The 113384-nt window shown below is 69.9% G+C and carries 98 protein-coding genes, 1 tRNA gene and 1 pseudogene (2 of these 100 only partly in view); 48 read left to right on the forward strand and 52 right to left on the reverse strand.

Going from position 1 to position 113384, the window contains the following annotated elements; all coding sequences use genetic code 11:
- Window positions 1-159 precede the first annotated feature (159 nt).
- The 8 genes from ACIQMR_RS10075 to ACIQMR_RS10110 form a co-directional block, all read right to left on the reverse strand.
- Window positions 160-789 carry an ABC transporter permease gene (locus ACIQMR_RS10075; protein ID WP_401384938.1) on the reverse strand — a complete coding sequence of 210 codons (630 nt, stop codon included), beginning with the start codon at window positions 787-789 and terminating at the stop codon, window positions 160-162.
- A 217-nt stretch (window positions 790-1006) separates the two neighbouring features.
- Window positions 1007-2380 (reverse strand): carotenoid oxygenase family protein, encoded by a 1374-nt coding sequence (locus ACIQMR_RS10080; protein WP_401384939.1) that lies wholly within the window; start codon window positions 2378-2380, stop codon window positions 1007-1009.
- A gap of 128 nt (window positions 2381-2508) precedes the next feature.
- Window positions 2509-2949, reverse strand: coding sequence for an SRPBCC family protein (locus ACIQMR_RS10085; RefSeq protein ID WP_401384940.1), 441 nt, complete (start codon window positions 2947-2949; stop codon window positions 2509-2511).
- Between the two features lie 62 nt (window positions 2950-3011).
- On the reverse strand, window positions 3012-4517 hold the full coding sequence (locus ACIQMR_RS10090) for an MFS transporter (RefSeq protein ID WP_401384941.1): 1506 nt from the start codon (window positions 4515-4517) through the stop codon (window positions 3012-3014).
- 210 nt (window positions 4518-4727) lie between these two features.
- Window positions 4728-5120 carry a nuclear transport factor 2 family protein gene (locus tag ACIQMR_RS10095; RefSeq protein WP_401384942.1) on the reverse strand — a complete coding sequence of 131 codons (393 nt, stop codon included), beginning with the start codon at window positions 5118-5120 and terminating at the stop codon, window positions 4728-4730.
- Between the two features lie 91 nt (window positions 5121-5211).
- The gene (locus tag ACIQMR_RS10100) at window positions 5212-6453 is read right to left on the reverse strand and encodes a cytochrome P450, cyclodipeptide synthase-associated (RefSeq protein WP_401384943.1); all 1242 of its coding nucleotides are present in this window, start codon (window positions 6451-6453) and stop codon (window positions 5212-5214) included.
- An 83-nt stretch (window positions 6454-6536) separates the two neighbouring features.
- Window positions 6537-7568 carry a hypothetical protein gene (locus ACIQMR_RS10105; protein ID WP_401384944.1) on the reverse strand — a complete coding sequence of 344 codons (1032 nt, stop codon included), beginning with the start codon at window positions 7566-7568 and terminating at the stop codon, window positions 6537-6539.
- Complete coding sequence (locus tag ACIQMR_RS10110; RefSeq protein ID WP_401384945.1) at window positions 7565-7906, reverse strand: PadR family transcriptional regulator; 342 nt, start codon at window positions 7904-7906, stop codon at window positions 7565-7567. Before ACIQMR_RS10110 ends, ACIQMR_RS10105 begins: the two co-directional genes overlap by 4 nt.
- 269 nt (window positions 7907-8175) lie before the next feature.
- Here ACIQMR_RS10110 and ACIQMR_RS10115 point away from each other — a divergent pair, with 269 nt between their 5' ends.
- Window positions 8176-9258, forward strand: coding sequence for a PI-PLC domain-containing protein (locus ACIQMR_RS10115; RefSeq protein ID WP_401384946.1), 1083 nt, complete (start codon window positions 8176-8178; stop codon window positions 9256-9258).
- A gap of 85 nt (window positions 9259-9343) precedes the next feature.
- Here ACIQMR_RS10115 and ACIQMR_RS10120 read toward each other — a convergent pair whose 3' ends face one another.
- From ACIQMR_RS10120 to ACIQMR_RS10130, 3 genes are all read right to left on the reverse strand, one after another.
- The gene (locus ACIQMR_RS10120; protein ID WP_401384947.1) at window positions 9344-9991 is read right to left on the reverse strand and encodes a class I SAM-dependent methyltransferase; all 648 of its coding nucleotides are present in this window, start codon (window positions 9989-9991) and stop codon (window positions 9344-9346) included.
- Between the two features lie 127 nt (window positions 9992-10118).
- On the reverse strand, window positions 10119-10673 hold the full coding sequence (locus tag ACIQMR_RS10125; protein ID WP_401384948.1) for an AAA family ATPase: 555 nt from the start codon (window positions 10671-10673) through the stop codon (window positions 10119-10121).
- Window positions 10674-11045: 372 nt separating this feature from the next.
- Window positions 11046-11130 (reverse strand) — tRNA-Leu (locus ACIQMR_RS10130).
- 290 nt (window positions 11131-11420) lie between these two features.
- On the opposite strand from ACIQMR_RS10130, the gene ACIQMR_RS10135 reads away from it, so the two are divergent.
- Window positions 11421-12131 (forward strand): DUF899 domain-containing protein, encoded by a 711-nt coding sequence (locus ACIQMR_RS10135; RefSeq protein WP_401384949.1) that lies wholly within the window; start codon window positions 11421-11423, stop codon window positions 12129-12131.
- 199 nt (window positions 12132-12330) lie between these two features.
- Complete coding sequence (locus ACIQMR_RS10140; protein WP_401384950.1) at window positions 12331-12732, forward strand: hypothetical protein; 402 nt, start codon at window positions 12331-12333, stop codon at window positions 12730-12732.
- 8 nt (window positions 12733-12740) lie between these two features.
- Here the strand turns inward: ACIQMR_RS10140 and ACIQMR_RS10145 are convergent, their stop codons facing one another.
- A complete protein-coding gene (locus ACIQMR_RS10145; protein WP_401384951.1) occupies window positions 12741-13949 on the reverse strand; it encodes an acyltransferase family protein in 1209 nt (402 codons plus the stop codon).
- Entirely contained in the window at window positions 13946-14773 is an 828-nt protein-coding gene (locus tag ACIQMR_RS10150) for an SGNH hydrolase domain-containing protein (RefSeq protein WP_401384952.1), read from the reverse strand. The genes ACIQMR_RS10145 and ACIQMR_RS10150 overlap by 4 nt, the downstream gene beginning before the upstream one ends.
- A gap of 379 nt (window positions 14774-15152) precedes the next feature.
- On the opposite strand from ACIQMR_RS10150, the gene ACIQMR_RS10155 reads away from it, so the two are divergent.
- Window positions 15153-15977: an SGNH hydrolase domain-containing protein gene (locus ACIQMR_RS10155; protein ID WP_401384953.1), complete on the forward strand. Its 825-nt coding sequence runs from the start codon at window positions 15153-15155 to the stop codon at window positions 15975-15977.
- Between the two features lie 51 nt (window positions 15978-16028).
- Window positions 16029-16355, forward strand: coding sequence for a hypothetical protein (locus ACIQMR_RS10160; RefSeq protein WP_401384954.1), 327 nt, complete (start codon window positions 16029-16031; stop codon window positions 16353-16355).
- A gap of 172 nt (window positions 16356-16527) precedes the next feature.
- On the opposite strand, the gene ACIQMR_RS10165 is transcribed toward ACIQMR_RS10160, so the two are convergent.
- The gene (locus tag ACIQMR_RS10165; RefSeq protein WP_401384955.1) at window positions 16528-18339 is read right to left on the reverse strand and encodes a hypothetical protein; all 1812 of its coding nucleotides are present in this window, start codon (window positions 18337-18339) and stop codon (window positions 16528-16530) included.
- Complete coding sequence (locus ACIQMR_RS10170) at window positions 18336-19397, reverse strand: ATP-binding protein (RefSeq protein ID WP_401384956.1); 1062 nt, start codon at window positions 19395-19397, stop codon at window positions 18336-18338. The genes ACIQMR_RS10165 and ACIQMR_RS10170 overlap by 4 nt, the downstream gene beginning before the upstream one ends.
- An 848-nt stretch (window positions 19398-20245) precedes the next feature.
- Here ACIQMR_RS10170 and ACIQMR_RS10175 point away from each other — a divergent pair.
- Window positions 20246-24085: a S8 family serine peptidase gene (locus ACIQMR_RS10175; protein ID WP_401384957.1), complete on the forward strand. Its 3840-nt coding sequence runs from the start codon at window positions 20246-20248 to the stop codon at window positions 24083-24085.
- Window positions 24086-24247: 162 nt separating this feature from the next.
- Here ACIQMR_RS10175 and ACIQMR_RS10180 read toward each other — a convergent pair whose 3' ends face one another.
- Window positions 24248-25588, reverse strand: coding sequence for a helix-turn-helix domain-containing protein (locus ACIQMR_RS10180; RefSeq protein WP_401384958.1), 1341 nt, complete (start codon window positions 25586-25588; stop codon window positions 24248-24250).
- A 139-nt stretch (window positions 25589-25727) separates the two neighbouring features.
- Here ACIQMR_RS10180 and ACIQMR_RS10185 point away from each other — a divergent pair, with 139 nt between their 5' ends.
- Window positions 25728-27074 (forward strand): M64 family metallopeptidase, encoded by a 1347-nt coding sequence (locus ACIQMR_RS10185; protein ID WP_401384959.1) that lies wholly within the window; start codon window positions 25728-25730, stop codon window positions 27072-27074.
- Between the two features lie 105 nt (window positions 27075-27179).
- On the opposite strand, the gene ACIQMR_RS10190 is transcribed toward ACIQMR_RS10185, so the two are convergent.
- The 4 genes from ACIQMR_RS10190 to ACIQMR_RS10205 form a co-directional block, all read right to left on the reverse strand.
- Window positions 27180-28601, reverse strand: a complete 1422-nt coding sequence (locus tag ACIQMR_RS10190) for a M24 family metallopeptidase (protein WP_401384960.1) — start codon at window positions 28599-28601, stop codon at window positions 27180-27182.
- 89 nt (window positions 28602-28690) lie between these two features.
- Complete coding sequence (locus tag ACIQMR_RS10195; protein WP_401384961.1) at window positions 28691-29503, reverse strand: hypothetical protein; 813 nt, start codon at window positions 29501-29503, stop codon at window positions 28691-28693.
- A 505-nt stretch (window positions 29504-30008) separates the two neighbouring features.
- Entirely contained in the window at window positions 30009-31349 is a 1341-nt protein-coding gene (locus tag ACIQMR_RS10200; protein ID WP_401384962.1) for a dihydrolipoamide acetyltransferase family protein, read from the reverse strand.
- Window positions 31342-33531 carry a thiamine pyrophosphate-dependent enzyme gene (locus ACIQMR_RS10205; RefSeq protein WP_401384963.1) on the reverse strand — a complete coding sequence of 730 codons (2190 nt, stop codon included), beginning with the start codon at window positions 33529-33531 and terminating at the stop codon, window positions 31342-31344. The genes ACIQMR_RS10200 and ACIQMR_RS10205 overlap by 8 nt, the downstream gene beginning before the upstream one ends.
- A 131-nt stretch (window positions 33532-33662) precedes the next feature.
- On the opposite strand from ACIQMR_RS10205, the gene ACIQMR_RS10210 reads away from it, so the two are divergent.
- The 4 genes from ACIQMR_RS10210 to ACIQMR_RS10225 all read left to right on the forward strand — a co-directional run bounded on the left by ACIQMR_RS10210 (window position 33663) and on the right by ACIQMR_RS10225 (window position 38146).
- Window positions 33663-34175 (forward strand): VOC family protein, encoded by a 513-nt coding sequence (locus ACIQMR_RS10210; RefSeq protein WP_401384964.1) that lies wholly within the window; start codon window positions 33663-33665, stop codon window positions 34173-34175.
- Window positions 34172-34882, forward strand: a complete 711-nt coding sequence (locus ACIQMR_RS10215) for a GntR family transcriptional regulator (RefSeq protein ID WP_401384965.1) — start codon at window positions 34172-34174, stop codon at window positions 34880-34882. The genes ACIQMR_RS10210 and ACIQMR_RS10215 overlap by 4 nt, the downstream gene beginning before the upstream one ends.
- A 181-nt stretch (window positions 34883-35063) precedes the next feature.
- On the forward strand, window positions 35064-36440 hold the full coding sequence (locus tag ACIQMR_RS10220; protein WP_401384966.1) for an NADP-dependent succinic semialdehyde dehydrogenase: 1377 nt from the start codon (window positions 35064-35066) through the stop codon (window positions 36438-36440).
- Between the two features lie 380 nt (window positions 36441-36820).
- A complete protein-coding gene (locus ACIQMR_RS10225; RefSeq protein ID WP_401384967.1) occupies window positions 36821-38146 on the forward strand; it encodes a hypothetical protein in 1326 nt (441 codons plus the stop codon).
- A 100-nt stretch (window positions 38147-38246) separates the two neighbouring features.
- Here ACIQMR_RS10225 and ACIQMR_RS10230 read toward each other — a convergent pair whose 3' ends face one another.
- From ACIQMR_RS10230 to ACIQMR_RS10245, 4 genes are all read right to left on the reverse strand, one after another.
- Window positions 38247-39668 (reverse strand): FAD-binding oxidoreductase, encoded by a 1422-nt coding sequence (locus ACIQMR_RS10230; protein WP_401384968.1) that lies wholly within the window; start codon window positions 39666-39668, stop codon window positions 38247-38249.
- Between the two features lie 40 nt (window positions 39669-39708).
- Entirely contained in the window at window positions 39709-41178 is a 1470-nt protein-coding gene (gene pntB, locus ACIQMR_RS10235; RefSeq protein ID WP_401384969.1) for a Re/Si-specific NAD(P)(+) transhydrogenase subunit beta, read from the reverse strand.
- A gap of 23 nt (window positions 41179-41201) precedes the next feature.
- Window positions 41202-42761: a Re/Si-specific NAD(P)(+) transhydrogenase subunit alpha gene (locus ACIQMR_RS10240; protein WP_401384970.1), complete on the reverse strand. Its 1560-nt coding sequence runs from the start codon at window positions 42759-42761 to the stop codon at window positions 41202-41204.
- Window positions 42762-42879: 118 nt separating this feature from the next.
- Window positions 42880-43689, reverse strand: coding sequence for an SDR family NAD(P)-dependent oxidoreductase (locus ACIQMR_RS10245; protein ID WP_401384971.1), 810 nt, complete (start codon window positions 43687-43689; stop codon window positions 42880-42882).
- Window positions 43690-43964: 275 nt separating this feature from the next.
- Between ACIQMR_RS10245 and ACIQMR_RS10250 the strand changes: the two genes are divergently transcribed.
- The 7 genes from ACIQMR_RS10250 (at window position 43965) to ACIQMR_RS10280 (ending at window position 52630) form a co-directional block, all read left to right on the forward strand.
- Window positions 43965-44279 carry a hypothetical protein gene (locus tag ACIQMR_RS10250; protein WP_401384972.1) on the forward strand — a complete coding sequence of 105 codons (315 nt, stop codon included), beginning with the start codon at window positions 43965-43967 and terminating at the stop codon, window positions 44277-44279.
- 115 nt (window positions 44280-44394) lie between these two features.
- Entirely contained in the window at window positions 44395-44979 is a 585-nt protein-coding gene (locus ACIQMR_RS10255; RefSeq protein WP_401384973.1) for a carboxymuconolactone decarboxylase family protein, read from the forward strand.
- Window positions 44980-45351: 372 nt separating this feature from the next.
- On the forward strand, window positions 45352-46881 hold the full coding sequence (locus ACIQMR_RS10260; RefSeq protein WP_401384974.1) for a 4-hydroxyphenylacetate 3-hydroxylase N-terminal domain-containing protein: 1530 nt from the start codon (window positions 45352-45354) through the stop codon (window positions 46879-46881).
- Window positions 46882-47028: 147 nt separating this feature from the next.
- Window positions 47029-47889, forward strand: a complete 861-nt coding sequence (locus ACIQMR_RS10265; RefSeq protein WP_401384975.1) for a cupin domain-containing protein — start codon at window positions 47029-47031, stop codon at window positions 47887-47889.
- Window positions 47890-48074: 185 nt separating this feature from the next.
- On the forward strand, window positions 48075-50969 hold the full coding sequence (locus tag ACIQMR_RS10270; RefSeq protein WP_401384976.1) for a BTAD domain-containing putative transcriptional regulator: 2895 nt from the start codon (window positions 48075-48077) through the stop codon (window positions 50967-50969).
- A 148-nt stretch (window positions 50970-51117) separates the two neighbouring features.
- Window positions 51118-51609, forward strand: a complete 492-nt coding sequence (locus ACIQMR_RS10275; RefSeq protein WP_358664272.1) for a flavin reductase family protein — start codon at window positions 51118-51120, stop codon at window positions 51607-51609.
- A 133-nt stretch (window positions 51610-51742) separates the two neighbouring features.
- Entirely contained in the window at window positions 51743-52630 is an 888-nt protein-coding gene (locus ACIQMR_RS10280) for an NAD(P)-dependent oxidoreductase (protein WP_401384977.1), read from the forward strand.
- Between the two features lie 55 nt (window positions 52631-52685).
- Here the strand turns inward: ACIQMR_RS10280 and ACIQMR_RS10285 are convergent, their stop codons facing one another.
- Window positions 52686-53195 carry a DinB family protein gene (locus ACIQMR_RS10285; RefSeq protein WP_401384978.1) on the reverse strand — a complete coding sequence of 170 codons (510 nt, stop codon included), beginning with the start codon at window positions 53193-53195 and terminating at the stop codon, window positions 52686-52688.
- Between the two features lie 161 nt (window positions 53196-53356).
- Here ACIQMR_RS10285 and ACIQMR_RS10290 point away from each other — a divergent pair, with 161 nt between their 5' ends.
- A complete protein-coding gene (locus ACIQMR_RS10290) occupies window positions 53357-53842 on the forward strand; it encodes a MarR family winged helix-turn-helix transcriptional regulator (RefSeq protein ID WP_401384979.1) in 486 nt (161 codons plus the stop codon).
- Window positions 53843-53984: 142 nt separating this feature from the next.
- On the opposite strand, the gene ACIQMR_RS10295 is transcribed toward ACIQMR_RS10290, so the two are convergent.
- Entirely contained in the window at window positions 53985-54635 is a 651-nt protein-coding gene (locus ACIQMR_RS10295) for an FMN-dependent NADH-azoreductase (protein WP_401384980.1), read from the reverse strand.
- Window positions 54636-54784: 149 nt separating this feature from the next.
- Between ACIQMR_RS10295 and ACIQMR_RS10300 the strand changes: the two are divergent.
- The 7 genes and pseudogenes from ACIQMR_RS10300 to ACIQMR_RS10330 form a co-directional block, all read left to right on the forward strand.
- A pseudogene (locus ACIQMR_RS10300) lies at window positions 54785-55447 on the forward strand (nitroreductase); the annotation flags it as partial.
- A 98-nt stretch (window positions 55448-55545) separates the two neighbouring features.
- Complete coding sequence (locus ACIQMR_RS10305) at window positions 55546-56478, forward strand: sigma-70 family RNA polymerase sigma factor (protein ID WP_401384981.1); 933 nt, start codon at window positions 55546-55548, stop codon at window positions 56476-56478.
- Between the two features lie 103 nt (window positions 56479-56581).
- Complete coding sequence (locus tag ACIQMR_RS10310; protein ID WP_401384982.1) at window positions 56582-57652, forward strand: patatin-like phospholipase family protein; 1071 nt, start codon at window positions 56582-56584, stop codon at window positions 57650-57652.
- Window positions 57649-58872: a macrolide family glycosyltransferase gene (locus ACIQMR_RS10315; RefSeq protein ID WP_401384983.1), complete on the forward strand. Its 1224-nt coding sequence runs from the start codon at window positions 57649-57651 to the stop codon at window positions 58870-58872. The genes ACIQMR_RS10310 and ACIQMR_RS10315 overlap by 4 nt, the downstream gene beginning before the upstream one ends.
- Window positions 58873-58875: 3 nt before the next feature.
- Entirely contained in the window at window positions 58876-59361 is a 486-nt protein-coding gene (locus ACIQMR_RS10320) for a hypothetical protein (RefSeq protein WP_401384984.1), read from the forward strand.
- Window positions 59358-60296, forward strand: coding sequence for a hypothetical protein (locus ACIQMR_RS10325; protein ID WP_401384985.1), 939 nt, complete (start codon window positions 59358-59360; stop codon window positions 60294-60296). The genes ACIQMR_RS10320 and ACIQMR_RS10325 overlap by 4 nt, the downstream gene beginning before the upstream one ends.
- Before the next feature lie 77 nt (window positions 60297-60373).
- Window positions 60374-60862, forward strand: coding sequence for a hypothetical protein (locus ACIQMR_RS10330; protein WP_401384986.1), 489 nt, complete (start codon window positions 60374-60376; stop codon window positions 60860-60862).
- Window positions 60863-61098: 236 nt separating this feature from the next.
- Here ACIQMR_RS10330 and trxB read toward each other — a convergent pair whose 3' ends face one another.
- Entirely contained in the window at window positions 61099-62094 is a 996-nt protein-coding gene (trxB, locus tag ACIQMR_RS10335; protein ID WP_401384987.1) for a thioredoxin-disulfide reductase, read from the reverse strand.
- 306 nt (window positions 62095-62400) lie between these two features.
- Entirely contained in the window at window positions 62401-62823 is a 423-nt protein-coding gene (locus tag ACIQMR_RS10340; protein WP_401384988.1) for an Ohr family peroxiredoxin, read from the reverse strand.
- 341 nt (window positions 62824-63164) lie between these two features.
- On the opposite strand from ACIQMR_RS10340, the gene ACIQMR_RS10345 reads away from it, so the two are divergent.
- Entirely contained in the window at window positions 63165-64082 is a 918-nt protein-coding gene (locus tag ACIQMR_RS10345; RefSeq protein ID WP_401384989.1) for an NADP-dependent oxidoreductase, read from the forward strand.
- Window positions 64083-64140: 58 nt separating this feature from the next.
- Here the strand turns inward: ACIQMR_RS10345 and ACIQMR_RS10350 are convergent, their stop codons facing one another.
- The 5 genes from ACIQMR_RS10350 to ACIQMR_RS10370 form a co-directional block, all read right to left on the reverse strand.
- The gene (locus ACIQMR_RS10350; RefSeq protein ID WP_401384990.1) at window positions 64141-64800 is read right to left on the reverse strand and encodes an RraA family protein; all 660 of its coding nucleotides are present in this window, start codon (window positions 64798-64800) and stop codon (window positions 64141-64143) included.
- Between the two features lie 40 nt (window positions 64801-64840).
- Window positions 64841-65113 carry a DUF6510 family protein gene (locus ACIQMR_RS10355; protein ID WP_401384991.1) on the reverse strand — a complete coding sequence of 91 codons (273 nt, stop codon included), beginning with the start codon at window positions 65111-65113 and terminating at the stop codon, window positions 64841-64843.
- Between the two features lie 228 nt (window positions 65114-65341).
- On the reverse strand, window positions 65342-66097 hold the full coding sequence (locus tag ACIQMR_RS10360; RefSeq protein WP_401384992.1) for a ferredoxin reductase: 756 nt from the start codon (window positions 66095-66097) through the stop codon (window positions 65342-65344).
- The gene (locus ACIQMR_RS10365; RefSeq protein ID WP_401384993.1) at window positions 66067-66666 is read right to left on the reverse strand and encodes a sulfite oxidase-like oxidoreductase; all 600 of its coding nucleotides are present in this window, start codon (window positions 66664-66666) and stop codon (window positions 66067-66069) included. The genes ACIQMR_RS10360 and ACIQMR_RS10365 overlap by 31 nt, the downstream gene beginning before the upstream one ends.
- An 86-nt stretch (window positions 66667-66752) precedes the next feature.
- Window positions 66753-67955: a cation:proton antiporter gene (locus ACIQMR_RS10370; RefSeq protein ID WP_401384994.1), complete on the reverse strand. Its 1203-nt coding sequence runs from the start codon at window positions 67953-67955 to the stop codon at window positions 66753-66755.
- Window positions 67956-68187: 232 nt separating this feature from the next.
- Between ACIQMR_RS10370 and ACIQMR_RS10375 the strand changes: the two genes are divergently transcribed.
- Window positions 68188-69093, forward strand: coding sequence for an NAD(P)H-binding protein (locus ACIQMR_RS10375; protein WP_401384995.1), 906 nt, complete (start codon window positions 68188-68190; stop codon window positions 69091-69093).
- Window positions 69094-69151: 58 nt separating this feature from the next.
- Here the strand turns inward: ACIQMR_RS10375 and ACIQMR_RS10380 are convergent, their stop codons facing one another.
- On the reverse strand, window positions 69152-69829 hold the full coding sequence (locus tag ACIQMR_RS10380; RefSeq protein WP_401385325.1) for a flavodoxin family protein: 678 nt from the start codon (window positions 69827-69829) through the stop codon (window positions 69152-69154).
- A 263-nt stretch (window positions 69830-70092) separates the two neighbouring features.
- Window positions 70093-70554, reverse strand: a complete 462-nt coding sequence (locus ACIQMR_RS10385) for a carboxymuconolactone decarboxylase family protein (RefSeq protein ID WP_401384996.1) — start codon at window positions 70552-70554, stop codon at window positions 70093-70095.
- Window positions 70555-70770: 216 nt separating this feature from the next.
- Here ACIQMR_RS10385 and ACIQMR_RS10390 point away from each other — a divergent pair, with 216 nt between their 5' ends.
- Window positions 70771-71346: a CGNR zinc finger domain-containing protein gene (locus ACIQMR_RS10390; RefSeq protein ID WP_401384997.1), complete on the forward strand. Its 576-nt coding sequence runs from the start codon at window positions 70771-70773 to the stop codon at window positions 71344-71346.
- Between the two features lie 95 nt (window positions 71347-71441).
- On the opposite strand, the gene ACIQMR_RS10395 is transcribed toward ACIQMR_RS10390, so the two are convergent.
- Window positions 71442-72173: an IPT/TIG domain-containing protein gene (locus ACIQMR_RS10395; protein WP_401384998.1), complete on the reverse strand. Its 732-nt coding sequence runs from the start codon at window positions 72171-72173 to the stop codon at window positions 71442-71444.
- 306 nt (window positions 72174-72479) lie between these two features.
- Here ACIQMR_RS10395 and ACIQMR_RS10400 point away from each other — a divergent pair, with 306 nt between their 5' ends.
- From ACIQMR_RS10400 to ACIQMR_RS10415, 4 genes are all read left to right on the forward strand, one after another.
- Window positions 72480-73151: an RNA polymerase sigma factor gene (locus tag ACIQMR_RS10400; protein WP_401384999.1), complete on the forward strand. Its 672-nt coding sequence runs from the start codon at window positions 72480-72482 to the stop codon at window positions 73149-73151.
- A complete protein-coding gene (locus ACIQMR_RS10405; RefSeq protein ID WP_401385000.1) occupies window positions 73148-73378 on the forward strand; it encodes an anti-sigma factor family protein in 231 nt (76 codons plus the stop codon). Before ACIQMR_RS10400 ends, ACIQMR_RS10405 begins: the two co-directional genes overlap by 4 nt.
- A 483-nt stretch (window positions 73379-73861) precedes the next feature.
- Window positions 73862-75496 (forward strand): NAD(P)/FAD-dependent oxidoreductase, encoded by a 1635-nt coding sequence (locus tag ACIQMR_RS10410; protein WP_401385001.1) that lies wholly within the window; start codon window positions 73862-73864, stop codon window positions 75494-75496.
- A complete protein-coding gene (locus ACIQMR_RS10415) occupies window positions 75489-76832 on the forward strand; it encodes a hypothetical protein (protein WP_401385002.1) in 1344 nt (447 codons plus the stop codon). The genes ACIQMR_RS10410 and ACIQMR_RS10415 overlap by 8 nt, the downstream gene beginning before the upstream one ends.
- Window positions 76833-77000: 168 nt before the next feature.
- Here the strand turns inward: ACIQMR_RS10415 and ACIQMR_RS10420 are convergent, their stop codons facing one another.
- The 3 genes from ACIQMR_RS10420 to ACIQMR_RS10430 form a co-directional block, all read right to left on the reverse strand.
- Window positions 77001-77510 (reverse strand): DM13 domain-containing protein, encoded by a 510-nt coding sequence (locus ACIQMR_RS10420; protein ID WP_401385003.1) that lies wholly within the window; start codon window positions 77508-77510, stop codon window positions 77001-77003.
- A 441-nt stretch (window positions 77511-77951) separates the two neighbouring features.
- The gene (locus ACIQMR_RS10425; RefSeq protein ID WP_401385004.1) at window positions 77952-78917 is read right to left on the reverse strand and encodes a hypothetical protein; all 966 of its coding nucleotides are present in this window, start codon (window positions 78915-78917) and stop codon (window positions 77952-77954) included.
- A 25-nt stretch (window positions 78918-78942) separates the two neighbouring features.
- Complete coding sequence (locus ACIQMR_RS10430) at window positions 78943-79644, reverse strand: flavodoxin family protein (protein WP_401385005.1); 702 nt, start codon at window positions 79642-79644, stop codon at window positions 78943-78945.
- A gap of 306 nt (window positions 79645-79950) precedes the next feature.
- Between ACIQMR_RS10430 and ACIQMR_RS10435 the strand changes: the two genes are divergently transcribed.
- Entirely contained in the window at window positions 79951-81435 is a 1485-nt protein-coding gene (locus ACIQMR_RS10435) for a peptide MFS transporter (protein WP_401385006.1), read from the forward strand.
- A gap of 160 nt (window positions 81436-81595) precedes the next feature.
- On the opposite strand, the gene ACIQMR_RS10440 is transcribed toward ACIQMR_RS10435, so the two are convergent.
- Window positions 81596-82201 carry a hypothetical protein gene (locus ACIQMR_RS10440; protein WP_401385007.1) on the reverse strand — a complete coding sequence of 202 codons (606 nt, stop codon included), beginning with the start codon at window positions 82199-82201 and terminating at the stop codon, window positions 81596-81598.
- A gap of 210 nt (window positions 82202-82411) precedes the next feature.
- Between ACIQMR_RS10440 and ACIQMR_RS10445 the strand changes: the two genes are divergently transcribed.
- The 7 genes from ACIQMR_RS10445 to ACIQMR_RS10475 all read left to right on the forward strand — a co-directional run bounded on the left by ACIQMR_RS10445 (window position 82412) and on the right by ACIQMR_RS10475 (window position 89054).
- Window positions 82412-83176: a hypothetical protein gene (locus tag ACIQMR_RS10445; RefSeq protein WP_401385008.1), complete on the forward strand. Its 765-nt coding sequence runs from the start codon at window positions 82412-82414 to the stop codon at window positions 83174-83176.
- Window positions 83177-83352: 176 nt separating this feature from the next.
- Window positions 83353-84132 (forward strand): class I SAM-dependent methyltransferase, encoded by a 780-nt coding sequence (locus ACIQMR_RS10450; RefSeq protein WP_401385009.1) that lies wholly within the window; start codon window positions 83353-83355, stop codon window positions 84130-84132.
- Between the two features lie 507 nt (window positions 84133-84639).
- Window positions 84640-85242: a hypothetical protein gene (locus tag ACIQMR_RS10455; protein WP_401385010.1), complete on the forward strand. Its 603-nt coding sequence runs from the start codon at window positions 84640-84642 to the stop codon at window positions 85240-85242.
- Between the two features lie 19 nt (window positions 85243-85261).
- Window positions 85262-86236 (forward strand): peptidase, encoded by a 975-nt coding sequence (locus ACIQMR_RS10460; RefSeq protein WP_401385011.1) that lies wholly within the window; start codon window positions 85262-85264, stop codon window positions 86234-86236.
- 176 nt (window positions 86237-86412) lie between these two features.
- A complete protein-coding gene (locus ACIQMR_RS10465) occupies window positions 86413-87747 on the forward strand; it encodes an OFA family MFS transporter (protein ID WP_401385012.1) in 1335 nt (444 codons plus the stop codon).
- On the forward strand, window positions 87716-87850 hold the full coding sequence (locus ACIQMR_RS10470; protein ID WP_401385013.1) for a hypothetical protein: 135 nt from the start codon (window positions 87716-87718) through the stop codon (window positions 87848-87850). The genes ACIQMR_RS10465 and ACIQMR_RS10470 overlap by 32 nt, the downstream gene beginning before the upstream one ends.
- An 85-nt stretch (window positions 87851-87935) precedes the next feature.
- Window positions 87936-89054 carry an AI-2E family transporter gene (locus tag ACIQMR_RS10475; protein WP_401385014.1) on the forward strand — a complete coding sequence of 373 codons (1119 nt, stop codon included), beginning with the start codon at window positions 87936-87938 and terminating at the stop codon, window positions 89052-89054.
- A gap of 67 nt (window positions 89055-89121) precedes the next feature.
- Here the strand turns inward: ACIQMR_RS10475 and ACIQMR_RS10480 are convergent, their stop codons facing one another.
- The 4 genes from ACIQMR_RS10480 to ACIQMR_RS10495 form a co-directional block, all read right to left on the reverse strand.
- Window positions 89122-89913, reverse strand: a complete 792-nt coding sequence (locus tag ACIQMR_RS10480; protein WP_401385015.1) for an N-formylglutamate amidohydrolase — start codon at window positions 89911-89913, stop codon at window positions 89122-89124.
- 267 nt (window positions 89914-90180) lie between these two features.
- Complete coding sequence (locus ACIQMR_RS10485; protein WP_401385016.1) at window positions 90181-90984, reverse strand: hypothetical protein; 804 nt, start codon at window positions 90982-90984, stop codon at window positions 90181-90183.
- Window positions 90984-92294, reverse strand: a complete 1311-nt coding sequence (locus tag ACIQMR_RS10490) for a VWA domain-containing protein (RefSeq protein ID WP_401385017.1) — start codon at window positions 92292-92294, stop codon at window positions 90984-90986. The genes ACIQMR_RS10485 and ACIQMR_RS10490 overlap by 1 nt, the downstream gene beginning before the upstream one ends.
- A gap of 213 nt (window positions 92295-92507) precedes the next feature.
- On the reverse strand, window positions 92508-94121 hold the full coding sequence (locus tag ACIQMR_RS10495; protein ID WP_401385018.1) for an FAD-binding oxidoreductase: 1614 nt from the start codon (window positions 94119-94121) through the stop codon (window positions 92508-92510).
- Window positions 94122-94181: 60 nt separating this feature from the next.
- Here ACIQMR_RS10495 and ACIQMR_RS10500 point away from each other — a divergent pair, with 60 nt between their 5' ends.
- Together ACIQMR_RS10500 and ACIQMR_RS10505 are read left to right on the forward strand one after the other, a co-directional pair.
- Entirely contained in the window at window positions 94182-94988 is an 807-nt protein-coding gene (locus ACIQMR_RS10500; RefSeq protein WP_401385019.1) for a TetR/AcrR family transcriptional regulator, read from the forward strand.
- A 61-nt stretch (window positions 94989-95049) separates the two neighbouring features.
- On the forward strand, window positions 95050-97014 hold the full coding sequence (locus tag ACIQMR_RS10505; protein WP_401385326.1) for a cellulase family glycosylhydrolase: 1965 nt from the start codon (window positions 95050-95052) through the stop codon (window positions 97012-97014).
- A gap of 58 nt (window positions 97015-97072) precedes the next feature.
- Here ACIQMR_RS10505 and ACIQMR_RS10510 read toward each other — a convergent pair whose 3' ends face one another.
- Both ACIQMR_RS10510 and ACIQMR_RS10515 read right to left on the reverse strand, forming a co-directional pair.
- Complete coding sequence (locus ACIQMR_RS10510) at window positions 97073-97786, reverse strand: hypothetical protein (protein ID WP_401385020.1); 714 nt, start codon at window positions 97784-97786, stop codon at window positions 97073-97075.
- Between the two features lie 151 nt (window positions 97787-97937).
- Window positions 97938-99215 (reverse strand): ricin-type beta-trefoil lectin domain protein, encoded by a 1278-nt coding sequence (locus ACIQMR_RS10515; RefSeq protein WP_401385021.1) that lies wholly within the window; start codon window positions 99213-99215, stop codon window positions 97938-97940.
- Between the two features lie 521 nt (window positions 99216-99736).
- On the opposite strand from ACIQMR_RS10515, the gene ACIQMR_RS10520 reads away from it, so the two are divergent.
- The 5 genes from ACIQMR_RS10520 (at window position 99737) to ACIQMR_RS10540 (ending at window position 104609) form a co-directional block, all read left to right on the forward strand.
- Window positions 99737-100597, forward strand: a complete 861-nt coding sequence (locus ACIQMR_RS10520; protein ID WP_401385022.1) for an MHYT domain-containing protein — start codon at window positions 99737-99739, stop codon at window positions 100595-100597.
- Between the two features lie 63 nt (window positions 100598-100660).
- Complete coding sequence (locus tag ACIQMR_RS10525) at window positions 100661-103240, forward strand: nitrate- and nitrite sensing domain-containing protein (RefSeq protein ID WP_401385023.1); 2580 nt, start codon at window positions 100661-100663, stop codon at window positions 103238-103240.
- Window positions 103237-103665, forward strand: a complete 429-nt coding sequence (locus tag ACIQMR_RS10530; RefSeq protein ID WP_401385024.1) for a roadblock/LC7 domain-containing protein — start codon at window positions 103237-103239, stop codon at window positions 103663-103665. Before ACIQMR_RS10525 ends, ACIQMR_RS10530 begins: the two co-directional genes overlap by 4 nt.
- Window positions 103658-104032, forward strand: coding sequence for a DUF742 domain-containing protein (locus ACIQMR_RS10535; RefSeq protein WP_401385025.1), 375 nt, complete (start codon window positions 103658-103660; stop codon window positions 104030-104032). The genes ACIQMR_RS10530 and ACIQMR_RS10535 overlap by 8 nt, the downstream gene beginning before the upstream one ends.
- Complete coding sequence (locus ACIQMR_RS10540) at window positions 104013-104609, forward strand: GTP-binding protein (protein ID WP_401385026.1); 597 nt, start codon at window positions 104013-104015, stop codon at window positions 104607-104609. The genes ACIQMR_RS10535 and ACIQMR_RS10540 overlap by 20 nt, the downstream gene beginning before the upstream one ends.
- Window positions 104610-104759: 150 nt before the next feature.
- On the opposite strand, the gene ACIQMR_RS10545 is transcribed toward ACIQMR_RS10540, so the two are convergent.
- Window positions 104760-107555: an NHLP bacteriocin export ABC transporter permease/ATPase subunit gene (locus ACIQMR_RS10545; protein WP_401385327.1), complete on the reverse strand. Its 2796-nt coding sequence runs from the start codon at window positions 107553-107555 to the stop codon at window positions 104760-104762.
- Between the two features lie 253 nt (window positions 107556-107808).
- A complete protein-coding gene (locus tag ACIQMR_RS10550) occupies window positions 107809-110046 on the reverse strand; it encodes an NHLP family bacteriocin export ABC transporter peptidase/permease/ATPase subunit (RefSeq protein WP_401385027.1) in 2238 nt (745 codons plus the stop codon).
- Window positions 110043-110966, reverse strand: a complete 924-nt coding sequence (locus tag ACIQMR_RS10555) for an HlyD family efflux transporter periplasmic adaptor subunit (RefSeq protein ID WP_401385028.1) — start codon at window positions 110964-110966, stop codon at window positions 110043-110045. The genes ACIQMR_RS10550 and ACIQMR_RS10555 overlap by 4 nt, the downstream gene beginning before the upstream one ends.
- Before the next feature lie 96 nt (window positions 110967-111062).
- Window positions 111063-111290 (reverse strand): type A2 lantipeptide, encoded by a 228-nt coding sequence (locus ACIQMR_RS10560; protein WP_266386193.1) that lies wholly within the window; start codon window positions 111288-111290, stop codon window positions 111063-111065.
- 473 nt (window positions 111291-111763) lie between these two features.
- Window positions 111764-113384 carry the 3' portion of a sigma-70 family RNA polymerase sigma factor gene (locus tag ACIQMR_RS10565; RefSeq protein WP_401385029.1) on the reverse strand. It continues 2 nt past the right edge of the window, so only the last 1621 of its 1623 coding nucleotides appear in the window; the start codon is cut by the window's right edge — 1 of its three bases falls inside, at window position 113384; its stop codon occupies window positions 111764-111766.
- A protein-coding gene (locus tag ACIQMR_RS10570) for an NUDIX hydrolase (protein ID WP_401385030.1) crosses the window boundary here: on the reverse strand, window positions 113383-113384 show a 2-nt sliver of it. It continues 565 nt past the right edge of the window; just 2 of its 567 coding nucleotides fall inside the window; its start codon lies beyond the right edge, outside the window; the stop codon is cut by the window's right edge — 2 of its three bases fall inside, at window positions 113383-113384. Before ACIQMR_RS10570 ends, ACIQMR_RS10565 begins: the two co-directional genes overlap by 4 nt.

Here is a 113384-nt window from a genome sequence, read left to right on the forward strand (position 1 = left end):
GGGAAGAAGGACGTACGGCTGGTGTCGTTCCGGCAGTTCTGCGACTGGCTGGACGTCCAGGACCCGAAGATCCTCACCAAGCTCCGCACGCTGCACGTCGGACAGTCCCCGGCAGGCGGCTGGCACACCTTCCTCAAAGCCACCGCCTAGCCAAAGGGTTCACTGCTGGGGACGCCCTGCGTACCGGATGAGGCGCCGGCGTTCGAGGACCGCGGCGAGGGCGTAGGCGCCGCCGCCTGCGACGGCGAGGACCCAGTAGAGGCCCGGGGTGCCCAGGAAGAGCGCCGCGGTGGAGGTCAGAGCCAGCCAGACGCCGAGGCTGTAGTGGAGCACGTTGCGACGTGCGGCGCCTTCGGCGAGGTAGAGCAGCCCGACGACGAGGCCGGAGCCGGCGGGCCAGAGGATCGACTGCAGTTCCGGCATGCCGAGGGCGGACGTCAGGCCGGTGACGGCGAGGAACAGGGCGGTGAAGGCCGCGATCCAGGAGGCGCCGAGCAGTTTGCCGGTGAGGACGTCCGGCCCGGTGGCTCCCCGCTGGGCGCGCAGGGCGGCGACGGTGGCCTGGGTGATGCCGGTTGCCAGGCCGATTCCGAGGAGTGTGACGGGCAGCCAGCCGGGCAGGCCGAGAAGGGGGTCGTCGCCCTGGGAGACCGCGGCGGCGCCGTGTCCCAGCAGGTAGGCGAATCCGAAGCTGACGTAGGCATCGCGGTTGTCGACCTCGTTCACGAGACGACTCGGGGTGGCTGTGGCGCCGGTGGTGACCGGAGCGTCGGGGGCTGCGACGGACATGGGGGAGTCCTCCAAAGGGCTTACGGGTGTCAGTGAGGGATTCGGGAACGGCACGGGCGGCTCGGGCCGGTATGCGGTACCCGGGCCGCGGCGGGGGCGGTGACCCGACTCGGCGGTCACCGCCCGTCAGAGGTGGTGGGCGGCTCCGGGACCGTGGCCCGGAGCCCGCCCAGCGACGGTCGTCCCCGGCTGTGCAGTGTGCCGGGGACGGTGTGGGTCAGCCCTCGCTGTTGTCCAGGACGCTGTCCAAGGCGCTGTCCGGGATCCAGGAGCCGTGGATTCCCGCGGTCACGCGGCGGGGCAGGTGCACGGTGGCGATCCGGTCGAGGCCGGAGGCGTCCAGGACCAGCAGTTGCGAGGCGTCCTGCTTGAGGTCGGAGACGACGGTGAGCAGGTACCCGTCGTCCTCGTTGGTGGCGCCGGCCGCGGAGACGAACACCGCCTCGCTGGGCAGCCGGGCGTCACCGACCTGGTGGATGCGGCGGGCGCCGGTGGTGCGGTCGTACTTGACGACGCCGTAGCCGCCGAAACCCTCCTGGTCAGGGAAGGACACCGCGTACTGGTAGCGGTTCTCGGTGCCCAGGTAGTCCTCGTTGAGGGTCGGAAACTCCACGGCGAGGTCGTCGATGATCTGCTCGTCGACGGTGCCGATCGCGGTGTCGATGACCCAACGACGCGTGTACGAACGGGTGTTGGGCTCGGTGCCACGCTCGGGCGCGCCCACCCACCAGTTCCAGGAGAGCTGGAACCCTTCGCGGTCCACGGTGGGGCCTTCCAGGACGATGCGGCCCTGGCCGTCCTCATAGGCGTTGGCGACGTGCAGCATGTTGCCCGGTTCGATGGAGAACCAGCGGACGTGCCCTGCACCGTTGCCCGTACGGGGCATGACACCGATCCGGGCGGGCTGCCGGTCGCTCCAGCCGTAGGGAATGCCGGAGTGTTCGGCGGGGTCGAAGGTGACGTTGCCTTCGATGAAGACGACGTGGCGGCGGGTGATGGCGAAGTCGTGCTTGAGCGAGGCGGTCGCGCCCGGGATCTCGGCGCTGTGGACGATCTCCCCCTTGGCGTCGGACACGTAGTACGTCAGGAACGGCGGGAAGGGCGAGGAGCCGAAGAAGTGGAGCTCCCCCGTCACCGGATCCTCCTTCGGATGCGCGGTCATGGCCGTGCGCAGTCGGCCGTTGAAGTCATGGGCGCCGACCGTCTCCAGGTCCGGGGTGAGCTCGAAGGGGAAGTTCGCCTCGCACAGTGCGAGCAGCCGCCCGGCGTGCTCGATGACGTGGGTGCCGGCGGTGCTCACGGTCAGGTCGGGGCCGTGCTCGGTCATGTACGGAGCGCCGTCCAGGGCGGGGGTGTGGACCCAGCGGTTGCGGTACCACTCGGCGCGGCCCTCGCGGAGGCGGATGCCGTGGACCATGCCACTGCCCTTGAACCAGTGGGTCGGGGTGATGCCGGGCTTGGGGTTGTGGCTGTTGCGGATCAGACGGCCGGTGAGCTCGGGGGGCAGGGTGCCCTCGACGGTGAGTCCGGTGGCGGTGATCTCGTCGGCGACGGGGGTGTAGTGGCCGGTCAGATACGGCTTGTTGCTCATGCTCGCGTCCTCGGATTTCGTGGTCGTGGTCGTGGTCGTGGTCGTGGTCGTGCGTGATGCGTCGTGCGTCGTGCGTGGTGCGTGGTGCGTGGTGTGTGGTGTGTTGGTGTGTGTTGTGGCGTGAAGTGTCAGGTCGTCCGCTCGGCGCGTGCCTTGAGGCAGTCGAGCCAGCTCTCCAGGGACGTCGTCAGGGCCGCGGCGAGTTCGTCCGTCGCGGCGTCCACGGGGTCTCCGCTCCAGGACTCCTCGGTGTGGACGACGACGTGGTCCCCGGTCTGCTCGAAGGTCCATACGTGGATGCCGACGATGCCCTCGACGGTCCCGCCCCAGACGATCCGCTGCTCGGCGACGAGTTCGTGGATGGTGGACGTGATGGTCATCCCGTGGGTGCGCCAAGTGAAGTCGTTGCCGACCGTCACCGGCCCACTCAGCCTGGCCTGGTCGATGTCGACGTTCCAGACCGGCCAGTTGTCGATGTCGGTGTGCAGCGACCAGACGGTGGCGAGCGGCGCGTCGATGGTCGTCGTCAGGCTGACGACGACGGGGGCGGTGGTGTCGATGGTGTGCATGCGATGTCCTCTTCGGTGGTGGTGGTGGTGGATCGGGTCGGCTCGGCGGCCGGGGTACGGGATCAGGTGGTGGGTGCGCACGGGGCGGCCCGGTCCTGGCGGCGCGGCGCCGTGGAGGTGGCCGCGGTGGGTGGTGGGAGGGCGCCGCGGTCGGTGCGGCTCTGTCGGGTGAGCGGCAGGGCGAGGAGTGCGGCGACGGCCAGGACCGCGGCCGAGACGAGGAAGGCGGCTCGGTAACCGGTGCTGAGCGCCTCCACGTGGGACTGATGGGTGGATGCGTGGGCGGTGACGGAGCCGGCCAGGGTGGCCAGGGCGGCGAGCCCGATCGCACCGCCGACCTGGCGGGTGGTGTTCACCAGCCCGCCGGCCAGACCCGCGTCCTGTGGCGGGACACCGTCCACGGCGAGTGCGGTGAGCTGGACGAAGGCGATGCTCAGCCCGAGTCCGACGAGGATGCTCGGACCGAGGACGTCGGTGAGGTAGCCGCCGTCGGCGCTGAGCCGTGACAGCCACAGCAGTCCGGCGGCCTCGGTGAGCAAGGCCGCGGTCACCGTTGCGGTGCCGCCGATGCGCCGGGAGATACGAGGTGCGACAGCGGCACCGAACATATTGGCCACGGCGAGGGGGAGTTGGCCCACTCCGGTGGCCAAGGGGTCCATCCCGAGGACCTGCTGCTGGTAGAGCGGCAGGAAGAAGAACAGGGCGATCCACACGGACCCCAGCAGGGCCATCAACAGGTTACCGGCGGCGACGCGGCCGGTGGTGAACAGGCGCGGGGGCATCAGCGCGTTCGGCCGGCGGATCTCGATCACGGCGAAAGCCGCGAGCAGTGCGCCGGCACCGGCGAGGGCGCCGAGTACCCGGGCGTCCGTCCAGCCGGCGCCGCGCGCGGTGGTCAGGCCCCAGACCAGGCAGGTCAGGGCCAGTGTGACGGTGACGGTGCCCAGGAGGTCGAATCGCGCGGACTCCCGAACAGCAGCCTTTGGCACGAGGGCCGCCACGGCGATGAGGACCAGTACCGCCCCGAGCGCGACGGTGTGGAAGATCCAGGGCCAGCCCCACGCCTGGGTGAGCACGCCGCCCAGCAGGACGCCTCCCGCCCCTCCCGCGCCGGAGACCGCGCCCCACACGCCCAGGGCTCTGCCGCGTCCGGAGCCGGACGGGTACAGGCCCATCGCCAGTGCGAGGGCGGCCGGGGCGATGGCGGCGGCGCCGAGTCCCTGCACGGCGCGGGCGGCGATCAGGACGCCCGTGGAGGTGGCGAGTCCCGCTGCCAGCGAAGCCCCCGCGAACAGCGCGAGGCCGGAGATCAGCACCCGGCGACGGCCGAGGAGGTCGGCAGCCCTCCCTCCGGCCAGGAGCAGCGCCCCGAACGCCAGGCCGTAGGCGTTGATCACCCATGTGGTGCCGCCGTCCGACAGGTTCACACCGGCACGGATCTGCGGCAGCGCCACGTTCACGATCGAGGTGGCGAGCATGACGGTGAACTGCGCGGCGGCGAGCGCCGCGAGCACGGCTCCCGGCCGGTCAGGTGGGGGTGCCTGGTCCTTCGTGCGTCCAAGGTTCATGGCGCACAGCCTCGTGTCGGGCGGTGTCCACTTTCCATGCCCAGCAGGGGCGTTGACTGTCCAGTCCTGTCCGCACCTGTCCACGTGTAGCCCAGCCTCGGACGTACCTGGGCGCACTCCGAGTGCTCAACCCATCAACCCGCTGAACCGTCCGTAGACGTCCGCGGCGACCCGCGGTCGGGGACGGCGCCTTCCGCGGGTTCCGCAGCGTCAGCTGATGTGTCCCAGGTTCTGGTCGTCGGGGTGGCCGGTGAGCAGGAGGGTGGTTTCCTCGACGCGTCGGAAGCGGCCGTCGGGGGCGCACTCGGCGAAGAGGTAGACCTCGGTGCGGGAGGTGCGGCCGCTGTGCTGGGTGAGGGTGACGGTGTGGCGGTCGGCGTAGCGCAGTCCGTCGCGGAATTCGTCGTGGACCTCGATGTGTCCGCTGCGGACCAGGGAGCGCAGGCGTGTCATGTGTTGGGTGAAGGCGGCGCGGTCGCTCCATACGCCGTCGGTGCGCTGGCGGTAGTCGGGCGTGAAGTGTCGGTCGAGGGCTTGGGTGAGGTCGAGGCCGGGGGTGAACAGCAGGTCGTTGATGGCTCTGGTGATGTCGGTCGGTGTCATCGCTGTCTTCTCCTGACGAAGGTGGGGGTACGGGAAGAGTTCTGGTTCGCGAGCCGGGGAAGTGGCGGGGGAACTGGGTCGGAGGCGGGTGTCACTCGTAGCCGGGGACGGTTTCGCCGGTGGGTGTGAAGTCCAGCGAGAGGGAGGCGGGGCCGCGGGTGTACAGGCCGGTCTCCCGGTAGTGGAAGCCGGGGGTGTAGCGGACCTGGTCGAGGAGGGGGAGGAGTATCGCGGCGACGGTTTCGATCTCGGCGCGGGCGAAGGCCGCGCCGACGCACTGATGGAGGCCGGTACCGAAAGCGAGGTGTTGGGCGGCGGCGGTGAAAGAGCGGGTGGTGCCCAGGTCGGGGCGGTGGATGTCGAAGGTGTCCGGGGTGGTGAAGGCGTCGGGGTCGCGGTTGGCCGCGCCGATCATGCAGAAGACGGTGGCGCCTGCGGGGATGGTGATGCCGGCGAACTCGGCGTCCTGCTCGACCTGGCGGGGGATGAGCTGGACGGGTGGGGTGCAGCGCAGTGTTTCGGCGATCGCGGCGGTCAGCAGGTTGGGGTCCTGGCGGACCTGGGCCATCTGCTCGGGGTGGTCGATCAGGTGCTTGAAGAGCAGGGCGAGGGTCTTGTCGGCGGGCTCGGTGGCGGCGGCCAGGACGTTGATGATCAGTGCGGTGACCTCGCGATTGTCCATGGTGATGCCGTCGAACTCGGCGGTGCAGAGCTTCGATATGAGGTCTTCGCCGGGGCGGTGGCGGCGTTGCTCGATGAGGGGGACGAGGTAGGCCTCCAGCTGCTCGGCGCAGTCCAGGCAGTGGCGGCGGCGTTCGGCGGTGAGGGTGATGCTGGTGATGAACTCGGCGACTCCGCTGTGCCAGGCGGCGACCTGCTGCCAGTCCTGCTTGTCGAGGCCGAGGACATCGAGTGTGACGTGGACGGCGAGGGGTCTGCCGAAGTCGTTGACGAGGTCCACCCTGCCTCGGGGAAGGAACGGGGTGATGAGCTCGGCGGCGTTGGCGTGGATGGCGCGCGTCTGGTCGTGCAGGGCCTGCCCGGTGAAGCTGCGGACGACGATCTTTCGTTTGGCGGTGTGCTCGGCGCCGGTCATCTGGGCGAGGACCGGTCCGCGCATCACCGGCTCGGCACGGACCTGCAGTGTCTCGGTGCTGAACGCCTGATGGTCGGTCAGTACCCGCTTGACGTCGTGGTAGCGGGACAGGAAGTAGCTGTCGATCGCGGGCTCGTAGTGCACCGGTGCCTGCTCCCTCAACGGGGCGAAGTACCGGTAGGGGTCGGCGGCGAAGTCCTCGGAGAGGACACTGAAGTGGGGGGTGACCATGGTCATGGCAGGAAATCTCTCAAGGGAAGGGCAAGGAGGGGCCGGCATCTCCCTGCCGAGTACTCAGGCCCGGCGGAGTCGGCAGCGCGCTATCGCTGGGGCGAGGCACTGCGTTGCCTGCGCACCAGAGGGATCGCGAGGAGCGCCAGGTTCACGGCGAGTGCGCCGGCGGCGAGCGCGGTGCGCCAGAACGGGCCGCCGGAGGCGAGATTGACCACCAGGTACCCGGTGAGGATCACGGCGAGTATCGCGTTCTGGACGTCGCTGCGCCGCCACCACCGTGGGCGGGGAGACTCCTCTTCGGACAGTCGCAACGCGTACAGGTCCACGGGCCCGAACTCCTCTTCCGGCGCGCTGTCGGTGGCGGCGAGGTGGTCGGCGGCTTCCCTGGTGAGCTCTGCGGCGCGTGCGCGGGGCACGGCGTGGCGCTCTTCGAGCAGCTGGGTCAGCCGGCCGAGCCAGTGCTCACGCCCCACCGTGTTCTGCGCGTCAGTGCGAGATTGCATGGCGTCCGTCCGAGATTGCATGGTGACTCCTTCAGGTTCTGCGGCTGGTTTGTTGCTCCGTGTGGCACAGCCGAGCAGCGCGAGGCCCAGCAGGCACAGGGCAGGGGCGGGTAGGTGGCCGAAGGCCTTCTGGGAGAGGGTGGTGAAGGCCGTCGCGCCCAGCACCGTTGCGACGGCGACGAGCACCCACCCCGCGATACGCCGTCGGGATCGCGATGCAGTGGCCGCGAGATGACTGCCCATCAGGGCCATGGCGACGAACGATGAGCCCACCAGCCCGCCAGGCGTCAGGGCCAGCGTGATTCCGTTCGCGACCCACAAACAGGCGCCGGCCACCAGAGCGGCCGTACCGATCGGGACGAGCGCAGCGCGGACTGTCGCCGCCTGCGCCTGGCCGCCCTGGTGGCGAAGACGCTCCTCGGGCGGGACGCGCTCGCTGACCACGGTGGCGGCGTACGCCTCCGGCGTGCCGAAGGCGTCCTCCGGGCTCTCACCGCTGTCCGCGCAGTGCTGTGCGACCTCTTCCAGCACCGTGTCCGCGAGCGCGCTGTCCACCGGCTGTGCGGCCAGTGCCAGTCGGACCCGCGCGTTCCACCGGGTGACCTCGTCCGTCATGGCGACTCCTCCATACCGTGGGCGAGGAGTTGATCCATCGCGTCGGAGAACTGCTTCCAGCTGGTGGCCTCTTCACGCAGCCGGGCCCGCCCTGCCTCGGTGAGCCGGTAGACCTTGCGTCCCGGCCCGCCCTCACCGGGCTCCCATCGCGCCTCCACCACCCCGTCGGTCTCGAGGCGTCCGAGCACCGGATACAGGGCGCCACCACGGACCGTGCCGAATCCACGCGCAGCCAACTCCTGCACCAGCGCGTAGCCGTGCCGGTCGCCCTCGGCAAGCACGGCGGCGAGCGCCAGTGGGAGCACCCCACGCAACCAGCCGGTCTCCACTGCGACCATCGATAGTCAACTCTACTTTCTACTCTGCGAGTTCGACTAGTTCGTTCTCAGACTAGTCAACCACATGCCCGGACCGCGTCAACAGCCGCCCAGGGGGGAGAGGTTGCGCCGCAGGTCGTGAGGACGATGCGCCCCTGGCGGCTCTCCCTTGCCGTGCGTCGGGTATCGGCCGAACGTATGCATGAGGGACGCGAATTGAGGGGCTCCGCGCTACTCTCCGCGCCATGATTGACGTGAGCACGTTATGTCTGTGGCGGGGTGGGCGGCGCGTGCGCAGCACGCAAGCCACCGCGCGCCCGAGAAGAACCCGCCGGCACACCGTGGTGTGCCTCCTGGTGCTGGCGCTGCTCGGCACCGGGCCCGCTGCGGCCGCCTCTGCCGCGGACCGGGACCAGGACCGTGACCGGGGCGGGGCTCCCTCCACCGTCGCCCACCCTGCCGGCGCGCGCGCCGCCGATCCCGCGGCCGCCCGCTGGGGCGAGCGACGGCTCGACGAGGTGGCCTTCCTGACCAGCCACAACGCATTCACCAACTACGAGGACGCGCGGTGGAGTTCGGTGAACCAGGCCGAATCGGTGCGTGCCCAGCTGGACAACGGCGTCCGCGGCCTGAGTCTGGACACGCACTGGTACGAGCGCAGTACCTGGCTGTGCATCATCAGCTTCGGGAGCGACTGCTATCCCAGCGACGTCTACCTGTGCCACGGCGGCTGCAAGACCTTCGCCGGCGCCACGTACGCCCTGCCGCGGCAGTCCTTCCACGGCACGATGCAGACCGTGGTGGACTTTCTCGCCGCCCACCCCCAGGAGGTGGTCACCGTCTTCCTGGAGGACTACGTCGATGCAGAACAGCTGCGTCGGTCCCTCGACAGGGTCAGGGGGCTGCCCGAGCTTCTGTTCCGGGCCGACGAGTGGGACGTACGCCGGCAGGGATGGCCGAAGGTGGCCGACCTCGTCACCGCCGGCAAACGCCTGCTGATCTTCTCCGACCGCTCCGACCGCGAGCACTTGGGCGTCATGTACGACAGGTCCTGGACGGTGAGCAACTACTGGAGCCTCGGGGATCTGGGCAACGACCTCGCGTGCGTCAGCCGCTGGTCCGACGTGCCTCTGGACCGCCAGGAGCCCGGATTCCGGCGGCTGTTCACGATGAGCCACCACCGCAACGTACCCACCGTCCTCACGGCGGCGCTGGACAACGGCACCAAGCTGAGGAACCGCATCGCCGACCGGTGCCGGCCCGCGGCCGGGGGACGCAGTCCGAACTTCGTCTCCGTCGACTTCCACCGGCTGTCGGACGGCAGCGGCCACACGCCGGCCTCGATCGTCGGGGAGCTCAACGCTCTCCCGTGACGGAGCTCAACGCGCTCCTCTGACGGAACTCACCGCGCTCCGCGGACGCATGCTGCAGTACGGCGCTGCCCGGTCGGTCCTCCGTTCAGGCTTTGCGGGCGAGCAGGTGAATCTCCTGGAACTGCCGTCGATCGGTGGGCTGGGGCTCGCGAACCATCCGGGCTACCTCGGCCAACCCGGACTTGCGGAGCATCGCGGCGAGGTGATCAGGCCACCAGCGATAGGCCGGCGCGACGGTGTGATCGAAGACCTGCGTCGGGTGAGACGGATCGTCGCTTGCCGAGAAGCCGACCAGGAGGTGGCCACCAGGTGCCAGCACGCGATGGAACTCCGCCAGGATGAGGGGGAGTTCCTGCGGCGGAGTGTGGATGATGGACCAACGGGAGAGCACGCCGCCCAGCATGCCGTCGGCGATGTCCAACGCGGCCATCGAGCCCACGTCGAACCGCAGGCCCGGATAGGCCTGTCGAGCCAACTTGATCATCGCAGGAGAGGCGTCGACACCGAACGCCGTCAGCCGCAGCTCGTCCAGATAGGCGGTGACATGGCCCGGGCCACACCCGAGGTCCGCGACCTGACCGTCCCCACTCGCACGTACGACCTCCGCGAAGGCACCCAGGATCGCACGATCCAGGGGACTGTCATCCAGCGTGTCGCGGAACAGCTGCGCATAGGTGGCGGCAGCAGCGTCGTAGGCCTCGCGGGTGGTGCTGAGGGCATCGTGTTCGACCATGCTCGCGAAAGTAGTTCCTGGCGCCGAGGCGAGTCGAGAGGATCACGATCCTCCCTTCCGCCTCGTCGCCGGGGCTGTCGTTGGTCCAGACAGCTTCAGCGAGTAGTAGTGCACGCTCTCGGCGGGATCACACTCGTCGGTCTCCGGCGGATCGAGCCTCAGCCTTGACGGCCTCCGCGATCTGCAGGGCGGCCTGGGCGGGCGTGAGGTGTGTGGTGTCGACGACCTCGGCCTCGGCATGCAGCCACGTGCGGGCTGCCTCGGCGTAGGGCTCGAGGTACTTGAGACGGAACGGGGAATCGGGGCCAAGAACGGTGTCGCCCGCGATGCGTCCGCGGAGGGTGTCCTGGTCGGCATGGAGGACGAAGTGCCGTACCGGGATCCCATGGTGGGCGAGGCCCGTGCTGATCTCTCGCCAGTACTCCTCGACCAGGACGGTCATGGGCATCACCAGAGTGCCACCGGTGTAGTCGAGTACGCGGCGGGCTGTCTCGACGACGAGCGGCCGCCACGGCGGCCAGTGCTGGAAGTTGTCCGTCCCGGGCAGCCCTGGCGTGATGTCCATGAGTGTCTCGCCGACCTTCTCGGCGTCGAACACCCGGGAATCCGGGATCAGCTGCTGCACGAGTGCACTGGTCGTCGTCTTGCCTGCGCCGTGGGTGCCGTTGAGCCAAACAATCATGCGGCCGAGGCTAGCGGTGCGGGCCGCAGCCGACGACTGTCACGTCGCGGGACAGGCACGGCCGTGGGTGATTGGCTACGGCCTCGTCGGGGGTGCGGGGGCGGAGAGGCGTACCGCCTTGCCCGGTCCAATGGCTTCCCGGTCGCAGGGGGAGCTCGAATCGGGGTCCGGCGGTCGCAGCCAACCGGGAACTTGCGCCCCAGCGCCCTCCACGGGACATGACCGCATGCGCATGGCTACCGTGAGTGCGCGACCGCAGACTCCCGCCTGAAGAGCGCCATGAGTGAACGCGGCATCATCGTCACCTGCCAACACGAAGAGAGGGCCTCGACCCTTAGGTCGAGGCCCTCGCATCCGTATCGTTACGGCAAGTGTCCGAGGGGGGACTTGAACCCCCACGCCCGATAAAGGGCACTAGCACCTCAAGCTAGCGCGTCTGCCATTCCGCCACCCGGACCGGGTGTATCACCGCCCCAGGTGTTCCCCGCGGCGACATGGACAACTCTACCAGGGGTTCGAGGTGCCTCTGAACCGCATTTCACGTGGTCAGTGGGGTGGGCGGCGACCCTCGACGACGGCCGCGATGCCCTCGCGGCTCACCGACAGGCAAGGCGTGCGGAGAGCGACCGGGTGTGTACGTATGGTGAGGGTGTGCCCCGCGGGTGACGTGGCGATCGATGACTTTCGGGGCCCGGTGGGGTCTACCTCTGTACAAGCGAAAGCCGGCACGAGCTCTGTGAGGGAACCATGACCACCACCCACGCACTTCCACCCGTCGTCGACGCCGCAACGTGGGAGCACCGGCTCGAGGCGCTGCGTGCTCGGGAGAAGGCCGCGACGCGGGAGCTCGACGCCATCGCCGCCGAGCGGCGCCGGCTGCCGATGGTCGAGATGCCCGAGTACACCCTGGAGGGCGAGGACGGGCCCGTTCGGCTGGCCGACGTCTTCGAGGGCAAGAGTCAACTGATCGTCTACAACCACATGTGGTTCGCCGGCGAGGAATGGCAGTGTTCGGGCTGCACCGGGCTGACCTCGCAGTACACCCGCCTGGGGTTCCTGGACAACTACGATGCGCGATTCGTCATCGTCACCCAGGGCCCGATCAAGGAGGCGCTCGCCTACAAGCAGCGGGTGGGTAACCGGATGACGTGGTACTCGACCGCCGACAGTCCGTTCGGCGCCGATGTCGGCGCACCGAACGGCGGAGGATTCGCGGTCAACGTCTTCCTGCGCGACGGCGACACCGTCTATCGCACCTGGCACACCGACGGCCGGGGGACCGAGCAGCTCAGCCACACCTTCCCGCTGATCGACGTGCTGCCGTACGGACGGCAGGAGGAATGGCAGGACTCGCCCGAGGGCTGGCCCCAGTCGCCCACGTACAGCGGGTGGGCGTCGTCCCAGGACATCGCCGCGCTCTACGGCCCGGGCTCGGGTCCGGGCTCCGGCGGCGGCTGAAGGGCCCGCATCACGGACGACGGGTCGGTGAACGGCCCGCATCACGGTCGACGGGCGGGCAGGGCTCGGTGGTGGGCTCGGTGAAACTCCGGCGCGCGACGGGGCGGACATCGGCACCGGCGTCGCCGACGCGCTGCCCCGACTCCCCGTCGCAGCGCGCCCGCCGAGCTGCGCGCACCCGCTGCTAGATTCGTCCGCCATGCGATCACGTGAATACGACCTCGACTTCCGCGACAGGGCCGGGCGCATACGCGCCTGGGGCATCGGTCTGCTGGCTGTCGCGACGCTCCAATGGGCTTGGTGCGCCCTGTTGTTGCTCACGCCGTACGAGGTCGACCAGGAGCCGGAGGACCGTTACCCCGCGGAATGCGAGTCGCGGTTGCTGACCGAACGCGGTACGGCCAACGAGGGCCTGCAGAGGAACGACTGGTGTCAGAACGAACGCGACTGGCCCGAAGCCCTGGCTGTGCTCGGGCTGTCCGTGCCCGTATCGGTCGTCGGGGTGGCGCTCTTCACGAGCGGGAGTCTGAGCATCCGGATGAGCGCCCATTCCGAGGCGATGCGCGAACTGGACAAGTTCGCCGACTCACGCACCGCGTAGCCGACGTGTCAGGGCGCGTTCGGCCCGGTGACGACCGGCCCGTTGTCGTGGGCGTCCACAGGAGCGGCGACGGGGGCCGTGGTCACCAGGGCCACCATGACGCAGCAGGTGGTCAGCACGGGAAGAAGCGCACGAGGGCGCCACGACGAGGTGCGAACGGGATGCTCGATCAGTCGATAGCCGGCAGCGGCGAGCAGGACGGACGCGCAGACGGCTACGGAGATCTTCGATCCCTGGCTCCACTCCGGGTGGTTGACACCGAGGTAGACCCATACGGGCCAGTGCCACAGGTAGAGCCCGTAACTGCGGTGCCCGAGCCAGAGGAGGGGGCGGGACGACAGCGCCCTGCGGAACCGCTGTCCGTGCGCGGCGGTGTCGATCAGCATGACCGCCGTCATTCCTGCCAGCGGCAGCTGCCAGGCGTAGAGCGCGGCCGAGTCGATGTCCGCGGTGCACCACAGCCAGCCGAGGACCGCTACCGCCGGCCAGGAGAAGCGCGAGAACCGGGAGAACAGACCCGGGCGGAACGCGATGACGGCCCCCAGCAGCAACGCCCCGGCCCGGGTATCGGTGCCCAGATAGGCACGCTCCTGCGCGCCGGGGAAGTAGAGAAGGTGCGCCAGCAGGTAGCAGACCGCCGCGGCCGCGAGGAGAAGCCGGTGGGGATGGCGGATCCGTCGGGTGCCCCAGGTGGTGAGGCCGATCAGCACGACGGGCCAGACGAGATAGAACTGCTCCTCGACGGCCAGGGACCACAGGTGGTTCAGTGGCGCCTGTTCCTGGGTCACGTCCCAGTAGTCGATGTCTCCGAGGATCGCGTACCAGTTGGACGTATAGGTGAGGGCGGCCAGTGTCTGGGCGTTCACGGTGGGACGCAGTCCCGGAGGATCCTGCAGGACCATCCATGCCTGGACGGCTACTACCACCAGCAGGACGGCGGGGAGGAGTCGTTTGACCCGCCGGAACCAGAAGCTCGCCAGTGAAGGGCGTGGGGTTCGGGCTCGTTCGGCCAGGAGCAACCGGGTGATGACGAACCCCGAGATGACGAAGAACAGATCGACGCCGAGGAATCCGCCGTCCAGCCCGGCCCCGTAGTGGAAAGCCATGACGGCGGCGACGGCGACGGCCCGTAGACCGTCGATCGCATCGATTCTCCCGGCGGAGGCCTCTCCTGCGGCTGTGGCCGGACGCTGCTCGAGGGCCAGCGGCACCCTCACGCACCGTCCTTGGCGAACATCTCGTTCAGGGCCCAGTTGGCCAGCCGTGCGCGGGCGGGTTTGGTGGGGTGGTCGGTGGGGTCGTAGACACGTGTTCCTGCCAGGACCTCGGGACACTCGTCGTCATTGCACAACTGGCCGCGCAGGTCCAGCAGTCGAACGGCGGGCTGTTTCGCTGAGGCCTCCCGGAGGACCCGGTTCATCACCAGGGCGGAGGAACGGTACTGGGGATGACCCACCTGCTGCGAAGTCATCAGGTACACGGGGGTGTTCCGGCTGGTCAGAATGGAGATCGCCTGGTTCAGCCGGTCCCGGAAGGCTTTCTCGTGGGCCGGCGAGGTGAGATCGAGGGCCTCTTCGTCGCGTGCCAGCCGCTGCGGGACGACATCCCAGAAACCGACTGTCAGCAATGTGGCATCGGGCTTGTACTTCTCCAGATGGGAGGGCCATTGGGTGGGCCACTTGCGGCAGGTCTCCGGGGTCTCCTTGCCCACGGGCAGCAGGATTCCGCAGCCGCCGAGCCCCGCGTTCACCACGGTGTTGCGAGAGGACCCGACCTCGCTCATGCCCTGACCGATGCTGGCGGACCAGGAGTCGCCCACGACCAGAACGGTCTTGCCGGTCACGGCGGGTGAGAGGGAAGGCGAGCCGAGCGGGGGAACCGCCGACCCGTAGTGCGGTTCACCGGCACCGGCCACGACACCGGACGGGGCTGCCTCGGAACGTGTCGTCGTGTTCTTCGCCGCATGCTGTGGAGCGCAGCCGCACGCCAGCGCGGCGACCACCGCGGCGAGGCCGAGTCGGCGAATTCTTCCTTGCACCATGATTACCCACCAGGATTCTCGGGAGTCCGTCATCGTCGGACGGCATTCGTGGAGTCCGCGTGCGGAAGCGCTGTAATCAGGGGGAACGACACCCCGCGCCGACTCGGAAGCAATCGGATTGTCGATCAGGAGATTAGCTTCCGGCGGCTGCCGCAGAGTTCTGACGCGCCCGTTGGTGCATCATCAGGAGGCAGTCAGGAGGCGGTCTTCCGGTCGGCTTGGGCCGATCCGGTGAAATATCGTACCGGCGGTCGTGTCAGGTGTTTGTCCAGCTACCCCATCGGTAAGTTCTGAGGCCGTTGTGCGCTTTCTCGGATCCTGCTGGCGACCTGCGTGACGTATTCCCCCGGAAGGACCGGCAGTAATGCCCGTATGTCAAATGGTGAAAGGTGTTGCCGCCATCCTGGCCGGCAGCATTTCAGGTTGGTCGAGTGGGGTCCCAGGCGCTGTTCAAGAAATCAAGCAGGCGCCCTCCGACATTCCCTGCTACGCGGCTCCGTGCGAGTTCCCTGAAGCAGCACCGTCGTCGCGTCGTACCGGCGTCCCGCCGTGGGGGGATCCTGCCCTGCTGCCGGGTGCGGAAGGGAAGAGGGTCCTCGTTGTCGGCGACTCCTGGGCGCGGGACGCGGCGTCCGGGATTGCTACGGCCTTCGGCGGAAAGGGGCAGGTGAAGGACGGTTCGGCACTCGCCTGCGGGATCCGTAATCCGGTCAACCCGATGCCGAACAGGGACTGTCCGAAATGGGAGGCCGAGTGGCCGGCCCTGATGGACGAGGTGCGTCCGGACGCGGTTCTGCTGAGCGTCCAGTGGGATCTGGCGGAGCAGCAGATCGACCCGGGAGGAAAGCGGGTGACGATTCGGGACGACAAGGCGCGCAAGAGGTTTGTCACCAATCTCGACCGGGCGGTCCGGATCCTCTCCCGGAGAGGCACCCCGGTCTACGTCTTCGGATCCACCTGGCAGCATGTGCCGGGCTCGGTGGCGGTCTTGATGTCCGGGATCCTTCTGGAGTTCAGCAAGAAGTATCCCGGGGTGCATTACCTGGATATCTTCCATCAGCTCTGCAACGATCTGAACGAATGCCCGAAGAAGATCTCGGGGGTGCCCGTCTACGGTACCGACGTCCATTGCAGCAAAGAAACGAAAGTGCGTCTCGGGAACTGGATTCTCAACTCGATGTTTCATCGACGGCAGACGGCGTGAATGAAAGCCGAATGACAGCTGAATGAAAGCTGTTCGAAAGGAAGGGAGTCTGTGGAAATGATTGGGGTGAAGGTCGTGCGAGCGGCCGGCCCGGGACTGCTGGCTGCCGCGCTCCTGACGCTCCCGGTGTCCGCGCACGCGGCTGACGGGGACTTCTACTGGAGTACCTCCGGACTGGGCGGGCAGGACGCAGTGCTCGCCTCTCCGGAGTCGGGTCGCTGTTACTCCCTGAGGGGCGACAACGCTCCGTTCTATGCGTCGAACCACACCGGCCGGACCGTGCGTTCGTACGAGTCCAGAGGCTGCAGGGGCGAGGCCCAGAGCTCCATCGAGCCCGGTGGTGTGGGGCACGTCTACAAGTATGTGAAGTTCGGGTAGTGCTGGTGGCGCGCCCGTCGTCGATGGCTGACGCACCGTCAGGAAACAGTGTCCTCGGTGGCCGGTGACAGAGGCGGGTCTCGATACAGAGGCGGGTCCCGATCATGACGACCGGGACCCGCCTCTCACCGTAGGCGCTTCCGCGGCGCCCGGAGATCCTCGGGGACGCGCCTCAGCGCAGGCGGAACACCGGCCCGCGGGGCGTGAAGGGGAGCGGGGCACCCTCCGGGACGAGGTAGGCGTGTTCGGCTCGGACACGGAGCACGTCGCAGTAGCCGTCCGTGATGATGAGCACGGGCGCCGTCTCCGGGAAGTCCTCCGCTCGCCGGAGGAGGTCGATCCCCGGCTGGAGGACGGTGCCGCCGCGCCCGCGTACCCGGACCCGGCCGGCGATCTCCGTCGGCGGCAGATATCCCGCGTCGTACGGGGCGGCGTCGCAGAAGACCACCCGGGCGGCAGGGACGTCGCGGGCCTCGGCGTACGACGCGATGGCGCCGAGAGCCTTGCCGAGCAGCCGGACGTTCATGGAACCGGACGTGTCCAGGACGACGCCGAAAGTGCACCGGGCGACCTCCTCGGGCGGGAAGTACCGTCCGGCGCGCGGGATGTCGGGCGTGGACGCCTGACGGCGGGCGGGCCGCGCGTAACTGCGCACGGCCTCCGGGCGGGGCACGAACTCGTCGAACCAGCGGGCCAGCCGGGCGTCCCACGGCACCGGCGGATGGGCGAGGGCCCGGATCTCCTGGACCAGTCCGGCGGGCAGCAGCCCCCGGCCGCATCCGAGGTGCAGATCGAGGCCCTGAACCAGCCCGCGCCGGTAGAACTCGTCGAGGTCGACCCCGTCACGAAGGCGTCCGCCGAGCGGTTCACCGAGGATGTCGCGGGCGCCCTTGCCGCGCAGCGTGGCCAGGCGCCGGATGCGGCGGGCATCGACGACGATCCGGTCGTACACCTCCTCCGCGGAAAGGTCCCTCAACGCCGGGTCGTACAACACCCCTTCCGGCATGGTGCCGACGCCCATCTCCACGAGCCAGCCGTTGATGACGTAGTCGGCGGCGACGTTGAAGAGGTACGGGTCGCGGGCGCCGCGGCGGTCACCGTGGCGCAGCGCGGCGTGCAGCATCTCGTGGGCGAGGATGAAACGCCATTCCTCGTCGTCGTACCGGCGCAGCGGGTTGACGTAGATCTCGCCGAGCGTCGCATCGACGGCGGCGACCGCGATGTCGTGGGCACGGGACACTTCGGCGTCCGCGACGAGCTTCATGCCCGCCGCGATCCCCCCGAGCAGCGGGTAGGAGGCGATGAACCAGCTGAACGCCCGGTCCCAGGGGCGCGCGGGGAGACGTTCGCCGGTGAGCGTGTCGCGCCGGCCGCCCGCGACGTCCATCGCGGCGGACATGGTGCGGGTCAGGGCATGGGCGAACGCGAGCTGCCAGTCGGCGGGGGTGTGCCACCGCGACCACGACACCAGAATCTGGTCGGGGCTCTCTCCCGCCGTACCGCCGTGTTCGTACGCGGCGGGGATGCCGTCGCGGCGCCAGCGGGTCGCGAGCTGCTCCTCGTCGCCGTCGGGGTAGGAGGCCGGGACGTGCTCGGGGGCACGACCGACGGGGTAGGTGAGGAGGAAGCGGTTGACGACGGCGCAACGGGCGGCGAGTCCGGGCCGGTCGGGCTGCGTACGGTGGCCCTTGGCGGCGGGGACGTGGCCGAAGCCGAGATGGATGAGGCAGTGGGCGATGGCCCAGGCCCACTCGGACGGGTCGGCGCGGCGGTCGGGATGGACATGGATCCTGCCGTTGGAGTCGACGGCGGCGAGGCCGTGGCGCGGGTTCAGGTCGCAGTCGCGGGTGCGGCAGACATCGGCCTCCAGCGAGGCGAGGGCCGGATTCTTCCGGACGGCGGCCAGGCCGGCGAGGAACGCCTCGGTGGCCGCGTCGTTCCGTGCCTTCCTCCCGTGCGGCCCCCGGCCGGCCGCGCGGCTCACCGGCGGGCCTCGACCAGCCGCGGCATGTCGCGGGCGGCCTCGACGAGGAACCAGGCGGGCAGCACGGGCCGGCCGTCCTCGTCGTCGCGGATGACGGTCTGGGCGACCTCGACGGAGATCTCGGCGAGCTGGACGAGCAGCGCCTTGGCGCGGTGCGCGGTCTCTCGCAGGGCGGGCGGGATCTGTTCCTTGGCGGCGGGGAGTTCCTTGACGAGCCGGCCCCGGAAGGCGTCGGCGAGGTAGTAGAGCAGGTCGCGGTCCTCGATGCGGTGGGGCCAGGACGCGTCGCCCTTGATGATGGCGTCGATGCCGTACGTGTGCCGCACGATCTTGGCGTAGCCGCAGAAGGACACGGCGTGCGCGGGGGTGAGGGTGCCGTGCGCGACGATCTTGAGGGTGTCCTCGTCCAGCGTCGGCCCGAAGGAGTGCAGCGCGTCGGAGAGCATGTGCCAGGAGCGGGGAGTGGAGAACGGCTCCTCGGTCTTCGGCGGCTGCGACCACAGGTGGTCGGGCCGGTCGGCGACGTAGTCGACGACCCAGGGGTGAATGCCGTTCTCACCCGCCCAGACGAGCCAGTCCGTGGCGGAGGCACGCAGATGGACGTGGGTGAGCCGGTTGACCAGCGCGGAAGCGATGGGTCTGGCCAGCGCGTTGTCGGTGGCGCGGTTGCCGGCGCCGATGACGACGGACCCCGCGGGAAGTTCGTACGTGCCGATACGCCGGTCGAGGATCAGGGAGTAGAACGCCTTCTGCACATCGGGAGTCGCGGCGTTCAGCTCGTCGAGGAAGAGACAGTAGGGCTCGTCCCTGGCGATGGCCTCGGGCGGGCAGAACACGGACCTGCCGTCGCGGATCTGCGGTACGCCGATGAGGTCTTCCGGCGCGAGCTGAGTGCCGAGGAGGCTGACGCACTCGAGGCCGAGGGACTCGGCGAAGTTCCGTACGAGGGACGACTTGCCGATACCGGGAGCGCCCCACAGGAAGACGGGGCGCACCGTGGCGAGGCCGAGGAGCAGCTCGGGGACACGGGCGGGCGTGACGGTGACGGCTGCCTGCAAGCTGAGGACTCCTGAGATCGTGCGATGTCCGGTGCGCCCGGACTGTTCGATGCGTCCCGACAGTCTGTACGCCTCGGGCCTCACGGCGCAGCCGGTTTATCGGCCGTCGTGCTCGGCGCGCTGCGTACCGGCGGGCCGGGTGGTCCGGCGCGGCATCGCCGCGGCGGTGAGCGCACGGTGTCCCGGCCGTGCTCGACGGGATTCTCCACGACCGGCCGATGACGCCGGGCCGTCCCTGGCGACGGCGTCCGGAGGCGGTGCGTGTCGCATCGTTGACATGGCGCGTTTGTGCCACCTGGCGGGGGATGACACACCGGTTGGCACGGCGGATGATCGCGGTGTGAACCACGGGTGGACGGAGGGATATTGCTCGATCGACAGCATTGATGCCGGTTGCCGCAGGAGTGCCGGCCGGATCGGCGAGGTGTGTCGCGCAGGGCCGCGGCGCCGATCGATCCCGTCCCGAACCCACCGCACCGTCACCACCGTCACCTGAGGCCGGGCGCGGCGGCGGTCCTCTGCCTCGACCGGTCCTCTGTGCCACCGGCATTGCCACTGCCTCTCCGCCCACCACTTCTTCGCTCACCACTCTTCTCCGGTCACCACTCTTCTCCGGTCACCACATGACCGGTCACCACGTCACGGGCCACCGGGACGAGGCACCCCTGACGAACGGGCCCGCGGGAACGGAAGGCCGGCGGTTCGGCCGAGTTCCGGGCCGAGGCCGGGCCGGACGACGTTCGTCTCACACGCTCCAGGTGTGACATGCCGGCTCCGTGCGTCCTGACGCCCGCTCACACGCTGTGCCCGTACGGGCATCGGGACATGACAGAAAGGCTGTAATCGCCATGAGACGCATCCGCCTGTGGGTGGTGATATCGATGTCGGCGGTGATGGCGACGGGTGCGATGACGCCCGTCTCCGCCCAGTCCCCGCAGGGGGCCGAGGCACGCACGCCGGCGTCGCAGGACCCCACCAGGACCGTACGGTTGATCACGGGTGACCTGGTCACCGTCAGCGACGCGCCGAACGGGAAGAAGACGGCTTCGGTGCAGCGCGCACCGGGCCGCGAGAATGTCTTCTTCCAGGTCTCGGAGGACGACGGCGCCCTGACCGTCATGCCCTCCGACGCCGCGCCGCTGGTCCGCACGGAGCGGCTGGACGCGGCGCTGTTCGACGTCGCGGGACTGATCGTCCAGGGGTACGACGAGGCACACACCGACGCCCTGCCGCTGATCGTGTCGGCGCCCAAGGGCTCGGCGCGCGCGGCGGTCGAACGGGTCGACGCGCTCGCCGAGTTCCACGACGACGACTCCGCCGGGCCGCGGCGACTGGCGAGCATCGACGCCCAGGCGCTGCGCGTCGCCGACCAGGACCTGGCCGCGTTCTGGAAGAAGCTCGCACCCGCGTCGGACGCGTCCATGGCGAGAGCGGTGGCGGCGACCCCGAAGATCTGGCTCGACCACAAGGTGCGTCCCACACTGGACCGCAGCACCGCGCAGATCAACGCGCCGGCCGCATGGGCGGCGGGTCACCACGGCGACGGCGTCAAGGTCGCGGTCCTCGACACCGGCGCCGACCAGGCGCACCCCGACCTCGCGGGCCGCGTGTCCGAGGCCAAGGACTTCTCCAACAGCGGCTCGACCCTGGACCGCTTCGGCCACGGCACGCATGTCGCCGCCACCGCCGCCGGCAGCGGCGCCGCCTCCAACGGCCTGCGCAAGGGCGTCGCGCCCGGCGCCGACCTGCTGGTCGGCAAGGTCCTCGGGGACGACGGCTACGGCAGCGAGTCACAGGTCGTCGCGGGCATGGAGTGGGCCGCGGCCCAGGGTGCCAGGGTCATCAACATGAGCCTGGGCGCCGACATGCAGACCGACGGCACCGACCCCATGAGCCTCGCCGTCAACGAGCTCTCCCGCAGCAGCGGCGCGCTCTTCGTCGTCGCCGCCGGCAACAGCGGCTCGCGGGGCGAGATGACGGTCGGGTCGCCCGGCGCCGCCGACGCCGCCCTCACCGTCGGCGCCGTCGACCGCGACGACTCGCTGGCCTCGTTCTCCAGCCGCGGCCCGCGCTTCGGCGACAAGGCGGCCAAGCCGGACATCACCGCTCCCGGTGTCGGCATCGTCGCCGCGCGCGCCGCCGGTACGACCATGGGCGTCCCGGTCGACGACCACTACGTGGCGGCCGACGGTACGTCCATGGCCACGCCCCATGTGGCCGGTGCCGCGGCGCTCCTGGCCGGGCAGCACCCCGACTGGAGCGCGCAGCAGCTCAAGGACGCGCTGATCAGCACCTCCCGTACGGTGTCCGGCCAGGTGCCGACCCAGCAGGGCGGCGGCCGCGTCGACGTCAAGGCGGCCATCTCCGCCCCGGTCACGGCCACCGGCACGATCGCCATGGGCCCGTTCGGCAGGGACGCATCTCCGGTGGAGCGGGCCGGTGTGATCCGCTACACCAACCACACCGACGACGAGGTCTCGCTGAGCCTGCGCGCCGCGCTGGCCACCAACGGCGGCAGGGAACTCCCCGCGCAGGGACTGACGCTGGGCGCGGGCTCGGGCGGGGGTACGGTCCGGGTCGCCCCGGGCGCGACCGCGGAGGTCCCGGTCGGTGTCGACCCCCAGAAGGCGGGCCGCGGTTCCTACTACGGCTACGTCACCGCCACGTCCTCCGACGGGGTTTCGGTCCACACCACCGTCAGCCTGGTCGTACGGGCCCCGATGCACAAGGTCACCATCGAGTCCCACGGCCCGGACGGCGAGCCCACCGGCTGGAACATCGTGGATGTCTTCGGAGGAGACACGGACGTCCAGTTCCTCAGCTGGGACCCCCTGGTCTTCGAGGTCGAGGAAGGCACATACCAGTTCGGTGGCACGCTGCTGCACCAGAGCGGTGGCACCACGCGGCTCATCCACATCGTGGAGCCCGAGGTGAAGGTCGCGGGGGACAGGAGCGTGACCCTGGACGCCCGCAAGGCCAAGCCGGTGCGCGTGCGCACGCCCATGCCCGCGGAGCGGCGCAACAACGCGACGTTCCAGGAGTACCGGAAGATCGACGGGGCGGCGACGGCCCGGACCACCTACTTCGAGGACGGCGGCGGGTCGGTTGACCTGTACGTCAATCCCACGTCCAAGGTTACCGAGGGCGAGTTCGAGTTCAACACGCGCTGGGAGATGGCGGCTCCCGACATCAGGGCAGAGGTCCGCGGCGCGGACTTCGACCTGGACCCGTACTACGTACCGCGGTCCGCGCCGTTCGACCCGAAGGGCCGGCGGCTCTCCGCCGTGTACGCGGGGACCGTGGAGAACCCGGACCTGCGGCCCGGCACCGTGCGGGGCAAGCTCGCCGTGATCCGCGACGACACCGCCTCGGGCGAGTACGCGCTCGCGGAGGCGGCCGCGCGGGCGGGCGCCGAGGGCCTCGTGGTCGTCCTTCCCGAGGGGCTGGTGGCCTGGACCCGCTGGCAGCCGGCGGACACGCGTTCCGCCGTTCCCGTGATCCGGGTGAACGCGGCCGACGGCGCTGAGCTGTTGTCGTACATGAAGAGGCACAAGGCCGTCGTCGACATCTCCGGTACGGTCAAGAGCCCGTACCTGTACGACGTCAGGGCGATCTGGAAGCACCAGATCCCGCAGGACGTGACGTACACCGTCTCGGACCGCAACACCGCCAAGGTAAAGGCGTCCTACACGGACAACAGCGCGCTGGACTGGAGCGCCGAGCAGCGCTTCAGCTGGCGTCCCTACGCGAAGGTCACCATGGAGACCTCGCGCGCGGTGCCGACCGGTCTGACGCGCACCGAGTACGTCAGCTCCGGGGACACGGAGTGGATGCACCACGTCGACTTCATCACCAGCCCGTACGCGGACTTCGCCATGCGGTCGGGCCTGCACGACGCCCCCCGGAGCTTCGCGGCGGGTGAGAACGTCAAGGAGGAGTGGTACAAGGCCGTGGTGCGGCCGTCCATCCCGCGCGGCTGGAGCAGCCCCTCCGTCCGCAACGGTGACGTCCTCAGCGTCGCGATCCCCGAGTACACCGACTCGACGGCCGGCCACTGGGCCCGCAAGCAGGCCCCCGGACTGTCGGGAGGCATCGGGAGGGCCGGGACGCCCGGGACGCTGGACGAGCCGACCTACCCGAGCGGTGACACCGTGACGGCCGTCCTCCACCGCGACGGCAAGGAGGTGAGCAGGTCCAACGCCGCCTGGGGGAACTTCGCGGTCCCCGCGGGCAAGGCCGACTACCGGCTGGATCTGACGACCGAGCGCCTCTCCGACTACTGGCGGGCCGGTACGCGCACCGCCACCTCGTGGACGTTCCGTTCGGACACCACGACCGAGGACACCTTGCTGCCCCTCCTCCAGGTCGACTACGGAGTCCCGGCCGACCTGTGGAACACCGTCGGTGGAGGCAGGCGGCACGACCTCGACCTGACCGTCAGGAACCAGGACGGGCTCGCCGCCCCCGCCGGGGTCACGCTCAAGGTCGAGGCCTCGTTCGACGACGGCAGGACGTGGAAGGCGCGGGTCGGTGTCAAGGACCGCGGCCACAACCGGTTCACCGCCACCGTCGAGCGGCCGGACGGACAGCGGCAGGGCGGGTACGTGACCCTGCGGGTCACGGCCTCCGACAAGGCGGGCAACACGGTCCGGCAGACCGTGGAGCGGGCCTACCTGCTCGGCAAGTGAGCGAGCGCCTCCGCGGAAACCCCGCGGAGGCGCCCGCCGAACCTCGCGGCGGGTGCCGGGGCCGACCCCCGGCACCCGCCGTCCCGTGTGACGGACGCTCCGGAGGACCTCTGCCGAGGAGCACTCCCGGCGTTCCGCTCGGACTACCGTACGGCCGGGGACCTAGCGCGGCAGGAACGACGGTGTCGCCGGGGCGGGGCCGAGGGTTGTCGTGCCCGGTGCCGCCCGGTGGCCCAGGCCCGTGCGGTAGGCGTCCAGCGCGGCCTCGGTGCGGCCGCCGCGCCGCAGCAGGTCGCCCAGCAGGCGGCAGAGATCGGCGAGGTCCCCGCTGGCCCCGCTCCGTTCGAGCAGCCCCAGGGCAAGGACGTAGTGTTCCTCGGCGGCGTCGCCGTCGCCGCGTTCCTCGGAGATCAGGCCGAGCAGCCGGTGTGCTCCGCCCGCGTGCACCGCGCCGTGCCGGTCGCCCAGTTCCAGCAGCGCGGTGAGCAGCTCGGAGGCCTCGTCGAGCCGTCCGAGGCGTCGCAGCACGTCGGCCAGCTCGACCTCCACCTGGGCGGCGAAGAGCACGGCGCGCTTGGCGGTCAGCATGTCCCGAGCGGTGCGCAGCTCCTGCTCCGCGAGGGTGAGTTCGCCGTCCTGCGCCTGGACGTAGCCGCGCATCCAGTGGCAGTGCGCCAGATCGGTCCGCAGTCGCAGCTGCCGGTAGATCGCCTGCGCCTTGGCCAGGGAGGCGTCGGCATCGGCCGTGCGGCCCTCCGCGAGAAAGGTGCGGGCCACCTGCCGGTGCATGCCCGCGACCAGCGCCGGATCGTCGACCTGCGGGGCCAGGGCCAGCGCGAGTTCGGCGGCGTGGGCCGCGCGGGCATGGGCGCCCATGTCGATGTACGGGCCGATGATGGCCGCGTACAGCAGGACCAGGGCCTCGGGATCGGCCAGGCCGCTCGCGTTCAGTTCGTCGATCGTGGCTTCGAGGAGGTAGCAGGCGTAGCGCAGTTCACCGGCCAGCAGGTGCGCGATGGCGCGGCCCCGGACCGCGCGTGCCCGCCGGGGCAGCGGTTCGCCGCCCAACAGCCGCTCCGCCGCCTCGAAGTGCCTGCGGGCATTGTCCAACTGCCCGGTCTCCAGGGCGCATTCGCCGAGTCCGAGCAGCACCTCGGCCTGCTCGGCGGTCAGCTCCAGGTGCTCCGCGTCGGTGAGGAGCCGCCGGTAACTGACTGCAGCCTCCTCGGCGGAGCCGGTGGCCAGCTCGCGCTGGGCGTCGGTGAGGGCGAGCCGGAGCTCGGTGGCGAGATGGGCGGGGCGGCCGGTGGACAGCTCCTCGAACGAGGTGCCGAGCCGGTCGGCGAGGAAGCGCAACGCCGCCTCGGACGGCCGCACCTTCCCGGCCTCCAGGGTCGAGATGTAGGCGGGAGTGTACGAGGGCTCGGCCAGCTGCCGCTGGGTCAGGCCGAGGTGTGCGCGCAGCTGCTGCACGCGGCGACCGATCTCGGCCGGTTCGTCCATCAGACCCCCTGGGTCGTTCGAAGTCCCCATTATTCAGGGGCAGTAGACCATTGCGCAGCCACCCCGCCACGCCTAGTTTAAGCACTCCGTTAAATACGGTTGTTCAGAGACTTAACGTCCGTTTCAGGGGGAGGCTTTCATGCGCTCAGCATGGCGCAGGGGCATGGCGACCGCCGGGGCTGCCGCCGTTCTCACCGCGGTCCTGACCGCGCCCGGCGCCGCCGCCGATCCGGCGGTGTCCACCGGCCCGGGGGTCGAGGTGGAGATCCCGGGCCCGGAACGCGGCGACGCCGCCGGGTCGGGCCACACACGGGTCCCGCGGGACGGGCGGGACCGGCCCTCCCCGAGACTCTCGGCGGCCGAGAGGTCCGCGGACGGCGTCGTCACCAAACTCCTGGACAACGGCTCCACCGGCGACCGTCTGGACATCGTGGTCGTCGGCGACGGCTACACGGCCACCGAACTCGACCGGTTCCACATCGACGCGAAGGAGATGTGGGCCGAACTGGCCGGCGTCGAGCCGTACACGACGTACCAGGGCCTCTTCAACGTCTGGACGGTCGACGCCGTGTCGAACCAGACCGGTGTCTCGGGCGATCCGGGACCCGAGACCGTACGTGACACGGCCCTCGGTTCCTCCTTCTGGTGCGACGACATCGAACGGCTGCTGTGCATCGACCAGGCGAAGGTCGACGGCTACGTCGCGAAGGCGCCGGAGGCCGACCTGGTGGTCGTGCTCGCCAACAGCGCCAAGTACGGCGGCGCGGGGTACAACGAGCCGAGCGAGACCCTGGGCTACGAGGGCATCTCGACCGCTTCGGCGGGCAACGAGAAGTCCGGTCAGGTCGCCATCCACGAGACCGGCCACTCGCTGGGTAAACTGGCCGACGAGTACTTCTACCCCGACTACCCGGGGTACGAGCAGTACACGGGGCCCGAGCCCGGCGACTCCAACATCTCCGTGCTGACCGCCGGGGACATGGCCGCGCAGCGCGCCAAGTGGCACCGCTGGCTGGGGGAGGCGTCGCCCGACGGCGGTGCGGTGGGCGCGTACGAGGGCGGGGGCTATTACGTCACCGGGCTGCGCCGGCCCACCGACAACTCCCTGATGCGCTCCCTGGACAAACCGTTCAACCTGCCCGGCATCGAGGCGATGATCGCCGGCTTCCACCGCCACGCGCGGCTCGCCACCGCGGTCACGCCCACCGAGCGCGTGCTGCGTCTGCGGGACACGGCGCGGGTGTCCGTGCCGCGGCTCACGAGCCCGGACGGACACCGGCTGACGATCCGCTGGTACCTGGACGGCAGGGAACTGAAGCCGCTCGCGGGCCACACCCGGGTGCGGGTCACGGACCTGGTCCTGTGGCTGCTCGACCGACGCACGCACAAGCTGTCCGTCACCGTCGAGAACCGTACGGCCGCGGTACGCGACCCGGAGATCGCGAAGGCGCTGAAGTCCACCGTCGGCTGGAACGTCCGGCTCTGACACGGAGCGGAGGACGGCCCCGTGCCGTACAGGGCGGGTGCGGCGGGAGGGCGACGAGCCCGACCGCCGCACCACCGGTTCTGCCGGCACCGGGCGCGGCCGACGTCAACCGGCGGACGAGACGTCGCGGCCGGCCGGTGAGTCCTCCCGACGGCTGGACCGGGCCCCGGCAGCCGTGTTCAGGTGCGACTGCGAGTCGCGCTCGGCAGGCAACGGTCCCGAGACGCTGAAGTAGCGCCGGCCGGCGACGAGCAGCTCCTCCGCGGGGAACTTCGTGATCACCTCGCACCCGTCCGCGGTCACCACGAGCTCCTCCTCGATCCTGGCCGCGCCCCAGCCGTCCTTTGACGGCCAGTAGGTCTCCAGCGCGAAGACCATGCCTTCCTCGATCACCTCGGGGTGATCGAGGGACACGAGCCTGGAGAACACCGGCTTCTCCCAGATCGACAACCCGACACCATGGCCGTACTGAAGCGCGAAGGCCGCTTCCTCGTCGGGGAACCCGAACTCCTGCGCCGTCGGCCACACCGACACGATGTCGGCCGTCGTGGCTCCGGGCCGTACCAGGCTGATCGCTTCGTCCATGTACTCACGGCAGCGCGTGTACGCGTCGCGTTGAGCCGAAGAGGCGCTGCCGACGGCGAACGTACGGTAGTAGCAGGTGCGGTAGCCGTTGTAGCTGTGCAGGATGTCGAAGAACGCCGGATCCCCGGGCCGCACGATGCGGTCCGAGAAGACGTGGGGGTGCGGTGCGCACCGCTCCCCGGAGATCGCGTTGACGCCCTCGACGAACTCCGAGCCGAGGTCGTAGAGAGTCTTCGCCACCACACCGACACACTCGTTCTCGCGCACACCCGGCCGGAGGAACTCGTAGAGGTTCTCGTAGGCGGCATCGACCATCGAGCACGCATGAGTGAGCAGGCTGATCTCGTCACGCGTCTTGATACGCCGGGCCTCCAGGAACACCTGCTGGCCGTCGACCACGGTGATACCCGCGTTCTGCAGCGCCATCAGGACCGGGAGCTCGATGACGTCGACACCGAGCGGTTCGCCCAGGAGACCGTGGATCTCGAGCTCGTGCTTGATCTTCCGGGCGACGGAGTCGCCCATGCCGACCAGCGGGTTGATGGCGCCGCGCAACGTGGAGATGCCGGCGCGGGCGCCGCTCGGGTTGCGGGCGTCGGCCCCGTGGTGGGCCCCGTGCGGATCACCGTCGGAGTGGGCCTTCGAGTGGTCCAGCCACGGGTTGTACAGCTGGTGGTGCTTGGCGGCGGAACCGAAGTCCCAGACGATCGGCTCGCCTCCCCTGACGAGCAGCGAGAACCGGATCATCTTGTCGATCGCCCAGGTGCCGATATGGGTCGACGTCATATAGCGGATGTTGGAGAAGTCGAAGGCCAGGACGGCGCCGACGTCGGACTGTTCCAACGACGTGCGCAGACGAGCCAGCCGCTCCTCGCGGAGCCTGCTCATGTCGACGCGGGTCTCCCAGTCAACCGCGTTCGGCCCAAACGTAGGAATCGCCATCACAAGTCCTTTGCCAAGCGGACAGTTACGGGTGGTGGAGCAGCACGCGCCTCCTTGAACTCGGCAGGGCGCGCGACGAGTGGTGAGTGCTACTGAACATCCGTGAGTGAAGTGGGGAAGCGGAACGCCGGTTCCGCCGAGGAGGCCCGCTTCACGAACGTCACGTCGACCTCGGTGCCGGTCCGCACCGTCCCCAGGACGGCGACCGTGCGGTCCCGGCACACGCGAAGCCGGCAGGGCCGGCGGTCCACGTACCCGCGATAGAGGCCGGGTGCGGGGCGCACGAAGGGGTCCGGGATCAGTAACCGGCCCTCGTCGCCGACGGTTGCCGGAAGGGTGAGGAAGGCTCCGAGCAGGTCGGCGGCCGCTTCGACGTCTCCGTCGAGGATCAGCCTGCGGATCCGCGTCGATGAGACCGGCTCACCTTCCGGGCCCCGCGTGACGAGCGGGACGACCCGGGTGCTCAGCCCGGGAAACCGATCGAACGTACTGGTCGTCCCCACGCCCCGGGCACCGAACCGAAAGCCCTGGCCGACACTGACGAACCCGGCACCTAGCCGGTCGACAACGACACCTTCGACGAAGTCCTCGGCGGGGACTCGCGACCAGGCCTGGTCGAACGGGACGATCGCCACGCGCCGGACACCCAGGGCGGCGAGCTTGTGCAGCTTTCGCCGGCGATCGCTGAGCAGGCTCGGCACCTGGCGTGGTTCGAGCACCTGCAGCGGGTGAGGGTCGAAGGTGAGCACGGTGTCGCATCCGTGGAGCACCTGACGGTGACCGATGTGAACGCCGTCGAACGTGCCGATCGCCACTCTGGCGCGCGAGCGCGTCCCACCGGCGTGGCGGCGGTCACCGCCGGTCCGTCCCTCAGGGGGAGCCTCGAGACTGAAGACCTCCATCGCCCGTCCCTCCTTCACCCTGTGAGCAGGCTGAGCAAAGGCCAGTGTGGGCCGCGCGCCGTTAGTCGCCGGGAAAGCGAGAGGTGGCAGGGCGGCCCGTCTGTGAATCCGGCGTCAATCCCGCGTCGATCACGCGTGCACTCGGCGCTGGGAACCACTGTCCGGAACAGCAACGGACCGCTGTCCGCACGAGAGGGGAGCCCGGACGAAGCCCGGGCTCACAGCGGCAAGGTGAGGCCCTCCCGGACCTCTCCGGGAAACCGGATCCTTGCCCGCGTGGCGGCCGGTTGCATCGGCATCTGTACCACCGGCCCTGGTGCAACGGGCTCCTGGTGGCTGGTGCCCTGCACCCGGCCGGGAGGTGCCGGGTCCGGCGCCCGCGTCTCCTCGGCGCCGAACACCGGCCCCTCCCGTCGGCATCGGCTTCCTCACCGTCAACCGGTCCGGCGACACTCCGAGAGCGTGGTCGCACAGCGCGGACAGGCGCGCGGACGCCGGGGGCGCCTCACAGCAGGATGCGCAGCGGGTGCTGGATCACGTCCACCAACGCCGTCATCCACTGGGCCGCAATGGCGCCGTCCACCGACCGGTGGTCGACGGCGAGGGTCAGACGCAGTACGGACGCGACGCCGATCGCACCGTCATCGACGACCGCCTCCTGCCGCACCGCGCCGACGGCCAGGATCGCTGCCTGGGGCGGGTTGATGATCGCCGCGAAGTCCTCGGTGCCGTACATCCCGAGGTTGGTGATCGAGATCGTGCCGCCTTCCAGTTCGTCCTGCCGGAGCCGGCGCTCCTTCGCACGGGCGATCAGGTCCTTCGTCGCCGTGGCGACGGCGCTCATCGACAGCGAGCCCACGTCGCGGATCACCGGGGTGACCAGCCCGCCGTCGGTGGCGACGGCCACGGCGATGTCGATGTCCGAGAAGTGCCGGATCGAGGTGTCGTTCCACTGCACGTTCATCGCGGGAACGCTCAGGTGCGCCGAGGCGATCGCCTTGACGAGCAGGTCGTTGATCGACACCTTCACGCCCTGGCCGGCGTTGATCTGCTGACGCAGCTCCAGCAAGGCGTCGACGCGTGCGCCGGCGCGCAGATAGAAGTGCGGTGTGTTCTGCTTGCTCTCCGTCAGCCGGCGGGCGATGGCCCCCCGCATCCGCGAGTTGGGTACGTCCACGAATCGCGCCTCGACCGCCGGAGCCGCTGCTGACGGCACCGCTGCTGAAGGCACCGCTGTTGACGGGGTCCCCGGCACGGTGCCCGCCGGCGGTGTTTCCCCCGGCCCCGCCGACCTGACGACGGCCGCTTCGACGTCGGACCGTCGGATGCGCCCGTGCGGGCCGGTCCCCACCACAGCACCGAGATCGATTCCCGACGCGCGCGCGAGACGGCGTGCCAGCGGGCTCGCGAAGACGCGCTCGCTCCCGTCCCGTGCGGGCTCGGTGGGCGCCGGACCGTTCGTGTCCGCCGGCGTCGCGCGCTCCTGTGGCGCCGGCGCCGGCGCCGGCGCCGGGGCCGGGGCCGGGGCGGAGGCGGAGGAGGCCGTGGCCGGCGCCGCTCCCGTACCCAGCGACGCCACCAGGGCGTCCACCTCGGACGCCGGCTCGTCCGGCGCCCCCCAGACGGCGATCGGTGTACCCACCGCCACGGTCGTGCCCGCTTCCACCAGGAGGCGCAGGAGTACGCCGTCGTTCTCGGCCTCCACCTCGACCACGGCCTTCTCGGTCTCCACCGTGACGATCGGATCTCCGGCCGCATACGGGGTGTTCAAGCCGACGTTCCAGGACGCCAGGAGCGCCTCCGCAGTGTTGGCGGCCACTTCGGGCATGCGCAGGGTCTCAGCCATTGGTGCGCTCCTCGGAGAGCTCGCGGAGCTTGACGACGACTTCCTCCGTGGAAGCGAACGCGGCGCGCTCCAGCACCTTGCTGATGCTCGGCGACGCCTCGCCACCCGTGACGCGCTCGATCGGGGCGTCGAGCCAGTCGAACAACCGGCGCTGGATCTCGTCCGCGAGCCAGCCGCCGTAGGAGGTGCCGATGGCGCCCTGTTCGGCGATGAGCACGTTGTTGGTCTTCCTCACCGACCCGGTGATCGTGTCCCAGTCCAGGCTGGCCCGGTCCAGCCAGCGCAGGTCGATGACCTCGGCGTCCACTCCCGTCTGCTCCACGGCGGCCAGAACCGCCGGCGTCATCGCCAGATAGGTGAGGATCGTCAGGGCTGATCCCTCACGGCGTACGGCGGCCTTGCCGACGGGAAGGTAGTGGTCGTAGTTCTCCGGCAGCCCGGGGCCGGTCGAGTTGTACAGGTCCACGTGCTCGAGAACCACGACCGGGTCGTCACAGGCCAGGGCCGTGTTCATCAGGCCGACGTAGTCGAACGGCGTCGACGGTGCGACTATTCGCCACCCGGGGGCCGTCGCGAAGATGCCCGCAGGGTCCATCGAGTGCTGTGATCCGTAGCCGGTACCGGTGGCGACCTTGCTGCGAAGGACGAACGGCACCCTGCCCTCACCTCCGAACATGTGGCGGGCCTTTCCGATCTGGTTGAACAACTGGTCTGCCGCCACCCACATGAAGTCGGCGTACATGAACTCGACGACGGGGCGGAAGCGGCCGTCCAGAGCCAGTCCGCCGCCGAGGCCGGCGAACGCGTTCTCCGAGATCGGGGTGCCGATCACCCGGTCGGGGAACGCCTCACTCAGGCCGCGGGTGGCGCCATTGGTACCGCCGTTGAGCTTGTGCACGTCCTCCCCCATCACCACGACGCGGGGATCGGACTCCAGACGGCGCCCCATCACGCCGGCGACGGCGCCGATGAACGTGACATCGGTCAGGGCTTCGGCGAAGTCCCCGGCATCGGTGAACTCGATCCCGGTCAGCTCCGACAGGTCGCCCCGTACGCCTTCGTCGACGAATGCCGGGTCCGGCCACTCCGAGGGGATGATGCGGCGCTCACCGGGCTTGCCGCCGGGCCGCGGTTCCAGGAGGACGTCGCCGAGCCCGGACACCAGAGCGCCCGCGCGCTTGATCGTCTCCGCGGCCGCCTTCTTGGTGAGGATTCTGCGTCGCACCAGGTGTCCCACGATGGTGTCGATCGGGTCGCGGGCGCGCCACTGTGCTTCCTCCTCCTTGGTGCGATACCGGAACGCCGAGCCGGGGAAGGGACCGTTCTGGTGGAAGTAGCGGTACACATCGGCTTCGATCATCGTCGGGCCGTTGCCGGCGCGCATGTGCGCGAGAGCCTGTTGCGTCACGAGGTGCACGGCCAGCGGATCCATGCCGTCGACCTTCCAGCTCCGGATGCCGAAGCCCGGGCCGCGGCCGGACAGCCGTGGTTCGGCGGTGGCTTCGGCGACGTGGGTGGAGACGGCGTACAGGTTGTTCTCGACGAAGAAGCACAAGGGAAGCGACCACGCCGCCGCGAGATTGAGGCTCTCCAGCGTGGATCCGATGTTGATCGCACCGTCGCCGAAGAACGTGAAGGTCACCGCGTCGGTGCCGGCTCCCTTGTGCGCCCATGCGGATCCGGCCGCGAGTGGTACACCGCCACCGACGATCGCGTTGGTTCCGATGGCACCGGCCTCGTGCCACTGAAGGTGCATGCTGCCGCCCCGGCCGTGGCTGAAGCCCCGGTCCAGTCCGCAGATCTCGCGCAGGCTTCGCAGGAGCACGTCCCGCACGTCCTCGGGGAACGGCTGCGTCGGGTCGATGCCCTTCGGATGCAGATGGGCGAGGACCTTGGCGAGGAACTGGTGATGGCCGCGGTGCGATCCGTTCACGGTGTCCTGCGACGTCAGGGCGAAGCACGCACCGACCGCGCCGCCCTCCTGGCCGATGCTGGAATGCGCGGGGCCGTGGATGAGCCCGTCCGCGGCAAGCTCCAGGACGTACTCCTCGAAGGCCCGGATCAGCACCAGTTGGCTGAACATTCCCGTCAGGAGGTCCGGAGCCGCGGCGTCCCAGTCGTCCTGGGTGACGACGAACTCCGACCACGCGGCATGTGCTTGGAGTGAGTTTTCGGCAGGCATCGAGAGCCCCCTTCAGTCGACCGGAGAACACCGACCCTGCCATGCGATTGGATCCAATCACAAGACTCTTCTCGACATCGGGCGTGGAAAGTGTCACGATGAAGCAACTTTGGATCCAAAGGAGGAAGACCGTGACACTGCCCGGCCTTGTGCGCCTCGATCACATCGGATTCACGGTGCCGGACCTGGACCAGGCTCATGCGTGGCTCGTGGACGTCCTGGGCTGTGAGTACCTGTACTCGCTCGGCCCGTTCGGCTCGGCGGGCGACTGGATGCCGCAGCACCTGAACGTGGACGCGCGCACGGTCATGCGTCAACTGCGCTTCTACCGGTGCGGTGAGCAGGCGGTGTTCGAGGTCTTCGAGTACCAGGCGGACGAGCAGCGGACGGTGGTCCCGCGCAACAGCGACGTCGGCGGTCACCATGTCGCGCTGTATGTCGAGGACCTGGACGACGCCGTGTCGTTCCTGAGGGCGAGGGGCGTTCCGGTGCTGGGGGACCCGACCGTCAGTGCCGGGCCGTCACAGGGGCAGCGGTGGGTCTACTTCCTCTCACCTTGGGGAATGCAGTTCGAGCTGGTGTCCTATCCTGGCGGTAAGGCCTACGACCGCGACCCGTCAGAGTTCAGAGGTGACCGCTCTTGAGTCCTGCGCACGCTCGCGATCCGCGCGGGTCGGACAGTGTCAGGAGTCAGCGCATCGCCGGCATCCTCCGTGACGAGATCCTCGCCGGCGATCTGTCGCCGGGCACATGGCTGCGCCAGGACGAACTCGCGGCGCGCCTCGGCGCGAGCCGCATCCCGGTCCGTGAAGCGCTGCGGATCCTGGAGTCCGAGGGCCTCACCGAGTCGTTCCCCAACCGTGGGGCGCGGATTCCCGTGCTCAGTCTCGACGACGTGAACACGTACTACCGGATGCGCGAGCGGCTCGAGCCGCTGACACTGACCGAGAGCCTCTCCCGTCTCACCGATGATCACCTCGCCCGTCTGGAGCGCATCCAGGAGGAGATCGAGAGCCAGAGTGATGTCAATCGGTTCCTTCTCCTGGACCGCGACTTCCACATGACGAGCTATTCGGCTTGCCCCAGCGGTCACCTGCTGGCCACGACGGAGCGGCTCTGGAACGCCACGCAGCACTATCGCCGTGCGTTCATGGTTCTCGCGGACCCCGACCGGGCGACGATCGTCAACGCCGAACACCGGCTGATCCTCGACGCCGTGCGGCGCCGCGACCCTGAGGACTGCGAGCGGTATCTCGCGGGGCACATCCGCCGCACCCGGGTCGAACTCACGGCCCACCCCGAGCTCTTCGTCGACAGCGATGACGCGGGCGCGAAGCCGGGAACCGTCTGAGCGGTTCGGATCTCCCACGTGTCGCACACGGTTTCTCGGATGACATGCGCACGCGACATGTATCCAACCCGACGTTCATGAGCGGCAGTTGCCTCACACTTTCCCTGGTGTAGCCCTCTTGTGAAGCCTACGATGGATCCAATCTTCGTTCATTGAATGTCCGCGTCAGGAGGAGAGCTCCGTGCCCATCGCTACCGTCAACCCCGCCACCGGTGAACTCGTCGAAGAGTTCGCCTCACTCACGAAGGAACAGGTCGACGAGCGCCTGACGCGAGCGCAGGCCGCGGCCGCGACGCTCCGGGCAACCGACTTCGACACGCGCGCCCGGTGGATGCGGGCGGCCGCGAACCTGGTCGAGGCCGAGGCCGCCCCGACGGCGCGCATGCTCACGACCGAGATGGGCAAGCCGATCGCCCAGGCCCGCACCGAGGTCCTCAAGTGCGCACACGCGATGCGGTTCTACGCCGACAACGCCGAGTCCCTGTTGGCCGACCAGCCACTCGCCGACCCGAGCACGGTCAACGCCTCGGCCGCCTACACCTCGTACGAGCCTCTCGGCGTCGTTCTGGCCGTGATGCCGTGGAACTACCCGATGTGGCAGGTGATCCGCTTCGCCGCGCCCGCGCTGATGGCCGGCAACGTCGGCCTGCTCAAGCACGCGTCGAACGTGCCGCAGTCCGCGCTGTACCTCGACACGCTCTTCGAACGGGCGGGCTTCCCCGCCGGGTCGTTCCAGTCGCTCCTCATCGGAGCGACCGACGTCGAAGCAGTCCTGCGAGACCGGCGCGTCGCCGCCGTGACGCTGACCGGTTCCGAGCCGGCCGGGCGGTCGATCGCCGCTGTCGCGGGCTCCGAGGTGAAGAAGGTCGTACTGGAGCTGGGCGGGTCCGACCCGTTCGTCGTGCTGCCTTCCGCCGATGTGCGCGCGGCCGCCCGCACCGCCGTGACCGCTCGTACGATCAACAACGGCCAGTCATGCATCGCGGCCAAGCGGTTCATCGTCCACACGGAGGTGTACGAGGAGTTCGTCGAGGCCTTCGTCGCGGGCACGAAGGCGCTGACCATCGGCGACCCGCTCGACGAGGAAACCGAGATCGGGCCGATCGCCACGGAGTCCGGTTGGCGCGAGCTGGGCGAACTGGTCGACGACGCCGTCGCGAAGGGTGCCGTCCTGCGGTGCGGTGGCTCCGCGGTCGGCACCGAGGGGTGGTTCTTCGAGCCGGCGGTGCTGGAGGAGGTCACCACCGAGATGCGGGTGTACCGGGAGGAGGCTTTCGGGCCGCTGGCCGTGGTTCACCGGGTCGACGACATCGAGCAGGCCGCGGCGCTCGCCAATGACACGCCCTTCGGTCTCAGTTCGTCGGTGTGGACCACCGACCCGGTCGAGGAGCGGTTCCTGATCACCCGCCTCGAAGCCGGTGCCGTCTTCGTCAACGGCATGAGCGTCTCCTACCCCGAGCTGCCTTTCGGCGGCGTGAAGGACTCCGGTATCGGGCGCGAGCTCGCCGCGGAAGGCATCCGGGAGTTCTGCAACCTCAAGACGATCTGGAAGAGCTGACGCGAACCGTCGGTTTCACCGGCCGGGCGTGATGGGCCCGCCCGTCGCCCGTCGTCCGTCGGCCCCTCGCGCACGGACCCGAGGGCGTGGGCCCGGAGCTTCCGCCGTCGCGGGCACGCCGACGTCGGCAGATCGGCTGACAACGCCCGTCTCACCGTGCGGTTCAGGCGCTCGGCGCGAGCATCGCGACGGCGGAGCGGCACGGCGGCGGCGCGGCCACGTTCGTCGGTGTCATCCGACGAGGCCGCGCTCGCCGGGTCGGCCCAGTGCCCGGGTGGTACGGCATCAGTGTGGCACCGGCCATGCCCACGGGGGTGTCGACGACGGGGCCTGCCGGGTGGCGCTTACGGTGCCCGTCAGCCCCAGCCTCTGGAGACACCGTGAAACTCGTACCGAGCGCCGGCGATGCCTGCGCCGCCCTGGCCCTGGGCCTGGTCATCCTGACCGTCACCCCCGCACAGGCCGACCCCATCAGACCCGACCGTGCCATCGCCTGCGACACCGAGGCCCTCAAGAACGCCATCAACGCCGCCAACACCGCCGGCGGCGGCACCGTCCAGCTGGCCCGCAGATGCACCTACACACTCACCACAGTGGACAACACCGGGCTCCACGGCGCGAACGGCCTCCCCGTCATCACCACCCCCATCACCCTCAGGGCCGGCAAGAACACGGTCATCGAACGCTCGGCCGCCGCACCCACGTTCCGCATCTTCGAGGTCACCGGCCCCGCGGGCGCCCTCACCCTCGACGGGACGAACCCAGGCCGCCACCCCGGCGACCGCTGGGATCCCTGGAACACCGCCGACGCGCTCCTCACCAGCGCCGACCGCGACGACCGTGACCGGGCCTGCCGCAACGGCTCGGGCCTGACCGTCCGGGGCGGCAACACCGCCGGCAGTGGAGGCGCCGTCTTCGTCGACGACGACCGCAGCCTCACCCTGCACTGCGTCACTCTCACCAACAACACCGCCGTGAACGGCGGCGCCGTCCGGAACCAGGGCACCGCCGACGTCCGCGCCAGCACTCTCAGCGAGAACTCCGCCGCAGGCGGCAACGGCGGCGCCATCAGCAGCGCGAACGGCAAGCTGAACCTCATCGCATCCAAGCTGAGCCACAACACCGCGGCCGGGGGCGGCGGCCTCTTCATCGAGGGAGCATCCGCGACGATCAGCGGGAGCGTGATCGAGCACAACACCGCCTCGGACGCCGCCGGCACCTATGTCGCAGGCGGGGAGGTGGACATCGTCAGGAGCATCATCCGGCACAACACCGCCACCAGCATCGCCGGTGGCCTGGCCGCCACCGGCGGTTCCGTACATCTTCGGCACAGCTCCGTCAGCGAGAACACCGCCACGCAGGCGGGCGGGATTCAGGACCAGAGCCAGGTGGTGGTCGACGACAGCAAGGTGAACAAGAACACCGCCGGACTCGGCGGCGGCATCGTGGTGATCCTGGGCAACATGACCATGAGCCGCAGTCAGGTCAACGAGAACCGGGCGACCACGTCCTTCGGCGCCGGCATCGTCAACGTCAACACCCTGACACTCACCGACGTCGAGGTGGCCCGCAACGTCGCCAACGCACCCGCGGGCGGCGTTCACAGCAGCGGTTCGGTCACCGTCAACGGCCAGAACCGCATCACCGACAACACCCCCACCAACTGCACGGGGAGCGCCAACCCCGTACCCGGCTGCGTCGGCTGACGACCACACCGGAAAGCCCACGCCCACATCCGTGGGCCCTCCCCAGGGCGGGGCCGGATCCCGCCCGTGCCCTGGGGAGGGTGCGGGGCATCCGCACCGCCTACAGGGCAGGGGCCTCAGGGGCGATGTTCTTGTTGAAGCGGAGCAGGTTGTGAGGGTCCCACGCGGCCTTCACCGAACGCAGCCGCTGGTGCTTGGCCTCGCTGCCGTGCACTCCGCGCCGCCACTCCTCGCCCAGGTCGTCGGTGAGGTTGGCGTAGCCGTTCGTCAGAGCGTGCGGCCGCATCGCCTCGGTGAGGGTCGAAGCCCACTCGTCGTACTGTGCGTCGTACTCGGGCGCGTCCCACTTGCCGATGGCCTCCCACAGCCAGGCCGCTCCCTCCCGGGAGAAGGCCATGGCGTCCTCGTCGACGTCCTCGGAGATCGCGCCGCCCATGAACGAGAGGTTGATCGTGCAGAAGGCGCCCGGGTGCGACGGCGCGGCGGCAACGTTCGCCAGCAGCACGTCGACGGCGCCGGCGGACAGTGCCGGCAGGTACCCACCCCGCAGGTTCATGCGCATGCCGTAGGGGGCGACGGCGTCGAGCATGCTGTTGGCCCGGACCCACGTGGTTCTTCCCACCAGGTCGGCAAGCGGCCGGCCGAGCGCGGCCAGCGGCTCGACGACCTCATGGGCCGTGGCGGGCTCACCGGTGTGGACCACGACGAGAACGAGCGCGGGCTTCCCGTGCACCTCCTCGGGCAGCACCGGCAGAGGCGGAGCGGGAGCGATCGCGGCGAGCAGGCCCAGTTCCCGCGGGGCTGTGGCCAGGTGTGCCGGAAGCTTGCTGAGGATGTCGGCGGCCTGGTCGAACGGGAAGATCAGCTGCCCTGCGACGACGTCGGGGCCGACCGGGTGCGCGCGGTACTCGAACGAGGTGACGACCCCGAAGTTGCCGCCCCCGCCACGCAGGGCCCAGAACAGCTCGGGATTCTCGGTCTCGTCGGCGCGGACCTTGCGGCCGTCCACGGTGATCATGTCGCAGGCCAGCAGATTGTCGACGGTGGCGCCGTGGCGGCGCATCAGAAAGCCGATGCCGCCGCCCAGGGTCAGCCCGGCGACGCCGGTGTTGCTGACCGTACCGGCGGGGACGGCCAGCCCGTGCCGCTGTGCGGCTGCGTCCATCTCGCCCAGCCTGACGCCGGGTTGGGCCCGCACCACCCGGGTCTGCGGGTCGACGGTGACCGCCCGCATCGCCGAGAGATCGACGACCAACGCGCCGGCGGGCATCGCATAGCCGTCCGAGCCGTGCCCGCCGCTGCGCACGGCCACCGGGACGGAGTGCGCGGAGGCGTAACGCAGGACGGTCGCGACGTCCTTCTCGTCGACGCACTGCGCGATCAGCGCGGGGCCCACGTCGGCGGCGCGGCCCTGGTAGAGCGCGCGCGTGGTGTCGTACCTCATGTCGCCGGGCCGCAACACCGCGCCGCGGAAGCCGGCGGGGAAGCCGGGGTGGGTGCGGGATTGTGTGGACACGCTCATGGGGGACTCCTGTGTCAGGGACGTACAAGGCGAGGCGGTTTCACGGCCGATGGCCGGCACCTGCGGCGAGGCGCGTGTCAGAGGCGAGGACCCGGAGGATGTCCTCGACGCGGTCCTTGGCGTCTCCGAAGAGCATGGCGGCGTTCTCGCGGTAGAAGAGCGGATTCTGCACGCCGGCGTACCCGGAGGCCATGGAGCGTTTGAAGACGATGACGTTCTCGGCGTTCCAGACCTGGAGGACGGGCATACCGGCGATCGGTGAGTCCGGGTCCTCGGTGGCGGCGGGGTTGACGGTGTCGTTGGCGCCGATGACGAGGACGACGGTGGTGCGGTCGAAGTCGTCGTTGATCTCGTCCATCTCCAGCACGATGTCGTAGGGGACCCTGGCCTCGGCGAGCAGGACGTTCATGTGGCCCGGCAACCGGCCCGCGACCGGGTGGATGCCGAAGCGCACGTCGACGCCTCGGTCCCTGAGTGTGCGGGTCAGCTCGGCGACGCCGTACTGGGCCTGGGCCACGGCCATGCCGTATCCGGGGGTGATGATCACCGAGTCGGCCGACCCGAGGAGCTCGGCGACGCCCTCGGCGGTGATCTCGCGGTGCTCGCCGTAGTCCTTGTCCTCGGCCGGGCCGGCCTCGATGCCGAACCCGCCGGCGATCACGGAGATGAAGGAACGGTTCATCGCCTTGCACATGACGGAGGACAGATAGGCACCCGAGGAGCCGACCAGGGCGCCGGTGATGATCAGCAGGTCGTTCTCCAGCAGGAATCCGGACGCCGCGGCCGCCCAGCCGGAGTAGGAGTTCAGCATCGAGACCACGACCGGCATGTCACCGCCGCCGATCGAGGCGACCAGATGCCAGCCCAGTGCCAGCGCGACCGTCGTGACCGTGATCAGCAGCCACAGCGCCGGGTCGACGACGAACCACGTGGTCAGCACCGCGAACGCCGCCAGGGCACCGAGGTTGAGGTGGTTCCTGCCGGGCAGCATCAGCGGGGCGGACCTGATCCGTCCCGAGAGCTTGAGGAACGCCACGATCGAACCGGTGAAGGTGACCGCGCCGATGAAGACGCCGATGAACACCTCGGCGGAATGGATCCCGAGCATCTCCCGGACCTCGAGCACCTTGGCCTCGGCACTGACCGTGCCGTTCAGGGTGGCCTCCACGTGGAGGTAGCCGTTCCAGCCCACGAGCACCGCGGCCAGACCCACGAAGGAGTGCAGGAGGGCGATCAGTTCGGGCATGCCGGTCATCTCCACCACCCGCGCCCGCCACAGGCCGATCGCGGCACCGACCGCCATGAAGCCGATCATCAATGCCAGACCGACTCCGGAGATGTCATGGTGGATCGCCAGCGCGATCGTCGCGGCCAGGGCCAGACCCATACCACTGATGCCGTAGGCCTTGCCGGCCTTGGCGGTCTCGTGGCGGGACAAGCCGGCCAGCGACAGGATGAAGAGCAGTGCGGCGACGATGTAGCCGGCCGCAGCGGCTGTTTCGACAGCCATCAGATCAGACATGACGGACCCTCTCAGCTTCTCGAGAACATGGAGAGCATCCGACGGGTCACCGCGAAGCCGCCGACGATGTTGACCGAGGCCAGCAGGATCGCGATCGCCGAAAGCACCGTGACCACGTTGCCGTTCGGGCTCGCGCCGTGCCCGATCTGCAGCACGGCGCCGACGACGATGATTCCCGAGATCGCGTTGGTCACGCTCATCAGAGGCGTGTGCAGGGCATGATGCACCTGCCCGATCACGTAGTAGCCGATCACGATCGCCAACGCGAAGACCGTCAGGTGTCCCAGCAGCGCCGCCGGGGCCAGGGCCGTCAGCAGGAACAGCACAGAGGCGCCGAGCCCGACCATCGTGAACCGCCGCCGGGTCGACACCGGTGCCTCGGCCTTGGAGCCGACCGGCTTCACCTCAGGTGATGCGAGGGCGGGAGCGGCTGCCGCAGTTGCGGAGACCTGCACGGGTGGCGGTGGCCAGGTCGACTCGCCGTCGCGGACCACGGTCATCGACCGCTGCACCACGTCGTCGAAGTCCAGTACCAGCAGGCCGTCCTTGCCCGGGGTCATCAGCTTGATCAGGTTGACCAGGTTGGTGCCGTACAGCTGGGACGCCTGCGCCGGCAATCGACCGGGCAGGTCGGTGTAGCCGATGATCGTCACACCGTTGGCCGTGACCACGGCCTCGTCCCTGACCGTGCCCTCGACGTTGCCGCCGTTCGCGGCGGCCAGGTCCACGATCACGCTGCCCGATCTCATCGACGCCACCATCTCGGCGGTGATCAGTGTCGGCGCCGGCCTGCCCGGGATCAGCGCGGTCGTGATCACGATGTCCGTCTCCGTGATCCGGTCCCTGTACAACCGGGCCGCGCGGGCGTTGTAGTCCTGCGACATCTCCTTGGCGTAACCCGTCACCGACATGGCCACCTCGTCGGCATCCCCGGCCTCGACCGAGAGGTACTCGCCGCCCAGCGACCTGACCTGGTCGGCGACCTCCGGCCGCGGATCGGTGGCGTACACTACGGCACCAAGGCTGCCCGCCGCACCGATCGCGGCCAGACCCGCCACCCCCGCACCACAGACCAGCACCTTGGCCGGCGGCACCTTGCCCGCGGCGGTCACCTGACCGGTGAAGAACCGGCCGAAGGCATGAGCGGCCTCCACCACCGCGCGGTAGCCCGCGATGTTCGCCATCGACGACAGCACGTCCAACGACTGCGCCCGCGAGATACGGGGCACCGCGTCCATCGCGAGCGCCGTGATCGGCCGCTGCGCCAGGTCCTCGACCAGCGCGGGGTTCCACGCCGGGCTCATGATGCCCAGGACCGTCGAACCCGGCTTCAGCCCGTCCAACTGCTCCGGCGAGAGAGCGTTCACGCAGAGCACGATGTCCGCCGCCAGCGGGTCACCGGCCCTCGCGCCGGCCCCGACGTACGCCTCGTCCGGGAAGCTCGACAACGCTCCGGCACCCGGCTCCACCACGACGTCGTACCCCAGCTTCACCAGCTGGACCACCGTGGCGGGAGTCGCGGCAACGCGCGTCTCGCCACGGCGGGCTTCGCTCACGATTCCGATCAGCATTCCCCACACTCCAGGATGTCGATGTTCCCGAGCATTCGGCGGATGCCCATGTGGGCACACCGGGAGCGCCATCCAAGGCGACTGCGGCATTGGATGGCGCCTGTCCGGGAGTCTGCGATCAGGCGACGGGCTTCGACAGCCCGCCGTCGACGCGCAGCACCTGACCGGTCACGTAGGAGGCGTCGTCGGACGCCAGGAACGCCGCGGCGGCGGCGACCTCGGCGGGCTCGGCCCAGCGGCCGAGGCGGATGCCGAGCCCCTGAACCATGCCGGCCCGGACCTCCTCAGCGCTCTTGCCCTGCTGCTTGCCCATGGCCTCGGTCTTGGTGAGCCAGCCCTCGGTCGTCGTCATTCCGGGGGAGATCGCGTTGACCCGGATGTTGCTGGGAGCCGCCTCGGCCGCCAGATAGCTCGTGAGCGCGACCGCGCCCGCGTTCACGATCGCCGTGGCACCGGTGTTGGGAATCAGCGCGTGCGCGGTCGCGCCGACGACGTTGACGATGCTGCCGCTGCCGGTCCGGCTGAGGAGAGGCAGAGCGGCCTGCGAGACGCGAAGGTAGCCGATCAGCTTCGTGTCGAAGGCGGAAGCGATGTTCTTCTCGTCGACCTTCTCGAGCGGCGAGGGCGTGAGCTGCGGCCCCGCGTTGTTCACGAGGATGTCGAGGACGCCGTGCCAGGCGTGCACCTCTGCCAGAGCGCCGTTGACGGAATCCGCGTCGGTGACGTCCGCGACGACGGGCAGCACGTTCTCCGCCGCGGATCCCTCGGTGAGACGACCGGCCGCGGCCTTGACCGCCGCCTCGTCCCGGGCCGCGATCGCCACCTTGGCACCACGCTCGAGCAGCGCCTGTGCGATGGCGAAACCCATGCCTCGACTACCACCGGTCACGAAGGCCGTGCGGCCCTCCAAGTTCCAACCTGCAGCCATGTTCGGCCCCTCCAGTCAGCGGTCAATTGCTTGCTGCCGAGTGGATCCGACGGGCTGAGGCCCTGCAAGCGCGGTTAACGGAGCGTTCACACCTGCGCGGTCGGGCCACCGCGCACCTTCCCGAGGGCTAACGGTGGGAGGCGCACACTGGCCTGCGCTCAGCCTGTTCCGAGGGTGAAGGAGGGGTGGGTGATGGAGGTCTGCTGCCTCGAGGCATCCCACGGGCGACGTGACACGAACGATGGTGGTGTGAGGCCGGAGCGTTGAGGGACACCATGAGCCGGCTCGAGCAGGACCCGAGAACGCAGACTCCTCCCGTCGCCTGGAGCGTGGCGCTGCGCGGTGCCGTACGGGGCAGGTCACTGACGCAGACGATCGTGGCCGCTCTGGCGGTCGGGTCGATTCTGTTCATGGTCAACCTGTACGCGCAGGTCCGGGACGGCCCGTTCACCTGGGTGCTCGCCTCGCGCGTCGCCCTGACCTTCCTGGTGCCGTGGCTCAACGCGACGATGGGGATCGCGATCGGCCTGCGGAAGTCCGGTGCTTCACCACGCCGCCGGACCTCGCCCGCAGACACGGCCACTCCCTGAGGTCTCCGGCGGATCGTGCCGGGCTCACGCCGCCCCGCAGCCCGCTGAGCCTGCCGCCTCATCCGCAACCCGAGCTCTGCCGCTTCCAGGCAGGATCCGTCGAAAGGTGATTCTCATGTCGCTGGTGCCGATCCTCACTGCCGATCAGTTCTCATCGGCCGACCAACCCGCTGTCGCACAGGGGGTGAAGACCTACGGCGAAGTCCTGAACACCTGGGGGGCCATCGGCAACAGTCCCGGCCTGCTCGCCACGTACCTCCCCTTCCTCGGGCGGCTCAACGGCCCGGGCGCGTTGGACGGGCGCGTGAAGGACCTGGTCGCCGTACGCATCGCCGTGCTCAACCACTGCCGCTACACAGCGAGTCACCGCTGCACGTCGGCGCTGGCCAAGGGCGTTGAGGTCGACGAGCTCGCGGCCGTTGCCACCGGCACGCTCGAAGGCTTCACCGAGCAGGAGCAGCTGGCATTCCGGTTGGCGGAGGAGATGACGGTCGCCCTTCCGACCGTCCCCGCGGGCAAGGGCCTCACCGGTGTCTCGGCGAGCGTCCGCGACGACGTGCAGCGGGTGTTCGACGCGGCACAGCTGACCGAGCTGGTCATGTGCATCAGCATGTGGAACGCCTTGTCGCGCTTCCACCGGGTCATGGCCGTCGAGCTGGACATGCCGGCGCCGCCCGCACCGGTGGATGCCCAGATCTGAGACTCGCCGCAGGACGATGAGGCCGGCCGGACAGGAGTCCGGCCGGCCTCACGCCGTGCCCGGACGGGAAACGCCGCGATTAACACCCCACTAACATCTCGTGGCTAACGTCGGTGGAACCAACGGCTGAACGAGTCCCCACTTCGGGGCAGGATGCGCTTTCGAAGATTCCGATCGGGCATTTTGAACGGTCAGTGGATCACGACACTGATTTCCCAGCTTCTAACGCCTCGAGAGTAAGTTCATGAACGGGTTAACGGCAGCTTCCCAGTGATGTTCTATCGATGTTCTATCGATGGGGAATTGGCCGGCGATCCGGACTGGAAAGTGCGTGCACGACGGTACCTGGGTGAAGTGGAGAGGTGGCACTTGATGCGAACTGGCGAGCAGTACCTGGAGTCTCTCAGGGACGGGCGCGTTGTCTGGGTCGGAGGTGAACGGATCGACGACGTCACGACCCACCCGCTGACCAGGGCGCAGGCCAAGCGTATGGCGAAGTTCTACGACCTGCACCACCTGCCCGAGATGCAGGACGTCATGACCTTCGTCGATGACGACGGGGTGCGTCGTTCGATGATGTGGTTCAAGCACGGGGACGCCGAGGGGCTGCGGCGCAAGCGCGTGTACCTGGAGACCGTGGTCAGGGAGCTCGACGGCGGATCGTCCGGCCGGACCCCGTGCGCGAACAACTACGGCCTGGTCACCTACGAAGAGGACCCGCAGCCGTGGAGCGACCAGTCCGTGGGCACGGGCGGGCGTGACCTGACCGTGGGCATCCGGAAGTTCCTGGAGCTGGTGAAGGAGGGCGACCTCAACTGCGCCTTCGCCTTCATCGACCCCCAGATCGACCGGTCCAGGCAGCACGCGGCCAAGACCGCGCTGCGTGTCGTTGAGACGCGCGACGACGGCATCGTGGTCAACGGTGTCAAGGCCGTGAGCACCGGAACGCCGTTCGCCGACTACATTCACATCGGCGTCTTCTACCGCCCGGGAATCGAGAGCGAACAGGTCATCTACGGCGCCTGCCCGGCCAATGATCCGGGCGTCACGATAGTTTCCCGTGAAGCGACGGTGCGTGACGACCCCGACAACCACCCGATCGCTTCGGCCGGCGACGAGCTCGAATGCACCGTCATCTTCGACAACGTGTTCATTCCGTGGGATCTCGTATTCCACGTCGGAAGTCCCGAGCACGCTTCGCTGTACCCGCAGCGCATCTTCGACTGGGTGCACTACGAGGCGCTCATCCGGACGATGGTCCGGGCCGAGCTCATGGCCGGCCTCGCGATGCTGATGACCGAGCACCTGGGCACCTACCAGCTGCCGCCGGTCCAGGCGCGCCTGGCGCGTCTCGTCGAGTTCTACCAGACGCTGCGGGCCCACGTGATCGCGTCCGAGACGGAAGGATTCATCTCGCCGTCGGGGCTCTACAAGCCGAACGTCCTGCTCTTCGACTTCGGCCGCTCGTACTACCTGGAGAGGTACGCGGAGATGAGGAACGAGGTGATCGACCTCGCCGGTCGTGCCTCGCTGCTGTTCCCCACCGAGGAGCAGTGGAACAACCCCGAGCTCCATGACTGGCTCGCACCACTGCAGGCGGGTGCGATCGGCGAGCCCTACGACCGCCTGCGCATCTCGCGCGTCATCCGTGACCTCTTCCTGTCCGACTTCGGCGACCGGATCAGCACGTTCGAGCAGTTCAACGGGACTCCGATGCTCGCCACCCGGATGCTCACGATGAAGCGCTCGGAGCTGTCACCCACCGGCCCGCTCACCGAACTCGCCCGGAAGATCTGCGGCCTTCAGAAGCCCGAGGCTCCCGAGGTGACGGCCTACACCGAACAGGCCGAATACGCCCGCCGCCTCGACGGCGTGCGGCTCGAGGGCTCACGGGTCCGCTGAGCCGGCGACCGAGCAGGGGCGGTCCGCGGCCGGTGCCGGCCGCGGACCGCCGTCCTCGGCATTCCCCTGGGCAGGGGCCCGATGAGGGAAATCAGCGACTGGGCGATGCCGGCCCGGGCTCCTTCGCGTATGGACGGAGAGGTTGACATGGCTTACTACATCGCACGTGTGGCGGATCGGAAGTTCTTCGACGTCGAGGGCGTGCCCGGTCTTCGGCAGGCGCTCCTGGTCGGGCACGAGCAGGGTGCCGCGCACTTGGAGGTGAGCTTGTACGAGCTGGCTCCCGGCGCGACGACGGGCTGGGCCCGCTGCCCGTTCGAGGAGTCGTGGTTCATCACGGGCGGGAACGGCGAAGCCGCCGTTGCCGGTCTGCGCTACGAACTGGGTTCCGGCGACTACGGTGTGGCGCCCGTGGGCCTCGCCCATGCGCTGTCGGCGGGTGATGAAGGGCTGACGTGGCTCGGCGTACGCGCACCGAAGCCGCCGACGTTCGAGGGTGCCCGTAACAGCATCGCCGCCAAGCCCGCCGCGGGTGAGAACCTCGGCCGTCCGTCGGAGACGGATCCCCGGCACCGCTTCGTCGGGCACTTCGAGGACTCGGACATGGCCCCGTACGCCCAGCTGTCGATGCCCGGTTACCACGGCCCCAACGTCAAGAACATCAGCCTCAGGATGATGGTCGACCAGCTCCTGGGGGCACAGCATCACACGGTCTTCGTGTGCGAGATCGCGCCGAAGTCCGGCCCTGGCCAGGCGGCGAAGGTCCACTACCACCCGTTCGAGGAGATCTACTACTTCACCTCCGGCGGGATGCGAGGCACACTCGACGGCAACGACGAGATCGTCGAGACAGGTGATCTGGTGTGGGCGGGCACCAACGGCACGCACGGGTTCGTCAACGAACGAGATGAGCCCGCGCGCTGGATCGAGGTGCAGTCGCCGATTCCTCCCACTTCGGACGGGTTCTTCTTCCCGGACGACTGGCGTAAGCTCCCCGAGGAGCACTGAGGTTCACGGAGGCGTGACGATCGATGGGTGACTCCGAACCCGATCGACCAAGCGGCTCGAAGGCGCCGGGTCGACAGCATCGCGTCATCATCAGGCGGAAGCTGGCCATGCCGGAGCCGGCGAAGGACATCGTCGTTCGCGAGAGGCTCAGTCAGCGGTTGAGGGGGTTGCTCGACCGTCACACCGTGGTGAACGTCTTCGCGACAGCCGGGGCCGGCAAGACGACGGCGGTGGCCCTGGCTGTCCGCGACCTCGACAGGCCTGTCGCCTGGCTGTCGCTCGACGGTACGGAGCAGGCGGCGGGGCGCCTGCTCGTCTACCTCGAGGCGGCTGTCGAGGGCGTCGTCCCCGGCGCGGCCGACGTGGCGTCCGATGCCCTGAGCAGCAGTCTTCACATCGGTGAGGCGGCCGGACTGCTGGCGGAGAGCCTCCAGGGGAGCCGGCTCGTCCTCGTGTGCGACAACGTGGAACGCATCGCCCCCGACGACGCCTGCGTCTCGGTGCTGTCGTCCTTCGCCCGCTACCTGCCGTCCGATGTGAACCTGGTCCTCGTCTCACGCGTTGACGTCCGCCTCGACACGGGCTCGACGAGCGAGCGTGACCGGGTGGGTGAGCTGGTCGAGAGCGACCTCTCCTTCGACGCCCAGGAAGCCGCCGCCGCGCTGCGAACCGTCGGCCACGTCGACGTGCACCCGGCTCAGGCGGTGGCGGCGACGGGGGGCTGGGTCACCGGGGTCCTGTTCGAGGGCTGGCGCCATACACAGTCCCGCGGGCTGGATCCCGACCTGCTGCGGTCCTATGTCGCGGCGAACGTCTTCAACTCGCTCACCCTGACCGAGAGAACGTTCCTCCTGCACACCAGTCTGCTGGGGGAGGTCTCGGTCGAAGGGGCCCGGGCCCTGGGCCAGGAGAACGCCGCGCAGGTCATGGCGGGCCTGCGTGCGCGGCATCTTCCGGTGACGTGGTCCCCGGACGGTTCTCGCATGACACCGCACCCGGTGTTCCGCGACTTCCTGCTCGAGGCCCTGGAGCGGGAGGACGTCACGACGCTCGCCGCGGTTCGTCGCAGGCACGCGGAGGTCCTGATCGCCGGCGGCGCGCACGAGGAAGCCGTCGACGAGTTGCTCCGGCTCGGGGACCTGGAGGCGGCAGGTCGGCTGGCCGCCGCGGCCCTGCCCAGCCTCGTCGCGCGGATGGACTTCGCACCGGCGGCACGGTGGCTCGACGCGCTGGGAGCGTCGGTGCGGACCCTGACCCCGGAGATGGGCGGGGTCATCCTGCGGGTCGCTTTCGCACTCGAACAATGCGATCGCGGAGTGAAGCTCGTCGACCGCCATGGACTCGACTGGCTTCCGGCGCCGAGTACCCCCGACTGCGAGGAGGCCCGCGTCCTGGCCTGTTGGTGCCTCTGGCACTCCGGGAGGATCGAGGAGGCGCGATCCGTCGCCGATCAGCTGCCTGCGGGCCGCAACCGGCTCATCGCGCACACGTTGATCGCCCTGGCCACAGGTGAGGAGCCGCCACCGATCCCCGAGTTCTCGGCCACGCCGTCCGGCCCGCTCGACGGGTTGCTGATGCGGCTCGCCTTCCTGCGCGGCCGCCTCGACGGACTCGACGACCCGGGGTCGTTCGATCCGTGGCGCACGATACTCGGCGGCCCCTGGGTCGTTGCCGCGCTGCGCGTCACCGGGCGGCTCGACGCCGCCATGTCGATGTTCGAGCCTCGCCGTGGCTCGTCGCAGCCGGTCTGGCTGCATGCCGTCGACGCCGTCGATCTCATGCTCGACCTCGGCCGCGGAGAGGAGGCCCATGCGTCCATCGAGCGCGGGAGGGAGCTCATCGCGTCGACCGGCTCGAAGGTGTACCGGAACCTGAGCCTGCTCGTCGAGGCCAAGCTGTGCCTGCGCCTCGAGGGCGATGCACAACGGGCCGACCGCGTACTGGCGGAGGCGACCGCCAACGGGGCCTCGGAGTACATGCTGACACGGGAGATGTGGCAGATGTGGTCGGGTCTGTCGATGCTCCTGCAGAACCGGGACGCCGAGGGCCACGAGCATCTCTCGGAATGCCTCCGGAGCATGCAGAAGGGAGACCGTCATCTCGAGCTCCCGACGGCTGCCGTCTACCTTTCCGAGGCGCAATGGCGGCTCGGCCTCGAAGAGGAGTCCGACGCCACCGCCGAACTCGCGATGGCCGCTGCCTCGACCCATGGCACACAGCACCTGCTGCTGACGGCCCTGGCGGACGTGCCCTCGGTCGCCGCCAGAGCCGCGGACACCAAGTCCAGCCGCATGTCGCCCTGGCACGAGATCCTCGCCGCCCTCTCGGGCCAGCATCCGATACGCGTGAACGTGAGCACGCCCCGACTCGTGCTCGAGGAGTTCGGCGAGCCGGTCCTCACGGTCGACGGACACGTGACTCAGCCCCGGCTGACGAAGAGTCTCGAACTCCTCAGCTATCTGCTGTGGACACCCGACCGCAGAGCCACCCGCGAAGAGCTTCTCGGGGCGCTCTTCGGCGGCCGCAACGACGCCGCCGGCCGCAGCTATCTCCGGCAGGCGCTGTACCGGCTGCGCGAGGCACTTCCCGAGGGACTGGGCCCGGCACAGGACGGCGATGTCTTTCACATGGCAGGCCCCGCGTTGGCCATGGGGTCGGCACAACGGGCGGTCGACCTCGTCGCCCAGGCCGGGAGACAGGACGGAGAGATCCGTCTCCAGACGCTGTCGCGCGCCCTCGGCAGTGCTGAGAGGGGGCCCTACCTCGCGACGATCTCAGGTGAGTGGGTCACCGAGCGCCGCCTCGTCCTGACCGAGACCTTCGTGTCGGCGCGGATCGACGCGGCCAAGCTCGCCTATCGGATGAACCGCTATCGCGAGGCGAAGGGGCTGGTCGACGGCGTGCTTCGCGAGGATCCCTACCGCGAACAGGCCTGGCAGCTCGCCATCAGGCTTGCGCATGCCAGCGGCAGCGACGACGGCGTGCTGGCGCTCTACCAGCAGTACGTCGCGCGGATGCGGGACCTCGGGGTGCCGCCGTCCGACGAGGTCCGCCGGCTCGTCATGCAGCTGCGCCGATGAGGCCGGCCGATTTCGCCTCGGTAAACACACGGCGAGTCACACTCGAGCACCGGGTTGCAGGAAATGCTCAGCCGTCTCGTTACAGGCAACGGAGGGCAAGATGGGTGCGTCGACCGCGCAGGAGATGCGCGCTACTTTTCGCGGAGCAATGGCACGGTTCACGACCGGCGTGACGATCGTGACCACCAGGACTCCGAACGGGCCGGCGGGGATGACAGCCAGCGCTGTCACGTCCGTTTCGCTGGATCCGCTCATGCTGCTGGTGTGCGTCGGAAACACCCTCGCGACGAGGGACGCGATCTCCGGCTCCGGCGTCTTCGCCGTCAGCGTTCTCTCACAGGGCCAGGAACGGCACGCGCTGCGGTTCGCGAGCCGGTGCGACGACAAGTTCGCCGGCATGGGACTGCGCGCGGACCACGACCTCCCCGTCGTCGAAGGCGCCGTCGCTCACTTCGCGTGCAACGTGAAGGAAGAGTTCGCGGGTGGAGATCACACCATCTTCGTCGGCGAGGTCGTCAGTTGCGGCTACTCCGTCGACTCGAACCCGCTCGTCTACTTCGGTGGGAAGTTCGGCAGCCTCTGCGATCTCGACTCCCATGCGCAGTTGGCGTTCGACTGGCAGCTGGCGGCATCGCAGTAGCCAGTCCCGCCGAGGCACCCGGGCCGCTCACGCGCACCACCGCGCGTCGGGGGCGGGTGCGGTCAACAACCCCTTGCGCACGTCGCGCCACCCATTGCGCGCAGATGGCGCACCTCATTCCCAGGAGATGAACGTGGACGTATCCGTGCTGGGTCTCGGTCAGATGGGATCCGCCATTGCCGAACGACTCGTCGGCGCGGGCCACAAGGTCAGCGTCTGGAACCGCTCGAAGGGCAAGGCGGACGACTTGGTGGCCAGGGGCGCGTTCGAGCTGGACGCGTCCTTTGAGGCGTGGGCCCGGTCGGACGTCTGTATCACGATGGTCGCCGACTCCCATGCGCTGGCCGATGTCGCGCTCGCGCCCCACAGCGGGCTCGCGCACGCTACGGCCGGCAGGGGGAAGACACTCATCGACATGAGCACCGTCTCGGCGGAGGTGTCCGGTCACGTGGCCGCCGCGGCTTCGGCCGGCGGCGTCCGGTACCTACGCGCTCCGGTGAGCGGAAACCCGGGCGTCGTACGTGCCGGGAACCTCACGATCCTCGCCTCGGGCGATGAGGCCGTCTTCACGTCCGTCGAAAGCCTCCTGCGCGACATCGGTGCCCACGTGTTCCACGTCGGCGAGGGGGACGCTGCCCGCATCATCAAGCTGGCACTCAACCTCATGGTCGCCGGGACGGCCGAGCTTCTCGCCGAGTGCGTCGCGCTGGCCGAGGCCCACGGCGTACGACGGGACAAGCTCCTTGAGGTGGTCGGAGCCTCGGCGCTCGCGTCTCCGTTGGTGAAGTACAAGATCGGGCCGCTCCTGGCGGACGACTACACGCCGACGTTCAGCTCGCGGCTCATGCGCAAGGACGTGGACCTGGCCCTCGAAGCGGCGGCTGCCGGCGGAGTTCCCCTGCCGGTCACCGGTGTCGTGCAGCAACTGCTTCAGGCCTGCATATCGACCGGCCTGGGCGAGCTGGACTTCATGGCCCTCCTCCTCCGTCTCCAGCGGGAGGCCGGCCAGACCTCCGACTGACCGGAGGGCCGAGTGCCTGAGTGGCACTGAGGGCCCGCCGCCCCGTTCCCGTGCTTCAGTTGCGGCGCGTCGTGTCGCTGAGGATCTGCTCGCGGAGGATGTCGGCGTGGCCGCAGTGCTGGGCCAGTTCACGCAGTGTGTGGAGGTAGACCCAGCGCAGCGGCAGTGGGCCGCGACGGTTGCCCTGCACGAGGTCGTCCAGTGTCAGCTCGGCCGTGGCTCGGCGGGATGCCGCGCACGTCTGCTCGTAGGCCCCCTGGACCAGGGCGATCGTGTCGCTGTCGTCGAGATCGAAGGATTCGTCGGGCGTGTCGGGAATGCCGATCTCGGTACGGGACCGGCAGGTGATCGCCTCGTCGAACCAGACCTTCTCGACGACCGTGGCGTGCTTGACCAAGCCGAGCAGCGTGGTCTTGGACGTGACCAGCGACCGTCGGGCCTGCTCTTCGGTCAGCCCGTTCAGGCTGTCGTGCAGTAGGGATCGATGCTCGTCGAGGAGCGCCTCGAACTGATCGCGGAGCGGTGCGTGAAAGACGGCGGGTTCCGCCGGCGGCTGGAAGTCCATGACCGCAACCATAGGTTGCTCGGTCCCTCGCCCGAGGCCCCGCCCAAGTCGGGCGTACTCGGGATGTGTCGCGGTGTGCGGGGAGAGGGCCGTGCGGACGTACAGCGATTTGTATCAACCGATACCGTATCGAATGAGCGGATGGCTGATAATGTGCCCTCATGACCGCCGATCGCGCTCCCCGGAACACCGCCTCCCGTGCGACCGACCGCCCTGGTGACGCCTCGCCGTTCGCTCTCGGCCTGCTGCTGCGACGGGCGCACTGGCGCGCGGCCGCGGTGATGTCGGAGGCGCTTCGGCCGCTCGGCATCGAGTTGCGGCATTTCGCCGTGCTGATCGTGCTGGTCGACCGCGGGCCCACGATGCAGCGGGATCTGGCGGCGGCGACGGGGTCGGACAAGGCCGGAATCATGCGGGTCGTGGACGACCTGGAGCGCAGAGGTCTGGCCGTACGCAAGGCCGTTCCGGGGGACCGGCGGGTGCGGGCGGTGGAGATCACGCCGCAGGGTGTCGAGCTCTTCGACGCGGTTCATGTGGCGGCGGCGCCGCTGGCCGAGCGACTGGTGGCCGAACTGGAGCCGGGCGAACCCGAGAAGCTGGCCGAACTGCTGACCCGGTTCGCCTATGGAGAAGACGGCGAGGCGTAAGCCCGCGGCACACCGCTGTCCACCACCGCCTGGGCGCGTCCTGTCTGCCGCCCTGTCGCGGCCAACCCGCCGCAGCCGAGGCGCCCGGCGCGCACCGTGTGACGTCCCGGGGTGAGGCGTCACACGGTGCCCATGACCCCGGTTACGCGCCGAGGCGCTGCGCGAGTTCCTTGGCCTTGGTGTTCGCCTCCTCGAAGGCGCGCCGGCGGGATGCCTCGTAGAGGGGAACCAGATCCGACATGGCTTCCTTGCGGGGAGCCATGGTGAGCTCCGGAACGATGAAGTCGACATCCAGGCCGAGGGTGCCCTTGAGGACGGCTTCCAGGTAGTTGAGGACGAACTCGTAGTCCTCGCGCGGAGTCCCCGGCGCGTAGGAGCCGCCGCGGCTTGCGACCACGGTGACCGGAGTGCCCTGCGCGGAGGGCATCTCGCCCGCGGTGCGGCCGGGAAGGATGATGTTGTCCAGCCATGCCTTGAGGGTCGACGGGACCGTGAAGTTGTACATGGGGGCGCCGATCAGGATGGCGTCCGCCTGCTCCAGTTCCTCGATGAGCTGCACGCGCGCCGCGAACGCGACGGCCTGCTTCGGGGTGCGCTCGGACGGCGTGGTGAACGCGGCGGTGTGGGCGTCGGCGGTGATGTGCGGGACAGGGGCCGCGGCGATGTCGCGGTAGATCACCGTGCCCTCCGGGTGCTGTTCCTCCCAGGCGCTGCGGAAGGCCCCTGCGACGGAACGGGACGAGGACACCCCGGTGGGGAACACGGACGAGTCGATGTGCAGCAGCGTGGCCATGGAGTTTCTCCCAGGAGCGGCGCCCCGGGCGTGGAGCCGGGGCAGCGGATTCACAGTCGAAGATAGTTAAGCACGTGATGGTATTGAGTGATACTATCGCGAGTGTGACGAAGGGGGGTGCAGTGAGTGGATGAAGGAGGTCGGTGATCTTGGACGTCTATGAGGCGGTCACGACCCGACGCGCAGTACGGGAATTCACGGACCGGCACGTGCCGAGGGAAGTAATCGAGCGCGTACTGTCCGCAGCTGCTTGGGCACCGTCCGCATCGAATCTTCAGCCGTGGCACGTCTACGTGCTGACCGGCGCACCGCTGGCCGAGCTCAAGAAACGCGCCGGCGAGCGCCTGATCACGGGTGACGCCTGGGACGAGCCCCAGTACCAGCAGTACCCGCCCACACTGAAGTCCCCCTACCGGGAACGCCGGTCCGCCTTCGGCGAGCAGCGCTACGGCGCATTCGGCATTCCGCGCGACGACCTGGAAGCGCGCCAGAGGGCCGCTGCCGCGAACTGGGATTGCTTCGGCGCGCCCGCCGCCCTGTTCTGCTACATCGACCGCGAAATGGGCCCGCCCCAATGGTCCGACGTCGGGATGTATCTGCAGACCGTCATGCTGCTGCTCCGTGCCGAAGGACTGCACAGTTGCGCGCAGATGGCCTGGGCGAAGTTTCACAGGACCGTCACGGAGGTCGTGTCGGCCCCGGACGAACTCCTCCTCTTCTGTGGCATGTCGATCGGGTTCGAGGATGTCACGGTGGGCCGCGCCCGCACAGGGCGGGCGCCGCTCGACGAGACGGTCACGTTCGTCGAGGGATTAGCCGGGACCGCTCGCCGGAGCCGCCCGTGTCCGTTCGGCAGTGGCGCGCCTCCGCCCTGGACAGCCGTAACCGGAGTTTCGGAGACCGCGGAATCATGCATCTCGAGCCCTGCCCTGTGACAAGTACCCTTGAAGAGGCCGTTTCTGTCTTTGAGCAGCACCGGCCGCGCCTCTTCGGAATCGCCTACCGCGTGCTCGGCAACGCGGCCGACGCCGAGGACGTGGTCCAGGAAGTATGGCTGCGATGGCAGAAGACCGACCGCTCCCCGGTGTTGAGCCCGGTGGCCTATCTTTCGAGTGCGACGGCCCGCTTGGCCATCAACGTCGCGCAATCCGCGCGTGTACGCCGGGAAACCCCCATCGAACCGTGGTTGCCCGATGCCGTCGACACGACCTCGGACCCGGAGGCGGGCGCGCAGCTCACCGAAGATCTGGAACTGGCCCTGCTGCTGGTGCTGGAGAGGCTGAGCCCCACAGAATGCGCCGCGTACGTACTGCGCGAGGCGTTCGACTACGCCTACGCGGAGATCGCCGAGATCCTTCGGCTCAGCCCCGTCAACGTGCGGAAGATCGTGAGCCGTGCCCGCAAGCACCTGTCGGCCGAGCGACGGGAAAGCGTGAACAGGGCGGAACACCGACGACTCGTGGCCACCTTCGTCTCGGCGTCTCGAAGGGGCGACGTGGCTTCGCTGGAAGCCCTTCTCGCCCCGGACGCGTCAAGTCCGCCCGACGGCAGCGGAATCCGGGACGCCGCAAGGACACCTGTCCCGAGCCGTGGGTGTGCGGCCGACCTGACGACGGCCTGTTCGTGGTTACGGCGGGACGCGTACCCCAGGTTTGCTCGAGGCGGGCGGCCGTACAGAGTTGACGCTCTGCCGCAACGGCCAGAACGGCCAAGCCTGCGCCCTCTCGGCGGTGGCCGCCTCGACCTCGACGCTTCACGGTCCGGGGACCGGAAGCACAGTGCCGGCGGGCCGTCGTGCATCCCGCGGACGGCCGATGTGGCGCGTTGTCACACGTCTGAATGACGCCTTCACCGATGCGTCCGGCCGGTGGTGTCACAGAACGGGTGGCCGCCGGGTCATAGATGCGAAGCCAGTCCACTTCGGTGTCGTGGCGAAAGGGTGGATCATGAGAATCAGAGGTGGCCGGATACCGGTCCCATGGCCACGCCCGGGCCTCGGCGGGTACGCCCCGGCACGTGGCCGTGGCCGCGAGCGGCGTCGAACCGTCACCGGCGACAAGGGGACGCGCCCCCTGTCGTCGAGCCGGTCGGCCGAGGACGCCACCTCGGAGGGCTTGCGAGCCCTTCCCCGTCCCGTGGCCGTGGTGGTCGGCGCCGGAGGCGTGCTCGGAGCGGCACATGTCGGTGTCGGGTACGCGCTGGACGAGCGTGGCTTCGTCCCGGACATGATCATCGGGACCTCGGTGGGTGCCCTCGTCGGGGCCATCGCGGCCGCCCACCCCGACGGATCCGCGTCGCCGTTGCTGGACCGTGTGTGGACCCCGTTGCGTCGCCGTGAGGTGTATCCGCTCGGTTACCTGTCGTCCCGGGCCAGTATCTTCACCGATCGCGGCCTGCGGCGGCTGATCGCACGGTCCGGGCTCCCGTCCCGGATCGAGGAGCTGGCCATCCCCTTCACCGCGGTCGCCATGGACCTGGGTACCGGCGCTCCGGTGCTGCTCGACCACGGGGACCTCGAGTCCGCGCTGCTGGCCAGCGCGGCCGTGCCCGGGATGCTGCCCCCGGTGGATCGCGAGGGCAGGACGCTCGTCGACGGCGGGGTGATCGCCTACGTCCCGGCACTGGCGGCTCTGCAGGCCGGGGCGGCCAGCGTCGTGGTGCTGTCGACAGGGCCGGAGAGTTCGTCGCCCGGCCAGGCCGTCCCGCGCCGGCGGGCCGGCGCGATCGCCGCCAGGGCCGGGCTGTTGCTGATGCGCCATCAGATCGAGCGTGATCTGCAGGAGGTGGCCCGGCACGTGCCGACCGTCGTGCTGCCGACAGGCATCGACGTCTGGCCCTCCCCGTGGGACTTCGGCCACTCCCAGCGGCTGATCAGCACCGCGTCCCGTACGGCGGGAGGCTTCATCGACGGGCTGCGCGTCAGCGGCCCGGGCCTGTACCGGGCCGGCGCCGCCACGACGTCGTCGGCAGCCCAGGACGAGGCATCGACCTTCTCGGCATCGGGGGTCCCCCTGTGAGCACCATCGCGTTCCTCAACATCGCCATGCACGGCCGCGTCAACCCGACGCTGCCGATCGTGGCCGAGCTCGTCCGGCGCGGCCACACCGTCACGTACCACACCTCGCCCGCGTTCCGTGAGGGAATCGATGCCGCCGGTGCGACGGTGTACCTCTACCCCGGGGGCGAGCGGCCGCTGCCCGATCGACCCACGCCGGTCACGCTGCTGGAGGGACTCGCGAACGGTGCCCTGCGCATGACGCCCCCGGTGCTCACCGATCTGCACCGCATCCGGCCCGACCTGATCGTGCACGACAACGCCTGTCCGTGGGGCGCGATCGCCGCCCGCGAGCTCAAGGTGCCGGCGGCGTCGTCGTTCACCACGTTCGCGTTCAACCGGCACGTGCCCAGCCCCACCGGCGGCTCGTGGGACCTGCTCACCGCGGCGGCGTCCCGGCCGAGCAGCGTCCGGGGCTACCTGCGGTCGCGCTGGGGCCTGCACCGCCGCTTCGACACGCGTGGAGTGCCCCTGGTCGACCTGGGGAACATCCGCCAGCCGCTCAACCTGGTCTACACCTCACGGGCGTTCCAGCCCGGCGCCGACGACTTCGACCCGTCCTACCGGTTCATCGGCCCCAGCATCGGCCACCGTCCGGCCGACCCGTCGTTCCCGCTCGACCGGCTGCGGGACCCGGTGCTGTACGCGTCGATGGGCACGGTGTTCAACGCCGATCCGAAGCTGCTGCGCAGTTGCGCCACCGCGCTCGCCTCACTGGGCGGCACGGTCGTCGTCTCCACCGGGAAGACGGATCCCGCCGAGCTGGGGCCCTTGCCGCCCCATGTGCTCGCCCGGCACTTCGTCCCACAGCCCGAGGTGCTGGCCCGCGCGGCACTGTTCGTCACCCACGGCGGAATGAACAGCGCCAATGAGGCCATGGACGCCGGGGTTCCGATGCTGGTGGTGCCGCAGGGCGCCGATCAGCCGATGGTGGCCCGACGCGTGGTGGAACTCGGCGCCGGCCTGTCGATCCCTACCCAGGACGTGACCGAGGACTCCGTGCGCGCCCTCGCCGGGCGCCTGCTCCACGACCCCCGCTACCGGACGGTCGCGGCCACCCTGCAGACCGCCCAGCGGGAGGCGGGCGGATACCGGCGCGCCGCCGACGAACTCGAGCGGTATCTGCACACGGCCGGCCCGGCAGGTCGTTCCGCTCCCGTCGATCCGTCGCAGCGAGGCTGAACCATGTCACTCGTCATCGTCCTGCTGCTGGTCGCCGGAGTATCGGAGGCAGCCGGGCGCATCCTGCCGCTGGCGGTACGCCGGCCCGGCATGCCGAGGCGTCTGGTGGCCTGGTTGCTGCTGGCCGGTGGCCTCGTCGAGGCCGCTGTGTTCGCGCTGTGGCCACTGACCGCCTGGACCCTCACCGAGCTGGTGGTGTCCCCGGCACAGCCGGACACCGGGCTGGCGTGGACACCGCACCTGCTCGCCCCGCTCGTGCTCTCTGCCGTCCTCGCGTTCCCCATGCTCGGGCCCTTCCTCCACCTTCTGCTGTTCGTAGGGGTCGGGGCCGGCCTGGCGGACACGCTCGCCGCGGCGACCGAGCTGGGCTGGTGGGGCGCCGCCGGATGCGTGGCGGTCGCCGGACTCGGTCTCGGTGTCGCTGTCGAGGTCGTACGGCGTCTGGTCGTGTGGATCAGCGCCACGGAGAGACGGAGGGCCATCGCATGAACGCTTTCCTGCTCTGGGTCTTCGCGATCGGGCCGGCTCTGCTCGCCGAGGCTCTGCTGGCGCGGTACGAGGTGCTGGCTTACGGCGCGGGCTGGCGAGACCTCATCACCGAACTCCCGACGGGCATGCCCTACGCCCGGGGCGCGGCCCCCGACAGTCCTCCGCACGCCTACCTGGTCTACCTGGACGGCATCGGCAAACGCCGCGTCCGTGACAGCCGGGACGGCGGCCAGCTGGTCAAGGCCCTGATAGACGGAGCGCCGGAGCTGCGGGTGCTGGGGCAGGTGCAGCCCTATTCGCCGCTGGCCGACCCGCTTGCCGACCGGCCGGTGTGGGCGTGGCTGCGCCGCCGCATCGGGCTGCTGCTCTTCCTGCACAACGTCATACAGATCTTCGTCGCCGCCGACCACCGGTACCGCCCGCTGTACAACCGGGCCGTGGGCTGCCAGATCGCCACTCAGCTCATGCTCGCCGGCTACCAGCCCGGCAGTGGTATCCCTGTGGTGCTCCTCAGTTACAGCGGAGGCGCCCAGGTCGCCACCGGTGCGGTCGACGAGCTGCACAGCCAGCTGCGCTCCCCGCTCCTGCTGATCACACTGGGTGGGTTCCACAACGGCGCCAACGACCTCACCCGTGCCGAGCATCTGCATCGGCTGACCAGTGCGGGCGACCGGATCGAACGGCTCGGGACCTGGATCTTCCCGCAGCGCTGGCCCCTGATCCGCGGGAGCGGATGGAACCGGGCCCGCCGCGCGGGGAAGATCACCGCGCACCGGCTCGACCCGGCCACCCACGTCGGGCCGGGCAGTTACATCAGCCGGACTGCTCGGTTGCCCGACGGCCGCAGCCACCTCGATCGCACCGCCGACATCGTGATCGAGCTCATCCGCGCCCAGCGCGGCGCGAGCGTGGCGACGGACGACCTGTCGCCCTGACGCGCTCACTGCGCGCTCACTGCGCGCCCGGAAAACCAGGTGCGCGGGGTCGTGGCCGTCACCTAGCGTTGCCGAACATGCGCGTTGTTTTCACCAAAGGGCCCGGTACGAGCTACGACATCGCCGTGCACCGCGAGACCGGGGCCGCGCTCGCCCCGCGCAACGGACCCGGCGGGCATCCGTATCTGCCGCACGACCTGGTGCACTTCCTCGTCGAGGCGGAGGCGGGCATCGAACTCGGCGTCTACGGACGCCTGGCCGCGGGTGACAACGGCTTGTTCTGGCCCGCCGACCCTGCGGAGCGCGTCAGGGCCGCCCGGCGACGCAGGTCGAAGCGAGCGAAGTCGTCCCTTCAGGCGAAGGCCGACATGGCCAGGTCGGAGGAGCTGGCGGGCATCGCCGTAGCCGTGTGGGAGGTGCGGCACGGTCACGCGCGGGAGCTGCCGGCGTATGTGACGGCGGGGGAGATCCCTGCGGTGGTCGACCGGATCGTGACCCGCTTCGACGCGTACGCCGACCGGTGGCACACACTGCCGGTCGGAGCTTCGCTGACCCTGACGTGGTGACACCTGCTCAGTTCGCCCGATCCTGGTGCCACTCGACGGAGACGGAGACCGTCCGAGGATGATCGCCCCGTCCCCGTCCCCGTCCCCGTCCCCGGCGGCGGTCCGGAGGGATAATGGTGTGCGCACAGTGCAGTGGTGAACGGCCGTTGCGGACCGTCGTGGGCGGCTGCCCACCCGCGCGAAGGGCTGAACAGGGGCGCCCGTGCCGCCGGGCTGCCACCGTCCGGCGGTGTGGGTCAGTGGACGAGTTCGGCGACGGCCGTGGCTTCCAGCCGTGCCTCCTCGCAGGTGTCGCAGTCGTCGAGCGCCGCCAGGTATCGCTCGGCGTCCAGCGCCGCCGCGCAGCCTGTCCCGGCGGCCGTGACGGCCTGCCGGTACTCGTGGTCGACGACGTCGCCGCAGGCGAACACGCCGTCCAGATTGGTGAGCGTGGACCGGCCCTCGACGGCGACGTAACCGGCGTGGTCGAGGGAGAGCTGCCCTTTGACCAGTTCGATCCGCGGATCGAGCCCGATGGCGACGAAGACACCGGTCACCGGCAGGTCGGTCTCCTCTCCGTTGGTCACGTCACGCAGGCGGACACCCGTGACCTTCTCCTCCCCCAGAATGTCGAGCACCTCGCGGTTCCAGAGAAAGCTGATCCTGTCGTTGCGGCGCGCGCGTTCCTGCATGATCTTCGAGGCGCGCAGGGCGTCACGGCGGTGCACCACGGTGACCGAGCGGGCGAACCTCGTCAGGAACGTGGCCTCTTCCAGGGCGGAGTCACCGCCGCCGACGACCACGATGTCGTGGTCGCGGTAGAAGAAGCCGTCACAGGTGGCGCACCAGCTCACGCCCCGGCCGGACAGCCGCTTCTCGTTGGCCAGCCCCAACTCGCGGTACTGGGAGCCGGTGGCGAGGATGACGGTCCTGGCACTGTGGGTCTTCCCTGCGCTGTCGACGACCTCCTTCACACTGCTCGCCAGACGCGCCTCCACGATGTCGTCGGGGATCAACTCCGCCCCGAAATGCTCCGCTTGAGCCCTCATCCTGCCCATCAGGTCCGGGCCCAGCACCGGATCGGGGAACCCCGGATAGTTCTCCACGTCGGTGGTGTTCATCAACGCACCGCCGGCGGCGACGGATCCCTCGAACACGACCGGGCGCAGCTGTGCGCGGGCGGCGTAGAGCGCGGCGGTGTACCCGGCAGGACCGGACCCGATGATGATCACTTCCCTGACCGCGTCATTCATGCTGTTCACCTACTGACCTCGGGAAAGAAGCGAGACCGGCCCGGTGGTCACTTCCACGCCGTCTGTCCGGCGGCGCCAGGGCCGCGAAACGACACTCGGCATCCCACTACGGGGAGTCCGCCGCCGTCACCTGCGAAACGCCGGCCGTGGCGCCGCACCGGCGCGGTCACGACCTCGAACGACTCCACCATGCACACGCGAAGAGCCGCGTCGCATCCCGTCGTCCCGCGGATCGGGCCTGGGGGTGCTTCAGGCCGACCCAGGTGCCCGGTCGGCCTGAAGCGCCGCGTCCCACTGTCCGTGAGGTCAGACGGCGGTGGCGTTGATGGTGACGGGGACGTTGCCGCGTATCGCCTTCGAGTAGGGGCACATCTGGTGGGCGGCACGGGCGAGCTCGGTGGCCCCGTCCTGGTCGACACCGCCGAGCTCGAGGTTGAGGACCGCGACGAGGGAGTAGCCGTCGTCGCCGTGGGCGAGTGTGATCTCGGCGTTGATCTCCGTGCTGGTCAGCCGGACCTTGCGGTCGGCGGCGGCGATACGGACGGCGCCGAGGAAGCACGCGCCCCAGCCGGCTGCGAAGAGCTGCTCGGGGTTGGTGGCATCGCCGGCCCCGCCGAGCTCCTTGGGGTGGGCAAGGCTGATGTCGAGCATGCGGTCGTCGGACCGTACACGGCCGCCGTTGCGGCCCTCTCCGGCGACGTTCACAACGGCGGTGTAGCTGTTCGGCATTGCATGTCCTCTGACGGTTGGGGCGTTACGGGTCTCGTAAGCCAAGAAGCCTTCCTGGCGGGGGACGCCCAGTGCGCGTCACCTGCTCAAGTGGTGACTCGATAGTCACAGGCGTGGCGTCACCTGTCAAGGCGGTGACGAAATGGGAGGGTGTGACGCACGTCCTGTGACCTGCGTGGTGTGACCTACGTCCTGTGACCTGCGGGACGCCGCAGTGCGCGGCGTGTCCCGGCGAGCGCCGGCGCATGGGCCCGGATCGCTCCGAGGGCGTCACGCCGTCATCCTGGAGCGTAAGGAGGTCTCCCACGAGCGGGGTTCTCCCGCGGCCGGAAGGAGCGCCGATGAAGGCCGTACGGACACACGATCGTGACGCGGCCGCGGACGGCCTGGCCGTGGAGGAGGCTCCGTACCCGTACGCGGGCGAGGGCGACGTGATCGTCAGGGTGCGCGCGGCATCCTTCACCCCGGACGAGTTGACCTGGCCCGCCTCCTGGGTCGACCGGAGCGGCAGGGACCGAACGCCCGTCATCCCGGGGCACGAGGTGTCGGGCGAGGTCGCAGAGGTCGCGGTCGGCACCACCGGGCTGTCGGTCGGACAACGTGTCGTCGGCCTCACTGACTGGAACCGGAACGGCGCTCTCGCGGAGTACGTGGCGGTGGAGGCCCGCAATCTGGCGCCGCTGCCCGCGGGAATCGAGCACGTGCAGGCGGCGGCTCTGCCGATGCCGGGCCTCACCGCCTGGCAGGGCCTCTTCGTCCACGCCCGGCTGGAGGCCGGTCAGAGCGTGCTGGTGCACGGCGCGGGAGGGGGCGTCGGATCGGCCGCCACGCAGCTCGCCCGCGCAGCGGGGGCACGCGTCATCGGCACGGGGCGCGGGGCGAGCCGGGACCGGGTGCTGGAGCTCGGCGCGGAGGACTTCCTCGACCTGGAGCAACCGGCGTGGGAGGAGGCGGCGGGCCGCGTCGACATCGTCTTCGACGCCCTCGGCGGGGACGTACTCGACCGCTCGGCCGCCTTGGTCGGCCCCGGCGGCATCCTCGTGAGCATCGCGCGCCCGCCGACCGTGCGGCCCGAGGACGGCCGGGCGATGTACTTCATCGTCGAACCCGACCGCGGCCATCTCCTGGAGGTCATTCGCAGGCATCAGGACGGCGCGCTGCGCCCGTTGGTGGGCGCCGTCCATCCCCTGGAGCTTGCGCCGGAGGCGTTCCGCGCGAAGAAGGGCACGGTCGGCAAGACGGTCATCCACGTCGCGTGAGCGCCGCGCGGCGATGCGATGAGGCCGCGCAGCCATGCGATGAGCGTGCGGGGACGCGCTATTGCCCGGACCCCTGGCCCGCGGGGTTCTCGTGGCGCACACTCTCGGCGTAGGCCGCCTCGTCCTGTGCGACGCGGTTGGCTTCTTCGAACACCTTGAGGACGTGTGCGGCCGGGATGACGGCAGCACCGGACGCATCCGCGAACACGTAGTCACCCGGGCGGACGGCCACGCCCGAGACGACGACCGGCCGGTTGGCCTCGAACGGTGTCACCACGTCGCCGCCCCATTTGGACGTCTGTCCCCAGCAGTAGACAGCGAGGTCGTAACGCGCGATCTCGGAGAAGTCCCGGAGACGACCGTCGGCAAGGAGGCCCGCAAGACCGCGTGCTGCCACCAGCGAGAGCTTTGTGCCGCCCCCGAGGGAGATGTCCCTGTGCCCGTTCCCGGCCAGCACCAGCACGCGCCCCTGCGCGCCCTCGCCGACGGCGTCGTCGAACAGCCGGGTGAAGGTGAACCGCTCGGGTGGGAGTGCCTCCTCGCACGAAGGGAGATACGAGATCGTCACCGCGGGTCCCAGCAGGACACGACCCGGAGTCGGGCTCACCAGGTCGTCGAGGTGACACCGGTGGCGGTGCATCCGTCCCATGGCGTCGACGACGTCGGGGGTGCGTACTCCCGAGGCCAGACGTTGCAGACGGTCCTTCATGTCCGCCATGGGAACTCCCGAGCCGACGTGCGGCCTTGTCGTAGGCGGGTCATTGCAGTGCCGGGATCCTGAGGTAATGCAGTCCGCCGGTGTCGAGCCACAACTGGTCGGCGGAGCGGACCAGTCGAAGCAGAACGCTGTCGCACCCGGGACAGCGCAGCACCATGCCCGGACCACGGAGATAGGCATGCGTCTGGGCGAGCGACATCCGTTCACCGCAGCCACGGCATCGTCCGGTGGCCACGGTCATGTCCGTCCCGAACACGGACTCGAGGTCCCCGGCGGCCGCGTTGCCGTCGAGGAAGTCAGGCGTCAGGGTCATGGCCGTTCAGCTCCCTGTCGGTCCGCACACGTGGCGCGCCGACCGCTGGGCTCCGGGCTCTCGCCGTGCGAGTCGGCGACCGGGCATCTCACCACTGGCGCACGTGCCACTCATTCACGTACCACTCATTATGGACGAGCGAGTGGGAACCGGCTCTCTGCGCGGCGGGCGGCGACCGGTGTGGCCGCGGGTGCCGTGCACAGTGTGACCGGTGTTCTCACCACCTCCTCATCCGCTGGGTCCGAACCGCTCGGTGCGGATACGGCCGGGGTGGTGGCCGAGGGCCACCAGCAGGCCGGCCGCCTTCTCGACGAAGCCGGTGGAACCGCAGACGTAGCAGGTCGGTTCGAAGTCCGGCGGCCACCCGGCGCTCGACAGATCCGAAGCGGTGAGGCGTCCGGGAGGCCGCGGCGACTCCGGTGGGGCGGAGCGGGTGTAGACGTACGTCTTGTCGAGGCCCGGGTCGCCGCGTCTCAACTCGGATGTGAAGAGCTGGTACTCGGGGCTGCGTACGGAGTACACCAACCGGAAAGGCGTCCGGCTGCCGACCGCGCGGCGTGTACGGACCATCGCCATCAGAGGCACCAGGCCCGAGCCGCCGCCCACCAGCAGGACCGGTTCCGTCTGCTCCGGTCGCCACACGAACCAGCCGCCGACCGGTCCGCGCAGTTCCACCAGATCGCCCGGTGCGAGTTCGTCCATCAGGTACGGGGACACCTCACCGTCACTGACACGCTGAACGGTCAGCTCGACGTTCTCGTCATCGGCTGCCGACGCCACCGAGTAGCTGCGCTGTGTGCTGTAGCCGTCCTCCGCCGTGAGCCGCACGTCCAGGTGCTGTCCCGCGACATGGCCCGGCCAGCCCGGCACCTCGAAGACGAGCGTGCGCGCCGCCTCGGACTCGGTGCGCCGATCCGTCAGGCGGGCCGCCCTCCAGCGCAGCGGGCCACCGCCTAGTCGCCTTGGTACCGCTGCTCGCGCCATGGGTCCCCGTAATCGTGGTAGCCGATGGTCTCCCAGAAGCCCAGTTCTTCCTCGTCGAGCAGCTGGATTCCGTGGACCCACTTGGCGGACTTCCAGAAGTACAGGTGCGGAACCAGCAGCCTGGCGGGGCCGCCGTGCTCCGGCGCGATGTCCTCGCCGTCGTAGCGGTACGCGATCCACGCCTGTCCGTCGAGAAGGTCCTCCAGGGGAACATTGGAGGTGTAGTCGCCGTAGGACTGAACGAGCGCGTATTCGGCGCTGGTCTCCACGTCCTCCAGAAGGGCGTCCAAGGAGACTCCCTGCCACTCCGTGTCGAACTTCGACCACTTGGTGACGCAGTGCAGGTCAACGGTCGGTGTCTCGCTGGGCAACGCCATCATTTGCGCCCAGTTCCAGCTGACCCGTTCACCCGTCTCCGTGCGGATGGTGAACTCCCACTCATCGAGGTCCACCGTGGGGGTCGGTCCTGCGGACAGAACGGGGAAGTCCGTGGTCTCGTACTGCCCGGGAGGCAGCTTGTGCCGCGTATCCCGCGCTCGTCCGTGGAATCCACGCGAAACGATGGGCATGTCGCCCCCATTCTCCGACGTCCGCGGTTCCCATTCTCCAGGACATCGCGCAGCGCAGCATCCGGGCAGGGAGGCGGCCTCCCTCCTCATTCCGGGCGGTGCACTCTCGTCGCGGATCTCCGTGAACGGTTCAGCAAGGGCAGCGCCGTCAGGGGAAACACGACCACGGACACGAGGCCCGCAGCCACCAGCGCGGCCGCGTTGGCCGGGCCGATCGCGTCCAGCCTCAACCCGATCGTGGTCGCCGCCACGATCACGGGAAGCGAAGTGGCTTGCAGGAGTCCGCCGGCCACGGTCTCCGCACGCGAGAGGCCCGCCCTGCGGTAGACGAGTGCGGGCAGTCCGCGTACGAGAAGGAGCGCGGCAAGGAACATCGGTACGCGCAGCGCCGTCCCCACGTCCGCGAACAGCGCTCCGAGATCGAACTGGATGCCGCTGGTCACGAAGAAGACCGGGACGAGGAATCCATAACCGAGGCCCTCCAGTTTGACGTGGAACTGCGGATGCGTCCGTTCCGCGTCGGGGTCGACCAGCCGCAGCACGGCCCCTGCGACGAAGGCACCCAGAATGGCCTCGAATCCGAGATGCAGGGCGATCGCGGAAAGACCGACGATCAGAACCATGGTCAGGCGGACCCGGATCTGGGCACTCGTGTCCGCCAGATTCACCACGGCCCGGGACAGCCACATGGAGCGCCCCGCACGTAGCGATGTCACCACGATGAGCGCCACCAGGAGAGCGAGGCCGAGCAGCAGGAGCACCCCGGAGGCCGGGCTCGATGCATGCTCGGAGAAGAACAACGACAGCAGGACCACAGCGCTGATCTCACCCGCGGAGGCTCCACCGATGGTCAGTTGGCCGACCGGCCGGTCGACCGCGTCGGCGTCCTTGAGGATCGGGACCAGAAGGCCCAAGGACGTGGCCACCAGCGCGGTGCCGATGAGCAATGGGTTCTCGACCAGGCCGGCGGTGTCCAGCACCCAGCCGACGATCCCGGCCAGCCCGAGCGTCCCCGCCAGACCGATTCCGACGAGCCGTGCGCGTGGCCCGCGCAGTTGCCGGAAATCGATCTCGAGCCCGGCGAGGAACAGCAGGAAGCTCAGTCCGATGATCGACAACGCTTCGACGGTTGCGTCCGGCTGCACCAGATTCAGCACCGCCGGACCAAGGAGGACGCCGGCCACGATCTCGAGGACCGGGCCGGGGAGGGGCACTCGGGGCACCATGGCGAGGACGAAGGGGACGGCCGCGGCCACCGCGAGAACGATGACCAGGTTGTCGTACGACATCGTGACTCCGGTGGCCGGTCGGCGTGGCAGTCAGGTCCCACCGACGTTGCCCAATCCCGCGGTGCGATCTGCCGCCGAGCCTTCTAGGCTCATGGGGTACCGTCCGGGATCTCCCCATCCACGTTATACGCCGCTCCCGTCCAGAGCCGGGGCCCCGGGGTTCGGTGCAACCGCGCCCTCGGAAGACCCAGAGGCAGAGTGACCACACCCCACTCGCAAGGGAGACCGACCGATGGTCGCCAGCAACCTCGTTCTCGTCGGCAACGCAGGGGACGTGGGCCACATGGTCCTGGAGCAACTGCGTGCGCAGAACGTACCTGTACGCGTCATGGTCCACCGGGACGACGACCGTGCGGCCGAGCTGCGCGGACTCGGCGCGGAGGTCGTCGTCGGCGATCTGACCCGGCCCGAGACCGTCGCGGCCGCGCTGAAGGGCGTCGCCAGGATGTACTTCGCGATGCCCGTGTCCCCGGACCACCTGCTGGCGGCGACGGTGACGGCCACCGTGGCGCGCGAGCACGGGCGACTGGACGCCCTGGTGGGCATGTCCCAGATGACGGTGTCTCAGATGACCGCCACCAGCACCGGGGAGTCGCACCAGCAGCGGCTGCACTGGCTGGCCGAGCAGGTACTGAACTGGTCGGGCCTGCCCGTGGTGCACATCCGCCCGACGTCGTTCCTCGACAACCCGCTGTTCACCACCCTGGCAGCTCGCTCGATCCGGGCGAACGGCACGATCGCGCTGCCGTTCGGCACGGGGCGCACCTCACCCGTCGCCGTGGCCGACGTCGCCCGCGTGGTCGCCACCGTGCTCCGCGAGCCGGCCCCGCACATCGGTCATGTCTACGAGCTGACCGGCCCGCGTTCGCTCGGCATGGACGAGATGGCCGAGGAGTTCACACGAGCCCTGGGGCGTCCGGTGTCCTATACGGACGTACCGCTCGACCGTTGGCGCACCGAGGTGCTCGCCGAGGCGGGGCTGCCTGCGCACACCGAACAGCACATCGTCACGATGGCCCGACTGCACCGCGAGAACCGCTACGACCGCGCGACGGACGACGTCGAGCACGTCACGGGCGTGCCTGCGCGATCGGTCGAGGCGTTCGTGTCCGCCCGTAGGGACTTCTACCTGGGCTGAGCCGCTTCAGCGCTCGACTCCGGGTCGAGGAGCGTGCGTTGCTCCGGTGCGGACTCTGTCAGCGGTGCTCGGGGTTGGGGGAGTCGGAGCGGCAGCCCGCGTCCCACGCGGAGCGCTGGTTGCCGTGGGCGGGGATACCGCCGGCCTGCTTGAGCATGGCGGCGAGGTGCAGGAGATTCCAGGCCATGAAGGTGGTGTTGCGGTTGGTGAAGTCGTTCTCCGGGCCGCCGGACCCGGGGTCGAGGTACGAGGGTCCGGGCCCGGCCTCGCCGATCCAGCCCGCGTCGGCCTGGGGTGGGATGGTGTAGCCGAGGTGCTGCAGGCTGTAGAGAACGTTCATGGCGCAGTGCTTCACGCCGTCCTCGTTGCCGGTGATCAGGCAGCCGCCCACGCGCCCGTAATACGCGTACTGTCCGCGGTCGTTGAGGAGCGACGAACCCGCGTAGAGCCGCTCGATGACCTGCTTCATGACGGAGCTGTTGTCCCCGAGCCAGATGGGCCCCGCGAGCACCAGGATGTCGGCCGCCATAACCCGCTCGTACAGCGCGGGCCATGCGTCGGTGGACCAGCCGTGCTCCGTCATGTCCGGCCACACGCCGGTCGCGATGTCGTGGTCGACGGCCCGTACGACCTCGGTGGCGACCCCGTTCGACTCCATCACCGAGCGGCTCTTGTCGATCAGCCCCTGGGTGTTGCTGACGTCGGGAGACCGCTTGAGCGTGCAGTTGACGAACATCGCACGGAGACCGTCGTAGGAAGGGTGCGGCTGGGTGTTCACGGAGTGCTCCTGGAGCGCCTGCCGCTGTGGCGTTCACAGCGGTGCGACGCCCTCCATCGTGCGGGCTGGGCCCGTCGCCGTCGCCGTACCGGCGCAGGACGACGACGACGATCACTCCGACGGCCGACCTGTCACGGTGCCGGGTACCAGGCCGTGGCCTGCCGGAGCGGCGCAGGCGGCGCAAGGTGACCACGGGCTCCGGCGCCGGGCGTGCAGCAGGCTCAGCCGCCGGCGACGGTGTACCGGCTGGTGATCGCGACCCGGTTGAAGGCGTTCATCACGGTGCTCAGCCAGGCGACCGCCGAGACCTGCTCCTCGGGGAGCACGGCAGCGGCCGCGGCGTAGTCCGCGTCACTGACGTGCCCGTCGGCCACGAGGGTGATCGACTCCGCCAGGCGCAGGGCCGCACGCTCGGTGTCGGAGAAGTAGCCGGTCTCCCCCCAGCTGGGCAGTACGGCGAGCCGGTCGGGGTTCTCGCCCTTCTTCAGGGCGTCGCGGGTGTGCATGCGCAGGCAGAAGCCGCAGCCGTTGATCTGTGAGATGCGGATCTTCAGCAGTTCCAGCAGGAGCGGGTCGAGGCCCGCCTCGGCGGTGCTCTTCTCGACCGCTGCCGACAGGGCGATGAGGGCCTTGTAGCTGGTCGGGTCCTGCTTGCCGATGTTGACGCGCTGCGTGTCGGTCATGGGGGAAATCCTCTTGTCTACCGGCGCCGGCGGTGGGGGAGGCGGCGGTGTCGTCCTGCATCAAGCCTAGAGGCGAGGTGCCCCACTCCTCTGGTGCAATCGCATCTGATTCGAGTGGGCCAATTCGCGAGCGCCCATCCCACCCGCCACGGAGTGTGACGGCATGCTGTCGCGCTGAGCGTTGCATGTCATATCGTCACCTGTCAGAATGGTGACATGGAACATGCGTATCCCGCCGGAAGCCCGGCGCTCGACTTCGCGGGAACACTGCGCCTGCGACGCGAAGCCAGCCCCCGGGAGATGCTCCACTCGCCCGAGAGCCTCAGCTCGTGGTTCCGTGGATGCGGAATCACGGACAGTGACCTTCCGTGTGGGAGCGACGATGTCCGCGAGGCGGTGGCGTTGCGGGAGGCGATCTATCAGGTGATCGTCGCGAGGATCTCCGGCGAAAGCTATGACGAGGAGGCACTGAGCCTGGTGAATGCCGCGGCACGCCACCCGGCTCCCGTGCCGCAGCTGACCGCCGCCGGACGCAGCGTCGAAGCCACCGTTCAGCAGGCCCTTTCACATGTCGCGCGGGATGCCGTCGCCGTCCTCAGCGGGCCGGAGGTTCCGCTGCTCAAGGAATGCGCGAATCCCGAATGCACCCAGTTCTACATCGATCACTCCCGGGGGGCGCGCCGGGAGTGGTGCAAGATGGATCCGTGCGGCAACAAGATCAAGGCCGCGGCGTACCGGGCGCGCAGGCGCGCGAGTGCGAAGACGACGGCCTCATCGAGCTCGCGGTCGTAAGGCCGCCGAACGCCGAACGCTGAATGCCGAATCCGGTCGTCCTCCGAACAGTCCCCGCGCGTCGCGGCCGGCCGGCGTCCGGGGCGCTCGGGCTGTCAGAGGACGTAGAGATAGGTGAGCGGTGCGCTGTCCGAGCCGCCGGTCGTGGTGACCGTGACCGGAACCGCGCCCAGTGCGTGGGGTGGAGTGACGGCCGTGACCCGGTCATCGGACAGAGCGGCCACCGACGTGGCCGAGACGCCGTCGAAGGTCACGTCGGTGGTCGTCGCGAGGTTGGTGCCCGTGATGTCGATGAGGGTGCCGCCGAGCGTCGTGCCGGTGACCGGGGTGAAGACGGTGACGGTCGGCGGGTCCACGAAGGTGAACACCAGATCGTCGAAGATCCCGCCCTGGGTGTGGACGACCAGGGACACCTCGCCCGCCGCCGTGGCGGGGGTGACCACGGTGATCTCGGTGTCGCTCACGACCGTCGGCGCGACCGGCGTGGCGCCGAAATCCACGGACGTGGCGGTGCCCAGGTTGCGCCCGGTGATGGTGACGGTGTCCCCGCCCGCCGCGGCTCCCGACGCCGGTGAGACGGTCAGGACGACGGGCGGCTGGATGTAGTAGAACCCCAACGGGCCGCTGGTGCCCCCCGCCGTGGTCACCCTGGCGCCGACCGCGCCCGTTCCCGCGGGGGAGAGTACGGACACCGAGGTGGGCGTATTGCCGGTGATCGTGGCGGGCTTGCCGTCGAAGTGGACGGCGGTGGCACCCGCGAGGTTGGCGCCGGTGATGGTGACGGCGGTGCCTCCGCCGGTGGAACCCTGACTGGGGCTGATCGGCATGACCGTCCTCCATGGCGTGTGTGCAGGCGTGTGTGCGGCGTGTGCATCGGGAACGACTCGGAGACCTGGGCAGTGAACAATGCTGCGGCACAGGTGAGTTGCTGGGGAAATACCCGAATGCGATGCGGTTACACGAGAGACGGGGGGCGTGACGGGAGCGCGATTCGCGATACTGTCCGGCAGTTCGGGCTTCGCGGTTGAGAACGTCCTTACCGAGGCATGAACAAACGCACCCGAACAAGATCCCGTTCATCGGGCTGCCCTAGGCTGACCCTCCCAGTGGACGAGCGGTAGGGGGAGAGACGAATGGCGGGCGCACGCGAATTGCCGCCGGACGAGGTCCTGGTTCAGCGGCTGCGTGACGGTGACGAGCAGATGTTCACCCTGGTGCTGGACACCTGGTCGAGTGGCATGCTCCGGCTGGCCATGTCGTTCGTGTCGACCAAGGCGTCCGCGGAGGAGGCCGTCCAGGACACATGGCTGGCGGTCATCAAGGGGATCTCCGACTTCGAGGGCCGTTCATCCCTGAAGACATGGGTGTACCGGATCCTGGTCAACACGGCCAAGGCGCGCGGCACCAAGGAGAGCAGGACGGTTCCCTTCGCCAGCCTGCTGCCCGAGGAGGAAGGGCCGACGGTGGACATCTCCCGCTTCCGCGCCCCCGGCGAGCGGTACGCCGGACACTGGGCCGTCGGGCAGGAACCGCGTCCCTGGCACGTTCCCGAGGACTACGTGCTGCGCGGCGAGGTCCGCGAAGTGATCGCCGAGGCGCTCGACGAACTGCCGCCCCGCCTCCGCACGGTGGTCACACTTCGCGATGTCGCGGGATACGGCTCGGAGGAAGTATGTTCCCTGCTGGAGATCTCACCGGGAAACCAACGTGTTCTCCTCCACCGGGCCAGGGCCTTCTTGCGCCGTAAGCTGGAGGAGTACGTGTCCGGTGCCCATGACGTCGCCGGCGGGAGGGGACGACCGTGAACTGCGTTGACTTCGTGGAGTTGGTGACCGAGTTCCTCGAGGGCGCCTTGCCCGAAGCGGACGAGCGGCGCTTCATCGAGCACCTCGCGGAATGCTCCGGGTGCGAGAACTACCTCGATCAGTTCCGTCGGACGATCGCCACGACGGGCGAACTGACCCCGGACAACATCTCACCGGACGCCCGGCAGCAGCTGCTCTCCGCTTTCCGGGGCTGGCACCGGCAGTGATCCCGTGCGCCTCCGGCGCACGCCGGGCGGCCGTCATGACCGGCGCGTAGTGGTCACGACCGCCGCCCGGTCCTCGTGCTCCAGGGTATGAGCCGCGGCATTCGCCACCGGGCGCCTGCCGACCCTTCGCGAGCCGTGCCGCCCGGCGGGTCAACTCGCCACGCTCGTCCAGGTTCCTGGCCGCGCCGGCGGGGCTGCAGCCCGTCTTCGTCACCTCGGACGTCCAGCCCCATCCTCTCGTCGCCGAACGTCCCCGGCATGTCCCGCCGCCGACCTGCGGGCGGCGCGGGACGGGTCGCTGTGCGGGCCGTCTCCGGCCGGCTCCCGTCCTCGCGCCGCGTTCCCCGCCCGGCGGACTTGTAACGCTCAAGAGGCGCGCCCGCTCTGAACGTTCGAAGCGGGGGCTGGGAGCCCCCCACGCCTCGCACGGCCTTCGCCCCCGTTACCGCCTGGACGGCGGCCGTGCGACGACCGGAGACATCCATGACTCTGCTCAGAAGACTCTTGTTCGGCGTCATCGCCGGACTGCCCGGTGGCGCGATCGTGGCCGTCGTGACGAACCCGCCGTGGATGCCGTGGGCGGCACACACGGTGGTACTGGGAGCCGTGCTCGGCCTCCTCGTCGGCGACCACAGGCAGAGCAACGGCTCGGCCTTCTCCGTCGGTCTGCTCATCGGCCTGCTCGACTGGGTGACCTGGACACTCAGCCTTGCCCCCGCGCTGGAGGGAAGGACGCCGTCATGGACGATCGAGACGGCCGTGTCGCACTTCCCCGAACTCGTCGGTGCCGTCCTGTTCGGCGCGATCGCCGGGCTCGCCCACCACGCCCTGTCGGCCTGGTTCCCGCCTCGGCCGGCGCCCCAGCGGGCCAAACCCCACGTGGTGATCGTCGGCGGTGGTTTCGGCGGGGTGGGTGCCGTGCGCGAACTGGACCGACGCGTCGCCCGCGGGCTCGATGCCCACGTGACGCTGATAAGCGACTCGAACTCCCTGCTGTTCACCCCCCTGCTGGTCGGCGTCGCCTCGAGCACGGTGGAAGCCAGGCACGTGAGCGCCCCGGTGCGGGCCGGGCTCGACCACGCCTCCTTCCTGCACGGCCGCGTGGTCTCGATCGACACGCAGACACGTCACGCGTACGTCTCCGCCGGCAAGGAGGGGATGGTCCGCGTGCCGTACGACGAGCTGGTCCTGGCGGTCGGCGCGGTGCCGCACTTCTTCGACCTGCCGGGAGTGGGCGAACACGCCTACCCGATGAAGTCTCTCGATGACGCCGCCAGGCTGCGCAACCAGGTGCTGAGCGCGCTGGAGCGGGCCGACCTCGAGCCGGACCCGGCCGAGCAGACCAGGCTGTTGACGTTCGTGGTGGCCGGCGGCGGATTCGCCGGGACGGAACTGGTGGCGGAGCTGTTCGACCTGGTGCACGACGTGCTCCACTTCTATCCGCGGCTGCACGGACTGCGGCCCAGGTTCGTGATCGTGCACGCGGGGGAGCGGCTGCTGCCGGAACTGTCGCCGAAGCTCGGCTCCTACGCGCAGCGCAAGCTCGCCCATCGCGGCATCGAACTGCGCCTGGGCCGGCGCGTGGCCAAGGCCACCGCCGAGGACATCACGCTCGACTCCGGCGAGACCATCACCACCCGCACCCTCGCCTGGACGGCGGGCAACCGGCCGAACCCGCTGGTGCAGCAGGTCATGCAGGGGCCTCTGGCCGTGGATCCCACGATGCAGGTCCCGGGTACGCCCGGTCTGTGGGCTCTGGGCGACTGCGCGAGGATCCCCGACCCGGCGGGCGGGGTCTACCCTCCGACCGCGCAGCACGCGATCCGCGAAGGCAAGGCGGCGGCGCGGAACATCGCCGCGGTCCTCGGCGGACGCCGCCCCGTCCCGTTCCGCTTCGGTGGGCTCGGCGTGCTGGTCTCGCTCGGGCACCGCACGGCGGCCGGCGAGATCGGCGGGCGGCAGGTCTCCGGTTTCCTCGCCTGGGTCCTGTGGCGCTCGGTCTACCTGAGCAAACTGCCCAGTGTGGAGAAGCGGCTGCGCGTGCTCGCCGACTGGACCCTCGACCTGGTCTTCCCCAGGGACATCGCCCTCTCGACCAAGGATGACCGCCATGCGTAACGCCGGATTCGGAGCCCTCGCCGGCCTCGTGGGAGGTCTGGTCTTCGGCGGGGTGATGGTGCTGATCGGGTTCCTGCCCACCGTCGCGGCGATCGTCAGAACCGACTCTCCCGTCGTGGGCTTCGCCGTCCACATGCTCCTCGCGGCGATCATCGGGAGCGTCTTCGGCGTGCTCGTGGCGCGGCAGCGCGAGCTGTTGTTCTGGGGGCTCGCGTACGGCGTGCTGTGGTGGTTCCTCGGGCCGCTGACGCTGCTGCCGATCCTGCTGGGCGGTCCCGTGGCCTGGGACGTGGCGACGGCGCAGGCGCTGATCCCCAGTCTGCTCGGTCATCTGGCCTACGGAGCCGTCACGGCCGCCGTCCTCGCCCTGCTGTCGCCCGCAGAGCGGCGGCTCAAGCCCGGCCTCGTGGTGCGCGCGACGGCCGCCGGGCTGCTCACCGCCCCGCTCCTCGGGCTCGGCCGGCACGGGCTGATCGTGGGCGCGCTGGTCGGCGCCACGTACGCGGTGATCTTCGGCGAACGCGACGAGGGCAGCGGCCCCGCCCTGATCCGCGGCGCCGCCTTCGGCTTCGCGTGGTGGGTGCTCGCGGCGGTGACGATCTCGCCGCTGCTGGACGGCCGCGGCCTGGAGTGGACGCCGGCAGCGGTGCGCGTGGCCGTGGCATCGCTGCCCGGCCATCTGCTGCTCGGCGCCGGCACGGCCCTGCTCACCTGCTGGCTGGGCGGCCTGGCGCGAGCGGTGTTCTCCGACGACGTGCGCCGCTCCCTGGAAGGCCGCCTCGCCGGTGGCCGGGTCATCTCGATCTGGCACGGCGTCATCGCCGGGCTGGCCGGCGGCGTGATCTTCACCGGTGTCATGGTCGCCGTAGGATTCCTGCCGACCGTCGCCGCCCTGGTCGGCTCGGGGTCCGCCGTCGTGGGCCTGGTGATCCACTTGCTGATCTCCCAGGTCGTCGGCGTCACCTACGCGGTCCTCTTCCGCCGTCGCAGTTTCGACCCGGCGTCGGGGATCGGCTGGGGTGCGTCCTACGGCTTCCTCTGGTGGGTCCTGGGGAACCTGACGCTGCTTCCCGTGCTGCTCGGCGCCACACCGCGGTGGAGCGGCGCCGCGCTGGCCCTGGCCTTCCCCTCCCTCATCGGCCACCTCGCCTACGGCGCCGTGCTCGGCCTGGTGTACCAGCGGCTGGAGGAGCGGGTCAGCCCCTGGCACCTGACCCGCAGTGAGGCTGCCGCGGCGCGGGCGGCCGCGCGCCACGAGCAATCGCTGAGCGCGGCCCCCGCGTTGTGGAGCCTGGTGACGTGCGTGGCCTTGCTCATCCCCATCCTGGTGTCCTGAGTCCGGGCCGGGTCGGGTCGGGCCTGTCCGGTCCGGTCCGGTCCGGGCCAGGTCAGGCCGGGTCGGGTCGGGCCTGTCGGGAACGGTCATGTCCGGTCCGGCCCGGAAAGCGGTGGAGCGGGCGGCGACGGCCACCCGCTCCACTTCCTCCCGCGCGACCGGGGTCGGTCAGGTGAGCTGCTTCAGCTCGGCGGCGCCGAACGACACGCTGAAGCGTTCGCACCAGATCGTCACCGTGGAGAACGTGTTCAGGTCGGTGCCCTGAGGGATCGCGTAGTTCTGGTTGCCCTCGTTGCCCTTCAGGTCGCCGAGGTCGACGTACTTGCCGTCGTCGAGGTTGCCGCCGCCGTCCTGCTCGACCGGCTGGTCGCTGAGCCACACGTGCAGGGCCGGGCCGTCGGAGGTACGCAGGTTCGTCAGGCGCAGCGTCGCCTTCCCGTCCGCGAGCCGCTGGATCTCCACCGAACCGCTGGTCTCGTGCTCGTGGGAGATGAAGCTGCCGTTCGCCACCTGCTCGGCCTTCGCGGCCCCCTGCCCGCCGGTGGCCACCGGAGCCGCCTCATCGACGCGTTCCGTGGTGAGCAGCCGCCAGGGCTGGAAGAGGTAGAGCCCGACGGCCGCCGCGAGGACGACCACGACGGTGCTGATCCAGAGGACAGGGCTTTTGGTCCGGGACATGGTGTTTCCGTTTCTGTTGGGTGTTCAGGCCCACCCGGTGACCGGGCGTGGCGCCGAAGCAACCGTCGGCGGTGGCCTCATCGCCGACGGATGCCCGGTCCACCGGACGTTGACCGGTGACCTGACGATCGAGACGGCGCCCCCGTGAAGCCCCTCCCCGAGCGGCTGTCGACGACCGGCGCCTGCTCAGGCACCTGCCGGCGAACGCCGAACGACAGGGCCGACTCGGGGGCCCAGCCCCCGAGTCGGCCCCGAACTCTTCTCAACGGCGGTTCCAGGATCGCAGCGGCGTTGTGACGTCGACGGGAGTCCTTGACCTGAGCGCCGGAACGCCGGAACGCCGGAACGCCGGAACGCCGGAACGCCGGAACGCCGGAACAGGCGGAACAGGCGGAACAGGCGGAACAGGCGGAACGCCGGAACCAGGCCGGACGCCGACCGTCAGTCGTTCTGCGCCGGGTGCGACTGCTCGGGTTCGACGGAGAGCCCGGCCCTCGCACGGCGCAGCTCATCCGCCTCGTCGCGGACACTGTCGAGCCTGACCTCGAGCATGCTGACACGCTCGCGGTAGCGCTCCAGCTCGGCCCGGACGAACTCGGCGTCCGCCACCTGGCGGGCCGTCTCCTCGCGGATCGCGGCGGTCTCCTCGGCGAACTTCTGCTCCCCGGCCTCGAGCTGGGCGACGGCCATGTCGCCCGCCTCCTCGGCCAGCGTGGCGCGCTGCTCGGCGGCCAGGATGCGCTGCGCGGCGGCGCGGGTGACGGTCTCGATCCGCGCCTCGGCTGCCGCGGAGTCCGTGATGATCGCCAGCTCTTCGATGTAGCCGGGCAGATCGGTGGAGAGCTGGTCGACGTGGCCGGCGAGCTGGTTGATGAGTGCGACGAGGACGTCGCGCGACTGGGCGGTCGGGGTGTCGGCGGCGACCGGCATGTCCGTCATCGCCGCCATCGCCGTCATCTCGTCGTCGAGGGCCTGGGCCGACGCCTCCTCGATCGTCTCGGCGGCGGGAGCCTGTGCGAACTCCTGGGGCACCACCTCGGCTCCGGGGACCTGCCCGAACGCCTGGGGTGCCGCATCCGCGGCGGGCGTCCGCCCGGCCGCACCGGGCAGCGCACCAGCAGGGGAGGCCTGCCCGAAGGCGGCGGACGACGACTGCTCGGCGACCGGCGCCCGGGAGCCCTGTGCGCCGTCCTTCGCCGCCTTCTTGGCCTCGGCTGCCGCGCGCCTGTCCTCCTTGCGCTGCAGTCGCTTGGCGCGGAACTTCTTGAACGCGCCGAGCGCGTTGTGGTCGGGATGCGGGCAGTAGCGTGGCGCCGGACCCTGTGCGCCGGCCGTGTGCGGCTCGGGCGGATTGGTGCAACCCGGGTAGGCGCAGTTGGGGATGGTCTCTACGGTCTCGACGGTCATTTTCCTTCGGCCTTTCGTTGCTGGGTTAGCGGTATTCCGGATTCTCGGAGTCGAAACGGCACCCCGCGTCCCACTGCGACCGCTGGTTCCCGTGCGCCGGAACGCCACCGGCGTTCTTGAGCAGCCGGGCCAGATGCAACAGGTTCCACGTCATGAACGTGGTGTTCCTGTTGGTGAAGTCGTTGGCGGGACCGCCGGAGTCGGGATCGAGATAGGAGGGGCCTGGCCCGGCTTCGCCGATCCAGCCCGCGTCCGCCTGCGGCGGGATGGTGTACCCCAGGTGCTGCAGGCTGTACAGGACGTTCATGGCGCAGTGCTTGGCGCCGTCTTCGTTGCCGGTGATCAGGCAGCCGCCCACGCGCCCGTAATAGGCGTACTGACCGGCCTCGTTGAGCAGGCCCGAGCAGGCGTATAGCCGCTCGATGACCAGCTTGGCGACCGAGCTGTTGTCACCCAGCCAGATCGGCCCGGCGATGACGAGGATGTCGGCGGCCATCACCCGCTGGTAGATCGACGGCCACGCGTCGCGCTCCCACCCGTGCTCCGTCATGTCCGGCCACACGCCGGTGGCGATGTCATGGTCGATCGCCCGAAGGTGCTCGACCTGGACGCCCTGCTTCTCCATGATCCGCGAGCTGAGGTCGATCAGGCCCTGTGTGTGGCTGCGCTCCGGGCTCCTCTTCAGCGTGCAGTTGAGGAACAGCGCGCTCAGGTCGTCATGGCTCATACCCCTCAGTGCGGCGGGAGCGTCGAACGTTACAAGCACCACGTACGCGACTCAGGGCTCGGCGGATGCCGGCGGATACCCGTGGACACCGACGGACACCGGGGACATCTGCGGTGAGGGTGGTGGCGGACCCCGGCGACCGGAGTGAATCGCGCCCATGCCCCGCGGGAGGCCCGCTTCATGCCGGCGGTCACCACTCGGCGTGCACGACCTACCGCCGTATGCGGGTGAGAACCGGGCGTGGCAACACGGTCGACGGCCCGGAAGTGCCTAGCTTTCCGTCAGAAGCACGGAAAGGGGCAAGGGTTGATCAGCACGTCCGAAGCATCTCCGCCCGGTCGTACGTTCTTCGGTCATCCTTGGGGTCTTTCCACCCTCTTCATGACCGAGATGTGGGAGCGATTCAGCTACTACGGCATGCGTGCCCTGCTCGCCGTCTATCTCGCCGCACCGGTGAGCGAGGGTGGCCTCGGATTTCCGACCAGCACCGCCATCGCCATCTTCAGTGTGTACCTCTCGATGGTCTATCTGCTGACGCTCCCGGGCGGCTGGGTCTCGGACCGCTTCCTCGGACCGCGGAAATCGGTGACGGTCGCCTGCGTCATCATCATGATCGGGCACTTCCTTCTCGCGGTGCCCACCGAAGGGTTCTTCTTCGCAGGTCTGTTCTTCGTGGCCGTCGGCTCCGGCCTGGTGAAGGCGAACATCTCGACGATGGTGGGCCATCTCTACCAGGGTGCGCTGGAATGGCGCCGGGACAGTGCGTTCACCATCTTCTACATGGGCATCAATCTCGGTGCCTTCTTCGCCCCGCTGGTGATCGGGACCATCGGGCAGAAGGTGGGATACCACCTGGGGTTCGCGGTGGCCGGCGTGGGCATGGCGCTCGGCCTGGTCCAGTACCTCCTCGGGCGCCGTTCCCTGAGCCCGCACAGCGATCTCGTCCCCGCACCGATGGACGCCGCACAACGAGCCGCGTTGGTGAAGAAGGGGCTTCTGTGGCTGCTGGTGCCCGTCGTCTTCTACACCGTTGTCGTGCTCTCCGGGCACTACACCCTCAACTGGGTGGTCGTTCCCCTGACCATCATCGGCCTGGTGTTCCCGGCGTGGACCCTGTTCCGGATCAGACGGGACCCCGAGCTCACCCTTCCGGAGCGGCAGCGGATGACGGCCTACGTATGGCTGTTCGTCGCCGCGGCGATCTTCTGGATGATCTACGACCAGGGCGGCTCGACCCTCAACATCTTCGCCGCCAAGAACACCGACACCAAGTTCGCCGGGATCGACTTCCCCTCGAGTTGGTTCCAGTCGCTGAACCCGTTGTTCATCATGGCCCTCGGCCCGGTGTTCGCATGGCTCTGGCAGTGGCTCGCCGCCCGGCACAAGGAACCCTCCACGCCCGCCAAGTTCGCCGTCGGTCTCATCCTGGTCGGCCTGTCCTTCGTCGTCTTCCTGCCGGCGCTGGCGGCGGCCGCGAACGGCAACCTGGTCTCCCCGCTGTGGCTGTGCGCCATCTACCTCGTACAGACGGTGGGCGAGTTGTGCCTGTCGCCCGTGGGCCTGTCCGTCACCACCAAGCTCGCGCCGGAGAAGTACGGCAGCCAGATGATGGGCGTGTGGTTCCTGGCCGTGACGGCGGGCGACTGCGTGACCTCGCTCGCCTCCCTCGCCGGAGCCAACCTGGACGGACGCCCGTTCGTCGTCGCGGAGGTGACGGTCGCGGTGGTGGTCGGCCTGGTCATCCTCCTCTTCCGCAAACAGATCAGCAGCCGCTTCGTCGGCCACCACTGAGCCTCCCGGCCCCGTACGGGCCCCCGTGCCGGCGCCGTACCGGCCGGGCAGGAACGCCGGCGAGAGGGCTTGCTCAGCGTGGCGGCCTGATGAACCTCGTGGGTCACTGAGGACCTTCGGGCGACCTCGGTGACCGACCACCTCGGCTTCTGGGCCCGACTCACCGCGATGACTTCGGCACGGTCCATTCGACCGGTTGGGGCGCGCCGAAGGTCTCGTAGATGACGCGGTCGGGGCGCTGGCCCCTCTCAAGGACGAAGGGGATCTTGCCGCGGATGCAGTCCCCCGGCTTCACCATCGCGCCGTCGAGGGGGTACTCGGGCTTCGGCAGCCCGTTTCCGTCGAGGAAGGAGGGTTCCACGCGGCTGTCGGAGAAGCCGAGGGACCACGGTCCCTGGGACACGGAGATGACGCCTCCCTTGTCGTTGCACACCTTGACGTCGATGGCGACCCATAGTGGGTTGTCGACACCCAGGGCTTCTGATGGCCATCCGTCGACGTCGACATCGTGGGCATACGTCAGAACGGTCGTTGTGCCGTTCGTGGGCGTCTTCTCATCGAGGGCCACCCCGTTCCACTTGTGCGGTTGTCCGATCGTCAGCGGGCTGCTGCCCTTTGTGGGGCTCGGGGGCGCGGCAGAGGCGTCCTTGGGGCGCGCGGGGGCCGAACCCTTGGCGGCCGACCCGTCGGTTCCCGTATCACCGTTGCTGCAACCGACGAGGGCCAGAAGTGCGGCCGTGAGAATCTCGGTGGCTCTGGTGCGCATGGTCCCCCTTGGACGCGGCGAGACAAGAGAGGGACATCATGGGGGATTCCACGGAGCTGCCACGCATGAGTGGCCATTTCGTGACACTTGGTGGAGAACCGGGTGACGCAACTGCACTCTTGCGTCAGGAGTTGCCAGTGTGCAAGCCATGGCCGTCTTACCCGCTCACGCGACTGTGGTGACGGCCACCGCGAGTCTCCGAAGGCTGTCATGAACGACTTGCCGGACTTCAGGACATCACCGATGGGGCTCTGCCAGAGTGCTCCGATGGGAATCGGATCAGCGCCCGAGGTGCTGGCCTTGGCGGTCGGCGCCATTGCCTCAACGGCGTCGACGTACTTCACAGGCTGGCGTGAGCGGAAGCTCAAGGATGAAACACAGTTGGAAGCGGATCGTCTGGAGTCGGCAATCTTCGACGGCGCATCCGATGATGAGGAACACGAGGACGATCACGATCATCAGCGAAGCCACTCGCAACAGCGCTTCGCCAAGCTGTTGGTGCAGTACTACGCCCATGGGCTGGTGCAGGCGCGTCGCAGTTTCAGTATGAGCTTGACTTATTCAGCTCTTGGCGGCCTTGTTCTGATTACGGGTGTCGGACTCGCCATTTTCAGGGCTGAGACCACGGGCGACATGTACGCCTCGGTCACAGCGAGTGTGGCCGGACTGCTGATCAGTTGCATCAGCATCCTGTTCCACCGTCGTGCCGATGCGGCGCTGCATCACCTGGAGAAGCAGGGGGAGAAGCTCCAGCAGGACATGAAGGCCGAGCGGGACGCGGGCCATGCGGTTCGGCTGCTCGAAGAGGTCAGCGAACCGACTCTCAAGGCGCATCTGCAAGCAGCGCTCGTCCTCAAGTTCTCTGCGGCTGAGCTGCCCCAGTTGGGCGACGTGCTGAGGCCGCACAGTCCGTTTCCACTGCCGCGTACCAACGGGGCTGATCCTCAGCCCCGCACGGAGAGGACTGCGAACTGACGCGGAGATTCACATGGCGGCGGGTCGGACCGTGGGTGTGGCTTGCCCGGTGACGTAGCGTCAGCTCGCGTCGGCAGTCGGCAGTCGGCAGTCGGCGGCCGAGGGAGGACGTGGCAGGTTCTGGTCCGTGTGAGGCGGGGTGGTCGACCGGCGGCAGCGCGGATACGGTCACCCGCATGGACAAGGACGAACGACTCCTGCACGCCTCGTCATTCGGCGCAGCGGCCGTCGCCTACGACGAGCACCGTCCGGACTACGCGCGAGCGGCGGTGCGATGGGCGCTCGAGCCTGCGCCCGGTCCGCGTGTGCTCGACCTTGGCGCCGGAACGGGGAAGCTGACCGCCACGCTGGTCGCGCCGGGTGCCGACGTCATCGCGGTCGAGCCCGACCCGGCGATGCTGACCGAACTGCGCCGCTCGCTGCCGGCCGTCCGTGCCCTGCAGGGTAGCGCCGAGGCGATCCCGCTCCCGGACGCCTCCGTCGATGCCGTGCTGGCCGGCAACGCCATGCACTGGTTCGACATGGCGGTCGCGGGACCCGAGATCGCCAGGGTCCTTGCACCCGGTGGCGTCCTGGCCGGCCTGTGGAACGTCATGGACGACCGGGCCGAGTGGGTGGCCGGGCTCGCGCGGATCAGCGGGAGCGCGGCCATCGGCCCGCGTGACACACCCGCCAGTTGGCGCGCCGAGACGGCCGACGCACACCTTCCGAAGACCGGCGTGGCCGCCCGGTTCGGCTCTCCGGAGCAGGTCGAGTTCCCGCACGGACAGCTGCGCACCGCCGATTCCCTCGTCGCGACCATCGCGACGCGTGCGGGGGTGCTGGTCATGCCGGAACAGGAACGAGAAGCCACGCTGGACCGGATCCGCGCTTTCCTCGCGGGCACACCGGAGACCGCCTGCGGGGAGTTCACTCTCCCGATGCTGACCGGCGTTCTGCGTGTCCGGCGGCTGTGAGGCGAGCGTCCAGCGCCAAGACCGCGAGAGTGCGCCGCCATGGCGTAGGGAGATCGATGGCTCGAGCGCGGAGCCTGGACGACAGCGGTTCCCGTCGGACGCCACGGGATCCCGAGTCCTGATGTGCCTCGGGCACACATATTGACGGACCCATTCCTGGCCTTCGGCGGCTGCGACGGCGAGACGCATGGCACCTCGGGCGACGACCGGTTCCGTGGCCTCGATCCGGGTGACGGTGCAGACGTCCCACAACTCGGGCGGGGCATGGGCGCGTGCCGTCCGAGGATCGCCAGAGGCGAGCGCGTCGTGGATCTGCTCGGGTGGTCGCCGACCGCGCGTACGACCGCATCGCCACCGGCGAGGTCGTCGAGCCGCTTGACGCCCTGCGGTGTCCGTACGGGCATGCTGCCGATCTCGCGCCCCGCGCCCCTGTGCCACGAAGAGCGATTCATCGAACGGTACGTCCGTTCGAGGAGAACGAATCTCCAATGGAGTAGCGGGTCCCGCATGGAGGAGCAGGCCGACCGGGGCCGTGATAGCTATTCGATTGTCGGATCGGATCACAGCGAAGGAATCCCCATGCGCGCGAGGTCGTTCTGCATAGCGGTTGCTGTCACGTCGGTCGTCGGTCTCTCGGGTTCGACGGCGACGGCCGCACCCACCGACGACACCACGGTGACCTTTGCGGTCAATGCCACCGACGGCCTGAACATCACCGCTCCCGCCTCGGCGAGCCTTTCGGCGACGACACCGGGAAATGATTCGACGGGCCAGATGGGCGTCGTCACGGTGACCGATGAGCGGTCCACGCTCAATACCACCTGGGAAGCGACGGTGACCAGCACCGAATTCACCACCGGTGGTGGGACGCCGGCGGAGACCATCGGGTCGGAACTCGTCGACTACTCGCCCGGTGCGGCGATCAACCCGGTCAACGGGCCTTTCACCGCAGGGTCGAACGGTGACCTGAGTGACCCCTTGGTCGCGTTCAGCCGCGCCAGCGGAAACGGGAACAACTCCGTGAGCTGGAATCCGACGCTGACGGTGAACGTACCGGCGGCCGCGGTCGCGGGCACCTACACCGGGACGGTGACTCATTCCGTCGCTTGAATGCCGGTCACTCGTGGTGGTGACCGTCCTCACAGCACTGCTCGGCGGCGCGGCCGTTTCTCATGCCGCCGCTCCTCCCCGACCTTCCGAGGGCCTGATCGGGATTCGGCTGGTCGATGCGCCGGTGGTCCGCAGAGCGGATCCCCGGGCACTGAGTTACATCGTCGACCATCTTCCGCCGGGCACCACCATCGAGCGTCGCGTCGAAGTCTCCAACAAGTCGTCACAGCGGCGTGCCTTCGAGCTGTATGCCGGCGGAGCGAAGATCGACGACAACCGGTTCGTCTTCAGCCCGGGACGTACGGCGAACGAACTGGCCACCTGGGTGAGTGCCACGCCGGCCAAACTGACCCTGGAGCCCGGGGAGAAGACCCGGGCCTTGGTCAAGACGGTGATTCCCCGCGCCGCTCCCAAGGGGGAGCGCTACGCAGTGCTGTGGGCGCAGAGCAGCACACCGGCGGACAGCAGGCACAATGTCGCCGTCGTCAGCCGTGTGGGCATCCGCTTGTACCTCAGCGTGGGCGTCGGCGGAGAACCCGTCTCGTCGTTCCGCATCAGTGAGTTCCGTGTCCACAGGAACGATGACGGCGTGCCCGTGGCCATGGCGAAGGTCCGCAACACCGGTGGCCGTGCACTGGACCTGAAAGGCAAGGTCGACCTGGCCGCCGGGCCTGGAGGGCTCCGAGCGGGTCCCTTCTATGTCAGGCCCGGCACCACGCTGCTGCCGGGAGCCGTGGGAACGGTTGTCGCGGACCTGGACCCGCGCCTGCCCGACGGACCCTGGACGGGCCGATTGAGCCTGGAGAGCGGCACGGTCAAGCAACAGGTGTCGGGGAGGATCACCTTCCCGCCCAAGGGGGCCACCTGGCTTGCCGGACTTGCCGATTCCCCCGGCGCGGGCACCTGGTACGTGGGCGGCGCCCTCCTGACCGGAGTCGCCTGCCTGGCGGTCCTCCGTGCACGATGGCGCAGGAGGTCACGCGCGGCGACGTAGGACGGGTCCAGCCGGTGGCCACGCCGCCGCAGGCGCTGCTGCCGGGCCGCGGCCATGCCTGCGGGCGAGGAGCGTGACCGTCGGGCCGACCGTTCGTCGTGCCCGGGATACCGTTCATCGCATACGGTCGACGCGGAGGCTTCTCAACCGCTTGTGTGCTTCCTACCGTTCGGATCATGAGTCCACCTGTTGCATCCCCGGGATGGAGTCGCTGGCTCGTCCCGCCCGCCGCGCTCTCGGTCCACCTCTCCATCGGCCAGGCCTACGCCTGGAGCGTGTTCAAGCCTTCGCTCGAATCGGCCCTCGGGCTCAGTGGCACGCAAAGCGCGCTGCCCTTCCAGGTCGCCATCGTCATGCTCGGGCTGTCGGCCGCGTTCGGCGGCACCCTCGTGGAGCGCAACGGGCCACGCTGGGCGATGACGGTCGCGCTGGTCTGCTTCTCGTCCGGCTTCCTGATCTCCGCGCTGGGCGCCGCCACGGAGCAGTACTGGCTGATCGTCCTCGGCTACGGGTTCGTCGGCGGCATCGGCCTCGGCATCGGCTACATCTCGCCGGTCTCGACGCTCATCAAGTGGTTCCCGGACCGGCCCGGCATGGCCACCGGCATCGCCATCATGGGCTTCGGCGGCGGTGCGTTGATCGCCTCGCCCCTGTCGGCGCAGATGCTGGAGTCGTTCGGGTCCGACAGCTCCGGGATCGCGCTCGCGTTCCTCGTCCACGGGTTGTCCTACGCCGCGTTCATGTCTCTCGGCGTGCTGCTGGTGAGGGTGCCGCGCAGCGAGAAACCCGTGGTGAGCGGGCCGAGCGCCGTCGACGGAGTGCAGGTCTCGGCCCGCGACGCCGTGCGCACGCCGCAGTTCTGGTGCCTGTGGATCGTGCTCTGCATGAACGTGACCGCCGGAATCGGCATCCTGGAGAAGGCCGCCCCGATGATCACGGACTTCTTCGCGGACACGTCCACACCGGTGTCCGTGTCGGCGGCCGCCGGCTTCGTGGCACTGCTGTCCGCGGCCAACATGGCGGGCCGCATCGGCTGGTCGTCGACCTCCGACCTGATCGGCCGCAGGAACATGTACCGCGTGTACCTGGGTGCCGGCGCCGTGATGTACGCGCTCATCGCGCTGTTCGGGGACTCGTCGAAGCCGCTGTTCATCCTGTGCGCACTGGTGATTCTCTCCTTCTACGGAGGCGGCTTCGCGACGATCCCCGCGTATCTGAAGGACCTCTTCGGGACCTACCAGGTCGGTGCGATCCACGGCCGGCTGCTCACCGCCTGGTCCACGGCCGGCGTCCTCGGGCCGCTGATCGTGAACTGGATCGCCGACCGGCAGGAGGAGGCCGGCAAGCACGGCGCGTCCCTGTACGGCCTGTCGTTCGTCATCATGATCGGGCTGCTCGTCGTCGGCTTCGTCGCCAACGAACTCGTCCGTCCCGTACACCCGCGCCGCCACATCCCCGCACCGAGGGAGGAGACCGCCGATGTCGAACGACAGCGCTCAGAGTCCGCCTGACCGGCGTTGGCTGATCGCCTTCGCCTGGTTGTGGGTGGGGGTTCCGCTGGCGTTCGGGCTGTACGAGCTCGTGCGGAAGGCGACGCAGCTGTTCACCGGATGACGTCAAGGGCCGACGTGAGGCCGGGAGGCGGCCGTTGACGGACGGTGATTCCGACGTGTGATGGGCCTACCCATAGGGTGATCCCATGTCCGCCAGGTTGAGTTCCACAAGGGCCCGCGCCGCGCTCGGCGTATCGGCCCGCGTGTCCGTCGAGTTGTTGCTGGTCCTCGTGGCGGGCGCGGTCGCCCTGTGGCTGCTCGGCCGGATGTGGTCGGTCGTCTGGCCGCTCATCGTCGGCCTGCTCCTCACCACGCTGACCTGGCCCCTGACGCGTTTCCTGCGCGGGCGCGGGTGGCGTCCCGCCCTTGCCGCGTCGGCCGTGACCGTACTGTTCCTGCTGGTCACCGCGGGCGTCGTGGCGCTGATCGCGGTGCCGGTGGCAGCTCAGTCCGGCGAGCTGTCGGACGGTGTGGTCCAGGGCATCCAGCAGCTGCGCGAATGGGCTGCCGGACCGCCGCTGAACATCGGGGACGACCAGATCACCGGCGCCTTCGACGCCGCTGTCGCCCGTATCCAGGACAGCGCAGGCAGCATGGTCACTGCTCTCGTCAGCGGGGTGGGCACCGTGGTCAACGGTGTCGTCACCGCCGTCCTGGCGCTGTTCCTGATGTTCTTCTTCCTCAAGGACGGCCCCCGGTTCCTGCCCTGGCTCACACGTCAGCTGCCCGGTTCGCTCGCCACCCACGTCCCGGTGGTGGTCGCGCGCAGCTGGAACACGCTCGGCGCGTTCGTACGTTCCCGGGCGTTCGTCGGCCTGATCGACGCCGTCCTCATCGGCCTCGGCCTGTGGGTCCTTGGGGTGCCACTGGTGCTCCCCCTGGCCGTGCTGACCTTCGTCTCCGCGTTCGTACCGATCGTGGGTGCCCTGTTCGCCGGCTTCGTCGCGGTCCTCATCGCGTTGGTGTCGAACGGGCCGACGGACGCGCTGTTCGTGCTGGCGATCATCGTCGTGGTGCAGCAGCTCGAGGGCAATGTGCTGCAGCCGATGATCCAGAGTCGCGGCCTCGGCCTTCATGCGGCGGTGGTCCTGCTGGCGGTGACGTTGGGCGGCAGCCTGGCCGGCATCGTGGGCAGCCTGCTCGCGGTGCCGGTGGCCGCGATGATCGCGGTGGTCTGGAACTATCTGCGCGAGCAGTTCACGGACCCGCCGCAGGAGCCGGAGACGGACGAGCCCCACACCGCAGGTGCCGCTGTCGTGGCTTAGAGGGTGTCGTGGACCGAGGAACTCGCCCCACCGGTCCTGTTCAACGGCCAGCGACGTGCGGACGGCGTCAGATGGCGTCGGCCAACTCCCCGAGCGCGGCGGCGAGTCGGACGAGCCCGGGGCCCGCGGGTCCGCCGGGCTCCTCCATGTAGACGTCCCGCCGGATCTCGATCATCAGGGCGCTGACCCGCGGGTCCTTGCCATAGAACTCCAGCGGTACGTACGTGCCGGCGAAGGGGCTGTCGAGCCCGGTGCCGCCGAAGCCCGCGAACGCCCGCTCGGCGGCGGCGAGAAGCCCGGGCGGGGTGTGGAAGGCGTCGGTCCCCAGGCAGATCGGTGGCCGGGGTCCGTCGCGGTGCAGCTCGTAGGGGAGCGACCGCGTGGGATACGAGTGGACGTCGATGACGACGGCTCTTCCGACCGCGTCGAGGCGGCCGGACACGGCGGCCGTCATCGCGTCCGCGTACGGGTGGAAGTAGCGCTCGATCAGCGGCTGTGGGTCGGCGTCCGCCGGGCGGAGTGCTTCGCGGTGTGTCGTCCGGGTGTACACCGCGCCCATGCCGACGGCCAGCATCTCCTCCCGCTCGTCGGGGAACCGCTCGGGATCGACCACGAGGCGCGAGAGCGAGTTGACGAACCGCCACGGCCTGACACCGGCCACATCGGCAGCGGCGGCGGCCAGTTCGGCGGTGTGCGCGTCCGTGATGTGGTCGAGCTCGCGCCGCAACTCCTGGTCGTCCAACCGGATGCCGCGGCGCACCGGCTCGGGGATCGCCCGCGAGGAGTGCGGGACGTGCAGGATCACGGGGGATTCGACGGCACCGGGGATGAGGCGGAACGAGTGGCTCATGCCGGCCATCCTCCCTCTCTTCCGCTCGGGAGCGCGGGCACGGTTCCCTCGCCGGTCGGCCGTGGCCATGGGGAAGCTCCCCTCGGTCGCGCGGCTGTCCGGGCTCAGCCGGGACGAGCTCGGGCGACAGCGGGGGCCGCACCCTGGCATGGTCGGCTGCCCGCATGGGGGGCTCGTGACCGCGCCCCGCATGGGGGGCTCGCGACCGCGGTCATCGTGGCGCGCCGCCCACCCCGGGGTCGGGCAACCCGGAGTGAGCGGCGCGCCGTGACGAGGTCAGGCCCCCGGCGGCGTGTGCACGGGGCGGCCGTTGCCACGGGTGAGGCGGTAGCCCCAGATACCGGCCAGTGAGGCGAGCACCGCACCGGCCGCCGTCCACAGCACGCGGGACGACCACCAGCCGGCGGCCCAGCCGCCGTCGGGCTCGACCTCGGGTCCGGAGGCGGGCACCAGTGGTGCGGAGAGCGTGCCGTCCACGGCGGCGGCGCCCCCGGAGTCGGCGGACACGATCTCCAGTGCGGCGTCGACGGGCTCGCCCAGGTCCTCGGCGGGCGCGTCGACGACCGTCAGACGTACGTAGTACACGCCGGGCAGCGGGTCGTTGGCCCACTCCTCCGACCACGCCCGGACGGTGCGCAGCGCACAGGACAGCTCGACCGACGCCGCCTGCGCCTGGGCCGTCCTCACGTCGCTGCCGTAGCGACAGGCCTGACGGCGCCGCAGCCCGTCGTACACGTCGAGCCGCCAGGTGTGGGCGCCGTGCCGGGCCTCGGATCCGGGCAGCTTCACCGTGGCCCGTACCGTGGCCCGCTGTCCGGCATCGGCCGGGAACTGCCAGTACAGGTAGTCACCGGTCGAGGCCTGTGCCGTGGCCCGTTGTCCGGGTCGTACGACGGTGGCGGTACGGAACGACGTGCCGGCCTCGGTCGGAGCGGAGGCCGACTCCGAGGCCTCCTCCGAAGCCGATTCCGAAGCCGTTCCCGGGCTGGGAGTGGACGTCTCGGCGGCCGCGGCGCCCGGGAACGTGAACAGCGCGGCGGCGGCGAGCAGCGCTCCGGTGAACGTGCGTACGGTACGCATCAGTTGGTCCTCCAGACGGCGATGCGCCAGCGCGAGATCCAGCCCCACAGCAGACCGGCCGCGAAGCCCACGACCGTGAGCAGACCGATCAGCCACCAGCCCTGGCCGAGGCCGAGGAAGGCCACGTCGCCGGCGTCGCGGGGGCCGTCCACCACTTCGAGGGTGAGCTCGACGGGCAGACCGGGAGCGGTCTTGTCGGACGCGGACGCGGATGCCGGCGAGGAGAAGGAGTTGCTCACGCGCAGGCAGACCGTCTCGGCGGCGGGCTCGGTGTCGCCGACGTCATCGGCGTCCGCCTCCTCGGTCTCGGGCTTGGAATGGCGCAGCCCTGTGGAGATGACGTCCGTACGCCCGTCTCCCGCGGCCTCGCCGCGTACGATCTCCCGTCCGCTCAGGGTCGAGGCGCGGAGCAGCACACCGTAGTCGCGGTTGACGGCACGGTCGGCGGCGATGCTCACCGAGGCCCGCAGTTCCTGCCCGGGCAGCAGGTCCAGCCGGTACCAGCGGTGCTGGCCGATGGCCTCGCGGTCGGCGTAGAGGCCGGCCTTGAGCCGCGGCGCGTCCTCGCAGCGGTCGGTGCCCTGCGTGGCGACCGGAGTGACGACGGGTTCGGCCGCACGGTCGACCAACTGGCTGACACGGTCGGAGAGTTCGTCCTTGTGCTGCACGGAGGTGTACGTACCGCCCGTGGCCTCGGCGATGCACATCAGCTGGGCACGCATCTTGGCGTTCGGGACGAGGCCGAGCGTGTCGATGGTGATGTTGATGCCCTTGGCCGCGATCTCACGCGCCACTTCGCACGGGTCGAGCGGGGCGCAGGTGTCCTCGCCGTCCGTGATGAGCACGATCCGGCGGGTGGCGCTGCCGCCCTCCAGATCGTCCGCGGCACCCAGCAGCGCCGGTCCGATCGGGGTCCAGCCGGTCGGGGTCAGGGTGGCGACGGCCGTCTTCGCCTCGGTCCGGTCGAGTTCGCCGACCGGGTAGAGCTGCCGGGTGTCCTTGCAGCCCTGCTTGCGGTCCTTGCCGGGGTAGTCGGCGCCGAGCGTGCGGATGCCGAGCCTGACCTCTTCCGGTACCGCGTCCAGCACCTCGTTGAACGCCTGTTTGGCCGCGGACATCCGCGACTGGCCGTCGATGTCGCGGGCCCGCATCGAACCGCTGACGTCCAGGACGAGTTGGACCTTGGGGGGTTGCTTCGCGGCCGGGTCGTCGCCCGAGTCGGCGAAGGCGGCGGCGGGTACGAGACCGCCGGTCAAGGTGACCAGCAGCGCGCCGCACAGCGCGGCTGCCAGTCGCTTTCTTATGATCATCGCCGGATCATAGTGAGGGTGGGGACCCCGGCCCAATTCGGCGGCGACGTACGGGCGGACGTACTGCCGGGACGGCGGCGACGTACGGGCGGGGCTCGCGGCGGGGACGTACGGCCGGGGCGAACGGAGTGTGCCGTCTGTCTCGATCCGGACGTTCTGAGCGCGCCGCCTGACGGCCGGGATCTGCGGGACGTCCCGGCCTCGTCCGGGGACTCAGCAGGCGGCGGCCGGATCGACGAGCACGCCCGGGTTGAGGATGCCTGCGGGGTCGAGTGCCTGCTTCACCGCTCGGAGCGCGTGTGCGAACGGCTCCGGACGCTGGCGGTCGTATCCCGGCCGGTGATCGCGGCCGACGGCGTGGTGATGGGTGACGGTCGCGCCGTGATCGGTGAGGATCCGCATGGCCTCGGACTTGATCTCGTCCCACATCGCGACCTCGTCACCGCGCCGCCCCGGGGCGATGACGGTGAAGTACGGCGCGGGCCCGTCCGGATAGACGTGGGTGAAGCGGCAGTTGACGGTGCCCGTGGTGCCCGTCACCTCCCGTACGACGTCCCCCAGCCGGCGGCGCACCGTCTCGTACAGATCGGGCGCACGGTCCCAGGTGCAAGCCGTCTCGAAGGTCTCGGTGACCACGCTCATCCGGGCGAGCGCATCGCGGAGGTAGGGCATCCGCAGGAACGCCGAGCGCCAGGTGCCGGCTGCGGCGTCCTCGGTGCCCGGGCCGGTCGGCGTGGGTGAGCCGCCGTGGTCGCGGGCGAGGGTGACGAGTTCGGCGAGGCGCTCGCCGACGGGGGAGTGGGCCGACTCCACGCCGAGGACGAGCACGCTCTCGCCGTCCCGCGCCACCCCTGCCAGAGCGGCCTCGCCGGGGTCCAGCAGCCGGCAGTTGGCCGGGTGCAGACCCGACTGTGCGATGGCGCGTACGGCGTTCATCGCGGCGTGGACATCGCCGAACAGCACCGTGGCCGAGGCCTTGTGTCGTGGGCGGTCCTGCAGCCGCATCCACGCTTCGGTGATGACGCCGAGCGTGCCCTCGGACCCCAGGAACAGCCGGTCGGGGGAGGGGCCGGCGCCCGAACCGGGCAGCCGCAGCGACTCGTTGATCCCGACCGGCGTCACCACGCGCAGCGATTCCACCAGGTCGTCGATGTGCGTGTACAGCGTGGCGTAGTGTCCGCCGGCCCGGGTGGCCAGCCATCCGCCGAGGGTGGAGAACTCGAAGCTCTGGGGGAAGTGGCGCAGGGTGAGTCCGTGCGGGCGCAGTTGTGCTTCGAGTGCGGGGCCCAGGGCGCCGGCCTGGATCCGGGCGGCCCGGCTGACCCGGTCGATCTCCAGCACCCGGTCCAGTCCGGAGAGATCCAGCGACACCACGCCACGGTGCCGGTCCTCGCGGTACTCGACCCCGCCGACGACCGAACTGCCCGCACCGTACGGCACGACGGCGACGTTCTCGTCCGCCGCCCAGTCGAGGATGTCGACCACATCCTGTTCGGTACGAGGATGGGCGACATGGTCGGGCGCCGCCGAGAGGTCGCCGTGCAGGGCGCGGACCACGTCGCGGTACGCCTTGCCATAGGTGTGCGCGGCCCGGTCCTCCGGAGCGGCGGACATCAGTGGGGCGAGGGCCGGGGGCGGTTCGACGCGCACCTTGGGCAGTTCGAGGTGGGCGATGTCGGGCACCGGCAGGGGGGTGGACGCCGAGCCCGGTACCAGGGCGCCGAGCGCCGTGCATTCGGCATCGGGCAGTGCCTGCGCCGCGGCGCCCCAGCCCCACCAGGAGCGGGCGGCGGGGGAGGCGGACGGAGTGCTGGTGCTGTCGGTCACGCGATTCGACCCCTCGGTAATTTACCTCTTGGTAAGTTACCGCAACGTATAGTCTTCTCCATGACCACTGCAAGAGCTTCGGCGGCACCGGATCCGGCCTCCGTGGCGTCGGCCGACGGCGACGAGCGGACCGGCGACGAGCAGGCCAACGGCGAGCGGAGCGGCGACGAGCGGACCGGTGTCCGGCGGTCCGGGGGCGGGCAGCCCGGCGTCCGGCAGCCCGGTGACGAGTACGCCGGTGCCCGGCAGGGAACGCCGTCGCGGAGCCGTGGCGCCGGCACCAAGGGCGTCCCGCGTGCCCGCCGCGAGGAGCAGATCGTGACCGCGGCCCTGGAGGAGTTCGGCCGGCGCGGCCACGCCGCCGCGTCGATGGCCGCGATCGCCCGGCGCGTCGGCGTCACCAAGCCGATGCTGTACACGTACTTCGGCTCCAAGGACGGCCTCTACGCCGCCTGTCTCGAACACATCGGCCCCCGCCTCCTTGCGGCGATCGAGACGGCCATGGCGACGAGTCCGTCCAGGGACCGGCTGCCCCAGGCCGTCCTCGCCGCGATCTTCGACGCGCTGGAGGCCCAGCGCTACGCCTGGTTCGTGCTGTACGACCGGACCCTGCCGCCCGGCTCCGAACCGTGGCGCGCCGCCCACCGCCACCGTGAGGCCATCGACGCTCTCGCGGCCGCCGGCACGGGCGCGCTCCTGCGCGGCCAGGGCAATGACGACGCACTCGACGCGGACGCGCTCAAGCAGGTGTGGACGGGCACGGTCAGCGCCCTGGTCGGCTGGTGGGTGTCCCAGCCCGAACTGTCCGCGCACGACATGAGCGCACGGTGCGCCCGGCTGCTGTCGGCGATTCGCGACGGGGCCTGAGGCAGCGCCAGGGGCATTGACAAGCTGACGCATCGTCAGGAACGTGGGGCACATGCCGACGATGCGCAGGCGTCTCATGGGTGTCCTGTTCCTCTGCACCGTGTCCCTGGCCATGGCGGGCGTGCCCACGGCCGCCGCTCCCGCGGCCGCCGTACCCGTACCCGTCGTACCCGTACCCGTCGTGACCGGGCCCGGACCCGTGGTGGCCGGACCCGTGGCGGCCGGAACCGAGCCCGGGCACAGGAGCGGGCCGGAGCCGGGATCGCACTGGTTCGACGAACGGGCGGCCACCTCCTTCACCGTCGAGGACGGCCGGTTCGTGGACGGAGCGGGGCGCGAGGTCGTCCTGCGCGGATACAACGTCTCGGGCGAGACCAAGCTGGCGGAGAACGGCGGCCTGCCCTTCGCCTCCGTCGCCGACGCCGAGAAGTCGGCGGAGGCGCTGCGCACGCTCGGCGGCGGCAACGCCGTGCGCTTTCTGCTGTCATGGGCGCATGCCGAACCCGTACGCGGCCAGGTCGACCACGCCTACCTGACGGCCGCCACCGCGCAGATGAGGGCGTTCCTCACGGCCGGGATCCGCGTCTATCCGGACTTCCACCAGGACCTGTTCTCCCGGCACCTGTTCCACGAGGACAGCTGGTACACGGGGGACGGAGCCCCCAAGTGGGTCGTCGACGCCGGGGGTTACCCGCGTGAATCGTGCGGGATCTGCCTCTTCTGGGGACAGAACATCACCCAGAACCAGGCCGTGACGAGAGCGACGTACGACTTCTGGCACAACAAGGGCGGCATCCAGGACGCGTTCCTCACGACCGCGCAGACCACCATGGCCCACCTCGCCGAACATCTCACCGCCGCCGAGTTCGCCGGCGTCGTCGGCTTCGACCCGTACAACGAACCGCACGCGGGCTCCTACGACCCCGGTCAGACCAGCCGTGCCTGGGAGCGCGACATCCTCTGGCCCTTCTACGAGAGGTTCCGTGCCCGCATGGACGCGGCGGGCTGGCGCGACAAACCCGCCTTCGTGGAGCCGAACCTCTTCTGGAACGCCAACCTGGACTTCCAGAAGCAGGAGGGCGGCCTCCTCGACGCCGGCCCGCTCGGTCCGAGGTACGTCTTCAACACGCACTTCTACGACCAGAAGGCCATCTCGGGCGTCTTCATGTGGGGCAAGGCGAAGGACGGCCAGTACGCGGGCGACTTCGGCACCGTCCGCGACCGGGCGTCCGCAACGCGAACGGCGGCCGTCGTCAGCGAGTTCGGCCATCCACTCGGCGGAACCGTCGCCGACAAGGCCCCGACCGTCGGCAAGGCGATGTACCAGGCCCTCGACTCCCGTCTCCCCGGGGCGACGTGGTGGTCGCGCCCGGAGGACTCGGGCCCCGTCCTGTCCGGCACCCAGTGGCAGTGGGACATCTACCACGGCCGCCACCACGAACCCATGAACGGCAACCCCGACAAGGTCCTGACCGCCGCCGACGCATGGAACGACGAGGACCTGTCGTCCGTACGCCTCGACGACGCGGGCACACCGGTCCTCCGCCAGGACGCCCGCCTCCTGGACCGCCTCTATCCGAGTGCCACGGCCGGCCGCGTCCTGGCCTTCACCTACGAGGACCGTTCGCGCGACGGCTCGACCACTCTCACGTGGAACCCGGTACCGCCGTCCCTGCCGCGGGTCCGTGAACTCGTCGGCAGCGGTCAGTACGGACTGCTGCTGTGGCGCTCGGACGACACGCCGGCCCCGACGGAGCTCCACCTCCCCGCCTCGTTCGACCCGGCGCGGACCACGGTGGTCTCGGACCTCGGTACGGTCCACGGACCTCCGTCGTACGACAACGGGACCCCGATCGCCGTCGCCCCCGAGCCCGGAGGAACGGGCAGCCGCCGCCTGCTCCTCACGGCACCGCAGACCGGCGGCGTGCACTACGCCCTGATCACCAACGGCGCCACGTCGCCACCCGAAGACCTTCTGCGCGGTGCGCGTGACGAACTGACGGCTTGGGCGGCGGCCACGCGCTGAGCCGCACAGCAGGACAAGGGCGGCTCCGGTCGGCGGCATTCGTGGATCTCAGTGGATCTCAGTGGATCTCAGCAGTCTTCCGGGGGTCGTGCGCCAGAATGTGGGTCGCGAGCCGCCGTACCTGCTCTTCCACAGACTGGTCGCGGGTAACGAACAACTCGTATCCGTAAGAGTCTGTGCGCTCGCCCGGTCCCCGGGCCTGGTGGAATTGGACGTCAACGCCCTCGGGGCTCGTGAGCTCCTCGGGGACGCCGGGCTCCTCACGTCGTGGCGAGACACTCGTGAGGACGCATCCCCACTGCTCGAACCAGCCGCTGTCCGTGAGGGTTTGCTCGAGCAGCCGGGCAACTGTGTCCACCGGCTCTTCCCAACTGCGGTCCGCCGCTGCCCGCGCGAGTTCAGCCTCGTACTGGGAGGCATCGAAGTGGAAGTCCGGCGGCACGGCGACAATGTTGCTGGTGTTCTCCCAGGCGTCCCAGATCACCCGATCGCGTTCGCGGCGTATGGTGACGTACAGGGCGCCGCAGCAGCCGGCCGTGCAGGTCGGCTCGGTGATCATGACCCGGCGGGGTTCCTCCTTGACCGCCAGCGGCCAGCTCTCGGCCCGCCCCCTCCAATGTCGGCAACTGAGTGCCAGCCCTTCCGGGTGGACCTCCTTCAGGACGTCTACGCCGCCGATCAGAGGCCGCACCTCGGCCCAGGGATCCGCTGCCCAGTCGTCCGGAATCCTGTGCCGCAAAGTCAAGGTACTGATCGTCGGCTGATCGGTCATACCCACATGATCGGTTGTTGTCGCGTAGCCGCATACCGATTTTGGCTGTGATCCGCTTCTGCCTCACCAGACGCACCGGCCGGGGCTTGGGCGTCCCGTGCGGGCGGGACCGCCCTTGAGCGCCCGGCCGATGCCGGATGTCGAAGCCGGGTCAGGACACCAGGGACCACTTCTGGTTCGCGCTGCCCGTGCAGGTCCAGAGCTGGGTCGGGGTGCCGTCCGCCGGGTTGTTGTCGAGGACGTCGAGGCACTTGTTCGCCGGGATGTTGACCAGGTCGTCGGTCGCGGCGTTGTACGACCAGCGCTGGGCGCCCGTGCCGTTGCAGTCCCACAGCTGGACGCGGGTGCCGTCCGCCGTGCCCGCGGAGGCGGCGTCGAGGCACTTGCCGAGGGCGCGGACCGTGCCGTCGGTTCCCACCGTCCAGCGTTGTGCCGCCGAGCCGTTGCAGCCGTAGAGCTGGACGGGTGTGCCGTTGGCGGTGTTGGCGGCCGCCACGTCCAGGCATTTGCCCGAGAGGCCCCGGAGAGTGCCGCCGGAACCTCCGGTGTCGGAGGTGGTGACGCGGACGTGGTCCACGACCAGCTGTTGCGGGAAGACGGTCGAGCCGTCCGGGTCACCGGGCCAGTAGCCGCCGACCGCGAGGTTGAGGATGAGGAAGAAGGGCTTGTTGAAGACCCACTGGCGGCCGCCGAGGTCCGCGGGCGTGCGGCGCTGGTAGACGTTGCCGTCGACGGACCAGGTGATGGAGTCGGGTGACCAGTCGACGGCGAAGGTGTGGAAGGCGTCGGCGAACGCCTGGCCGCCGGGCAGGGAGTACGCGGCGCCGATGCCGCCGCTGCCGGAGTAGCCAGGGCCGTGGAGGGTGCCGTGCACGGTGCTCGGCTCGAAGCCGACGTTCTCCATGACGTCGATCTCGCCGCTGGCCGGCCAGCCGACATCACCGATGTCGTTGCCGAGCATCCAGAACGCGGGCCACATGCCCTGGCCGCGCGGCACCTTCATCCGGGCCTCGACGTGCCCGTACGTCTGGGTGAAGCGGCCCGCGGTGTTCAGGCGCGCGGAGGTGTACTCGCACCGGCCGTACCAGCACTGGTAGTTGCCCGGGTTCTCGCGCCGGGCCGTGATGACCAGTTGGCCCTGGCCGTTGAGCGAGGCGTTGGCGTTGCCCCCTGTGTAGTACTGACGCTCGTGGTTGGCAACGTTGTCGCCGGTTTCGATCTGCCACTTGCCGCCGTCGACGGCGGATCCGGCGGGGCCGTCGAAGTTGTCCTCGAAGTTCACTGCCTGAATCGCGGCGGCGGATGCGGCGGGTGCGGCTGTGGGGCGCGGCGCGGCCGCGGAGCCGGGTGCCCAGCTCAGCGCGGCCGTCAGGGCCGCGGCAGCGAGGGCGACGCCGCGGAGGAAGTGTGGTCGTGTCCGAAGGGGCATATGACTCGCCTCGGTCTCTGGGGGAGGGGGGTGCCGGTCGCGCGGTGACGTCGACCAGGAAAGGGACCGTGGAACTCGGTTTAGGTGTGGGGGGTGTGGGGGCGTTGGTCCAGACCTGTCTTCGGCAGTGAAGCGCCGTTGATGCGTCCCTGTCAATGCCACGGATGAGAGCGCTCTCGCGCCCTCGCGGTGGAGGTCGCCGCGCCGCCCTTTCGTGGCTCCGGCAACTCCTCGTGGGTGGGTCGGCTCCGAAGGTGCGTCAAGTCCGCATGGATCCTGCAAGTGCTTTCGCCAAGTCATTACCGTGATCTGTGCCACTGCCCGGTCGAGGGGGTGTCGTCGCCGGGGTGTCGAAGTGTCCGTGTGACGCGCATTGATGATCACTCAACTCGCGGGTAGGGCAGCGCGCGGTAAGCGGTTGTGTGTTCGTGCTCCACATATGGACCTTCCTCCAAAGTTCTGTGCAGAAGTGGAGTGTTAGCGTCCACGGCCTTGAAGTTGAACCTCGAACGGAGGGACTCGTGGCGCATCTGCACCACTTCAGCGCCGGATGGCTGTCGCCTGTCCTTGCGTACGCCATGGCCTGCACGGGAGCCGCGCTCGGACTGCGCTGCACCGTAAGGGCCTTGGCGGCGGAAGGACGATCCCGGCGCAACTGGCTCGTGACGGCATCGGTCGCGATCGGCTCGGGCATCTGGACGATGCACTTCATCGCCATGCTCGGGTTCGGAGTCGAGGGAACGGCGATCCGCTACGACGTTCCGCTCACCCTGCTCAGCCTGCTGGTGGCCATGGCCGTCGTCGGAGCGGGCGTCTTCACCGTCGGCTACGGACGCCACCGCGGGCGCTCGCTGCTCCTCGGCGGACTCGGTACGGGCCTCGGTGTCGGGGCCATGCACTACCTCGGGATGGCCGCGCTGCGGCTGCACGGCAGCGTCGGCTACGACCTGCCGATGGTCGCCGCCTCGCTGGGCATCGCGGTCGCCGCGGCGACCGCCGCGCTCTGGGCCGCGCTGGTGGTCCGCGGCGCCGCGGGCGCGGTGGTCGCGGCCCTCGTCATGGGAGCCGCGGTGTGCAGCATGCACTACACCGGCATGGCCGCCGTACGCATCCGACTCGGACCGGGCCAGGGCGTGCTGGACGGAGCGACCGCCATGGAGTTCGTCTTCCCTCTCGCGGTGCTCCTCGGCTCGTTCCTCTTCCTTGCGTCCGCCTACGTGGCCCTGTCTCCCACGGCACGCGAGGACGCGGAGAGCGCCGAAGCCGCCGCGGCCTCACTGCTCGCCGACACCGACACCGACACCGACACCGACACCGACGCCCGGGCCGGCACCGCCGCCGGTGCCGACCCTCGCGCCGCCGCCGGTGCGCACGCCGGCTGAGCCCCGCACCCCCGACGCCCCGCACCCCCCGAATCCCCCTGCCCCCGACTGCTCGAGGAAGTGATGAGAACACTCCTGGTGCCACGGTCCATCCGGGCGAAGATCGTCTGCCTGCTGATGGTGCCGGCGGTCTCCCTGATGGCGCTGTGGGCCTTCGCGACCGTCACGACGGCGCGCAGCGTCTCGGAACTCAACCAGTACAAACAAGCCAACTCCACGCTCCACGAACCCGTGGACTCGCTCGTCGCCGCCGTGCAGTCCGAGCGCTCAGCGGCCCTGCGCCGCATCGCCGCGCCCAGCCGCGAACGGTCCGAGTCCCTCACGGACCGCGAGAGGTCCACCGACGCCGCCGTCGCGGCGCTCCGCCGCGGCATCCGGGCCAGCAGTCTGGACGCCGGTGCCGTGGGGGCGGACTTCACCGGACGCGCCGACCGTCTGGTGGCCGGCCTCGAAGGCCTGCGGGGGCTGCGCACCAAGCTGCGCGGGGACGACGCGGGGTGGCGTGAGGCGTACGACGCCTACAACGGCACCGTCGCCCGGGCCTTCGCCCTGCAGGCGACTCTGGCCGGAATGCGCGGTCCGGACACGCCCTCCGCGGCACGGGTCGTCCTCGAACTGGCCCGCGCCCGCGAGATGATCGCCCGCGAGGACGCCCTCATGGGTGCCGCGCAGGTGGCCGGACGTATGACCCGCGCGCAGTTCCAGGAGTTCATCGGGACCGCCCACACCCAACGGCAGCTCCTCGCCGCCTCCGTGGACGATCTGCGGCCCGCCGACGCGGCCGCGTACCGCAAGGTCCTCGCCGGGGCCGGGCTGCGCGACCTGCGGGCGATCGAGGACGCGATACGCGATGCCGGTGGGGCCGATGCCGCCGGGCCCCTCGCCACGGCCGCCCGCTGGAGCACTCCTGCCCGGAACGTTCTGCAGGACCTCGCGCAGGCACAGCGCAACGCGACCACCGTGGCCGCCGGCGCCGCCGATCCCCTGTCGTTCGCCGTCCTCGGCGGCTCGGGCGTCGCGGTCGTCCTCGGACTCGTCGGCGTGGTGCTGTCGCTCGTGATCTCGGTCAGGATCGGGCGCGGCCTGGTCGTCGAGCTCGTCGGCCTGCGCAACTCCGCCCTCAGGCTGGCCGGCCGTGAACTGCCGGACACCATCGCGAGACTGCACGCCGGCAAACCCGTCGACATCGACGCGGTGGCACCCCTGCGGGCGCATCGCGACGACGAGGTGGGGCAGGTGGGGGCCGCGCTGGTCGCCGTCCACCGCGCCGCGGTCACGGCCGCGGCGGAGCGGGCCGAGGTCCTGCACGGCATCTCCGGTGTCTATGTGAACCTCGCCCGCCGCAGCCAGGCCCTCCTGCACCGTCAGCTGGCACTGCTGGACACGATGGAACGACGCAATGAGGACCCGGCCGAGCTGGAGGACCTGTTCCGGCTCGACCACCTGACCACCCGTATGCGCCGTCACGCGGAGAGCCTCATCATCCTGTCCGGTGCCGTGCCGGGGCGTGCCTGGCGCCGGCCCGTGCCCCTCATGGACGTCGTACGGGCGGCGGTGGCCGAAGTCGAGGACTACGACCGGGTGCAGATCCTGGACCTCCCGACGGTCCTGCTGCCCGGCGCGGCGGTCGCGGACCTGACGCACCTCCTGGCCGAACTCATCGAGAACGCCACGGCGTTCTCACCCCCGCACACCAAGGTGGGGGTGTCGGCGGAACGCGTCGGATCGGGCATCGCCCTGGAGATCGAGGACCGCGGGCTGGGCCTGGACCGGGCCGCGCTCGCCGAGGCCAACCGGCGTATCGAGGACACCGAACGGGTCGACCTGCTCGACAGCGGCCAGCTGGGACTGTTCGTCGTCAACCGGCTCGCGCACCGCCTGGACGTACGTGTGGCACTGCGCCGCTCGGTGTACGGCGGTGTCGTGGCCGTGGTCCTGCTGCCGGGCCAACTGGCCGGCGATCCGATCGAGGAGGCCGTCCCCGGCGAGCCGGAGCCGGCCGTGGAGACCACCTCGGGTCTGCCTCGCCGTGCCGCCGCACGCCCTCGAGCGGCACTGCCGCCCGAGGACGCCCCGGCGGCCCGCGCCACCGGCCCGGCCGCTCCGGCTCCCGCCGCCGCAGCGGTGCACGCTGCCGCCGCCGCTCCGGTGCACGGCGCTGCTGATCCGGTGCACGCGGCTCCCGCCGCTCCGGCGCCGCTCCGCGCGGCGCAGGACCCGGCTCGCACGGGCACCACGCAGGGAACGGCGGCAGCGCCCGGCGCCCTGCCGGCCACGGCTCCCGCACCGCGGCCGCCGCACCCGGGGGACCACACACGGGCGGCCGGGCGTGCGTCCGTCGGCGAAGACCACCCGGCGTCCGCCGGACGGGCCGAACTGCCCCGCCGGGTGCGCCAGGCGGGACCGATGCCCGAACACGCCGACGAGGAAGTCCCGTACGACCCGCACGGCCCGTACCCGCCGTCCGACGCGTCCGACCGCCGCGCGCCGGTGCGGGAGCGTCGCGCCGGGAGGACCCCCGAGCAGGCCCGCGCCGCCATGGCGTCGTTCCGCTCGGGATGGAGCCGCGGCCAGGCCGCCGGGACGGCGCCGCAGCAGGGGGAGAGCAACAACGACACCGCAGGCGAAGGAGAGAGCCGATGAACGGCAACCCGCAGCGTTCCGGTGACCTCAGCTGGCTTCTGGAAGAGCTGGTCACCCAGGTCACCGAGATCAGGCACGCGATCGTGCTGTCCGGCGACGGACTGCCGGTCGGCACGTCGAAGGCGCTGAGCCGGGACGACGGAGAGCGGTTCGCCGCGATCGCCTCCGGCTTCCACAGTCTCGCCAAGGGCACGGGGCGGCACTTCCGCGCGGGCCGGGTCATCCAGACCCTCGTCGAGTTGGAGGACGGCTTCCTGTTCGTCGTCGCGGCGGGCGAGGGGTCCTGTCTCGCCGTGTTCAGCGACGCCGACGCCGATGTCGGTCTGGTCGCCTACGAGATGGCGCGACTGGTCAAGCGGGTCGGTGCGCATCTCGGCACCCCGGCCCGTGAGGTGGCCGGAGTGATGTCACATATCGATGACTGACCCCGACAGCCGCTGGTACGACGAGGAGGCGGGCCCGCTGGTGCGCCTCTACGCGGTGACCACCGGCCGGGCGCGCCCCAGCGGCGAACGCCTCGATCTGATGACCGTCATCCATGCCCTGCCGCAGACCGGCCCCGACCCCGTGCTCCCGCCCGAGCAGACGGCGATCCTCCGGCTGTGCCGCCCCAGGCCGCACCCGGTGGCCGACATCGCGTCCGACTCAGGACTGCCGTTGGCCGTCGTACGGGTACTTCTCGGCGATCTGCTGGAGGCGGGCCTGATCCGGGCCACTCCTCCGGTACCGCCGGCCCAACTCCCCGACGCACGCATCCTCAGGAGAGTGATTGATGGACTCCGAGCCCTCTGACGCGCACGCGCCCTTCCTCGCCCTCAAGATCCTCGTGGCGGGGGGTTTCGGGGTCGGCAAGACGACGTTCGTCGGTGCGGTCAGCGAGATCCGGCCGCTGAACACGGAGGAAGTCCTGACGGAGGCGGGCCGGTCGGACGACAGCCTGGACGGGGTCGCCGACAAGCGCACCACGACCGTGGCGCTGGACTTCGGCCGGATCACGATCGGCGACGACCTCGCGCTGTACGTCTTCGGAACCCCGGGCCAGGACCGGTTCTGGTTCCTGTGGGACGAGCTCGCCCGGGGCGCCCTGGGCGCGGTGGTGCTCGCGGACACCCGGCGGCTGCGGGACTGTTTCCCGGCGGTCGACTACTTCGAGCGGCGCCGGCTTCCGTTCGTCGTGGCCGTCAACTGCTTCGACGGCGACCGCGAGTACACCGCGCGGGAAGTGGCGTCGGCCCTCGATCTGGACCCGGGAACGCCGGTGGTGCTGTGCGACGCGCGGGAGCGTGAGTCGGGGAAGGAGGTCTTGATCACGCTGATCGAGCTGGCGGGCGGCTTCGCCGTCCCCGACGCTCCGGTGGAACCGTTGTGACGGACCGCGGGTGACCGGGCCGGCATCGACGGAGAGCAGAGGCCCGGGCCGGCCTCGGCCGAGCGCAAGGGCCCGGGCCGTCCCCGACGGAGCGCAGAGGCCGGGCCGTCCCCGACCGAGCGCCGGGGTCGGCCCGCCCGTCACCAGGCGTCACAGCATCTGCCGCCGCACCAGTTCGTGCAGCCGCCCGCCCGTGTCCGCCAGCAACTGCGCGGGCGGGCCCTGCTGTACGACACGCCCCTCCGCCATGACGATCACGCGGTCGGCGTCCATCACCGTCGACAGCCGGTGTGCGATGACCACGCGGGTCGCCCTCAGCGCGCGGGTGCTCTCGGTCACGATCCGCTGGGTCGCGTTGTCGAGGGCACTCGTCGCCTCGTCGAAGAACAGCACCCGCGGCCGGCGGACCAGCGCCTGGGCGATCATCAGTCGCTGCCGCTGCCCGCCGGAGATCGCCCCGCCGCCGGAGATCATGGTCTGCATGCCCATGGGCATGCGACGGATGTCCTCGGCGAGACCGGCCATCTCGGCGGCCTCCCAGGCCTCGTCCTGGGTGAACGGTTCCGCACCGCAGATGCAGTCCAGGATCGATCCGGTGAACGGCTGCGCGTTCTGCAGGACGACTCCGCACTGGCGCCGCACGGCCGCCTGGTCGAGGGCGGCGAGGTCCTGGCCGTCGTACAGGACACTGCCCGAGCCGGGCCTGTCGAAGCCGATGAGCATCCGCAGCAGGGTCGACTTGCCGCAGCCGCTGGGCCCGACGACCGCGACGAACTCGCCGGGCCGCACCGCCAGGGACACGTCGTCGAGGACCAGCGGACCGTCGTCCGTGTACCGGAAGGACACCTTGCGTGCCTCGATCGCCCCCGACAGCTCGCCCGGCTGCGTGCTGGCCCCCCGTACCTCGGGAGCCTCGTCCAGCACCGGCTTGATCTGTTCGAACATCGGCAGGACGGCGGCGGCCGAGACCAGTGCGCCGGTCAGCTGTGTCACCGACGCCAGCATCATCGTCACCGCGGTGTGGAAGGTCAGGAACTCACCAGCCGTCAGACTCCCGCGGGCCGGACCCGCCAGCAACATGAACATGATGAGCGCGCAGAGCGGCAGATAGACCGCGTCGAGGACCGTCGTCAGATTGCGGATCCGGCCCGCCCGGCGGTGCAGCTCCCGGCTGCGCGCGAACTGCTTCGCCCACGCCGCGTACGCGAAGCTCTCCGCCGCCGCCACCCGTAGCTTCGGCAGGCCCCGAAGGGTCTGGAACGCCTGGTTGTTGAGCTTGTTCCCGAGTTCCACGAGCCGACGCTGCCAGCGCAGCTGCCACAGCCCCATGCCGAGGAAGACGGTACCGATGACGGCGAGCATCCCGAGCGCCGCCAGGGCGAGGGGGACGCTGTAGGCGAGCAGCAGGAGCAGGTTCATCGTCCCGACCGTGCTCGCCTGGACGACCACCGGTCCCACGCCGGACAGCAGCCGCCGGATCGAGCTGATGCCCATCGCCGCGCTCGCCAGCTCTCCGGTGGAGCGCTCGGCGAAGAACTTCGTGGGCAGCCTCAGCAGCCGGTCCCACACGGCGGGCTGCAGCGTGCTCTCGATCCGGCCCTCCATCCGCAGGATGGTGAGGTTCTGCAGCAGCATGAAGGCGGCCGAGACGACGCCGGCGACCATCACGGCCACCGACACCTGCACGATCAGGCTGGTCTCGGCGTTCGGCACGAACACCCCGAGCACCTTGCCGGTGGCGATCGGCACCAGCGCGCCGAGGGCGACCGTGACGAGGCCGGCGATCGCGAGACTGCGCAGATCCGGACGGCTGCCGTGGAGGCTGAAGCGCATCAGCCGCCACAGGCTCATCGGCCGTTCCGGCAGCGGCCGGTAGAACATGACGGCCCGCGGTTCGAACTCCTCCGCGTTGTCGTCGTCGACGGCGATCCGGCTGCCGGTGGCCGGATTGACCGCCTGGTAGCCGCCGCGCCGCCACAACAGCGCCACCGGAGCACCGGACTTGGCACGGTGGCCCACCAGCGGGCCGGTGTTCTCCCGCCACCAGGTGCCGTCGAGCCGGACCGCGCGGGTACGGACACGGGAGGCGAGCGTGATGCGCTCGACCGGGCCGACCCGTTCGTCGACCGGTCCGCCCTGCGCGGGTTCCGCGAGCGTGATCCCCGCGGCGGAGGCGACGAGCCGGCACACGGCGTAGGCGGCGTCGTCGGAGACCACGCCCGCCGTACGGGCCGCGGGAGTCCTGCGGGAGCGGCCGATGGAGGCCAGCAGCGCCTGGTCGGCGCCCGCGCGCACCGCCTCACCGGCCTTGATCCCGGCGGCCGCCCGGTCCTCGTGAGCCCGCTCAAGCCGCTCGATCCATCGGTCGAGCCCCGAGAGCAGCCGGTACTGCTGGTTGACCATCTGCTGCCACAGCGCACCGTCGACCAGCAGGTCGGCCGCGGCGTCCGCGCTGAACGCGGCGCCGTACTGGACACTGCCGGGGAAGACGGGCAGCCACAGGATGTCCTCGTCGGTGACCGTCTCCTCGTCGGTCGTCCGTCCGTCGAGCGGCGCCTCGAACAGCACGCGCTGGCCGCGTCCGACGCCGAGCGCGAAGGCGTGCTCCAGCAGGCTGAGGGTGCCGTCCTGGCTGTCGTACTGGCTCTGGTAGGGCGTCTGGTACGACCACGGGTCGCCGTACCCGGCCGGCTGGTGGAGCTCCCGCAGCGGGATACGGCGCAGTACACAGCCCTGCAACGGCCTGCCGACCAGCGTGTGCTGAGGACCCTCGACCGGGCCGAGCAGCAGGGTGCCCGTCTCCAGCCGGCCGAGGAAGTGCCAGTGGCCCTGCTGGACGGCGTCGACCGCGAAGAGGTCGAGCGCGCCGCCCACGACCAGCCACAGCACCTGCGGCCCCTCCAGCGACAGACTGCGCAGCCCGGAGCAGTCGACGTACTGTCCCAGGCCGCTGAGCGCGGCGAGGACCGTGTCGTCGGGGTGCGCGGCCGTCCCCGGACCGGGTCCGCGGTCGCCGGCCTGCTGACCCGGGTGATGCCCGGGGTGCTGACCGGGCTGGTGGCCCGGGTGGCCCGGCTGCTGGCCGGACGGCTGTCCTGGAAGGTGCCCGGGCTGTTGTCCCGGGAGGTGCCCGGGTTGCTGTCCCGGAAGGTGGCCGGGCTGGTGGCCGGCCTGATGACCGGGCTGTACGGGGATCACCTCAGTGCTCCTTGACCAGTTCGGCGTACGCGCCCCCGCGCGCGACCAGTTCCTCGTGCCGCCCACGCTCCACGACCGTGCCGTGGTCGAGGACCACGATCTCGTCACTGTCGCGCACGGTGCTCAGCCGGTGGGCGATGACCACACAGGCGCAGCCGCGCCGCCGCAGATTGTCGATGATGAGCTGCTCGGTCTCCGCGTCCAGCGCGCTGGTCACCTCGTCGAGGACCAGCACGCTGGGCCGGCGCACCAGCGCCCGAGCGATCTCCAGCCGCTGCCGCTGCCCGCCGGAGAAGTTGCGGCCGTCCTGCTCCACGCGGCCGTGGATGCCCCCGGGACGCCGGGCGATCACCTCGTACAGCGCCGCGTCCTTGAGCGCGTCGACGACGGCGTCGTCCGGGATCGAGGGGTCCCACAGCGCCACGTTGTCCCGCACGGTGCCCTCGAAGAGGAACACGTCCTGGTCGACGAAGGAGACCGAGGCGGCGAGCGCGCCGCGCGGGATCTCGTCGAGGCGCTGCCCGTCGATGCGGATCGTGCCCTCCCAAGGGCTGTAGAGGCCCGCGATCAGCCGGGAGACGGTGGACTTGCCGCTGCCTGAGCCGCCGACGAGCGCGACCTGGCGGCCCGGGCCGACCGACAGCGAGAAGCCGGTGAGCAGCGGCTTGTCGAGCGGGCTGTACCCGAAGGTGATGTCCTCCAGGGTGATGTGGCCCATGAGCCTGCGGGTGCTGGCCGGCGGTTCGGTGCGCGTGTACAGCCCGTCCGCGGGGAAGTTCTCGACGTCCTTGAGCCGTGCCACGTCGGCGGCGAAGTCCTGGATGCGGGACGCCATGCCGTTGAGCCGGGTGATGGGTGCGGTGAAGCGGGTCACCAGGGCCTGGAAGGCGACGAGCAGACCGATCGAGATATGGCCCTCGACGGCCCGCAGCCCGCCGATCCACAGAATCAGCGCGCTGTTGAGCGTGGCCAGGGTGGGCGCCACGACCGCGAGCGCCGCGCTCGGCACCCCGAGGCGCTGCTGCTCCTCCAGCGTGGTGGCGTGCTGTCCGGCCCAGCGGCGGAAGTAGCCGTTCTCCCCGCCGGTGGCCTTCATGGTCTCGATCAGCTGGATACCGGTGTACGAGGTGTTCGTCAGCCGGGCGTTGTCGGCGCGCAGCTTCTGCGTACGGGTCGCCCGCAGCCGCACCACGACCCGCATCGCGACCACGTTCAGCAGCGCGATCAGCACCCCGATCACGGTGAGCTGCGGATCGTACGTCCACAGCAGCAGCGCGTAGAGGAGCACGACGATCCCGTCCACTCCGAAGGCGGTGAGATCGCGGGCGAGGGTCTCGGCCACCGCGTCGTTCGACTGCAGCCGCTGGACCAGGTCGGCCGGGCTGCGCTGGGCGAAGAACGTCACCGGCAGCCTGAGCAGATGCCGGAAGAAGCGGGCGCTGCTCAGCGTGGACGAGATGATCCGGCCGCGCAGCAGGTTCGCCTGTTGCAGCCCGGTCAGCACGGCCGTCAGCGCCACCATCGCGGCCATCGAGGCGAAGAGGACCCCGAGCAGCGAGGTCTGACGGCCGACCAGGAACATGTCGATGTACGTGCGGCTCAGCGCCGGCAGCGCCGCGCCGACAGCGACGAGCAGCAGGCTCGCGAGCAGCGCGGCGAGCATCGTCCCGGTGGTGCCGCGCAACCGGGCGGGCACGGAGCGCAGGACGCCGGGCCTGCGGCCGCCGGTGGTGAACCCGTCGCCCGGCTCGAAGACCAGGACCACACCGGTGAAGCTCGTGTCGAAGTCCTCCGCCGACACGAAACGCCGGCCCTTGTCGGGGTCGTTGATGTGCACGCCGCGGCGGCCGAGGCGGCGCCCCATGCCGTCGTACACGACGTAGTGGTTGAACTCCCAGAACAGGATGGCCGGGGCCTGGACCCCGGCGAGCGCTGCCGGTTCCATCTGCATGCCCTTGGCCTGCAGGCCGTAGCTCCGGGCCGCCTTGAGGATGTTGCTGGCCCGGGAGCCGTCACGGGAGACGCCGCAGGCGATGCGCAGCTCTTCGAGGGGCACGTGCCTGCCGTGGTGGGCGAGGACCATGGCGAGCGCGGCGGCGCCGCACTCCACGGCCTCCATCTGGAGCACGGTGGGAGTGCGGACGCTCTTGCGCTTCGCGGGCTTCCGCGGCTTCGGCGCGCGCCTCGGGTTCGACTGGGGGGCGCGGGCGCGGTGCCGGGTGGGGGTCGGGGCGCTCACGGCAGCAGCCAATCGATCGGACGCTGGTCGGCGAGATGGACGGCGCCGGTGGCCAGGGTCATGGAGCCGACCGCGTACGGCGGCCCCTCCGAAGACGACCAGGCGTAACCCGACTTCGTACCGGACGAGCGTTCCAGCTCGACCAGGACCGGCAGCGGCCGGCCCTGCCGGGAGAACTGGTCGGCGAGCTGGCCGTCACCGAGGAACCCGGTGATCTGCTGCCGTGTCTGGGAGGTGCGGCCGACGGCCTTCACACGGCCGCGCAGCACTCCGTACTGCTGCGACGGCACGGACTGCACGGTGAGGTCGACGCGGGCGCCGACGGGAACGGCCGAGCCGTTGTCGGCCGGAAGGTAGAGCATCGCCATCAGCGGTGCGCGGGCGTCGTCGACGCGTTCCAGGACCGCGACGTTCGCTCCTGTGGTGACGACGGCGCCGATGGTGGCGACGAGGGCGGTGACACGGCCCGGGGCGATGGTGCGGACGACGGTGGCGTCCTTGTCGGCGCTGCGGCTCCCGCTCTCCCCCTCGCTGTCGCCGCTGCCGCCGCCTGTGTCCGTACCGGCGTCGGTGTCGGACTCGGTGCCGGAGTCCGCGCCGCTCCCGCCCTGTGCCCCGGCGCTACGCACCTTCAGCAGCGGAGCACCCGCAGGGAGGCGTTTGCCCTCTTCCGCGAGCACTTCGGTCACCTGCCCCGCGACCGGACTCTGCAGGACATAACTGCCCTGTGCGTGCGTAAGAATGCCGGGTGCGCGAACAGTGGACGAAACGGATCCATTGACCGCCCACAAAGCAGCCGCTGCCATCGCGACCACGGTGACCGTGAGGACGAGCCAGCCCTGCGGGCGGGCGAATCGCACCGGCAGATCTATTTCTTCGGGCGATTGCAGCTTGGAAAGGGCCTTCTGGCGGAACTGCACGTAACTCTTCCCTCGACTGCATATGTCCGGGTCAGGGGGTGAAAAGAGCGATGAGCCCCGGAACGGGGAAGGTTCCGGGGCTCACACGGGTGGTGCTCAGAGACCGGCGACGAGACCGGTGACCGCGCCGGTGTTCAGGCCGGTGGCGCCCTCGACGGTGCCGACGGCCGTGCCGACGATGCCGGAGACCGGGACGATGCCGTCAACGGTGGAGGTCAGGCCGGACACCGCGCCAGCGGCAATGGCGCTGCTCAGACCGCCGGAGACGTTGTCGAGGTCGGCGTCGGAGATCTCAGCGGTCTCGACCTGGGGGGTGAAGTTCATGATGAAGCTTCCCTTCATGTGGATATATCTCAAAGGTCACGGCCGGCCCCGCCGGAAAACGATCCGGCCGCGTCGGCGGGAGTGCGGGTCCCCAATAAATCGAGGACCCTCGGCGCAACTCCCGCAGTGCGCAGGATCAAAGCACGCCGACGCACCGCTCAGCCAATCCGAGGACGCCCGGTCGGCGCCTGCTCCGTCATGTAATTAAGTTCAGGTGCAGGCGCGTCCACGTATAGGTGCCGACTCCTTCACAAACTTCACCTGCTCAATTCCGTTCGGGTGGAGCGGCACGGCGGAGCGGAATCGGACACTCCGGCCCCAATGGACTGCCAAGCCGCCAACCCCGCGGTGCGCACTGAGCCCCGGTCAGCCGCTGTGCATCGGTTGAGTGTTCGGTGTGCAGGTTTGCGGAAGACTCTGTTCCGGTCGGGGGCGCGGGCGCCGCGGCCGGTCCTGCGACCGTCCGCACGCCGTCACATCGCCGTACCGAACGCCTGCGTCCACCACGGTCCGCCGGAGGCGTCGTGGATGCCCACGCCGAGCTCCTTGAAGGAGCAGTTGAGGATGTTCGCGCGGTGGCCCGGGCTGTTCATCCACGAGTCCATCACCGACGCCGGACTCTGCTGGCCCCTGGCGATGTTCTCCCCGTACGTGCTCCACCGGTAGCCGGCCGCGGTGATCCGGTCGCCCGGGTCGGTCCCGTCCGGGCTGGTGTGGTCGAAGAAGCCGCGGGCCGCCATGTCCGCCGAGTGGCGCTGCGCCGCCGTCGCGAGCTTGTCGTTGCCGCGCAGCGGGCCGCATCCCGCCTTGGAACGCTCCGCGTTGACCAGGGCGAGCACCTGCTCGGCGTCGCCGCTCGGCAGCACCGGCTCCGGATCGGGCTGCTCGGGAGTCGGCTTCGGCTTCGGCCTGGGCTTCGCCGTGCTCGGCTTGGGCTTCGGCTTGGCCGTCTTGCTCGCGCTCGGTGTGGGACTGGGGGAGGGCGAGGGGGAGGCGGAGAGCGACGGGGAGGGGGACGTGGACCCCGAGGGCGAGGGGAGCAGCGGGGAGGCCGGGGCCGCGGCGGTGGAGGGCGGCTCCTCGGACTCCGAGGGGCCGATGAGGAGATGGGCCGCGCCACCGCCGGTGACGAGCACGGCGACCGCGGCCGCCACGGCCGCGGTACGGCGGCGCCGGCGCGCCCGGTCCAGCCGGGCCTGGGTACGTGAGCCGGCTCCCGGCGCGTGGCCCGGCCCCGAGCCGTGACCGGACCGAGGGGCGCCGCCGGACCCCGGCGCGTGGCCGTGGGCCGCGGCGACCATGTCCGGTGCCGTGCCGAACGCGCTGAGCGACGCCGCCAACGGCACGAGGGCGAGGCCCACGAGAAGTCCCTCGGCGGGCACCAGCCCCGACCAGTGCCCCGCGCACACCGTGCAGCCGCGGGCGTGGCGGGCCAGGCGCTTGCGCCAGAGGGCCGAGGGCATGCCGTCCCAGCCGGCGACGATCGGCTCCAGGAGTACGCAGCGAGGGTCGGCGGAGAGGGCGCGGACCACCACACGGGCCGTCTCCAGTTGGGCCTTCATCCGCTGCACCCGTACCGCCGTGTGCTGCGGGGACAGTTCCAGCGCGGTGGCGACCTCCGCCCGTGACAGCTGCCCGGCGGCCTCCAGCCACCACAGGGACAGCAGCGCGCGGTCGTCCTCGTCCAGCCAGCGGGTGGCTTCGGCGGTCTCGCGGCGCTGGCCGGAGAGCCCGAGGCGGGTGATGGTGAGGTCCACGAAGTCCGCGCCGGGATCGACGACGTCGTACGCGTCGTCCAGGGCGCCGCCGCCGGGTATCGCCCCGGTACGGCGCTCTCGCCAGTGGCCGCGTATCTGATTCATCGTGATGGCGACCAGCCAGCTGCGGAAGTTGTCCGGGCTGCGCAGCCCGTCCAGGCCGCCGAGGACGCGCAGCATGGTCTCCTGCACCACGTCGTCCACATCGGCGTGGCCGTTCAGGGCCCGGCCCACGATGTTGTAGACCAGCGGAAGGTACTCGGCGACGAGCCGGTCCTGCGCCTGCTGGTCACCGGCCTGTGCCGCCATGATCACCGCGGCTTCGCGTTCGCTGCTC

The organism is Streptomyces sp. NPDC091376, assembly GCF_044757085.1.
Lineage (GTDB): Bacteria > Actinomycetota > Actinomycetes > Streptomycetales > Streptomycetaceae > Streptomyces > Streptomyces pratisoli.

Coding starts and splice junctions, on each gene's coding strand:
- ACIQMR_RS10075 (WP_401384938.1), bottom strand. CDS start 789: ATGTCCGTCGCAGCCCCCGACGCTCCGGTCACCACCGGCGCCACAGCC.
- ACIQMR_RS10080 (WP_401384939.1), bottom strand. CDS start 2,380: ATGAGCAACAAGCCGTATCTGACCGGCCACTACACCCCCGTCGCCGAC.
- ACIQMR_RS10085 (WP_401384940.1), bottom strand. CDS start 2,949: ATGCACACCATCGACACCACCGCCCCCGTCGTCGTCAGCCTGACGACG.
- ACIQMR_RS10090 (WP_401384941.1), bottom strand. CDS start 4,517: ATGAACCTTGGACGCACGAAGGACCAGGCACCCCCACCTGACCGGCCG.
- ACIQMR_RS10095 (WP_401384942.1), bottom strand. CDS start 5,120: ATGACACCGACCGACATCACCAGAGCCATCAACGACCTGCTGTTCACC.
- ACIQMR_RS10100 (WP_401384943.1), bottom strand. CDS start 6,453: ATGACCATGGTCACCCCCCACTTCAGTGTCCTCTCCGAGGACTTCGCC.
- ACIQMR_RS10105 (WP_401384944.1), bottom strand. CDS start 7,568: ATGACGGACGAGGTCACCCGGTGGAACGCGCGGGTCCGACTGGCACTG.
- ACIQMR_RS10110 (WP_401384945.1), bottom strand. CDS start 7,906: ATGGTCGCAGTGGAGACCGGCTGGTTGCGTGGGGTGCTCCCACTGGCG.
- ACIQMR_RS10120 (WP_401384947.1), bottom strand. CDS start 9,991: ATGGTCGAACACGATGCCCTCAGCACCACCCGCGAGGCCTACGACGCT.
- ACIQMR_RS10125 (WP_401384948.1), bottom strand. CDS start 10,673: ATGATTGTTTGGCTCAACGGCACCCACGGCGCAGGCAAGACGACGACC.
- ACIQMR_RS10135 (WP_401384949.1), top strand. CDS start 11,421: ATGACCACCACCCACGCACTTCCACCCGTCGTCGACGCCGCAACGTGG.
- ACIQMR_RS10140 (WP_401384950.1), top strand. CDS start 12,331: ATGCGATCACGTGAATACGACCTCGACTTCCGCGACAGGGCCGGGCGC.
- ACIQMR_RS10150 (WP_401384952.1), bottom strand. CDS start 14,773: ATGGTGCAAGGAAGAATTCGCCGACTCGGCCTCGCCGCGGTGGTCGCC.
- ACIQMR_RS10155 (WP_401384953.1), top strand. CDS start 15,153: ATGGTGAAAGGTGTTGCCGCCATCCTGGCCGGCAGCATTTCAGGTTGG.
- ACIQMR_RS10175 (WP_401384957.1), top strand. CDS start 20,246: ATGAGACGCATCCGCCTGTGGGTGGTGATATCGATGTCGGCGGTGATG.
- ACIQMR_RS10180 (WP_401384958.1), bottom strand. CDS start 25,588: ATGGACGAACCGGCCGAGATCGGTCGCCGCGTGCAGCAGCTGCGCGCA.
- ACIQMR_RS10185 (WP_401384959.1), top strand. CDS start 25,728: ATGCGCTCAGCATGGCGCAGGGGCATGGCGACCGCCGGGGCTGCCGCC.
- ACIQMR_RS10190 (WP_401384960.1), bottom strand. CDS start 28,601: ATGGCGATTCCTACGTTTGGGCCGAACGCGGTTGACTGGGAGACCCGC.
- ACIQMR_RS10195 (WP_401384961.1), bottom strand. CDS start 29,503: ATGGAGGTCTTCAGTCTCGAGGCTCCCCCTGAGGGACGGACCGGCGGT.
- ACIQMR_RS10200 (WP_401384962.1), bottom strand. CDS start 31,349: ATGGCTGAGACCCTGCGCATGCCCGAAGTGGCCGCCAACACTGCGGAG.
- ACIQMR_RS10205 (WP_401384963.1), bottom strand. CDS start 33,531: ATGCCTGCCGAAAACTCACTCCAAGCACATGCCGCGTGGTCGGAGTTC.
- ACIQMR_RS10230 (WP_401384968.1), bottom strand. CDS start 39,668: ATGAGCGTGTCCACACAATCCCGCACCCACCCCGGCTTCCCCGCCGGC.
- pntB (WP_401384969.1), bottom strand. CDS start 41,178: ATGGCTGTCGAAACAGCCGCTGCGGCCGGCTACATCGTCGCCGCACTG.
- ACIQMR_RS10240 (WP_401384970.1), bottom strand. CDS start 42,761: ATGCTGATCGGAATCGTGAGCGAAGCCCGCCGTGGCGAGACGCGCGTT.
- ACIQMR_RS10245 (WP_401384971.1), bottom strand. CDS start 43,689: ATGGCTGCAGGTTGGAACTTGGAGGGCCGCACGGCCTTCGTGACCGGT.
- ACIQMR_RS10250 (WP_401384972.1), top strand. CDS start 43,965: ATGAGCCGGCTCGAGCAGGACCCGAGAACGCAGACTCCTCCCGTCGCC.
- ACIQMR_RS10255 (WP_401384973.1), top strand. CDS start 44,395: ATGTCGCTGGTGCCGATCCTCACTGCCGATCAGTTCTCATCGGCCGAC.
- ACIQMR_RS10260 (WP_401384974.1), top strand. CDS start 45,352: ATGCGAACTGGCGAGCAGTACCTGGAGTCTCTCAGGGACGGGCGCGTT.
- ACIQMR_RS10265 (WP_401384975.1), top strand. CDS start 47,029: ATGGCTTACTACATCGCACGTGTGGCGGATCGGAAGTTCTTCGACGTC.
- ACIQMR_RS10275 (WP_358664272.1), top strand. CDS start 51,118: ATGGCACGGTTCACGACCGGCGTGACGATCGTGACCACCAGGACTCCG.
- ACIQMR_RS10285 (WP_401384978.1), bottom strand. CDS start 53,195: ATGGACTTCCAGCCGCCGGCGGAACCCGCCGTCTTTCACGCACCGCTC.
- ACIQMR_RS10290 (WP_401384979.1), top strand. CDS start 53,357: ATGACCGCCGATCGCGCTCCCCGGAACACCGCCTCCCGTGCGACCGAC.
- ACIQMR_RS10295 (WP_401384980.1), bottom strand. CDS start 54,635: ATGGCCACGCTGCTGCACATCGACTCGTCCGTGTTCCCCACCGGGGTG.
- ACIQMR_RS10305 (WP_401384981.1), top strand. CDS start 55,546: ATGCATCTCGAGCCCTGCCCTGTGACAAGTACCCTTGAAGAGGCCGTT.
- ACIQMR_RS10310 (WP_401384982.1), top strand. CDS start 56,582: ATGAGAATCAGAGGTGGCCGGATACCGGTCCCATGGCCACGCCCGGGC.
- ACIQMR_RS10320 (WP_401384984.1), top strand. CDS start 58,876: ATGTCACTCGTCATCGTCCTGCTGCTGGTCGCCGGAGTATCGGAGGCA.
- ACIQMR_RS10325 (WP_401384985.1), top strand. CDS start 59,358: ATGAACGCTTTCCTGCTCTGGGTCTTCGCGATCGGGCCGGCTCTGCTC.
- ACIQMR_RS10330 (WP_401384986.1), top strand. CDS start 60,374: ATGCGCGTTGTTTTCACCAAAGGGCCCGGTACGAGCTACGACATCGCC.
- trxB (WP_401384987.1), bottom strand. CDS start 62,094: ATGAATGACGCGGTCAGGGAAGTGATCATCATCGGGTCCGGTCCTGCC.
- ACIQMR_RS10340 (WP_401384988.1), bottom strand. CDS start 62,823: ATGCCGAACAGCTACACCGCCGTTGTGAACGTCGCCGGAGAGGGCCGC.
- ACIQMR_RS10345 (WP_401384989.1), top strand. CDS start 63,165: ATGAAGGCCGTACGGACACACGATCGTGACGCGGCCGCGGACGGCCTG.
- ACIQMR_RS10350 (WP_401384990.1), bottom strand. CDS start 64,800: ATGGCGGACATGAAGGACCGTCTGCAACGTCTGGCCTCGGGAGTACGC.
- ACIQMR_RS10355 (WP_401384991.1), bottom strand. CDS start 65,113: ATGACCCTGACGCCTGACTTCCTCGACGGCAACGCGGCCGCCGGGGAC.
- ACIQMR_RS10360 (WP_401384992.1), bottom strand. CDS start 66,097: ATGGCGCGAGCAGCGGTACCAAGGCGACTAGGCGGTGGCCCGCTGCGC.
- ACIQMR_RS10365 (WP_401384993.1), bottom strand. CDS start 66,666: ATGCCCATCGTTTCGCGTGGATTCCACGGACGAGCGCGGGATACGCGG.
- ACIQMR_RS10370 (WP_401384994.1), bottom strand. CDS start 67,955: ATGTCGTACGACAACCTGGTCATCGTTCTCGCGGTGGCCGCGGCCGTC.
- ACIQMR_RS10375 (WP_401384995.1), top strand. CDS start 68,188: ATGGTCGCCAGCAACCTCGTTCTCGTCGGCAACGCAGGGGACGTGGGC.
- ACIQMR_RS10380 (WP_401385325.1), bottom strand. CDS start 69,829: ATGTTCGTCAACTGCACGCTCAAGCGGTCTCCCGACGTCAGCAACACC.
- ACIQMR_RS10385 (WP_401384996.1), bottom strand. CDS start 70,554: ATGACCGACACGCAGCGCGTCAACATCGGCAAGCAGGACCCGACCAGC.
- ACIQMR_RS10390 (WP_401384997.1), top strand. CDS start 70,771: ATGGAACATGCGTATCCCGCCGGAAGCCCGGCGCTCGACTTCGCGGGA.
- ACIQMR_RS10395 (WP_401384998.1), bottom strand. CDS start 72,173: ATGCCGATCAGCCCCAGTCAGGGTTCCACCGGCGGAGGCACCGCCGTC.
- ACIQMR_RS10400 (WP_401384999.1), top strand. CDS start 72,480: ATGGCGGGCGCACGCGAATTGCCGCCGGACGAGGTCCTGGTTCAGCGG.
- ACIQMR_RS10410 (WP_401385001.1), top strand. CDS start 73,862: ATGACTCTGCTCAGAAGACTCTTGTTCGGCGTCATCGCCGGACTGCCC.
- ACIQMR_RS10415 (WP_401385002.1), top strand. CDS start 75,489: ATGCGTAACGCCGGATTCGGAGCCCTCGCCGGCCTCGTGGGAGGTCTG.
- ACIQMR_RS10420 (WP_401385003.1), bottom strand. CDS start 77,510: ATGTCCCGGACCAAAAGCCCTGTCCTCTGGATCAGCACCGTCGTGGTC.
- ACIQMR_RS10425 (WP_401385004.1), bottom strand. CDS start 78,917: ATGACCGTCGAGACCGTAGAGACCATCCCCAACTGCGCCTACCCGGGT.
- ACIQMR_RS10430 (WP_401385005.1), bottom strand. CDS start 79,644: ATGAGCCATGACGACCTGAGCGCGCTGTTCCTCAACTGCACGCTGAAG.
- ACIQMR_RS10440 (WP_401385007.1), bottom strand. CDS start 82,201: ATGCGCACCAGAGCCACCGAGATTCTCACGGCCGCACTTCTGGCCCTC.
- ACIQMR_RS10445 (WP_401385008.1), top strand. CDS start 82,412: ATGAACGACTTGCCGGACTTCAGGACATCACCGATGGGGCTCTGCCAG.
- ACIQMR_RS10450 (WP_401385009.1), top strand. CDS start 83,353: ATGGACAAGGACGAACGACTCCTGCACGCCTCGTCATTCGGCGCAGCG.
- ACIQMR_RS10455 (WP_401385010.1), top strand. CDS start 84,640: ATGGAGGAGCAGGCCGACCGGGGCCGTGATAGCTATTCGATTGTCGGA.
- ACIQMR_RS10465 (WP_401385012.1), top strand. CDS start 86,413: ATGAGTCCACCTGTTGCATCCCCGGGATGGAGTCGCTGGCTCGTCCCG.
- ACIQMR_RS10470 (WP_401385013.1), top strand. CDS start 87,716: ATGTCGAACGACAGCGCTCAGAGTCCGCCTGACCGGCGTTGGCTGATC.
- ACIQMR_RS10475 (WP_401385014.1), top strand. CDS start 87,936: ATGTCCGCCAGGTTGAGTTCCACAAGGGCCCGCGCCGCGCTCGGCGTA.
- ACIQMR_RS10480 (WP_401385015.1), bottom strand. CDS start 89,913: ATGGCCGGCATGAGCCACTCGTTCCGCCTCATCCCCGGTGCCGTCGAA.
- ACIQMR_RS10485 (WP_401385016.1), bottom strand. CDS start 90,984: ATGCGTACCGTACGCACGTTCACCGGAGCGCTGCTCGCCGCCGCCGCG.
- ACIQMR_RS10490 (WP_401385017.1), bottom strand. CDS start 92,294: ATGATCATAAGAAAGCGACTGGCAGCCGCGCTGTGCGGCGCGCTGCTG.
- ACIQMR_RS10500 (WP_401385019.1), top strand. CDS start 94,182: ATGACCACTGCAAGAGCTTCGGCGGCACCGGATCCGGCCTCCGTGGCG.
- ACIQMR_RS10505 (WP_401385326.1), top strand. CDS start 95,050: ATGCGCAGGCGTCTCATGGGTGTCCTGTTCCTCTGCACCGTGTCCCTG.
- ACIQMR_RS10510 (WP_401385020.1), bottom strand. CDS start 97,786: ATGACCGATCAGCCGACGATCAGTACCTTGACTTTGCGGCACAGGATT.
- ACIQMR_RS10515 (WP_401385021.1), bottom strand. CDS start 99,215: ATGCCCCTTCGGACACGACCACACTTCCTCCGCGGCGTCGCCCTCGCT.
- ACIQMR_RS10525 (WP_401385023.1), top strand. CDS start 100,661: ATGAGAACACTCCTGGTGCCACGGTCCATCCGGGCGAAGATCGTCTGC.
- ACIQMR_RS10530 (WP_401385024.1), top strand. CDS start 103,237: ATGAACGGCAACCCGCAGCGTTCCGGTGACCTCAGCTGGCTTCTGGAA.
- ACIQMR_RS10535 (WP_401385025.1), top strand. CDS start 103,658: ATGACTGACCCCGACAGCCGCTGGTACGACGAGGAGGCGGGCCCGCTG.
- ACIQMR_RS10540 (WP_401385026.1), top strand. CDS start 104,013: ATGGACTCCGAGCCCTCTGACGCGCACGCGCCCTTCCTCGCCCTCAAG.
- ACIQMR_RS10560 (WP_266386193.1), bottom strand. CDS start 111,290: ATGAACTTCACCCCCCAGGTCGAGACCGCTGAGATCTCCGACGCCGAC.